This window comes from Bradyrhizobium sp. HKCCYLRH3061, from assembly GCF_051168015.1.
Lineage (GTDB): Bacteria > Pseudomonadota > Alphaproteobacteria > Rhizobiales > Xanthobacteraceae > Bradyrhizobium.
In genome coordinates this window covers 1-113,235 of sequence record NZ_JBNPUE010000009.1, presented here as the reverse complement: position 1 = coordinate 113,235, position 113,235 = coordinate 1, and the positions used below count along the sequence as shown (strand labels likewise).

Annotated in this window: 100 protein-coding genes and 2 tRNA genes (1 of these 102 only partly in view); 55 read left to right on the top strand and 47 right to left on the bottom strand. The window is 66.1% G+C overall.

Annotated features, from left to right (window positions below):
- The 3 genes from ACQR2C_RS16565 to ACQR2C_RS16555 form a co-directional block, all read left to right on the top strand.
- Positions 1–1,131, top strand: the 3' portion of a protein-coding gene (locus ACQR2C_RS16565) for an ammonium transporter (RefSeq protein ID WP_315800783.1). 372 nt of this gene lie to the left of the window's left edge; only the last 1,131 of its 1,503 coding nucleotides appear in the window; its start codon lies beyond the left edge, outside the window; it ends in the stop codon at positions 1,129–1,131.
- A gap of 839 nt (positions 1,132–1,970) precedes the next feature.
- Positions 1,971–3,125 carry an IS4 family transposase gene (locus ACQR2C_RS16560; RefSeq protein WP_315800429.1) on the top strand — a complete coding sequence of 385 codons (1,155 nt, stop codon included), beginning with the start codon at positions 1,971–1,973 and terminating at the stop codon, positions 3,123–3,125.
- Positions 3,126–3,310: 185 nt separating this feature from the next.
- On the top strand, positions 3,311–4,465 hold the full coding sequence (locus ACQR2C_RS16555; RefSeq protein ID WP_315800429.1) for an IS4 family transposase: 1,155 nt from the start codon (positions 3,311–3,313) through the stop codon (positions 4,463–4,465).
- A 145-nt stretch (positions 4,466–4,610) separates the two neighbouring features.
- Here ACQR2C_RS16555 and ACQR2C_RS16550 read toward each other — a convergent pair whose 3' ends face one another.
- The 4 genes from ACQR2C_RS16550 to tsaD form a co-directional block, all read right to left on the bottom strand.
- Positions 4,611–4,826, bottom strand: a complete 216-nt coding sequence (locus ACQR2C_RS16550; RefSeq protein WP_315800784.1) for a dodecin family protein — start codon at positions 4,824–4,826, stop codon at positions 4,611–4,613.
- Positions 4,827–5,151: 325 nt separating this feature from the next.
- The gene (locus ACQR2C_RS16545) at positions 5,152–5,565 is read right to left on the bottom strand and encodes an EVE domain-containing protein (RefSeq protein ID WP_315800785.1); all 414 of its coding nucleotides are present in this window, start codon (positions 5,563–5,565) and stop codon (positions 5,152–5,154) included.
- Between the two features lie 177 nt (positions 5,566–5,742).
- Positions 5,743–6,723: an NAD(P)H-dependent glycerol-3-phosphate dehydrogenase gene (locus ACQR2C_RS16540; protein ID WP_315800786.1), complete on the bottom strand. Its 981-nt coding sequence runs from the start codon at positions 6,721–6,723 to the stop codon at positions 5,743–5,745.
- 241 nt (positions 6,724–6,964) lie between these two features.
- Positions 6,965–8,032 carry a tRNA (adenosine(37)-N6)-threonylcarbamoyltransferase complex transferase subunit TsaD gene (gene tsaD / locus ACQR2C_RS16535; protein ID WP_434881635.1) on the bottom strand — a complete coding sequence of 356 codons (1,068 nt, stop codon included), beginning with the start codon at positions 8,030–8,032 and terminating at the stop codon, positions 6,965–6,967.
- Positions 8,033–8,172: 140 nt separating this feature from the next.
- Here tsaD and ACQR2C_RS16530 point away from each other — a divergent pair, with 140 nt between their 5' ends.
- The 5 genes from ACQR2C_RS16530 (at position 8,173) to ACQR2C_RS16510 (ending at position 13,852) form a co-directional block, all read left to right on the top strand.
- The gene (locus ACQR2C_RS16530) at positions 8,173–8,901 is read left to right on the top strand and encodes a uroporphyrinogen-III synthase (protein ID WP_315800788.1); all 729 of its coding nucleotides are present in this window, start codon (positions 8,173–8,175) and stop codon (positions 8,899–8,901) included.
- Positions 8,902–8,951: 50 nt separating this feature from the next.
- Positions 8,952–10,262: a COG4223 family protein gene (locus ACQR2C_RS16525; protein ID WP_434881634.1), complete on the top strand. Its 1,311-nt coding sequence runs from the start codon at positions 8,952–8,954 to the stop codon at positions 10,260–10,262.
- A 17-nt stretch (positions 10,263–10,279) separates the two neighbouring features.
- The gene (locus ACQR2C_RS16520; protein WP_434881633.1) at positions 10,280–12,178 is read left to right on the top strand and encodes a heme biosynthesis HemY N-terminal domain-containing protein; all 1,899 of its coding nucleotides are present in this window, start codon (positions 10,280–10,282) and stop codon (positions 12,176–12,178) included.
- Positions 12,179–12,321: 143 nt separating this feature from the next.
- A tRNA-Thr gene (locus tag ACQR2C_RS16515) sits at positions 12,322–12,397 on the top strand.
- Between the two features lie 1,260 nt (positions 12,398–13,657).
- Positions 13,658–13,852, top strand: a complete 195-nt coding sequence (locus ACQR2C_RS16510) for a hypothetical protein (RefSeq protein WP_316180214.1) — start codon at positions 13,658–13,660, stop codon at positions 13,850–13,852.
- 71 nt (positions 13,853–13,923) lie between these two features.
- On the opposite strand, the gene ACQR2C_RS16505 is transcribed toward ACQR2C_RS16510, so the two are convergent.
- Both ACQR2C_RS16505 and ACQR2C_RS16500 read right to left on the bottom strand, forming a co-directional pair.
- Entirely contained in the window at positions 13,924–15,927 is a 2,004-nt protein-coding gene (locus tag ACQR2C_RS16505) for an ATP-dependent nuclease (protein WP_316180212.1), read from the bottom strand.
- Positions 15,928–16,395: 468 nt separating this feature from the next.
- A complete protein-coding gene (locus tag ACQR2C_RS16500; protein ID WP_316180210.1) occupies positions 16,396–16,998 on the bottom strand; it encodes a hypothetical protein in 603 nt (200 codons plus the stop codon).
- A 587-nt stretch (positions 16,999–17,585) separates the two neighbouring features.
- Here ACQR2C_RS16500 and ACQR2C_RS16495 point away from each other — a divergent pair.
- Positions 17,586–18,998, top strand: a complete 1,413-nt coding sequence (locus tag ACQR2C_RS16495) for a GSCFA domain-containing protein (RefSeq protein WP_316180208.1) — start codon at positions 17,586–17,588, stop codon at positions 18,996–18,998.
- 34 nt (positions 18,999–19,032) lie between these two features.
- Here the strand turns inward: ACQR2C_RS16495 and ACQR2C_RS16490 are convergent, their stop codons facing one another.
- Positions 19,033–19,608, bottom strand: coding sequence for a hypothetical protein (locus ACQR2C_RS16490; RefSeq protein WP_434881632.1), 576 nt, complete (start codon positions 19,606–19,608; stop codon positions 19,033–19,035).
- Between the two features lie 428 nt (positions 19,609–20,036).
- On the opposite strand from ACQR2C_RS16490, the gene ACQR2C_RS16485 reads away from it, so the two are divergent.
- Positions 20,037–20,450 carry a hypothetical protein gene (locus tag ACQR2C_RS16485; protein WP_316215470.1) on the top strand — a complete coding sequence of 138 codons (414 nt, stop codon included), beginning with the start codon at positions 20,037–20,039 and terminating at the stop codon, positions 20,448–20,450.
- Positions 20,451–20,525: 75 nt separating this feature from the next.
- On the opposite strand, the gene ACQR2C_RS16480 is transcribed toward ACQR2C_RS16485, so the two are convergent.
- A complete protein-coding gene (locus ACQR2C_RS16480) occupies positions 20,526–21,569 on the bottom strand; it encodes a polysaccharide deacetylase family protein (protein WP_434881631.1) in 1,044 nt (347 codons plus the stop codon).
- Positions 21,570–21,894: 325 nt separating this feature from the next.
- Here ACQR2C_RS16480 and ACQR2C_RS16475 point away from each other — a divergent pair, with 325 nt between their 5' ends.
- Positions 21,895–22,182, top strand: a complete 288-nt coding sequence (locus ACQR2C_RS16475) for a hypothetical protein (RefSeq protein ID WP_434881630.1) — start codon at positions 21,895–21,897, stop codon at positions 22,180–22,182.
- A 115-nt stretch (positions 22,183–22,297) separates the two neighbouring features.
- Positions 22,298–22,513, top strand: coding sequence for a cysteine rich repeat-containing protein (locus ACQR2C_RS16470; RefSeq protein WP_315800812.1), 216 nt, complete (start codon positions 22,298–22,300; stop codon positions 22,511–22,513).
- Positions 22,514–22,521: 8 nt separating this feature from the next.
- Here the strand turns inward: ACQR2C_RS16470 and ACQR2C_RS16465 are convergent, their stop codons facing one another.
- Positions 22,522–24,204 (bottom strand): MFS transporter, encoded by a 1,683-nt coding sequence (locus ACQR2C_RS16465; protein WP_316180198.1) that lies wholly within the window; start codon positions 24,202–24,204, stop codon positions 22,522–22,524.
- Between the two features lie 177 nt (positions 24,205–24,381).
- Here ACQR2C_RS16465 and ACQR2C_RS16460 point away from each other — a divergent pair, with 177 nt between their 5' ends.
- The 6 genes from ACQR2C_RS16460 to ACQR2C_RS16435 all read left to right on the top strand — a co-directional run bounded on the left by ACQR2C_RS16460 (position 24,382) and on the right by ACQR2C_RS16435 (position 31,298).
- Positions 24,382–25,749, top strand: a complete 1,368-nt coding sequence (locus ACQR2C_RS16460) for a hydrolase (protein ID WP_434881629.1) — start codon at positions 24,382–24,384, stop codon at positions 25,747–25,749.
- A 205-nt stretch (positions 25,750–25,954) separates the two neighbouring features.
- Entirely contained in the window at positions 25,955–27,346 is a 1,392-nt protein-coding gene (locus ACQR2C_RS16455; protein ID WP_316180196.1) for a cytochrome P450, read from the top strand.
- Positions 27,347–27,410: 64 nt separating this feature from the next.
- Positions 27,411–28,820 carry an adenylate/guanylate cyclase domain-containing protein gene (locus tag ACQR2C_RS16450; RefSeq protein ID WP_434881628.1) on the top strand — a complete coding sequence of 470 codons (1,410 nt, stop codon included), beginning with the start codon at positions 27,411–27,413 and terminating at the stop codon, positions 28,818–28,820.
- Positions 28,821–28,946: 126 nt separating this feature from the next.
- Positions 28,947–29,414, top strand: a complete 468-nt coding sequence (locus tag ACQR2C_RS16445) for a TerB family tellurite resistance protein (RefSeq protein WP_315800817.1) — start codon at positions 28,947–28,949, stop codon at positions 29,412–29,414.
- Positions 29,415–29,631: 217 nt separating this feature from the next.
- Positions 29,632–30,411 (top strand): SDR family NAD(P)-dependent oxidoreductase, encoded by a 780-nt coding sequence (locus ACQR2C_RS16440; protein ID WP_315800818.1) that lies wholly within the window; start codon positions 29,632–29,634, stop codon positions 30,409–30,411.
- An 80-nt stretch (positions 30,412–30,491) separates the two neighbouring features.
- Positions 30,492–31,298, top strand: a complete 807-nt coding sequence (locus tag ACQR2C_RS16435) for a glutamine amidotransferase (RefSeq protein WP_434881627.1) — start codon at positions 30,492–30,494, stop codon at positions 31,296–31,298.
- 133 nt (positions 31,299–31,431) lie between these two features.
- Here the strand turns inward: ACQR2C_RS16435 and ACQR2C_RS16430 are convergent.
- Positions 31,432–31,507: transfer RNA gene (locus tag ACQR2C_RS16430), tRNA-Ala, on the bottom strand.
- A 187-nt stretch (positions 31,508–31,694) separates the two neighbouring features.
- Between ACQR2C_RS16430 and ACQR2C_RS16425 the strand changes: the two genes are divergently transcribed.
- From ACQR2C_RS16425 to folD, 3 genes are read left to right on the top strand one after another with little or no spacing between them, the layout of a single operon-like run.
- Complete coding sequence (locus ACQR2C_RS16425) at positions 31,695–31,985, top strand: YggT family protein (RefSeq protein WP_316180194.1); 291 nt, start codon at positions 31,695–31,697, stop codon at positions 31,983–31,985.
- A 9-nt stretch (positions 31,986–31,994) separates the two neighbouring features.
- The gene (locus ACQR2C_RS16420; RefSeq protein ID WP_434881626.1) at positions 31,995–32,333 is read left to right on the top strand and encodes a DUF167 domain-containing protein; all 339 of its coding nucleotides are present in this window, start codon (positions 31,995–31,997) and stop codon (positions 32,331–32,333) included.
- 51 nt (positions 32,334–32,384) lie between these two features.
- On the top strand, positions 32,385–33,269 hold the full coding sequence (gene folD, locus ACQR2C_RS16415; protein WP_315800821.1) for a bifunctional methylenetetrahydrofolate dehydrogenase/methenyltetrahydrofolate cyclohydrolase FolD: 885 nt from the start codon (positions 32,385–32,387) through the stop codon (positions 33,267–33,269).
- 120 nt (positions 33,270–33,389) lie between these two features.
- On the opposite strand, the gene ppa is transcribed toward folD, so the two are convergent.
- A complete protein-coding gene (gene ppa / locus ACQR2C_RS16410; protein WP_011923519.1) occupies positions 33,390–33,926 on the bottom strand; it encodes an inorganic diphosphatase in 537 nt (178 codons plus the stop codon).
- Positions 33,927–34,098: 172 nt separating this feature from the next.
- Complete coding sequence (locus ACQR2C_RS16405; protein ID WP_006611902.1) at positions 34,099–34,608, bottom strand: GNAT family N-acetyltransferase; 510 nt, start codon at positions 34,606–34,608, stop codon at positions 34,099–34,101.
- A gap of 240 nt (positions 34,609–34,848) precedes the next feature.
- Between ACQR2C_RS16405 and ACQR2C_RS16400 the strand changes: the two genes are divergently transcribed.
- The 6 genes from ACQR2C_RS16400 (at position 34,849) to ACQR2C_RS16375 (ending at position 40,088) form a co-directional block, all read left to right on the top strand.
- On the top strand, positions 34,849–35,754 hold the full coding sequence (locus ACQR2C_RS16400; protein ID WP_316180190.1) for a dienelactone hydrolase family protein: 906 nt from the start codon (positions 34,849–34,851) through the stop codon (positions 35,752–35,754).
- 9 nt (positions 35,755–35,763) lie between these two features.
- Positions 35,764–36,231 (top strand): DUF2269 family protein, encoded by a 468-nt coding sequence (locus ACQR2C_RS16395; protein ID WP_434881625.1) that lies wholly within the window; start codon positions 35,764–35,766, stop codon positions 36,229–36,231.
- A 10-nt stretch (positions 36,232–36,241) separates the two neighbouring features.
- Positions 36,242–37,570 (top strand): SDR family oxidoreductase, encoded by a 1,329-nt coding sequence (locus ACQR2C_RS16390; RefSeq protein ID WP_434881624.1) that lies wholly within the window; start codon positions 36,242–36,244, stop codon positions 37,568–37,570.
- Positions 37,570–37,980 carry a thiol-disulfide oxidoreductase DCC family protein gene (locus ACQR2C_RS16385; RefSeq protein WP_434881623.1) on the top strand — a complete coding sequence of 137 codons (411 nt, stop codon included), beginning with the start codon at positions 37,570–37,572 and terminating at the stop codon, positions 37,978–37,980. The genes ACQR2C_RS16390 and ACQR2C_RS16385 overlap by 1 nt, the downstream gene beginning before the upstream one ends.
- Positions 37,981–38,116: 136 nt before the next feature.
- Complete coding sequence (locus tag ACQR2C_RS16380) at positions 38,117–39,178, top strand: YeiH family protein (protein WP_434881622.1); 1,062 nt, start codon at positions 38,117–38,119, stop codon at positions 39,176–39,178.
- A 7-nt stretch (positions 39,179–39,185) separates the two neighbouring features.
- Entirely contained in the window at positions 39,186–40,088 is a 903-nt protein-coding gene (locus ACQR2C_RS16375; RefSeq protein ID WP_434881621.1) for a LysR family transcriptional regulator, read from the top strand.
- 133 nt (positions 40,089–40,221) lie between these two features.
- Here the strand turns inward: ACQR2C_RS16375 and ACQR2C_RS16370 are convergent, their stop codons facing one another.
- From ACQR2C_RS16370 to ACQR2C_RS16360, 3 genes are all read right to left on the bottom strand, one after another.
- Positions 40,222–41,469 carry a flavin monoamine oxidase family protein gene (locus tag ACQR2C_RS16370; protein WP_434881620.1) on the bottom strand — a complete coding sequence of 416 codons (1,248 nt, stop codon included), beginning with the start codon at positions 41,467–41,469 and terminating at the stop codon, positions 40,222–40,224.
- 102 nt (positions 41,470–41,571) lie between these two features.
- Complete coding sequence (gene typA, locus ACQR2C_RS16365) at positions 41,572–43,398, bottom strand: translational GTPase TypA (RefSeq protein ID WP_434881619.1); 1,827 nt, start codon at positions 43,396–43,398, stop codon at positions 41,572–41,574.
- Positions 43,399–43,783: 385 nt separating this feature from the next.
- A complete protein-coding gene (locus tag ACQR2C_RS16360) occupies positions 43,784–44,545 on the bottom strand; it encodes a Crp/Fnr family transcriptional regulator (RefSeq protein WP_434881618.1) in 762 nt (253 codons plus the stop codon).
- A 167-nt stretch (positions 44,546–44,712) separates the two neighbouring features.
- On the opposite strand from ACQR2C_RS16360, the gene ACQR2C_RS16355 reads away from it, so the two are divergent.
- Entirely contained in the window at positions 44,713–45,087 is a 375-nt protein-coding gene (locus ACQR2C_RS16355) for a response regulator (protein ID WP_434881617.1), read from the top strand.
- Positions 45,088–45,132: 45 nt separating this feature from the next.
- Here ACQR2C_RS16355 and ACQR2C_RS16350 read toward each other — a convergent pair whose 3' ends face one another.
- A complete protein-coding gene (locus ACQR2C_RS16350) occupies positions 45,133–46,704 on the bottom strand; it encodes an alkaline phosphatase D family protein (RefSeq protein WP_316180181.1) in 1,572 nt (523 codons plus the stop codon).
- 139 nt (positions 46,705–46,843) lie between these two features.
- The gene (locus ACQR2C_RS16345) at positions 46,844–48,190 is read right to left on the bottom strand and encodes a TAXI family TRAP transporter solute-binding subunit (RefSeq protein WP_316180179.1); all 1,347 of its coding nucleotides are present in this window, start codon (positions 48,188–48,190) and stop codon (positions 46,844–46,846) included.
- 349 nt (positions 48,191–48,539) lie between these two features.
- Here ACQR2C_RS16345 and ACQR2C_RS16340 point away from each other — a divergent pair, with 349 nt between their 5' ends.
- The gene (locus ACQR2C_RS16340) at positions 48,540–48,842 is read left to right on the top strand and encodes a 4a-hydroxytetrahydrobiopterin dehydratase (RefSeq protein ID WP_315800835.1); all 303 of its coding nucleotides are present in this window, start codon (positions 48,540–48,542) and stop codon (positions 48,840–48,842) included.
- A gap of 105 nt (positions 48,843–48,947) precedes the next feature.
- The gene (locus ACQR2C_RS16335; protein ID WP_434881616.1) at positions 48,948–49,361 is read left to right on the top strand and encodes a YkvA family protein; all 414 of its coding nucleotides are present in this window, start codon (positions 48,948–48,950) and stop codon (positions 49,359–49,361) included.
- A 120-nt stretch (positions 49,362–49,481) separates the two neighbouring features.
- On the opposite strand, the gene ACQR2C_RS16330 is transcribed toward ACQR2C_RS16335, so the two are convergent.
- From ACQR2C_RS16330 to ACQR2C_RS16320, 3 genes are all read right to left on the bottom strand, one after another.
- Positions 49,482–50,657 (bottom strand): TAXI family TRAP transporter solute-binding subunit, encoded by a 1,176-nt coding sequence (locus ACQR2C_RS16330; protein WP_315800837.1) that lies wholly within the window; start codon positions 50,655–50,657, stop codon positions 49,482–49,484.
- Positions 50,658–50,805: 148 nt separating this feature from the next.
- Positions 50,806–51,816: a hypothetical protein gene (locus ACQR2C_RS16325; RefSeq protein ID WP_434881615.1), complete on the bottom strand. Its 1,011-nt coding sequence runs from the start codon at positions 51,814–51,816 to the stop codon at positions 50,806–50,808.
- 529 nt (positions 51,817–52,345) lie between these two features.
- The gene (locus ACQR2C_RS16320) at positions 52,346–53,320 is read right to left on the bottom strand and encodes an NADPH:quinone oxidoreductase family protein (protein WP_315800839.1); all 975 of its coding nucleotides are present in this window, start codon (positions 53,318–53,320) and stop codon (positions 52,346–52,348) included.
- Positions 53,321–53,582: 262 nt separating this feature from the next.
- Between ACQR2C_RS16320 and ACQR2C_RS16315 the strand changes: the two genes are divergently transcribed.
- The 5 genes from ACQR2C_RS16315 to argG all read left to right on the top strand — a co-directional run bounded on the left by ACQR2C_RS16315 (position 53,583) and on the right by argG (position 58,439).
- Positions 53,583–54,194 carry an invasion associated locus B family protein gene (locus ACQR2C_RS16315; protein WP_434846084.1) on the top strand — a complete coding sequence of 204 codons (612 nt, stop codon included), beginning with the start codon at positions 53,583–53,585 and terminating at the stop codon, positions 54,192–54,194.
- A gap of 115 nt (positions 54,195–54,309) precedes the next feature.
- Complete coding sequence (rlmN, locus tag ACQR2C_RS16310; RefSeq protein WP_434881614.1) at positions 54,310–55,521, top strand: 23S rRNA (adenine(2503)-C(2))-methyltransferase RlmN; 1,212 nt, start codon at positions 54,310–54,312, stop codon at positions 55,519–55,521.
- 166 nt (positions 55,522–55,687) lie between these two features.
- Positions 55,688–56,173, top strand: coding sequence for a hypothetical protein (locus ACQR2C_RS16305; RefSeq protein ID WP_434881690.1), 486 nt, complete (start codon positions 55,688–55,690; stop codon positions 56,171–56,173).
- A 46-nt stretch (positions 56,174–56,219) separates the two neighbouring features.
- The gene (locus ACQR2C_RS16300; protein WP_316180173.1) at positions 56,220–56,999 is read left to right on the top strand and encodes a phosphatase PAP2 family protein; all 780 of its coding nucleotides are present in this window, start codon (positions 56,220–56,222) and stop codon (positions 56,997–56,999) included.
- Between the two features lie 102 nt (positions 57,000–57,101).
- Positions 57,102–58,439, top strand: a complete 1,338-nt coding sequence (gene argG, locus ACQR2C_RS16295) for an argininosuccinate synthase (RefSeq protein WP_316238588.1) — start codon at positions 57,102–57,104, stop codon at positions 58,437–58,439.
- Between the two features lie 240 nt (positions 58,440–58,679).
- On the opposite strand, the gene ACQR2C_RS16290 is transcribed toward argG, so the two are convergent.
- The 10 genes from ACQR2C_RS16290 to sdhC form a co-directional block, all read right to left on the bottom strand.
- The gene (locus tag ACQR2C_RS16290) at positions 58,680–60,746 is read right to left on the bottom strand and encodes an OmpA family protein (RefSeq protein ID WP_434881613.1); all 2,067 of its coding nucleotides are present in this window, start codon (positions 60,744–60,746) and stop codon (positions 58,680–58,682) included.
- 243 nt (positions 60,747–60,989) lie between these two features.
- Positions 60,990–61,208, bottom strand: coding sequence for a hypothetical protein (locus ACQR2C_RS16285; RefSeq protein ID WP_315800846.1), 219 nt, complete (start codon positions 61,206–61,208; stop codon positions 60,990–60,992).
- Positions 61,208–61,693: a pyridoxamine 5'-phosphate oxidase family protein gene (locus ACQR2C_RS16280; protein WP_315800847.1), complete on the bottom strand. Its 486-nt coding sequence runs from the start codon at positions 61,691–61,693 to the stop codon at positions 61,208–61,210. The genes ACQR2C_RS16285 and ACQR2C_RS16280 overlap by 1 nt, the downstream gene beginning before the upstream one ends.
- Positions 61,694–61,779: 86 nt before the next feature.
- The gene (locus ACQR2C_RS16275; RefSeq protein WP_434881612.1) at positions 61,780–62,607 is read right to left on the bottom strand and encodes an FkbM family methyltransferase; all 828 of its coding nucleotides are present in this window, start codon (positions 62,605–62,607) and stop codon (positions 61,780–61,782) included.
- A 119-nt stretch (positions 62,608–62,726) separates the two neighbouring features.
- Positions 62,727–64,682, bottom strand: coding sequence for an ABC transporter ATP-binding protein/permease (locus ACQR2C_RS16270; protein ID WP_434881611.1), 1,956 nt, complete (start codon positions 64,680–64,682; stop codon positions 62,727–62,729).
- Between the two features lie 63 nt (positions 64,683–64,745).
- Positions 64,746–66,896 (bottom strand): ATP-binding protein, encoded by a 2,151-nt coding sequence (locus ACQR2C_RS16265; RefSeq protein ID WP_434881610.1) that lies wholly within the window; start codon positions 66,894–66,896, stop codon positions 64,746–64,748.
- 116 nt (positions 66,897–67,012) lie between these two features.
- Positions 67,013–67,795, bottom strand: coding sequence for a succinate dehydrogenase iron-sulfur subunit (locus tag ACQR2C_RS16260; protein ID WP_315800851.1), 783 nt, complete (start codon positions 67,793–67,795; stop codon positions 67,013–67,015).
- A gap of 48 nt (positions 67,796–67,843) precedes the next feature.
- Positions 67,844–69,682: a succinate dehydrogenase flavoprotein subunit gene (gene sdhA, locus ACQR2C_RS16255; protein ID WP_315800852.1), complete on the bottom strand. Its 1,839-nt coding sequence runs from the start codon at positions 69,680–69,682 to the stop codon at positions 67,844–67,846.
- 3 nt (positions 69,683–69,685) lie between these two features.
- Positions 69,686–70,060: a succinate dehydrogenase, hydrophobic membrane anchor protein gene (gene sdhD / locus ACQR2C_RS16250; protein ID WP_315800930.1), complete on the bottom strand. Its 375-nt coding sequence runs from the start codon at positions 70,058–70,060 to the stop codon at positions 69,686–69,688.
- A gap of 20 nt (positions 70,061–70,080) precedes the next feature.
- Positions 70,081–70,479, bottom strand: a complete 399-nt coding sequence (gene sdhC / locus ACQR2C_RS16245; protein WP_315800853.1) for a succinate dehydrogenase, cytochrome b556 subunit — start codon at positions 70,477–70,479, stop codon at positions 70,081–70,083.
- A gap of 555 nt (positions 70,480–71,034) precedes the next feature.
- Between sdhC and ACQR2C_RS16240 the strand changes: the two genes are divergently transcribed.
- The gene (locus ACQR2C_RS16240; protein ID WP_315800854.1) at positions 71,035–71,292 is read left to right on the top strand and encodes a hypothetical protein; all 258 of its coding nucleotides are present in this window, start codon (positions 71,035–71,037) and stop codon (positions 71,290–71,292) included.
- Between the two features lie 7 nt (positions 71,293–71,299).
- Here the strand turns inward: ACQR2C_RS16240 and ACQR2C_RS16235 are convergent, their stop codons facing one another.
- Positions 71,300–72,826, bottom strand: coding sequence for a malonate--CoA ligase (locus ACQR2C_RS16235; RefSeq protein WP_434881609.1), 1,527 nt, complete (start codon positions 72,824–72,826; stop codon positions 71,300–71,302).
- A 179-nt stretch (positions 72,827–73,005) separates the two neighbouring features.
- Here ACQR2C_RS16235 and ACQR2C_RS16230 point away from each other — a divergent pair, with 179 nt between their 5' ends.
- Positions 73,006–73,764, top strand: a complete 759-nt coding sequence (locus ACQR2C_RS16230; RefSeq protein WP_315800856.1) for an SDR family oxidoreductase — start codon at positions 73,006–73,008, stop codon at positions 73,762–73,764.
- Between the two features lie 1,141 nt (positions 73,765–74,905).
- On the opposite strand, the gene bamA is transcribed toward ACQR2C_RS16230, so the two are convergent.
- Entirely contained in the window at positions 74,906–77,410 is a 2,505-nt protein-coding gene (bamA, locus tag ACQR2C_RS16225; RefSeq protein ID WP_316183048.1) for an outer membrane protein assembly factor BamA, read from the bottom strand.
- A gap of 885 nt (positions 77,411–78,295) precedes the next feature.
- On the opposite strand from bamA, the gene ACQR2C_RS16220 reads away from it, so the two are divergent.
- The 3 genes from ACQR2C_RS16220 (at position 78,296) to ACQR2C_RS16210 (ending at position 82,956) form a co-directional block, all read left to right on the top strand.
- Positions 78,296–79,510 carry an aminotransferase class I/II-fold pyridoxal phosphate-dependent enzyme gene (locus tag ACQR2C_RS16220; RefSeq protein ID WP_434881608.1) on the top strand — a complete coding sequence of 405 codons (1,215 nt, stop codon included), beginning with the start codon at positions 78,296–78,298 and terminating at the stop codon, positions 79,508–79,510.
- Positions 79,511–79,521: 11 nt separating this feature from the next.
- Positions 79,522–81,999 carry a DNA translocase FtsK gene (locus ACQR2C_RS16215; RefSeq protein ID WP_434881607.1) on the top strand — a complete coding sequence of 826 codons (2,478 nt, stop codon included), beginning with the start codon at positions 79,522–79,524 and terminating at the stop codon, positions 81,997–81,999.
- A 168-nt stretch (positions 82,000–82,167) separates the two neighbouring features.
- Entirely contained in the window at positions 82,168–82,956 is a 789-nt protein-coding gene (locus ACQR2C_RS16210) for an outer membrane lipoprotein carrier protein LolA (RefSeq protein ID WP_409997877.1), read from the top strand.
- A 19-nt stretch (positions 82,957–82,975) separates the two neighbouring features.
- On the opposite strand, the gene ACQR2C_RS16205 is transcribed toward ACQR2C_RS16210, so the two are convergent.
- Positions 82,976–84,046: a DUF2336 domain-containing protein gene (locus ACQR2C_RS16205; RefSeq protein ID WP_434881606.1), complete on the bottom strand. Its 1,071-nt coding sequence runs from the start codon at positions 84,044–84,046 to the stop codon at positions 82,976–82,978.
- 231 nt (positions 84,047–84,277) lie between these two features.
- On the opposite strand from ACQR2C_RS16205, the gene ACQR2C_RS16200 reads away from it, so the two are divergent.
- The 3 genes from ACQR2C_RS16200 (at position 84,278) to ACQR2C_RS16190 (ending at position 88,762) form a co-directional block, all read left to right on the top strand.
- Positions 84,278–85,816 (top strand): YifB family Mg chelatase-like AAA ATPase, encoded by a 1,539-nt coding sequence (locus ACQR2C_RS16200; protein WP_434874695.1) that lies wholly within the window; start codon positions 84,278–84,280, stop codon positions 85,814–85,816.
- A 99-nt stretch (positions 85,817–85,915) separates the two neighbouring features.
- Entirely contained in the window at positions 85,916–86,392 is a 477-nt protein-coding gene (locus ACQR2C_RS16195; RefSeq protein WP_434881605.1) for a hypothetical protein, read from the top strand.
- Between the two features lie 135 nt (positions 86,393–86,527).
- The gene (locus ACQR2C_RS16190) at positions 86,528–88,762 is read left to right on the top strand and encodes an ATP-binding protein (protein ID WP_434881604.1); all 2,235 of its coding nucleotides are present in this window, start codon (positions 86,528–86,530) and stop codon (positions 88,760–88,762) included.
- Between the two features lie 48 nt (positions 88,763–88,810).
- On the opposite strand, the gene coaA is transcribed toward ACQR2C_RS16190, so the two are convergent.
- From coaA to hisB, 7 genes are all read right to left on the bottom strand, one after another.
- Positions 88,811–89,767, bottom strand: a complete 957-nt coding sequence (gene coaA / locus ACQR2C_RS16185) for a type I pantothenate kinase (protein ID WP_315800864.1) — start codon at positions 89,765–89,767, stop codon at positions 88,811–88,813.
- A 32-nt stretch (positions 89,768–89,799) separates the two neighbouring features.
- A complete protein-coding gene (locus tag ACQR2C_RS16180) occupies positions 89,800–90,123 on the bottom strand; it encodes a phosphoribosyl-ATP diphosphatase (RefSeq protein WP_316183042.1) in 324 nt (107 codons plus the stop codon).
- Between the two features lie 77 nt (positions 90,124–90,200).
- Positions 90,201–90,977, bottom strand: coding sequence for an imidazole glycerol phosphate synthase subunit HisF (hisF, locus tag ACQR2C_RS16175; protein WP_316183041.1), 777 nt, complete (start codon positions 90,975–90,977; stop codon positions 90,201–90,203).
- Positions 90,978–90,988: 11 nt separating this feature from the next.
- Entirely contained in the window at positions 90,989–91,723 is a 735-nt protein-coding gene (gene hisA, locus ACQR2C_RS16170) for a 1-(5-phosphoribosyl)-5-[(5-phosphoribosylamino)methylideneamino]imidazole-4-carboxamide isomerase (RefSeq protein WP_316238602.1), read from the bottom strand.
- Positions 91,724–91,782: 59 nt separating this feature from the next.
- Positions 91,783–92,433 (bottom strand): imidazole glycerol phosphate synthase subunit HisH, encoded by a 651-nt coding sequence (hisH, locus tag ACQR2C_RS16165; RefSeq protein ID WP_434881603.1) that lies wholly within the window; start codon positions 92,431–92,433, stop codon positions 91,783–91,785.
- Positions 92,430–92,954 (bottom strand): DUF2628 domain-containing protein, encoded by a 525-nt coding sequence (locus tag ACQR2C_RS16160; protein WP_316183039.1) that lies wholly within the window; start codon positions 92,952–92,954, stop codon positions 92,430–92,432. The genes hisH and ACQR2C_RS16160 overlap by 4 nt, the downstream gene beginning before the upstream one ends.
- Positions 92,955–92,981: 27 nt before the next feature.
- On the bottom strand, positions 92,982–93,575 hold the full coding sequence (gene hisB / locus ACQR2C_RS16155) for an imidazoleglycerol-phosphate dehydratase HisB (protein WP_316183038.1): 594 nt from the start codon (positions 93,573–93,575) through the stop codon (positions 92,982–92,984).
- 195 nt (positions 93,576–93,770) lie between these two features.
- On the opposite strand from hisB, the gene hslV reads away from it, so the two are divergent.
- The 4 genes from hslV (at position 93,771) to ACQR2C_RS16135 (ending at position 97,645) form a co-directional block, all read left to right on the top strand.
- Entirely contained in the window at positions 93,771–94,331 is a 561-nt protein-coding gene (hslV, locus tag ACQR2C_RS16150; RefSeq protein WP_315750519.1) for an ATP-dependent protease subunit HslV, read from the top strand.
- A 3-nt stretch (positions 94,332–94,334) separates the two neighbouring features.
- Positions 94,335–94,934: a DUF2585 domain-containing protein gene (locus ACQR2C_RS16145; protein WP_434874698.1), complete on the top strand. Its 600-nt coding sequence runs from the start codon at positions 94,335–94,337 to the stop codon at positions 94,932–94,934.
- Between the two features lie 50 nt (positions 94,935–94,984).
- Positions 94,985–96,289 carry an ATP-dependent protease ATPase subunit HslU gene (gene hslU / locus ACQR2C_RS16140; protein ID WP_315800872.1) on the top strand — a complete coding sequence of 435 codons (1,305 nt, stop codon included), beginning with the start codon at positions 94,985–94,987 and terminating at the stop codon, positions 96,287–96,289.
- Positions 96,290–96,523: 234 nt separating this feature from the next.
- A complete protein-coding gene (locus tag ACQR2C_RS16135) occupies positions 96,524–97,645 on the top strand; it encodes a hypothetical protein (RefSeq protein ID WP_434881602.1) in 1,122 nt (373 codons plus the stop codon).
- A gap of 3 nt (positions 97,646–97,648) precedes the next feature.
- On the opposite strand, the gene ACQR2C_RS16130 is transcribed toward ACQR2C_RS16135, so the two are convergent.
- The 3 genes from ACQR2C_RS16130 to ACQR2C_RS16120 form a co-directional block, all read right to left on the bottom strand.
- The gene (locus ACQR2C_RS16130) at positions 97,649–98,224 is read right to left on the bottom strand and encodes a Smr/MutS family protein (protein WP_316183034.1); all 576 of its coding nucleotides are present in this window, start codon (positions 98,222–98,224) and stop codon (positions 97,649–97,651) included.
- Between the two features lie 12 nt (positions 98,225–98,236).
- Positions 98,237–99,859, bottom strand: a complete 1,623-nt coding sequence (gene mltA, locus ACQR2C_RS16125; RefSeq protein WP_434881601.1) for a murein transglycosylase A — start codon at positions 99,857–99,859, stop codon at positions 98,237–98,239.
- Positions 99,860–100,026: 167 nt separating this feature from the next.
- Complete coding sequence (locus ACQR2C_RS16120) at positions 100,027–100,728, bottom strand: Tim44/TimA family putative adaptor protein (protein ID WP_315716796.1); 702 nt, start codon at positions 100,726–100,728, stop codon at positions 100,027–100,029.
- Between the two features lie 384 nt (positions 100,729–101,112).
- Between ACQR2C_RS16120 and secB the strand changes: the two genes are divergently transcribed.
- A complete protein-coding gene (gene secB / locus ACQR2C_RS16115) occupies positions 101,113–101,601 on the top strand; it encodes a protein-export chaperone SecB (RefSeq protein WP_315800877.1) in 489 nt (162 codons plus the stop codon).
- A 60-nt stretch (positions 101,602–101,661) separates the two neighbouring features.
- Here the strand turns inward: secB and dnaQ are convergent, their stop codons facing one another.
- The 4 genes from dnaQ to ACQR2C_RS16095 are packed head-to-tail and all read right to left on the bottom strand — an operon-like array spanning position 101,662 to position 104,513.
- Positions 101,662–102,360 (bottom strand): DNA polymerase III subunit epsilon, encoded by a 699-nt coding sequence (dnaQ, locus tag ACQR2C_RS16110; RefSeq protein WP_315800878.1) that lies wholly within the window; start codon positions 102,358–102,360, stop codon positions 101,662–101,664.
- Between the two features lie 56 nt (positions 102,361–102,416).
- The gene (gene coaE, locus ACQR2C_RS16105) at positions 102,417–103,016 is read right to left on the bottom strand and encodes a dephospho-CoA kinase (protein ID WP_316183032.1); all 600 of its coding nucleotides are present in this window, start codon (positions 103,014–103,016) and stop codon (positions 102,417–102,419) included.
- Positions 103,017–103,053: 37 nt separating this feature from the next.
- Positions 103,054–103,662 carry a Maf family protein gene (locus ACQR2C_RS16100; protein ID WP_434881600.1) on the bottom strand — a complete coding sequence of 203 codons (609 nt, stop codon included), beginning with the start codon at positions 103,660–103,662 and terminating at the stop codon, positions 103,054–103,056.
- Positions 103,663–103,673: 11 nt separating this feature from the next.
- Positions 103,674–104,513, bottom strand: a complete 840-nt coding sequence (locus ACQR2C_RS16095; RefSeq protein ID WP_315740416.1) for a pyruvate, water dikinase regulatory protein — start codon at positions 104,511–104,513, stop codon at positions 103,674–103,676.
- A gap of 415 nt (positions 104,514–104,928) precedes the next feature.
- Here ACQR2C_RS16095 and hemJ point away from each other — a divergent pair, with 415 nt between their 5' ends.
- From hemJ to ACQR2C_RS16060, 7 genes are all read left to right on the top strand, one after another.
- Entirely contained in the window at positions 104,929–105,351 is a 423-nt protein-coding gene (hemJ, locus tag ACQR2C_RS16090) for a protoporphyrinogen oxidase HemJ (RefSeq protein ID WP_434881599.1), read from the top strand.
- Positions 105,352–105,593: 242 nt separating this feature from the next.
- Positions 105,594–106,859, top strand: a complete 1,266-nt coding sequence (gene rho / locus ACQR2C_RS16085) for a transcription termination factor Rho (RefSeq protein WP_315740414.1) — start codon at positions 105,594–105,596, stop codon at positions 106,857–106,859.
- A gap of 162 nt (positions 106,860–107,021) precedes the next feature.
- Positions 107,022–108,359: a tRNA uridine-5-carboxymethylaminomethyl(34) synthesis GTPase MnmE gene (gene mnmE / locus ACQR2C_RS16080; protein WP_434881689.1), complete on the top strand. Its 1,338-nt coding sequence runs from the start codon at positions 107,022–107,024 to the stop codon at positions 108,357–108,359.
- A 226-nt stretch (positions 108,360–108,585) separates the two neighbouring features.
- A complete protein-coding gene (gene mnmG / locus ACQR2C_RS16075) occupies positions 108,586–110,463 on the top strand; it encodes a tRNA uridine-5-carboxymethylaminomethyl(34) synthesis enzyme MnmG (protein WP_434881598.1) in 1,878 nt (625 codons plus the stop codon).
- Positions 110,464–110,475: 12 nt separating this feature from the next.
- Complete coding sequence (rsmG, locus tag ACQR2C_RS16070; RefSeq protein WP_316215423.1) at positions 110,476–111,135, top strand: 16S rRNA (guanine(527)-N(7))-methyltransferase RsmG; 660 nt, start codon at positions 110,476–110,478, stop codon at positions 111,133–111,135.
- 34 nt (positions 111,136–111,169) lie between these two features.
- Entirely contained in the window at positions 111,170–112,021 is an 852-nt protein-coding gene (locus ACQR2C_RS16065) for a ParA family protein (protein ID WP_315800885.1), read from the top strand.
- A gap of 151 nt (positions 112,022–112,172) precedes the next feature.
- Positions 112,173–113,069, top strand: coding sequence for a ParB/RepB/Spo0J family partition protein (locus ACQR2C_RS16060; protein WP_315800886.1), 897 nt, complete (start codon positions 112,173–112,175; stop codon positions 113,067–113,069).
- Positions 113,070–113,235: the final 166 nt, after the last annotated feature.

Below are 113,235 nucleotides of genomic sequence, written 5' to 3'. Positions count from 1 at the left end.
CTGCACGGCGTCGACGCCAACTCGACCGTTCCGACCTTCTCGAACGGCGTGGTGATCCCGGAGCTGGCCTACTTCGTGTTCCAGATGACCTTCGCGATGATCACCCCGGCCCTGATCGTCGGCGCCTTCGCCGAACGCATCAAGTTCTCGGCGGTGATGCTGTTCATCCTGCTCTGGGTGACCTTCATCTACTTCCCGATCGCGCACTGGGTCTGGTACATCGCGGCTCCCGATGACGTGGCCGCCGCTGCCAAGGCTCTCGCCGCCGCCGGCGACGCCGCTGCCAAGACCGCCGCCCAGGCCAAGCTCGACGAAGTCACCGGCGCGGTCGGCTGGCTCGCCGGCGCTGGCGCTCTCGACTTCGCGGGCGGCACCGTCGTTCACATCAATGCCGGCATCGCCGGTCTGGTGGGCGCGGTTCTGATCGGCAAGCGCACCGGCTACGGCAAGGAGCTGATGGCTCCGCACTCGCTGACCATGACCATGATCGGCGCCGCGCTGCTGTGGGTCGGCTGGTTCGGCTTCAATGCCGGCTCCAACCTGGAGTCGAACGGCGTCACCGCGCTGGCCTTCGTCAACACCATGGTTGCCACCGCTGGTGCGGCGCTGTCCTGGCTGCTGTGCGAATGGGCCGTCAAGGGCAAGCCCTCGCTGCTCGGCATCTGCTCGGGTGCGGTCGCCGGCCTCGTCGCCGTCACGCCGGCCTCCGGCTTCGCCGGCCCGATCGGCGCGCTGGTGCTCGGCCTGATCGTCTCCCCGATCTGCCTGTTCTTCGTCTCCACCGTGAAGAACGCGCTGGGTTATGACGACGCCCTCGACGTGTTCGGCGTGCACTGCATCGGCGGCATCGTCGGCGCTCTCGCCACCGGCATCCTGGTCAACCCGGCACTGGGCGGCGTCGGCATCACCGACTACACCAACATCACCGGCAACAACGCCGGCACCTACGACTTCGCCACGCAGATGCTGGCGCAGATCAAGGCTGTCGTCGCCACGCTGGTGTGGTCGGGTGTCGGCTCGGCGATCCTCTACAAGGTCGTCGACGTGATCATCGGCCTGCGCCCGACCGTCGAGCAGGAGCGCGAGGGTCTGGACATCACCGACCACGGCGAGCGCGCCTACAACTACTGAGTTCTCCCGGGACTTGGTCGTAAGCGACCAGGTCCGCAACTTCGGTTCGGGCAAATACCCGGCAATGCCCTGACCGTTGAGGGGCTCCAGCGCAAGCTGGGGCCCCTTTCTTTTTTGGCCTTTCGACTGGGCTTGTCTTTTGTCCGAGATGGGCAGCCGCAGCGCTGCGGACAGGTCGTAGAGGCCGATCGCGTGCCACACCGCCGGTGTCGTCCCCGCGAACGCGGACCCATACCGCGTGATCTTTGTAAGGGGCAGGCGGCAGGTACCACAGGTCTGGCCGAACACACCCGGCCCTCCCTGCGCAACGATTTTAACGGCTGCTTCGCGTTCTCCCTGGTGCGCCGGGCTGTCTGGCCACCATCACGAGCGCGACACGCCAGGGCATCGCCACCCGCTTGATATCAGCGTCGGGATATCAGGACCGCGCGACTTGACCGTGCGTGCATCGATCGTTCGTCCGCGCAACTAAGTCACGCTGCGTTGACACACGCCCATCGCATCCCACTGCCAACGATCCGTGACGGTCGCGAAACGACCCTCATGCGGCAGCAGGGACGCGCGGAAATGTTATTTGCCCGACGTTGCAAGGGGAAATGCTGCGGCAAACTAAAACGACGGGCAGTTTGCCCATGGCAGGCTTGCGGTCACGTCCATCCCGCTCGGCTTTACGGTGAGCCCGGCCATCCCCGTCCTTGTTTGCTCAAAAGGAAGACGTGGATGCCCGGGACAAGCCCACGGCTGTCCGGTTCAGACAGACTGGACATGGTGCATGGCGTGGATTCTTCTGCGGTCTTGAGCATCGCCAAATGTTCGAGACACACCAGGAAGGTCCCGCCATGCCGCATCAGAATACAGTATTCCGAGACATTCTGAAGTTGGTCCCCTGGCATCGCTTCGAGGCGCTTGTGGACGAGCATGGCACGGACGCGCGGATTCGACGGCTTTCCACCAAAGACCAATTTGTGGCGCTGCTGTACGGTCAGCTTTCGGGGGCTTCCAGTCTGCGTGAGATTGTCACCGGGCTGTCGAGCCACACCGCGCGGCTTTATCACCTGGGTGGGGGCCCTGTCCGCCGCTCGACTTTCGCGGACGCCAATATGAATCGGCCTGCGGAGATGTTTGCCGCCCTGTTGGCCATCATGATGAAGCAGGCCCATCGCCGGTTACGCCGCAAGCTTGCCGAGACGACGTATTTGATTGATTCGACCAGCGTACGGCTGACAGAAGCCAGCGCTGGCTGGGCACGGTTCTCTACCGGTGTCTGCGGTGCCAAGGTGCATGTGATCTATGATGCCGACGCCGACCGGCCGATTTATGCGGCAATCAGCGGAGCCAACGTCAACGACAATACTGCAGCGCATCAGATGCCCATCGAGCCGGGAGCAACCTACGTCTTCGATCTCGGCTATTATGAATATGCTTGGTGGGCTCAACTGGACGCCGCCGGTTGTCGAATCGTGACCCGGTTCAAATCCAATACGCCGCTGCGGGTCGTGGAGGAGTTGCCTGTCATCGCGGATGGCAACATCCTCTCCGACCGCATCGGCTTCCTTCCACAACGCCAAGCCTACAGCCGCCGCAATCCAATGCAGACTGCGGTGCGCGAAGTGCGCGTCACCTTGGAAACGGGAAAGATCCTGCGCATCCTGTCGAACGACCTCGATGCCAGCGCTCAAGAGATCGCCGACCTCTATCGTCGCCGCTGGGCCATCGAGTTGTTCTTTCGTTGGGTCAAGCAGACCCTCAAGATCACCAGGTTCCTCGGGACTTCTGAGAACGCCGTTCGTATCCAGATCGCCGTTGCCCTGATCGCCTTCCTCTTGCTTCGCCTCGCGCAAGACCTTCAGAAGGCAATCCAAAGCCCCTTGGTCTTTGCCAGATTGGTCCGCACCAACCTCATGCATCGCCGCCCCATCGATCAATTGCTCACGGGGCCACCCCAACTTGCCAAAAACCCACAACAGTTGAGCCTCGCAATATGCGGAAGCTGAACCGGACAGCCGTGGGCTTGTCCCGGCCATCCATCTCTCAGCAGGGCGGCTTTGCCGAGAGGATGGATGCCCGGGTCAAGCCCACGGCTGTCCGGTTCAGACAGACTGGACATGGTGCATGGCGTGGATTCTTCTGCAGTCTTGAGCATCGCCAAATGTTCGAGACACACCAGGAAGGTCCCGCCATGCCGCATCAGAATACAGTATTCCGAGACATTCTGAAGTTGGTCCCCTGGCATCGCTTCGAGGCGCTTGTGGACGAGCATGGCACGGACGCGCGGATTCGACGGCTTTCCACCAAAGACCAATTTGTGGCGCTGCTGTACGGTCAGCTTTCGGGGGCTTCCAGTCTGCGTGAGATTGTCACCGGGCTGTCGAGCCACACCGCGCGGCTTTATCACCTGGGTGGGGGCCCTGTCCGCCGCTCGACTTTCGCGGACGCCAATATGAATCGGCCTGCGGAGATGTTTGCCGCCCTGTTGGCCATCATGATGAAGCAGGCCCATCGCCGGTTACGCCGCAAGCTTGCCGAGACGACGTATTTGATTGATTCGACCAGCGTACGGCTGACAGAAGCCAGCGCTGGCTGGGCACGGTTCTCTACCGGTGTCTGCGGTGCCAAGGTGCATGTGATCTATGATGCCGACGCCGACCGGCCGATTTATGCGGCAATCAGCGGAGCCAACGTCAACGACAATACTGCAGCGCATCAGATGCCCATCGAGCCGGGAGCAACCTACGTCTTCGATCTCGGCTATTATGAATATGCTTGGTGGGCTCAACTGGACGCCGCCGGTTGTCGAATCGTGACCCGGTTCAAATCCAATACGCCGCTGCGGGTCGTGGAGGAGTTGCCTGTCATCGCGGATGGCAACATCCTCTCCGACCGCATCGGCTTCCTTCCACAACGCCAAGCCTACAGCCGCCGCAATCCAATGCAGACTGCGGTGCGCGAAGTGCGCGTCACCTTGGAAACGGGAAAGATCCTGCGCATCCTGTCGAACGACCTCGATGCCAGCGCTCAAGAGATCGCCGACCTCTATCGTCGCCGCTGGGCCATCGAGTTGTTCTTTCGTTGGGTCAAGCAGACCCTCAAGATCACCAGGTTCCTCGGGACTTCTGAGAACGCCGTTCGTATCCAGATCGCCGTTGCCCTGATCGCCTTCCTCTTGCTTCGCCTCGCGCAAGACCTTCAGAAGGCAATCCAAAGCCCCTTGGTCTTTGCCAGATTGGTCCGCACCAACCTCATGCATCGCCGCCCCATCGATCAATTGCTCACGGGGCCACCCCAACTTGCCAAAAACCCACAACAGTTGAGCCTCGCAATATGCGGAAGCTGAACCGGACAGCCGTGGGACAAGCCCGGGCATGACGGAGTAGTTAGTTCGCGATCACCGCGCCCTGATGACGGGCGTGACGCCGAATAGCACGTCCGCCGTTGCTCTGGCCGATGGGCGCTGCGAGCAATGCAAGCCGATGGACGGCTCATGCACCTTCGAACTTGAACGACACGTTGAGCTTGGCCCGATAGGCTTCCACTTTCCCCTTCGCGTCGAGCTGCATGTCCAGCTTGACGACTTCCGCGACGCGGAGGTCTCGGAGTGTTTTCGCCGCCTGTTCGACCGCATTCGCGGCCGCCTTTTCCCAGGATTCACCGCTGGTACCGATCAGCTCGATGACTTTGTAGACGCTGTCAGACATGTCGTTCTCCTGTTCGGTATGAAGCAGGAAGCAGGAGCTTCCTGCCACAACCGAGCGTAGCATCACGACATCAACACGGGAAGCGCTCGGCAGAGTATTGATCCCGATGTTCACCCAGCCTTTCAGGGCAGGATTTCCTATTCTCAGATGCGATCGCGGCCCTCTACGCCGGGAACTTCTCGACTGACGACCTCAGGGCCATGGGCAGGCGCTCGGCGAAGAGATCGCAACCAGATGGTCGACGAGCCGCGCAAGAAAGGTCTGGATCTCTGAGCTGCGCCAGAGCCGGGCGCTGCTGAGCCGGCATCTTACGCCGTTCGATCGGTTATACTCCGCCCAACTTGCAGATGTGCTTCCATTCCTCCGGCGTCACCGGCTGCACCGACAGGCGCGACTGCTTGACCAGGGCCATCTCACTGAGCGTCTTGTCGGTCTTGATCGCGGCGAGCGTCACCGGGGTCTTGAACGCCTTGTGCGCCTTGATGTCGACGCAGACGAATTTGCCGGTCTTGTCGGTCGGGTCGGGATAGGCTTCCTTGATGATCTCGGCGATGCCGACGATCTCCTTCCCCTCGTTGGAATGATAGTAGAAGGCGAGGTCGCCCTTCTTCATCGCCACCAGGTTCTGCCGCGCCGTGTAGTTGCGCACGCCGGTCCAGGCCTCCCCCTTCGCGCCCTTCTCCACCTGCTGGTCCCACGACCATACCGAGGGTTCGGATTTCACCAGCCAGTAGTTCATGATGCAGTTCTCTTTCCATTCATCGTGGCCGGGCAAAAGTGCGAAGCACGTCTGTCAAAGGCCCCGGCCATCCACGTCTCACCGCCAGCTCTATTATCTTAGACGTGGATGCCCGCGACAAGCGCGGGCATGACGGCGGAGGTGGCTGCGCGACCGGTAGCGCCGCGCCTACACCGCTCACTCCTCCGCCTTGAACGGGCGCAGCATCAGCGCCTCGATCGCAGCGTCGATCGTGACGCTGCCGGCGAGAATGGCGGCCACGGCCAGCGCGACCGGCATCTCGACGCCGCGCGAGGTGGCGAGCTCGACCAGCACGGGCGCGGTGTATTGTCCCTCGGCGAGCTTGCCCGCCGGCAGCGGCTCGCCGCGGCCGAGCGCGAGGCCGGCGGCGAAGTTGCGCGACTGCGGGCCGGCGCAGGTGAGGATGAGGTCGCCGAGGCCGGACAGGCCGGTCAAGGTCTCGCTGCGCGCGCCATAGGCGCGGCCGAGCCGGACCAGCTCGGCGAAACCGCGCGTGGTCAGCGCCGCCAGGGCCGAGGCGCCGAGCTGCCGTCCGGCGACGATGCCGGCGGCGATCGCCAGCACGTTCTTGGCGGCGCCGCCGATCTCGACGCCGCGCACGTCGGTCGCGTGATAGGGCCGGAAGGTCGGCGAGCCCAGTGCCTGCACCAGCGCCGCCGCAAGCGGCTCGTCGCGGGCGGCGAGCGTCACCGCCGTGGGCAGGCCGCGCGCGACATCGTCGGCGAAGCTCGGGCCGGACAGGATGGCGGGGATCGCATTCGGCGCCGCCTCGGCGATGACCTCGGTCATGAATTTGTGGGTGCCGTGCTCGATGCCCTTGGCGCAGGCGATGAGCGGTGTGCCAGGCCGAAGCAGCGGCGCGAGGTGCATGACCGCGCCGCGCAGGTGCTGCGCGGGAACGACGATGAGAACGGCGTCGGCGCGGGCGGCCCGGGCGAGATCGGCGGTGACGGAGATGCTGTCGGCGAGCGGAATGCCGGGCAGGCGCGGATTCTCGCGCGCGCTGGCGATGCGCGCGGCGTGGTCGGCATCGCGGGCGTACAGCGTGACGTCACGGCCGGCGCGTGCCGCGACGGCGGCGAGCGCGGTGCCCCACGCCCCGGCGCCGATGATGCTGATGGTTTGGAAACTGATCATGCGCGGCAACCGTCGCTGCGCTCCCTCTCCCCTTGTGGGGGAGGGCTGGGGAGGGGGGTGCCACGGGCGAGAGCGTTCGTGGGGCTACGCCCACCCCCGACCCCTCCCCGCCTAGCGAAGCTACGCTTCGCGCGGGGCGAGGAGGGCGCACCGAGTTCGCCGCGCCAGCGTGCGCGATGGCATACAAGACAACGCGCCGATGAACGGCGCGTACTCGGCGCAGCCAGCAACTCTGCCACGGTCAAAACCCCGCGCGCGTATTCGCGAACTTGCCCGGCACGCTGGCATTGGCATCCAGCCGCCAGCGGGCGCGCGGGGCGGCGTCCATGCCGTCGACCATGCCGAGCGCGAGCCGCTCCAGTCCGGCCCAGGCAATCATCGCACCGTTGTCGGTACACAGCGCCGGCGGCGGCATGATCAGGCGGGTGCCGCCGGCTTGCGCGACATCGTCGAGCGCGCCGCGGATCGCCTGGTTGGCGGCGACGCCGCCGGCGGCGACCAGCGCGGTTGGCGCACCGAAGCGCTGCTTGAACAGATCGAGGCCGACGCGCAGACGGTCGGCGGTCGACTCCAGCACCGCCGCCTGGAAGCTGGCGCAGAGGTCGGCGACATCCTGGTCGGTGATGCTCTCCAGTCGGCCGATCTCGTTGCGCACCGCGGTCTTCAATCCCGACAGCGAGAAATTCGCATCGCTGCGGCCTAGCATCGGACGCGGAAACGCAAAGCGCTGACCGTCGCCGTTGCGCGCAGCCTGCTCGACTTCAGGTCCGCCCGGATAGGGCAGGCCCAGCATCTTCGCGACCTTGTCAAACGCCTCACCCATGGCGTCGTCGACGGTGGTGCCGAGCCGGATGTAGTCGCCGACGCCGGCGACCGCGACGATCTGGGTATGGCCGCCGGAGGCCAGGAACAGGCAATAGGGGAAGTCGATTGCATCGGTGAGGCGCGGCGTCAGCGCATGCGCCTCGAGATGGTTGACCGCGATCAGCGGGGTATTGTGGACGAGAGCAATCGCCTTGGCAGTGGTGAGGCCGACGATGACGCCGCCGATCAGGCCTGGGCCGGCCGCCGCGGCGACGCCACCGAGCGCGGCATAGTCGATGCCGGCTTCGCGCATCGCTGCGTCGATGAGATGGTCGAGCATGTCGACATGGGCGCGCGCCGCGATCTCGGGAACCACGCCGCCATAGATGGCGTGCTCGTCGGTCTGCGAGCGCACGACGTTGGACAGGATCTGCCCCTTGCCGTCCGAATCACGCGCCACCACGGCGGCGGCGGTCTCGTCGCAGGTGGTTTCGATGCCCAGCACGAGCGTTTGCGATTCGTTACCCAATCTCAACCCTTTTGGTCATTATGAGTGCGCAGAACCGCCTAACACCACGAGGTCGCCAGGTGCAATCACCCGTCCGTTGCAGCCCGGCCGATCCGTATTCGACGGGAGCATAGCACATGGCCGTGCTGGTGACCCGTCCCGCCCCCGACAATGAACGCACCGCCGCGGCTTTGCGCGCGCGCGGCTTCGACGTGCTGCTGGCGCCGATGCTGCGCTTCGAGCCGGTCGCGCTGCCGCCTGACGCCGGCCGCGACGCCGCCGGACTGATCGTGACGTCATCGAACGCGCTGCGCGCGGCCGCGCCGCAGCTCGGAGCGTCCGCCTTGCTGCGCCTGCCGCTGTTCGCGGTCGGCGACCAGACCGCGGCGGCCGCACGCGACGCCGGCTTCACGCAGGTGATCTCGGCCGCGGGCGATGCGACGGCGTTGCGCGACCTGATCGCCAATGGCGGCGTCGTCGACGCCGGGGCCACCCTGCTCTATCTTGCGGGCGCCGATATCTCGCGCGATCTCGCCTCCGAGCTCGCCGCACGCGGCTACGACGTGGTCACGCAGACCGTCTATCGGATGGCACAGGTGACCAGCCTGCCACGCGAGGTCTGCGACGCGTTCGCGGCAAACGCGATTCGTGCGGTGCTGCATTATTCGCGGCGGAGCGCGGCGGCGTTCGTGGCGGCGATCCGGGCCGACGGCGTCGAAATCTCGGCGCTGGCGGTGCCGCATGCCTGCCTGTCGGCCAATGTCGCCGAGGTTCTTCGAGAGGCTGGCGCGACCCAGGTCACAATCGCGGCGCATCCGGATGAAAACGACATGCTGGAGGGCCTGACCCGTGCGCTACGGTCGTGAATGGCGTAAGAGGGCCTGCTCAATCTTGCCTCAGCCAGGGAACTTCCACCATGGTCGATGAACCCGACACCGCTGCACCGGCCTCCGACACCGGGCGGCCGAAACGGCCACCGCCGACCATCGACCTGGAGCCGACCTCGCGCGAGGAGCGCCCGTCGGCCAGCGAGAGCGCGGCCGAGCGGCCGAGCGCCTCGCCATGGTCCGCGCCGGCCGAAGCCTTGGCCGAGGGGTCGTCGGGCGCGGCGAGCCAGTCGCATCCGCATGGCGCCGGTGACACCGAACCGGAATCTGCTGCCAGCGAGACGCCCGAGGAGACCGTCGCCGCGGCCGAGCCGCCGCGCGCCGAGCTTCCTCCGCTCCCGCCGCCCCGCCCGGTCTCGCCCTGGATCATCGCGCCATTCTCCGGCGCGGCCGCGGCCGCGCTGGTGATCGGCGTCGGCTGGATGCTGGGCTGGCCGCAGGTCGTACCGCCGTCGGCCGTCTCACCGCAGGCGTCCGCCGTCGACGCGCTCGCCACCCGCGTCGCCGGGCTGGAGCAGCGCATCGGCAAGCCGGATGGCGCCGTGACCGGGCGGCTCGATGCCGCCGACAAGGCGATTGCAGCGCTGCGCAACGATATCGCCGGCCTGCGCGCGCAGGCTGACAAGACGGTGGCCGCGCTCAACGATGTCAGGGCGCAGCCGCGCGACGGCGCCGCGCCGGCGCCCGCACCCGAGCCGGTCGATCTCTCCGGCCTGACCGCCCGCATCGATGCGCTAGAGCAGGCGAGCAAGAGCCAGAGCGCGGCGCTGGCGCAGGAGAGCCGCAAGATCACCGAGGCCGCGGCTGCCAAGCCCACCGACGACGCGCCGCTGCGCCGTGTGGTCGCCGCGACCCTGCTCGACGTCGCCGTGCGTCACGGCGATCCCTACGGGCCGGCGCTGTCGACGGCGAAGTCGCTGGCGCCCGATCCGGCCGCGCTGAAGCCGCTGGAGGTCTTCGCCACCAGCGGCGTGCCGAGCCCCGCGGCGCTCAGCCGCGAGCTGCTCACCATCGTGCCGAAGCTCTCGCCGCCGGCACCGGAGAGCACCACGGGAACCTCGATCCTCAGCAAGCTCTCGGCCGGCGCCTCGAGCCTGGTCAAGGTCGAGCGCACCGACGGCGCCGGCACCGATCGCGGCGCGGTGGTGGCACGGATCACCGCGGCGGCGCTGCGCAACGACTTCGCCGAGGCGCGCCGCGAGCTGAAGGGTCTCTCGCCGGAGGATCGCGCTCCCGCCAATGACTGGCTCGCACGTGCCGACGCCCGCGACGCCGCGCTGTCGACCGCCCGCAAATTCGCCGACGACGCGATGACCGCGCTCGCCAAACCCGCGCAATAGGACGCCCAAGGACGCACATGTTCCGGATCGTCATTTTCCTCATCCTGGTCGGGCTCGCCGCGGCGGGCTCGGCCTGGGTCGCCGAGCAGACCGGCGACGTCGTCTTGAACTGGGGTCCGTGGCGGATCGCCATGACCTTGCCGGTGTTCGTGCTCGCGCTCGGCCTGACCATCGCCGCCTGCGTGCTGGTCTGGAACCTGATCAGCGCGCTGCTGCGGGCGCCCGGCCGCATCCGCAAGGCGCATCGCGCCCGCCGGCATCAGCGCGGCCGGCACGCCATCACCCACGGCCTGCTCGCGATCGGCCATGGCGATTCGACCGCGGCGCGCCAGCACGCCGACACCGCCAGGCGGCTGGCCGGCGACGATCCGCTGACGCTTCTCCTGCACGCCCAGGCGGCTCAGCTCGAAGGCGACCGCGACGGCGCCCGGCGCGCCTTCCGCGCCATGGCCGAGCGTCACGACACCAGGCTGCTCGGCCTGCGCGGCCTGTTCATCGAGGCGCAGCGCGCCGACGACGCCTACGCCGCGGTCATGATCGCCGACGAGGCGCTCAAGCTGGCGCCCAACGCCACCTGGGCCTCGCATGCCGTGCTCGGCTTCCGTTGCGCCGAGGCCGACTGGGACGGTGCGCTGGCGATCCTCGACAGCAACTACACCGCCGGGATGATCGACAAGCCGACCTACCGCCGCCAGCGCGGCGTGCTGCTGACGGCGCGCGCGCTGGCGCTGGAGACTGCGGATCGCGACCTGTCGCGCACGAGCGCGATGGAGGCGGTGAAGCTGGCGCCGAGCCTGGTGCCGGCCGCGGTGCTGGCGGCGAAGTTCGAGAGCGAGGCGCATCAGGTGCGGCGCGCGATGAAGATCATCGAGGCGGCCTGGGCCGCCGGCCCGCATCCGGAGCTCGCCGACGCCTACGCCCATGTGCGGCTCGGCGATTCCGCAACCCAGCGGCTGGCGCGGGTGGAGAACCTCGCCGCGCGCACGCCCGGCCATGTCGAGGGCGCGCTGGCGGTGGCGCGCGCGGCGATCGACGCCGCCGAGTTCGGCCGCGCCCGCGCGGCGCTGGCGCCGTTCACCGACGATCCGACCCAGCGCGTGGCGATGCTGATGGCCGAGCTGGAGCGCACCGAGCATGGCGATGCCGGCAAGGCGCGGGAATGGGCGCTGCGCGCGGTGCGCGCCCGCCACGACCCGGCCTGGACCGCGGACGGCTATGTCAGCGACCGCTGGCAGCCGATCTCGCCGGTCACCGGCCGGCTCGACGCCTTCCAGTGGCAGACGCCGGTGGCGAGCCTGCCCTCGGAGCGCAGCAGCGTGATCGAGAGCACGGCCTTCGCCGAGGCCGTGCTGGCCCCACCGGTCCGTCCGGCCGTCGCCGAGGCCGCAGTCGCGCCACCGCGCGAGGCCGCAAGCGAACCTGTGGTGATCACGCCGGCCGTGCAGGACAACGAGCCGCCGCGGCCGGTGGTCGCCACCGAGCCCGAGCAGGCCGAACAACCGGTCGAGGAGGCCGTGGACAAGCCTGTCGACAAGCCGGTGGATATCCCTGTGGACACGGCTGAGGACGGCAAGCTGATCGAAGCCACGGCCGTGGCCGCCGAGCCGGCGCCGCCGTTGCAGGCCGCGGAGCCCGCCGAGACCGAAGCCGAGCCGGACACGGAGGCCGAGCCGGACGCGGTGGCCGCCAAGCCGGCCGAGACCGCGGCGACCGCGCCGACGCCGCTGTTCCGCACCCGCAACGATCTCGCCCGGCCGGCGGAGACGCCGATCCAGGCGATCGTCCCGATCATGCGGCCGCCGGACGATCCGGGCGTCGACGACGACGACCAGCCCCGCGACGAGTTCGCCGAGCAGATCGCGCCCAAGGCGCAGGCCGGCGGCTGGCGCGGGTTCTGGTCACGGTTCGGCGGCTGAGGGCCGTCCCGCTGTTCCCGGCCACACCGGTTCGATTCCGGGCCGCGGCGGCGCGCGTTGTCCTTGCCAACGGGCCGTCCGCCCGATATCAGGAGCGCGTTCGCGTCGTCAGGCCTCGTGCCGGGCGCTCGCCGCTATGGTTCGCCGCAATAGCTCAGCTGGTAGAGCACGTCATTCGTAATGACGGGGTCGGGGGTTCGAGTCCCTCTTGCGGCACCACGCTTCGCCCTACGGGCTACGCGTGGCGCAGCCGCCGTAGCCCGGAGGGCGAAGCGTGCCCGGCGTAGCCCGTTGGCGAAGCCGGGCGTTTGAGCCCCCCGGTGCTGCCGCTAAGCCCGCTTTCTGATCCCAATCCACTCTGTCAAACAGCCTGCCGCTCGTCGCAGCCTTGCTCGCGCCCATGCCACCGCAGCCTCGCGGCCGGTTCGGCCCGAGTTCTGCTGCAATCTGGCGTCCTCTTGAATGAGAGGGCGCGGGGAAGGCCGGGTGCTGGTCGCACCCGCGGTCCGCGTGCAGCAAAAAAGCACGCGGCAGAACCACAGGTACGGCCGAACATCCGGCCTTCCCCGCGCGATGGCTTTACGGCTTATACGCGATCTCCCCGGGGACCGGCTGTCTTGCCCCCGTCGCCCGCAGCGCTCGTCATGAACGCCGCGACCTTGACGCCAGCATCGGGGCGCCAGGACCACGCGACTTCGCCGTCCGCACCTCGTCAGTCGTCGCGCAAAAGCGCCTGACAAAGCCGCGGCCACCGCATCCCCGCCTCACGTGCCGTGACGATCGCGATACGCCCCTCTCGGCGAAGCAGGATGGCGGGATAAGATCACTGATTTGGGGGTAGCGTCAAGAGTTTTTCGGGTATTCGGAATCGATCGCTTGCGCTCTCTCCATACGGGCGGGCGAGAGATCGTTTACAGTAGGTCGCCATGTAATTCATGGCCTAGGCGACTTTCTTCACGAGCACGCCGAGCGGTCTCTACTTGACCTTCGCCAGTTAGAAGTACGCGGAAGAAAAGTGCAGCGTCACCGTAACTCCGCGGTCGGGGCTAGCATGGATGTTCGAAGGGAGAGCGCCCAAACGGCGGCCTAGCTGCACAGAGTTTTGATTCGGATGGGTGTCAATGGCTAACTGCACTCAATCCAGGAGAAATCCACCTGCCGGTTTAACGTGGTTAGCAGGACCATTTTGCGCTTGCGGCCAACGGAACGGTGAGGGACAAACCTAAATCCCCCCGAGAATCAGCTCTCAAGATTTCAAATGGAGAGCTGTGCCTATGTCTTCACATCCGCTTGAAACGCGCTCCACGCTTAAGAGCGCGGGGGCCTTGATCCTGCATAGACCTGTCAGTCATCGAACGCTGTTAATCGAAGACGGCGGGCAAATCTGTCCGTGCTTTCCGCTTGCGCGCCAAGAAAATCATTTGGCACAAGGGAATCGCCCCCGAGAAGCCAGCTCGAAGAATTATGGAGAGCTGCGCCATGAGTGACCCCGAGCTGAATGTTAAGTTCTGGCCACCCAGCGTCACGGCCAAAGGGGCGAAGGCCATCGAAGCCATCCGCCGTCCCCTCGCATTTGCAGTCTACGCTCGGCCCGTGGTGGCGTTAATTCTCGGGCTGGCCGTCGTGTTCGGCGGGCACGAGATGGTCCCATGGCGTTTGCTGAAGTTCTGGTAGGGCGCGTGATAGAGCAGCGACCGGGATGGTGTCGAAGCGGGCGGCCTTGCTGAAGCGAGTATTGGAGCGCTTCACTTGAAGGGGGCTGAGCCTTTCATTTTGCTATATCGATCGGACAATGTTTTAAAGATTGCCTGAAAGCGTTTGATGCTGTCCGGTGTCAAAACCTTGGCTGGTTCTGATCCCACCAACGACATGAATTCTCGGGCAGGGCGCGTTTTGAAGAACTCTAACCCTATTGCAGCAAATGCCTCCTCGTATCGCTTGACTATGCGAGGAATTTTGGCGTTTAGCGCGAGCTTCTTTCCCTTTAATTCCGTCTTGTATGTGTCTGCTACCAGCTTTTCATAAACCGCCGGTTCTATAAGGTCCTCAATATCAGCCTCGGAAGGTTTTGGATCGAACCCCTCCGTTACAAAGAGCACGGCTGTCTCTCTGAGCAATTTGTTTTTGACGATATCCTTCTGGGTCTCACGGCCGGAGCGATCATCGTCCAGAAGAACAAGAACGTTTAATTCTTCTGACGCCAGAAGAGCGGCCATATAGGAGACTTTCCCAGCACCGCCGGCAGGGGTGATGGTCAGTTCCTCGGGCAGCGCAGGGACGCCCGCCGCGGAGCAGTGGGCATTTACGGAAGATAGTATCCAAAAGTCGGTCACGCCCTCTACGATGAGGTTTGAGTGACCTACGAAAAGGGTTTGAGATAACTGGTAGCCCAGAGCCGCCTGAAGGGGGAACAGCGTTCTGGCGTCGCCTGTCGGAACGTTGGTGACCTTAGTTCCGGTCTTTTCGTCGATGTTGACCGTCCTCACAATCTCGATGGCGTCCGGTGGGACCATGAAGGGAGAGTGGGTGGTGTAGATGATCTGGTTTTTGTAGTCCTCACGGAAGTGCTTGAGGAGGTTTTCCTGGGATTTAGCGTGCAGGTATAACCCCGGCTCGTCGAGGAGAAGGATTGCTCCTTCGGCATTACCGCCCTGAGTATCGGCTGAAAACGTGATGTAGAAGGCGAAGAACCACCTAAACCCGCGGCTTCGCTCATCTAGATTCACTTCAACGGGATATTGGGCGTTCGGGTCTGAAATCAAAACTGTAACGTGAGGCCCGTCGATATCGATGCGGACCATGAGTTGCCGGTCTTTCCAGAGTCGGCGAATCTCACCTGTCACAAGTGAACTAGCGCGGTTAAGGAGTTGTCCTCTTAATTCGTGGTCGGTGCGTTTTTCGTACAACTCATTCGGTTTGAACCCCGCGACCTTGGCGAGTTTCTCGAAGTTGTTTTCACTTTCCTTTGTGGACGGGTTGTTTCCGCGGGCTTCGACGAAAGCCTGTAAGTCTTGATGTCCAGACAATTCGGGAAAATCCGCGATGTAGATGAATTGGGGCAGCCAATCCAAAACAAGCTTTCGCGCCTCCAGCAACTTCCCATCATAGCCAGTGATTTCCGCAGCGTGATCCTCGACCTCGGTCAGTAGTTCGTCCTGGGCGTCATCGAGCATTATACCAGCCGCCCCAAGGGTTTTTCTCACAGCGGTCGCTGCTGGGGCAACTGCCGCTGCCCAAGCTTTTGCTTCCGCTGTCGTGTTGGCGGTTTCGAGCGCTGTCCATGCGTTGATACAATGGGTCTTCGGCTCACCCTCAACAGCGAGCCATTTCGGCTCAAGAACCGGTTTCAGCCGTTTCAGGGCGCTCGCGGCTTTCTTGGAGACGAGGGCTGGCGGCTGCGTTTGAAAATCGGTCCAGAGTTGAGCACCGTATGGGCGGCCCACGGCAACCCTCTTTAGCGGGCCCAGAAGCGGGGTGATCTGCTCAGTTTCTTCCGGCGTGAGCTCCCACCACGTCCACACAACGGGAGTATTGTTCTTGCAGTCTTCTAACCTACGACTCCGCGGAAAGTCCTTTACGGGGTTCAGAGGCTGCATTTCCCCGGGCGGATTAAGCGACGCGAGCGCCAGCAGCAGGTTGGATTTACCGCTCTCGTTCCGACCTACCAAAGCTGTAAGATCACCAACGTTGATCCAGCCGCTGTCTTCGATTGATCGAAAATTCTGGACCCAAAAACTGCTTAGCTTCATGAAGTCCCCCAACAATTCGGCGCGAGGTTAGACGTTCACAACCCCCGGAGGAAGTTGGAAAGCGAGAAAACTGGTGATCTCTGAGGAAAAAGCTCAGACGGGTTATGGGGTTTGTTCTTGATGCTAGACTGCGCCATGGACCGGGCAATGCAGCTACTGCACTTGGCTGAGGCCGAACGGCGCATTGCCCTAGGTATGCGGATTATTGCCGACCAGGAGGAGCGCATCGCGCTTCGTCGAAGCTGCCACGACGTAACCTTGGCTCAGCAACTTCTTGATAAGTTCGAGCTAACCCAAAACCATCACCTGGCTCACCCGGCGAATATCCTCGCAGAGTTGGAAGCCTGTGAAAGCGAAAGCCCAAGTTACGGGGCTTGTCTTGGCGCTCTGAGGGGTGGGGGACGAGGCGTTGAACCTCTCTACTGTGCCGTGGGCGCTTTCAGGCGACCAGCCTTAAGCCGCCATCGTCTATCGGATCGCCTCGTAGACCAAGACCGAAGCAAATAGGATCGGCAATACAGCAAGCCACCAAAGAACGATGGCGACGACAAACGTCCATAGCGTCGACGCTATGGCGGCAATGAATCCCAACCGCTCAGGTCCCAGCGCCCGTGTGGACCTCCAATTGCCGAGCGGCGCGAAAACTGGTGCGATGAGGAGCTTACCCCAGCCCCCGAAAATGCCGGCGAGCGCCCCCGGCATCTTAGGAACCCATGTGCCCGCGGTCTCAGCTGCCAGCGTTAACGCCGCGATTAGCATCATCGCGACCGGTACCCAGTAGTACGGGAGCTGCTCCAACTTGATGCCTCGACCCCATGCAAGCAGCACGACAACAAGATTGGCCACCACGGCTGGTATTCCGACAATCAGGTAGAGCCACGGTTGATTATTTCGGCGAGCTGTCGACACCTCCTCATGCGCGCTGCGAAATATCCGCCCACCGACGGCAACGATCAGAACAACGGCAAGCAGACACGCAAAAATCGCCGCGAGCCAGCTCAACCCCGCCAGCACCGCTCCAGCTCCGAAGAGCAGAACGCAGAGGATCAGAAACAGAAGAACATTCGTCATTGCGCCCCGCTTGCCCTTCCGCAATGCAACGCAGGAAACCATCGAGCCAAATATTTTGAAAGGGCACTGTCACCATAATTCCGACATGCGCAGACGAGGGCAGCAGGATGCTGCCTAGAGTGTGACACCCTTTTGGAGCGCCACGCTTCGCCCGTGCGGCTACGCCTGGCACAGCCGCGGGATGGCCCGAAGTGGCAAACGTGCCGAGCGTAGCTCCTTCGTGAGCCGGGCGTTTGAGCGATCCGCGTCCAGAGCCTCGTTTCTCAAACCTTTACGTCTGCGTTCCCCGGTTAACAATTGCTTAACCCAAATCGCGCCATCGTCGGCGCGAGCTGCGGGGAAAGTTCCCGCACTGGCGGCGTTTCGGACCCGTGTTTTTACGTTCGATATCCGCAATGCCGGCTGCGCTCGGCGTACGTCAACGGCCAGGCCGCAGACGATTAGTAGCAAAGGTCATGGTCGAAGCGGAATGCGCGCGGCGTGCGATGCCTGCGCGCGTGACGAACAGGCCTTTTAGGCGGCGATGCCCGGCTCCGGCGGCCGGCAGGCCGGATCGACGCAACGAGACACAAGGCGAGCCCTTCGACATGAGCACGACAGCCACTGCCCTCGACAGCCACACGCAGTTTCAATCGATCGTCGGCCAGATCCGGACGCTCGCCTACAAATATATCGAGGACAAGGATTTCGTCAGCGCGCAGCTCGCGTTCCAGAAGCTGCTCGAGCTCGACCCCAAGGACATCAACGCGCGCTTCATCTATGCGCAGCTGATCGACGACGGCTCGCACAAGAAGCGCGCCGAGGCGCGCGACATGATGCTGGCGATCCTCGACGAGAACCCTGAGATCTTCGAGCAGGCCACCGAAGGCAATCTGCACCTGATCCGCAGCGCGGCCGTGCGCTGCAGCCATGTCGGCCCCTTCACGCGCTCGATGGAGCTGTTCCGCAAGCTCGCGGCAGCCTCCAACGAGGCCGCCGACTATTTCTCGCTCAGCGAGATCCTGACCCAGAACAACGAGTTCGAGGAGGCTGTCGCCGCGCTCGAAAAGGCGATCAAGCTGAACCCGGCCTACGACAACCCGCTCAACCGCGAGACGCTGGAGCTTTCGCGCACCAACGCCAAGAAGGGCAAGGTCAAGGACGCCAAGGCAGGCCGCGCCAAGGTCGGCCGCTATCCGGAGACCAAGGACTTCCTCGGCGACCTGCAGACGCTGATCACCAGCCACATCGCCGTGAACCTCGCCGCCGCGCCAAAGTTTCTCGACAAGAGCACGCGCTTCTTCACCATGGGCTCGTGCTTCGCGCGCAACCTCTCCAAGAGCCTCAATGACAGCGGCTACAACAGCCACCACATGGAGATCTCGGAGTACATCAACACGACCTTCGCCAACCGCGTGTTCGTCGACTGGCTGCGCGGCGCCAAGATCGATCCGGAGATCCGCGAGCGCATCGTCGAGCTGCTGCCGCCGGGATCGAGCCCGGAGAATACGCTGGCGGTCATCAAGCAGGCCGACGTCTTCATCCTGACGCTCGGCGTCGCCGCGGCGTTCTTCGACCGCGAGACCGGCGCCTTCGTGCTACCGCGGCCGACCGCGCTGAACTCGCGGGCGCTGGCGGAGAAGTACAAGTTCCGCACCGCCAGCGTGCAGGAGAACGTCGACAACGTCCTCTACCTGATCGAGTTCATCCGCAGCATCCGGCCGGACATCAAGGTGATCGTCACCGTGTCGCCGGTGCCGCTGTTGACCTCGTTCGAATATGAATCGGTGGTGCAGGCCGACTGCCTGTCGAAGAGCACGATGCGGCTGGTCGCGCACGAGGTCGTCAACAATTCCAACCTCGCGGACATCTGGTACTGGCCGTCGTTCGAGGTATTCCGCTGGGCCGGCTCGAACGCGTCGAGCTTCTTCGCCGCCGACGACGGCGCTGCCTGGCACGTCTCGGAGGACAAGGTGTCCGCGACGGTGCGCGCCTTCGTGCAGACCTTCTCGCCGGCCTGAGCGCTGGTCGGGACGGCGATCGAAGGCGGCTGCCTCAGGGCAGCCGCTTCTTCCACAGGCGGATGATCAGGATGCCGGCCTGGGCGTAGCCTGGCGGCGAACTTTCCGTGCCGAACGGCGTCTTCGAATACAGCGAGCTCGAGACCAGGAAGCCGCCGACATACGGCTCAGGCAAGCCCGACAGCGCCAGGAAGCAGCGGTGGGTGAGCAGGCCGTCCTCCGGCAGATTGCCGCGCACCAGCCGGCAGTCGCCGATGCCGGTGAATGCGATGCCGTTGAGCTGGCCTTCGGTGTAGGTGCCGAGCAGGGTCGGATCCATCGCCTGACCGATACAGACCCGCATCTCGCCAATGCTCTTGTCGCCGGTCTCGGTCATGCGGCCGTCAGCCGGCCGGACCCCGACGGAGCGGATCGATAGCTGGTCCTCCAGCGCCGGCGCGAAGCCGGTCTTGGTCGGCGCGCAGAAATCCGACGGCACGACACGGCCCTGGCGCACGCTCCGCGCGATGTAGATCTCCTCGACATTGTCGCCGGACTGCGCCGGGCCCTGCCCGCTGGCGGTCAGCGGCGTCACGGCCGCCAAGAACAGTGCAACGATCACCCGGCGCATGCGCGCATCCTTCCCGCGAATCGATCACTCTCCCTATCGGATTCGGCGAATCTTCTGAACAGCACCAACGAACAGTACATGGGCATACGATCATACCTCAAGACGGAGATCTCACCGGCACCATGGACCACCTCCTCGTGACGGTAATTTGGTAGCAGACGCCGAATCTGCCCGACCGCCGCGGTGCTCACCGCCCAAGCGCTGCAGCCGGTGGACTTCCGGAGGGCTCGTCCCGAGCTCCCTCGTCCTGAACGGACATCGCCGCGGCGCTGGAAAAGGTTTCGAGAAAGATGGTGCGCCGATCCGCACTGCAGTGTGCCGGCATCCGGCTCCATTCGCGCGCGCAATGCCGAGTGTGACGGCGGTCACATCGGACCGCCACGCCGGCGCCTAAACGTTCCCGCAGTCAACAAAGGGGAGCTTACTCGATGCGCAAGATGATCCTGATCGGAGCCATGGTGCTCGCCTCCGCCACGGTCGCGCAGGCCGAGGGAACACGCAGCCTGTCGCTGTCGTCGAACGACGCCGCCGCGCGGGCGCCGCGTCCGACCTACGTCCAGCAAGCCGGCGAGGTCACCGTCACCCCGGCGCCAGTGCCGGCCGTTGCGGCCCAAATCCAGCCCATCGACCCGCCCGCTGCGCCACCGGTGGCGCCAGCGGCCCCGGCCGCCGCACCGTCGCCGCCGCAGCCCGCCGCCACCGCGGCGCCGGCACCGCAGCCGGGCTCGGTGCAGCGATCATCGCGGCGGTCGACATCGGGGCGCTCGGACCGGACGCGCCGCAAGGGCTGGACCGAAGCCCGCATCGTCCGCGAGCTGCATCGCCACGGCATCTATTGGTGAGCGGCCGGCAACAGAGGACAAACGAAAAAGGCCGGGCGAACGCCCGGCCTTTCGCGCGCAGAGGTCATGCAGCGATCACTGCGAGATGGTCTGGATCACGCTCGATATCGGCCGCGCATTGGTCATCGTGGTCGGCAGCTTCGGATCCTGGCCGATCATCGCGTCATATTCCGGTAGCGTGTCGAGCGTGCCCTTCGGCTTCATCGCGACCACCTTGTAGCCGCCAGCCTTGAGTCGCCGCAGCAAGGTCGGCAATGCGAGCGCGGTGTTCTTCTGGAAGTCGTGCATCAGGATGATGCCCTTGCCCTTCTTGTCGAGCCCGGCCATCACGGTGTTGACGACCTGGTCGGGATCCTTGGAGCGGAAGTCGAAGCTGTCGACGTCGCAGGAGAACATCGCGATGTTGCGGCTGCCGAGATAGGCCACCGCCGACGGCCGGTGCTGCAACTGCGGGAAGCGGAAGAACGGCGCGGGGTTGGTGCCCAGCGCAAATTTCACCGCGCTGAAGCCCTTCTCCAGCTCCTCCTTCGCCATCTCGTCGGTCATCTTCTTGCCGTTGAGATTGGCGTGCGACCAGGTGTGCACGCCGACCACGTGACCGGCGGCCAGCACCTGACGCAGGATCTCCGGATGATAGGTCGCGTGCTTGCCAATCGAGAAGAAGATGCCGGTGGTGCATTCGTCGGCCAGCGCCTTCAGCACGGCCGGCGTGTTGACCGGCCACGGGCCGTCATCGAAGGTCAGCACCACCTCGCGGTCGGCGAGGAAGTCGAACTGCTTGAAGTGGTCGAGGCCGAAGCCGGGGCCACCTGACGTGTCGACCATGACGGTGCGGGAGATGCCGAGCGCGTCCGGATTGGCGCAGGTCGATCTGGGCTGCACCGGCGCCGGCACGCTTGCGGCCGTGCGCGTGGGAATGGTGCCGGTGGTCTCGACATCATCCTTCGCGCTGGCCTTGGCGGCAACGCGCGCCGGAGGCGGCGCCGGCTCGGAGGGCTTCGCCGCTGCGCTCTGCGCGGCGGCCTTGGCGGCGCTGGGCTTCGATACGTAGTACCAGACACCGGTGATCGCCAACGCCGCGACGACGGTGGCCAGCAGCAAGCCTAACGCATGACGCATGGTTACTCTTCCCGAAAACGCGAGACACTCGATGGCGGACGCAACGCTGTCCGCCTCCTTCGATTAGCTTCCATTAGTGCCAACGAATCCTTAACGCGGTGCCAACACGGGCAGGATCAGCCAAGATTTCCAGGATGATGCCGGCGCGAGACCGGCAGTTGACCGGAGCGACATGTCGCCGCGGCCATCGGCCTGCCGAACCTGCCGGGCAGGGTTGAGCCGCCGGATCTGGCGTGACCGGCATCACGGTTGCTCGAGCGGGATCGGACCATGATGGGCGCATTGAAACGCGGCCCGCGACATGCGGCGCCAATGGGAGCCAGCCATGACGAATTCGACCAACCTGCTGCGCAAGGCCGTCCTGACGGTCGTCAACCTTGCCGCCGTCTCGACCTTGTCCTCGACCGCGAGCTTCGCCTTCAGCGCCGAGGCGCAGCAGATGTGCACCGGCGACGCCTTCCGGCTGTGCAGCAGCGAGATCCCCAACATCCCGGCGATCACCGCCTGCATGATCAAGAACCGCTCGTCGCTGAGCTCCGGCTGCCGCGTCGTGCTCGACCGCGAGCTGTCCAGGCGCAACGGCAAGGTCGCCGAGGCGGGCGACGCCAATTGAGAACGCTTCCGGCTCCCGCCTGCGCGCCCCGGCTGCGACCGGGGCGCTTGCGAGGCCCGGTTGTGAGCACTAAAAGCGCCGCCAAACCTTCAATGCCGGGAGCGAGGCGCCAGTCATGAACAAACTCACACTGATCATCCCCCTGGTGCTGATCGCGTCGACCGCCTCGGCCCAGCAGCAGCCCGGTCAGGACGCGTGCGCGCGCGACGTGTCACGGCATTGCCGCGCCGTGATGAACAACGGCGACCAGGCGGTGCTGGCCTGTCTCAAGGAACACCGCGCCAAGCTGTCCAAGGCCTGCGACAAGGTGCTGACCGAGCACGGGCAGTAAGCGCCCAACTAAGGCCCGCTGCGAGCCCCGGTCGCCACGGCCGGCGCCTGCTCGGCGGTGCGGTCGATGTCCTCCTTGGCGCGGACCGAGCCGAATGGCCGCTCCAGCATGCGGCGGATGCGCACCGGGTCGGCCCCGATGTGGAAATCGATCGCGCGCTTGTGCAGCTCGCGCTCGGCGCGCGTCGAGCGGTTGCGCTGACGCAGATAGTCGATCCAGGTCGGACAGTGATAGCGCTCGGTCCACAATTCGGGATCGGCGATGTCGCGCGCGATCGACCAGCCATAGGCGCCGTTGCGCTGGCGGCTGAGCTGCACGTCCTGCATCAGGTCGTGGAAGGCGCGGGCATTGTCCTCGGCGACGCGGTACTCGATCTCGACCACCAGCGGACCCGAGCGCGGCGTCAGCTCGAGCTGCACCTCGGGATCGGCCAGGGTCTCGCCGTCCTCATTGCGGGCGCCGATCGGCGGCATCCGCAGCCACAGGCCGAGCAGCGGCGACACCATCATCAGCGCTCCCGACGCCAGCAGCGCGACCTCGACGCCGGCGGCGTCGGTGAGACGTCCCCAGCCCCAACTGCCGATCGCGATGCCGCCGGAGATCGCCGCCTGGAATGCCGCCAGCGCGCGGCCCGCGACCCAGCGCGGCGCCGACAACTGCACGCCGATGTTGAACAGCGCCACCGCGAGCATCCACACCGCGCCGGCGATGACGAGCGCCGCCGCCGTCAGCACCGGCGCGGTGCTGAGCGCGACGGCCGCGGTGGCCGCGCCCAAGGTGAGCGCGCAGGTGCGGATCGCGGCCTCGCCCGACAGCCGCTTCCTGATCTCGCCGATGTTGAGCGCGCCGACCACCGCGCCCATGCCGAAGGCGCCGAGCATGATGCCGTAGGTCTGCGCGCCGCCATGCAGCAGGTCGCGCGCGACCAGCGGCATCAGCGCCGAGATCGAGCCGCCGATGATGCCGGTGACCAGCGTGCGGATCAGCACGATCCGGATCGACGGCGAGTGGACGATGTAGCGGACGCCGGAGACAATGGCACGGTTGAGCGGCTCGCGCGGCAGCCGGCTCGGCTCCACCACGCGCCGCCACAGGAACAGCGCCGCGAGCAGCGGCAGATACAGCAGCGCATTGGCCGCGAACGCCGCGACCGCGCCGGCGGCCGCGACCACGACGCCGCCGATCGCAGGTCCGAAGCTGCGCGCGATGTTGTAGCTGATGCCGTTCAGCGCGACCGCGGCCGGCAGCGTCTCCGGCGGCACCTGTTCGCTGACCGAGGATTGCCAGGCCGGCCCCATCAGCGCCATGCCGCTGCCGATGACGAAGCACAGCGCCAGCAGGCGCTCGGGCGTCACCAGCCCGTACCATGCCAGCACCGTCAGGGTGGTGGCGCCGCCGAGCGCCACCGCGAGCGCGACCAGCGCGACGATGCGCCGGTCGTACATGTCGGCGATCGCGCCGGCGGGCATCGAGATGAACATCACCGGCAGCATCAAGGCGGTCTGCACCAGCGCCACCTTGTCGGCCGACGACGTCATCTGCGTCATCGCCCAGGCGGCGCCGACCGCCTGGATCAGCAGGCCCAGGTTCGACAGCAGGCTCGCCAGCCAGATGCGGCGGAACACCGCGTGCCGGAGCGGCGCGGCGATGCTCTCGGCCGCGAACAGCTCACGTTTCTGCGGCGCATTCATGCGGGTCCGTCCACGTCGCCAGGTCGCCTCCGATAAGATCGCATCGAACTATCGCTTGATTCCGGCCGGACCTATGTGATGCCTGCGAATGTCTGCCGCTGTCCAGTGCCCAGAGCGCTCGCATCAGGGACCGCGGCCAACGAACACGACATGAACAAGACCAAAGGGAGACCGCCGATGAATCTGACGCGCCGCACCATTTTGAAGAGCATGGGAACCTTGCCCCTGCTCACGAGCGGCCTGACCTTCCCAGCGCGCGCGCAAACGGCGGCAGCCGCGGCCGGCGAGATGCCGCCTGTGCTGTTCGTCCACGGCAATGGCGATCACGCGGCGCTATGGATGACCACGCTGTGGCGGATGGAATCCGACGGCGTGCCGCGCACGCGCCTCGCTGCGCTGGACTTCACCGACCCGCTGGCGCGCAACGACGATTCCGTGGCGCAGCCGAGCCGCTCGTCGACCGAGGATCAGCGCCGCGAGCTGACCGAAGCGATCAAGGCCCTCAAGGAGCGCACGGGCGCGGCGCGCATCGCATTGGTCGGCAGCTCGCGCGGCGGCAACGCGATCCGCAACGTGGTGAAGAACGGCGGCGGCGCCGATGTCAGTCATGCCGTGCTGTGCGGCACGCCCAATCATGGCGTGTTCGACTGGGAGGATAGCCCCGGCAGCGAATTCAACGGCCGCGGCCCGTTCCTGCGCGGATTGAATGCCGGCGACAGCGAGGTGACGGAGGGCACCGCCTTCCTGACGCTGCGCAGCGATGGCCTCGACAAATATGCCCAGGCCGACGGCCGCCTCGTCGGCAAGCCCGGTGTCCCCACCGGCATCACGGCCGAGGGGCCGGCGCTGAAAGGCGCGACCAATCTGGTGATCGGCGCGCTCGACCATCGCGAGGTGGCGTTCCATCCGCGCGCGTTCCGGGAGATCTATAAGTTCATCGCCGGCCGAGAGCCGACACAGATCGCGATCCAGCCGGAGCCGCAGGTGCGGATCAGCGGCCTGGTGACGGCAACGCCGGGCGGCGCGCCGACCAATCGCCCGGTGGCGGGCGCAAGCGTGGAGGTCTATCGCGTCTCGAGCGAGACCGGCGCACGCAATGGCGAGCCGGTGTATCGCGGCCAGACCGGCGCCGACGGACGCTGGGGTCCCGCGGAGGTCGATCCGACGTCCTATCTCGAGATCGTGCTGACGTCGCCGGGCGCGCCGATCACGCATTTCTACCGCTCGCCATTCCCGCGTTCGTCCGACGTCGTGCATCTGCGCGCGGCGCGGCCGCTCGGCAAGGCCGATGCCGGCGCTGGAGCGATCCTCATCATGATCAGGCCGCGCGGCTATTTCGGCCTGCCCCGCGACATCGTGCTGCTCGACGGCAAGGAACCTGCCGACATACAGAAGGGAATACCGACCGATGCCGCAACGACATTGCGGCTGCCGGCGGGCGACGTCGGACGCAGCGTCACCGGACTGTTCAACGAGGAACGCATCGCCGCCCGTCTTTGGCCAGCATCGGAGAGCAGGATTGCAATGATCGAGCTGACTAATTAGTTGCCGGAGTATGATGGTACATCACAGCCTCGAAGAGCGCGGAATCGCGCTCTCCCTCTCGCATTGCGAGCGAGATGACAGCGTTACCTCTGGCAGAAGACCGTCCCTGCGCGGCGGCCCGGCGCGGCCTGCAGCCAGGGGCTCGGTTGGTCGCAATGCAGCCGATCGATGGTTCCAGGCTCGTGACAGCGTCGAGAGGCCGTGAATGAGTACCGCTGACGTCCATTATCTGCCGCAGGCACGATTGCCGCTGATACCGCCAACACCGCCGCGGGCGCCGGACAGCATGGGCGCGCTGCGCCGCGTGCTGATGATGGGCGACAACGCGATCGCGACCTGGAGCCAGCGCGCCTATGAGGACGACATCATTCGCGGCCGCTTCTTCGGCAGCTCCAGCTACATTCTCAATACGCCCGATACGATCAAGCACGTGCTGGTCGACAATTGGGAGAACTACGGCCGCACCGTCGGCGCCATCCGCGTGCTGCGTCCGGTGCTCGGCGAGGGGCTGCTGATCGCCGAAGGCAAGGCGTGGAAGCACCAGCGCCGGACGCTCGCGCCGGCTTTCACGCCGCGCGCCGTTTCCGGCCTCATCCCGCACATGGTCGCGGTGAGCGACGAGACCGTCGCCAGGCTGAGGCAGCAGTGCGGGCAGCCGCTCGACCTGCGCGAGATCATGCAGCGCATGACGCTCGACATCGCCGGCCGCACGATGTTCTCGTTCGAGATGGGCCGCCACGGCGCCACCCTGCGCGATTTCGTCTACGAATATGGCGCGCGGCTGGCCAGCCCGCATCTGCTCGACATCGTGCTGCCGCTGTCCTGGCCGACACCGCGCGATGTCGCGCGCCGGCGGTTCCGCAAGCGCTGGACCGCCTTCGTCGCCATGCTGATGGCGGAGCGCCGCGCCGCCGGCAAGCTGGAGGACGCACCGCCGCGCGACCTGTTCGACCTGATGGGCGCGGCACGCGATCCCGAGACCGGCGCGGCGTTCACCGACGCACAACTCGCCGACGAGGTCGCGACCATGATCCTCGCCGGCCATGAGACCACGGCAACCGCACTGTTCTGGGCGCTGTATCTGATCGCGCTGGATCCAGCCAATCAGGACAGGCTGGCGCAGGAGGCGCGCGCCGCGACCGATCTCAGCGACCCCGATCAACTGCCGTTCACGCGCGCCGTGCTGGACGAGACATTGCGGCTCTATCCGCCCGCGTTCCTGATCGCGCGCGCCGCCGGCGGCCCGGACCGGATCGCCGCGTTCCCCGTGAAGCGCGGCGACGTCGTGCTGATCTCGCCGTGGCTGCTGCACCGGCACGAGAAGCTGTGGGATGCCCCCAACGCCTTCAAGCCCGAGCGATTCGTGCCGGGCGCGCCGCCGCCGGAGCGCTTCGCCTATCTGCCGTTCGGGGCCGGCGCGCGGGTCTGCATCGGGGCGCATTTCGCGCTCGTCGAAGCCGTGCTGGCGCTGGCGCGGCTGGTCGGCGCCTTCAGGATCGAGCTCGTCGACCGCGCGCCGGTGCTGCCGGTGGGCGTGGTGACGACGCAGCCGGACCGGTCGCCGCTGTTCAAGATCACGCCCAGGATGGAGGTCTGACCGCCACGCGGCAGCCACGCTCGGCACTTGCTTGCGGGTTTGCCAAGTCCCATCTTAGCCGGGCATGAGCGACATCCAGGCCCAGCTTTCGGTTCTGAAGCAGACCGCCCATCCGGCCGTCGCCGACGCGATCATACGGCTGATCGTGTCGGGCGAAGATCACGAGCTCAACCGTATCAACGCCCTCGAGTTCTCCGCGCGCGCAGGTCTCGACGAGGAGCAGGTCATCTCCGGCTTCCTCCATGCGGCACGGATCGGCTTGTTCGATCTCACCTGGAACGTCCTGTGTCCCGGCTGCAGCGGCGTGCTCGATGCGCACGCCACGCTGAAATCCCTCCGCCATGACGATTACCATTGCGGATTATGCGCGTGCGGCTACGAGCCCTCCGTCGACGAGCAGGTCGAGGTTGCCTTCACCGTGACCTCCAAGGTCAGGCGCATCGCAGCCCACGATCCCAACACGCTGACGCTCTGGGAGTATTATAAGCTGATCTTCTGGAGCTCCGGCATCGACCTGGATCGGGAGTCCTTTGCTTCGCTGAGCGAGCAAGTGACCCTCGATGCCCTCGAGCTGCCGGCCGGCGAGAAGGCGGTGCTATCGCTGCAGCTCCCGTCGGATTTCATCATCATCTTCGAGCCGGTGACGCATTCTGCGCATTTCATCGACGTTCAGGGCGAGCCGACCAGGGAGCGCCAGCAACTCGGGCTGCTGTTCAATAAGACGCATCCTCCGACCGGTTCGATCACCTTGCGTCCAGGCCCGCTGCGGCTGGCGCTCGACAATCAGGCCGGCGTACGGACGCTGCCGACGGTGTTCATCGCCGGCGATGCGCTCCACCATCTCCTCGGCAAGCGCCGGCCGTTCCTGACCGCCAAGCGCATCCTGTCCAACCAGACCTTCCGCGACGTGTTCAAGGCCGACAATCTCAACATCGACCAGCGGCTGAAGATCACCTCGCTGACCTTCCTGTTCACCGACCTCAAGAGCTCGACCGCGCTGTATGAGCGCGTCGGCGACCTCGCGGCGTTCGACCTGGTGCGCGCCCATTTCCGCGCGCTGCTGGAGATCATCAACGCCGAGAAGGGCGCGGTGGTGAAGACGATCGGCGACGCCGTGATGGCGACCTTCATCAAGCCCGAGCATGCGCTCGCCGCGGGCCTGCGCATGCGCGCGGCGATGCAGCGGCTGAACGCCGAGCGGGGCACCGAGGACCTCGTGGTCAAGATCGGCATCCATGAGGGGCCGTGCCTCGCGGTGATGCTGAACGACCGCCAGGACTATTTCGGCCAGACCGTCAACATCGCCGCCCGCGTGCAGAGCCTGTCGACCGCGCAGGAGATCCACCTCACCGCGCCGGTGATCGAGAGCCCGGGCGTCGCCGACATCCTGCGCAGCGCAAAGATCGCGCCGATCCAGAAGCACGCGGCGCTGCGCGGCATCGCCGACCGGATGATGGTGTACGAAATCCCCTGAGGCCTTACCGAAATGTCATGCGCTGCGCCGGCCGCGGCGGATTGCCGGCGGCGCGTGGCATTTGCATATAATGAGCAGTCGCCGACCGGCTTGCGGCCGCCAAGGGATCCAACAGCGAAGGACGTCATGCTCGAAGGACTGCGCCAATTCATCGCCGACGTGGTTTCGCCGCACGAAACCCCGGCCTTCGACGACAACGGCTATCAGCTGGCGGCAACCGCGCTGCTGATCCACGTGATCTCGCTGGACGGCGAGCCGAGCGAGATCGAGCGGCGCAAGCTGCACGGCCTGATCGAGCTGCGCTTCGGGCTCGACCACGGCTCCGCCGACCGGCTGATCGCCCAGGCCATGCTGGCCGAGGGCGAAGCGGTCGATCTCTATCGCTTCACCAGCGTGATCATGCGCGAGGTCGATGAAGCCGGCCGCCTGCGCATCGTCGAGATGATGTGGGAGCTGGTGTTCGCCGACGGCAAGGTGACCGAGTTCGAGGACAATGTGGTCTGGCGCGCCTCGGAGCTGCTCGGCATCTCCACGCATGACCGCATCGACATCAAGCACCGGGTCGCGGCGCGCAAGTCCGGCGCTCCCGCGTGAACCGCTCTGTCTCGGCCGGAACCGGCGTGATCCGGAGATGAACAAACTTTAATTTTGTTCCGGACCTCGCCCCTGCATGTAAACCTATGTGAATCCGAAACTATTACTGCAATCTGGTGCAGGACTGCCGATCGCGGCGTCTTGCATGTTCCCGTCCGCCTATGCTCTCGTCCGCCGCTATTGGATGATGTGTGGATTGTGATCGAAGAGCAGGATTGTGGGTGAACGTGTCACGCTGGTAACGGGTGCGTCGGCCGGGATCGGCAGCGAATTGGCGCGCGTGTTTGCCGCGAACGGGCACCGGCTCGCATTGACGGCCCGGCGCGAAGACCGGCTCGCCGCGCTGGCGCAGGAGATCGCGGCCAAAGGCGGCCCGGCGCCGCTGGTGATCCCCTGTGATCTCACCTCCGCCGACGCCGGGGCGACCATCGAGGCCGCGCTGGCCGCCGCCGGCGTGGAGCTGGAATATCTGGTCAACAATGCCGGCTTCGGCCTGTTCGGCAAGGCGGTGCAGCTCGACCGCGCCGAGCAGCTGGACATGATCTCGGTGAATGTCCGCGCCCTGACCGAGCTGTCGCTGCGCTTTTCCGAGCAGTTGATCCGCAACAAGGGCGGCATTCTCAATCTGGGCTCGGTGGCCGGGTTCCTGCCGGGGCCCGGCATGGCCGTCTATTACGCCTCCAAGGCCTATGTGATCTCGTTCACCGAGGCGCTGCGCAAGGAGATGGCGCCGCATGGCGTCCGGGTCACCGTGCTGTGCCCCGGTCCGGTGCCGTCGGAATTCCAGGATCGCGCCGGGTTCAAACCGGGCGTGGATTCGGTGATCCTCAACGTCTCGCCCAAGGCGGTGGCAGAGGCCGGCTACCGCGGCCTGATGGCCGACAAGCGCGTGGTGCTGCCCGGGCTCGGCATCAAGATCGTACCGTTCCTGCTGCGCTGGTTCCCGCGGGGCTTCATCCTCGATGCGGTCGGGCGGCTGCAATTGAAGCGGAGCTGATCGCGCTGGCCCGGCCCTTGCTTTGCAATGTGCGCTCGCTCACGCGCCGTTAACCTTTGCTTAGCTATGATCGCCAGGTGATGCTCAGGCAAGACCCTTCGTTCCATCCGAACGGGCCCCAGTCGGACGTTCGGCAGCTCCATCCGAAGCCGGCCATGGCGGCTGCGCCGCATCGGCCGGTTCTCATCATCCTGCACCAGGAAACCTCGAGCCCCGGCCGGGTCGGCAATGCGCTGCGCGCCCGCGGCTATCCGCTCGACATCCGCCGGCCGCGGTTCGGCGATCCGCTGCCGGAGACGCTCGATGGGCATTCGGGTGCCGTTATTTTCGGCGGTCCGATGAGCGCGAACGATCCGGATGATTTCGTCCGCCGCGAGATCGACTGGATCGAGGTGCCGCTGCGGGAGCAGCGTCCGTTTCTCGGGATCTGCCTGGGCGCGCAGATGCTGGCGATCCAGCTCGGCGCCGAGGTGGCGCCGCATCCGCAGGGGCGCGCCGAGATCGGCTATTATCCGATTCGCCCGACCCGGGCCGGACGCAAGCTGTGCCCGCATTGGCCCGACCATGTCTATCATTGGCACCGCGAAGGCTTCGACCTGCCCGACGGCGCCGAGCTGCTCGCCGAGGGCGGCGATTTTCCGGTCCAGGCCTATCAATACCAGAACGCCACCGGGCTGCAGTTCCACCCCGACGTGACCTACGCGATGATGTGCCGCTGGACCACCCGCGGCCATGCCCGGCTGGACACGCCCGGCGCCCGCCTGCGCCACCATCATTTCGAGGGCCGCGCCGTGCACGATGCCGCCGAGCGGGCGTGGCTGGCGCATTTTCTGGATGGCTGGCTGGCCCGCGAGCCGGTGGCGGCGATGGCGGAGGCGGCGGAGTAGTGGCGACGGTTCGGGTGAGTCAGTTCTGGTGACTGGTGTCAGCCCGGCTTCGCCAAGTGGCTTCGCCGGGCACCACGCTTCGCCCTTCGGGCTCTTGCGTGGCTGCGCCACGCGTAGCCCGAAGGGCGAAGCGTGGTGGAGCCAGGCGGGATCGAACCGCCGACCTCGTCATTGCGAACGACGCGCTCTCCCAGCTGAGCTATGGCCCCGTAACACGACCGCTTCGATGTTGGGAAAAGGCGGCCGGCAGATCGGGCGCCATTTACAGTGGGTGCCGAGGTCAAGTCAAGAACGGTCACATCGCCCGTTAGCCTTGACGGGCAGCTTCCCTTGTTTGCGCCGGGGGGAACCGATATCTAGCGAATAGCCCTCCCCCCGGCCCAAGAAGTCCCCCGAATGAAGCCGATCATTTACGTTCTGATCCAGATCATCACACTTTACATGTACCTGTTGATTGCCTCGGCGATCCTGTCGTGGCTGATCGCCTTCAATGTGGTCAACACGCGCAATCAATTCGTCGCGGGTGTCGCCGAATTCCTGTACCGAATCACCGAGCCAGTGTTGGGCCCGATCAGACGCCGCCTGCCGAATTTCGGGGGGCTCGATATTTCGCCGATCATCGTGTTCTTCTTGCTTATGCTCCTCCAGATGTATCTGGCCGACTACGTCTATCCTTTCGTACCGTAGGCTCAAGGAATGGACTCGCCTCCCTGGCGCGCCGCCGCTGACGGTCTCACCGTCGCGCTGCGCGTCACGCCGCGCGGCGGCCGCGACGCGATTGACGGCGTCGAAACGCTGTCCGACGGCCGCAGCGTGCTCAAGGTCCGCGTCCGGGCCATCGCCGATGGCGGCGAGGCGAATCGCGCGGTGACCGAGCTGCTCGCCAAGGCGATCGGCGTCACCAAGGCCTCGGTGCGAATCACCTCGGGCACCACCTCGCGGCTGAAGCAGGTTGCCATCGATGGCGATCCCGCCAAGCTCGATCAGGCCTTGCGCGACCTCATTGCAGCCCATAAGCCGACCGGGAAATCCTAGAGCGGGCCGCGCTCGTGCGACCAGCGGCGAACGACGAGGCAGAGAGCAGACATGACGGCGCGCATCATCGATGGAAAAGTGATTGCGGCGGATCTGCGCGCGCAAGTCGCCCGTGAGGTCGAGCGGGTCAAGCGCGAACATGGCCTGACGCCAGGGCTGGCCGTGGTGCTGGTCGGCAACGACCCGGCGTCCGAGGTCTATGTCCGCAGCAAGCACACCCAGACCCAGGCGGCCGGCATGGCCTCGTTCGAGCACAGACTGCCGGCCGACGTGTCGCAGGACGCGCTGCTGGCCTTGATCGGCAAGCTCAACCGCGATCCCGCCGTGCACGGCATCCTGGTGCAGCTGCCGCTGCCGAAGGGGCTGGAGACCGAGGTCGTGATCAATGCGATCGATCCGGCGAAGGACGTCGACGGGCTGCATCCGCACAATGCCGGCCGCCTCGCCGGCGGGCAGCCGGCGCTGGCGCCATGCACGCCGCTCGGCTGCATCATCCTCAGCAAGACCATTCACGCCTCGCTGGAGGGCCTGAACGCGATCGTGATCGGCCGCTCCAACCTGGTCGGCCGTCCGCTGGTGCAGTTGCTGCTCAACGAGAACGCCACGGTGACCATCGCGCATTCCCGTTCGCGCGACCTGCCGGCGCTGACCGCGCGCGCCGATCTGGTCTACGCCGCCGTCGGCCGCCCGGAGATGGTGAAGCGCGACTGGATCAAGCCGGGCGCGACCGTGATCGACGTCGGCATCAACCGCATCCCGACGGCCGAGGGCAAGACGCGGCTGGTCGGCGATGTCGCCTATGCAGAGGTGTCGGAGGTCGCCGGCGCGATCACGCCGGTGCCGGGCGGCGTCGGCCAGATGACCGTGGCCTGCCTGCTGGTGAACACGCTGCGCGCCGCCTGCGCCATTGCCGGGCTGCCGAAGCCGGCGGTCTGAGCTCACCGTCATTCCGGGGCGATGCGCAGCATCGAGCTGAGGTGCGCAGTTGCGCACCTGAGAATCTCGAGATTCCGGGTTCAGCCGCTGCGCGGCTGCCCCGGGATGACGTCAATCGTTTTACTTCTTCGCCGCCTTGGCGCGCGCGATGCCCTCGGCGATCAGCTGGTGGGCGTCGTCGGCATTGCCCCAGCGCAGCACCTTCACCCATTTGCCGGGCTCGAGATCCTTGTAGTGCTCGTAGAAGTGCTGGATCTGCTGCAGCGTGATGTCCGGCAGGTCGCTGTAGGTGCGGACCTTGTCGTAACGCTGGGTCAGCTTCGAGGACGGCACCGCGATGATCTTCTCGTCGCCGCCGGCCTCGTCCTCCATCAGCAGCACGCCGACCGGACGCACGCTCATCACCGCGCCCGGCACGATCGCGCGGGTGTTGGCGACCAGCACGTCGCAGGGATCGCCGTCATTGGACAGCGTGTGCGGGATAAAGCCGTAATTGCCGGGATAGCGCATCGCCGTATAGAGGAAGCGGTCGACGAACAGCGTGCCGGCTTCCTTGTCGAGCTCGTACTTGATCGGCTCGCCGCCGACCGGCACTTCGATGACGACGTTGACCTCGCGCGGCGGATCTTTCCCGATCGGGATGGCGTCGATGCGCATGGATGCTCCGTAGAACTTGAACGTTTCAGGGTCGGACGCCCGAGGAATGAGCGCTGGCATTCGCAGTCGCAAAAAAAACGCGGCTGCGCAACAGCTACCTCAAGCCAACACTTTCAGTTCAATTCACCGGCGCGTTAACGCTTAACGCGCCCAGAGCACAGCCGGTCCAGGCTCAGTTGGTCCAGGCAAAGGCAACCTTGTCGAGCGACTTCGGCCCGAAGCGCTCCGACGACCGCGCGACCATCCGGCCGCCCAAGGCGCGGTAGAACTCGGTGGCGGGATCGTTGTCGGACAACGCCCACACCACCATGCTCTTCAGGCCGCTCTGCGCGAGGTCGCGCTTGGCGGACTGAAAGAGCCGGCGACCGAACCCCAGCCCCTGAAATTCCGGTCGCAGATAAAGCTCGTAGACTTCGCCGTCAAAATGCAGGCTGCGGGCGCGATTGCGGCCGTAATTCGCGTAGCCTGCGACCTTGTCGTTGAACACCAGCACGCTGACGCGGCTGCCTTTGCGGATCGCGCTGTCCCACCATTGGGGGCCGCGCCGGTTGATCAGCTTCTCCAGCTCTGCGCCAGGGATGATCCCCTGGTAGGCGGAACGCCAGGCTTCATCATGGGCTGACGCCACCGCAGCCGCATCTGCAGCCTTGGCCGGACGGACTTCGATCAGGGTTGTGCTCATGAGTAGATCAAAGCAAGTCGGCGGTCCGCCTTCAAGGTGCCACGTTAAAGATCGGTTAACCTGTGGACTTTCGGCATCACCGTGGCGGAAAGCTGTGCCGAAAAGGAACAATTTCGCAACATTATTGAGGGCCGGCGGTGCTCTGTTACCGCGCGTTCATACGGCGAACGAGAAATCGCATCCGACAGGCCGCGGCCTCGGCTAGTGTGGCGCGGGCTCAACATCTTCCCGTTCGGCTGAATGGTGCTGCTTCGCTGCGTCTCATGGTTGCTCGCGCTGGTCGTCCTGTCAGTAGCAGCCGGCGCAACGGCACAGCCGTTCGGTCCCGCGTCGCCCGAAACCGAGCCGGCGCGCCGGCAGCAATGGCTGATTCCGTCGATCGAGCCAGAAATTCCCGCGCATGCGATCCTCTATCGGCCTGCTGGCGATGGACCGTTTCCGCTGGCGGTGATCGCGCATGCCTCGACGCAGAATCCGCTGTGGCGGGCACAGCTGCCGCAGCCCACCTACACGGCGCTGGCGCGTCTCCTGGTCGGCCGGGGCTATGCCGTGCTGGTCCCGGAGCGGCTCGGGCACGGCCGCACTGGCGGTCCCTATGTCGAAGACCAGGGCGGCTGCGCCGACGCGGACTACGAGAAGGCAGGACGCGCGACGGCGGCGCAGATTTCGCGCGCGCTCGCCTACATGCGCGAACAGCCGTTCGCGGCGAAGGGCGGCGCCGTCGTCATCGGCCATTCGGCCGGCGGCTGGGGCGCACTGGCACTCGCCGATCAGCCGCCGCAGATCGTCTCGGCAATCATCGTGTTCGCACCCGGCCGTGGCGGCCATGCCGACGACGTGCCAGGGCGCGTCTGTGCAGAGGCGCGCCTGCTCGATACGGCCCGCGTGTTCGGACTCGGCGCGCGTGCTCCGGTCACGTGGCTGGTTGCGACCAATGACAGCTACTTTCCACCAGCGCTTTCGCGTCGGCTCGCGGAGGCCTTCAATTCGGCCGGAGGCCGGGCGGGCTTCAAGCTGTTGCCAGCTTCCGGCGCGGAGGGGCATTGGATGATCGAGCACGACGACGGCGTGGCACTGGCGGCGAATTTGTTGTTGAAGGCGCTGACAACGACTCGTCGGTCGACGCATCCGATGCCGCCGAACTAGCAGGACACGATGACGCTGTATTTCCTGGTCAAATATCTGCACGTGCTCGGCGCCATCGTCATTCTCGGCACCGGCACGGGGATCGCGTTCTTCATGCTGATGGCGCATCGCAGCGGCGAGGCCGCGTTCATCGCGCGCACCGCCGGCGTCGTGGTGATCGCCGACATGCTGTTCACGCTGTCGGCCGTGCTGCTGCAGCCGATCACCGGCGGCACGCTGATGTGGCTGTCGGCGACGGCGCTGAGCGAACGTTGGCTGCTGATCTCGCTCGCGCTCTATGCCATAGCCGGGCTGTTCTGGGTGCCGGTGATCTTCATGCAGGTCGAGCTGCGTGACCTCGCGCGCGCTGCCGACATCCGGTCCGAGAAGCTGCCGCCGCGCTATCACACCGTGTTCCGCCGCTGGTTTCTGTGCGGCATCCCCGGCTTCGGGTCGGTCATGGCCATTCTGTGGCTGATGATTGCGAAGCCGTACTGACGGAATTGGCATGATCGCGTCCAACAATCCGCGCTTCCTCGTGCTCGGCGCCTCCGGGCTGATCGGGCGTTTCGTGACCGATGATCTGCGTCGGCGGGGCTGTGTGACGATCGGCGTCGCGCGCGCCTTCTCCGCCTCCCAACGTGGGTCGCCGCTCGATATCGAGCTGCCGATCATGGCGATGGATGCCAGCGCCCTCGCGGGTCTGATGCGCGCGCACGAGATCGACGTCGTCGTCAATTGCCTCGGCGTGCTGCAGGATGGTCCGGGCAGCGATACCGCTGCCGTGCATCGTGACTTCGTCGCGCGCCTGCTCGCCGCGATCCCGGCCTGCGGCCGTCGCGTGCGCTTCATCCACATCTCGATCCCCGGCATGACGGCTGAGGATCACACCGCCTTCGCCACCACGAAGCGCGAGGCGGAGCGGCTGATCGCATCCTCAGGCGTTGCCCACGCCATCCTGCGCCCGGGCTTCGTGATCGCGCCGTCGGCCTATGGCGGCAGCGCGATGGTCCGCGCGCTGGCGGCGCTCCCCGTCGACCTGCCGGCGAAGGATGCGGCGACGCCGTTCCAGCCGGTGGCGGTGGCGGACATCGCCACGACCATCGCCTGGCTCGCGATGCGGCCGATCGATGACGAGGCGACGCGCGCGGTGAGCTGGGACCTGATGCAACCCGAGGCGGTGACGCTCGGCGACGTCATCGGCGCGTTTCGGCGCAGTCTGGGCACAATGGATTGGCCACGCGTTGCCGTGCCCACGACCCTGATCGATCTTGGCGCTTTCGCCGGTGACCTCTGCAGCAGGCTCGGCTGGATGCCGCCGATGCGCACCACCGCGATCGCCGAGCTTCGCCGCGGCGTGCAAGGCGATCCCGCGCCATGGATCGCGGCAACCCGCATCACACCCACGACGCTGGACCGCGCCGTCGCAGCACACGGCGCCACGATTCAGGACAAATGGTTCGCGCGGCTGTTTCTGATCAAGGCGCTGGTGATCGCGAGCCTCCTGCTGTTCTGGGTCGCTTCGGGCAGCATCGCGCTGTTCATCTCGTTTCCCGCGACCACCGCGATCCTGACCACGCGCGGCTGGCCGGAGGGCTTCGCGGTGCCGTTCGCGGCGATCACCAGCATGATGGATATCTCGGTCGGCGTGTTGATCGCGTTCCGCAAAACGGCGGCTTTCGGCCTCGCTGCCGGCATCTTCGTCTCGCTCGGCTACATGCTCGGCTGCGCGGTGCTGACGCCTGATCTCTGGCTCGAACCGCTCGGCGCATTGGTGAAGACGGGACCGGCGATCGTGCTGATGCTGGTCGCGCTGCTCATGATGGACAATCGCTGATGACCCACTGGCCCGACGACGACGTGATCCTCTACGACGGAGTGTGTGTGTTCTGCTCCCGCTGGGTGCAGTTCGTGATCGCGCGCGACACCGCCAAGCGCTTCCGGTTCACACCGATCCAGTCGCCTTACGGCACCCGGCTGGCGCAGGCCTTCGGCATCGATCCCAGGGACCCCGACACCAACGCGGTCGTGCATGGCGGCACGGCGCATCTGAAATCCGATGCCGCGCTGACGGTGTTGTCGAACCTGCCGGGCTGGGGCTGGACGCGCGCGCTGCTCGCCATTCCGAAGCCGCTGCGCGATGCAGTCTACAGCGCGGTCGCACGTAACCGCTACCACATCTTCGGCAGATACGAAGCCTGCTTCGTGCCGGACGCCGAGCTGCGCAATCGGGTGCTGGAGTCGTGATCGGGCCGGCGGCGAGATGCGGCAGCGAGCCGCCAATTAATTGATTGAAACGAATGATACGTGCAATATAATCTGTTGGATCGATTGATCACAGCATGAAATTCTCCTCCCCACACTTGGTTTGGGAGAGATTTCCATGGCTGCCCCCTCGCACGATCTGATCGCCGATGCGCCCATTGCCGTTCATCATCGACCTGCCCACGCGCCGGCGGCATCGGCCCTGCTGCCCGGGCTCGCGCTGTCCGCCGCGCTCGCGGCCGGTGCCTTCGGGCTGCGCCTGCTGCCGGGCCTCGGCCTGTTCAGCCCGATGATCCTGGCGATCGTGGCAGGGATGGCGCTGCACAATGTCGTCGGCACGCCGGCGCGGGCAAAGCCCGGCGTCGCCTTTTCGATGCGCCGCGTCCTGCGGCTGGCGATCATCCTGCTCGGCCTGCAACTGACCGCGGCCCAGATCGTCGAGGTCGGCGCGCGTGGTCTCGCCGTGATCGCGCTGAGCCTCACCGGCACCTTCCTGTTCACGGTGTGGATGGGGCGGCTGCTCGGCGTCGACCGCAAGCTGGCGGAGCTGATCGCCGCGGGGACCTCGATCTGTGGTGCCTCCGCCGTGATCGCGACCAACACGGTCACGCGCGCCCATGACGAGGACGTCGCCTATGCGGTGGCCTGCGTCACGGTATTCGGCTCGATCGCCATGTTCATCTATCCGCTGCTTCCCGCGCTGCTGCATCTCAACGCGCACGCCTTCGGCCTGTGGAGCGGTGCCTCCATTCACGAGATCGCCCAGGTGGTCGCGGCCGCCTTTCAGCAGGGCCAGCAGGCCGGCGAGTTCGGCACCATCGCCAAGCTGGCCCGCGTGATGCTGCTGGCGCCGGTCGTGCTCACGCTCGGCCTGCTGGCAACGCGGCGTGCGCGCCATGGCGGCGAGACCCGGGGCAATGCGCAGCCGCCGCTGCCCTGGTTCGTGTTCGGCTTCATCGCGCTGGTCGGCCTCAACAGCCTCATCAGCATTCCGGCCGAGATGAAGACGGTGATCGTGACGGCGACCACGTTCCTGCTGTCGATGGCGCTGGCCGCGATGGGACTGGAAACCGATTTCGCCAAGCTCAAGGCAAAGGGCCTGCGGCCGCTGGCGCTGGGCCTGCTCGCCTTCCTGTTCATCGCAGGCTTCAGCCTGGCCCTGGTGAAGCTGACCACGTAGGACGCATGTGACGCTCGAACAGCTCAGGATTTTCGTTGCGGTCGCGATCCGCGAGCACGTTACTCAGGCGGCCCGCGACCTCAATTTGACCCAGTCGGCGACATCGGCGGCCGTGGCCGCACTCGAAGCGCGCTACGAGACCAAGCTGTTCGATCGTGTCGGACGCCGCATCGTGCTCACGGCGACCGGGAAGGCATTTCTCGTCGAAGCGAAGGCGGTGCTGGCGCGGGCGGCCGCCGCCGAGACCGTGCTGAACGATCTCGCCGGCCTGAAGCGGGGGCAGCTGGCGCTGGCCGCGAGCCAGACCATCGCCGGCTATTGGCTGCCGGCCTTCATTCACCGTTTCAAGGCGGCGCATCCCGCCATCAAGCTGCAACTGTCGATCGGCAATACCGAGCAGGTGGCGGACCGGGTGCGCGAAGGCTCCGCCGATCTCGGCTTCGTCGAGGGCGACGTCGACGATCCCGCGCTCGCGGCCCAGCCGGTCGCCGAGGACGAGATGGTGCTGGTCGGGCCGATCGATCATCCGTTGTGCCGCGGCACGTCTGTCGCACCCAGAGACCTGACGACGGCACGCTGGGTGCTGCGCGAGCAGGGCTCCGGCACGCGCGCCGTTCTCGAATCAGCGCTCGGCGGGTTCGGGATTGATCCAGCCGGGCTCGACGTGGCGTTCGATCTGCCGTCCAACGAAGCCGTGCGTGGCGCCGTCGAAGCCGGCGCCGGCGTCACGGTGCTGTCGCGCCTCGTCGTGATGCGCGCGGTCAAGGCGGGCCTGCTGGCTGTTGCCAATATCGAGCTGCCCAAGCGCCGCTTCTACAGCCTGCGCCACAAGGAGCACCATCAGACCGGGGCTGCGCGGGAGTTCCTGCGAATCGTAGGGGAGACCGCGGCCGTCCAGACTCATCGGTGACGGCTGAAGCGCGACAATCACAGAGAGAAGCGAATCAACGAATTCCGTCATTGCGAGCGCTGCGAAGCGATCCGGAGCTGCGATCACCCGCGTGACCCTGGATTGCTTCGCGCTCGCAATGATGAAGGAACGACTAGTGCTTGCGTAACGATGCCAGCGCTTCCCGCGCCGCCCGCTCGCCCGAGTCTCGCGCGCCATGGGCGGTGGAGAAGAAGTCCGACGGAGTCGCTTCCCCGGCGAAGAACAGGCGGTCATCGACCGGCGCGGCGAGTACCGCGCGCTTGTCGGCATGGCCCGGCAGCGCATGCGAATAGGCGCCACGGGCGAACGGGTCGGCGCCCCAGCGGGACTCCGCGAGCGGCTTGAGATTTTTGCGGATGTCGCCGCCGAGCAGCGCGACGACGTCATCGATCGCCTGGGCCGCGAGCGCGCCCTCGCCGGCCGCTTCGATGTCGCGCGCGAAGCTGCCGCCGTAGAAGCCTTCGATGCAGGGCTGGCCGAACGGGCGGAGCTGAAAACTGCCGACGCGTGCGGTGCTGCTGCGGCCGCGCATCCCGGAATCTTTTGGCAGGTGCTCCCAGCCGTCGAGCGCCAGCGTCACCTTGTTGTCGAGGCCGAGCGGCAGGCCGGCGGCGGCTTCGACCTTGGCCGGCAACGCGGGCGTAAAGCGGATCGCCTGTTCCGCGATGAGATTGCTCGGCACGGTGACGATCACCTTGTCGGCGGTCAGGGTGCCCTGTGATGTCGCCAGACGGATCCGCTTGTCGCTGTGATCGATCCGCGTGACGTTGCAGTTCAGCGCGATTGGCAGGCCGGCACCATAGGCGGCAACCAGCGCGCCATAGCCGCGGCGGATCCGCCAGTTCAGCTCGGTGTCCTCATAGGCCTCGAAGTCGAGCAGTGACATCTGCTCGAGCTCGCAACCGTTGAGATAGGTGCAGATCGCATCGATCATGCCGTTCCAGCGATTGCCGGGCTCGAGGCAGATGCTCGCAGGCGCATCGCGGCCGCCCTCGGCTGCCTCAGCGGTACGCGTGAAGAACGCTTCCAGCGCGCGAACGAACTCCTCGCGCTCCGCGCGGGGGAAGGCCGCCTCATAGGCCTGGTCGCGCCACGGCGGGCGCGACTTGTCGATGGCGAAGGAAAGCTGCTCGGCGATGGCGACGAAGGAATTGCGGTCGGCCGAATGCAGCCAGCCGCAGCCGAGATCGAACGTCACCTCGGGCGACGCCGTGATGGTGTGAGCGCGGCCGCCGATGCGGTTGCGCGCCTCCAGCACGATGAAGGAGACGCCAGCGTTCTTCAGCGCGTGTGCGGCGCCGAGTCCGGCCGCGCCGGCCCCGATGATGGCGATGTCGGTGGAGGTTGGAAGACTGCTCATGAGCAGGGCGAATAGCGAATAGGGAGTGGCGAATAGGGACGCGGATGCTGCGGCAACATCGGAATACCCTACTCGCTATTCGCTACTCGCCATTCGCAAATCTTATGCCACCGCTTCCTTCTGCTTCTCGGCGCGCTTGCGCTCGTTCGGATCGAGGTGCTTCTTGCGCAAGCGGATCGACTTCGGCGTGATCTCCACCAGCTCGTCGTCCTCGATATAGGCCAGCGCCTTTTCCAGGGTCATCCGGATCGGCGGGGTCAGGCGGACGGCCTCGTCCTTCGAGGTGGTGCGGATGTTGGTGAGCTGCTTGCCCTTGAGGACGTTGATCTCGAGATCGTTGTCGCGGGTGTGCTCGCCGACGATCATGCCCTTGTAGACCTTCCAGCCGGGCTCGATCATCATCGGGCCGCGGTCCTCCAGCTTGAACATGGCGTAGGCCACGGCCTCGCCCTGATCGTTGGAGATCAGCACGCCGTTGCGGCGGCCCTGGATCGCGCCCTTGTAGGGCAGGTAGTTGTGGAACAGGCGGTTCATGATCGCCGTGCCCTTGGTGTCGGTCATCAGCTCGCCCTGGTAGCCGATCAGGCCGCGGGTCGGCGCGTAGAACACCAGCCGCAGGCGGTTGCCGCCGGACGGCCGCATCTCGATCAGCTCGGCCTTGCGCTCGCTCATCTTCTGCACGACGACGCCGGAATGCTCCTCGTCGACGTCGATCACGACTTCCTCGATCGGCTCCAGCGTTTGGCCGGTGGTCGGGTCCTTCTCGAACACGACGCGCGGACGCGACACGGAGAGCTCGAAGCCCTCGCGGCGCATGGTCTCGATCAGGATCGCGAGCTGCAATTCGCCGCGGCCGGACACTTCCATCGCGTCCTTGTCCTGGGACTCGACCACGCGCAGCGCAACGTTGCCCTCGGCCTCACGCAGCAGGCGGTCGCGGATCAGGCGGCTGGTGACCTTGTCGCCTTCGGTGCCGGCGAGCGGCGAATTGTTGACGATGAACGACATCGACACGGTCGGCGGATCGATCGGCTGCGCCTGCAGCGGGCTCTCGACGGCCGGATCGCAGAACGTATCGGCCACGGTGCCCTTGGTCAGGCCCGCGATGGCGACGATGTCGCCGGCCTCGGCGAAGTCAACCGGCTGGCGCTCCAGACCCCGGAACGCCAGGATCTTGGTGATGCGGCCGGTTTCGATCAGCTTGCCTTCACGCGACAGCACCTTGACCGCCTGGTTCGGCTTCACGGTGCCGGAGGCGATGCGCCCGGTGATGATGCGGCCGAGATAGGGGTTGGCCTCGAGAATGGTGCCGAGCAGCCGGAACGGGCCTTCCTCGACCACCGGCGGCGCCACATGCTTGATGACGAGATCGAACAGCGGCTGCATGCCGTCATCGTGGGAGGCGTCGGGCGAGGTGCCCATCCAGCCGTTCTTGCCCGACCCGTAGAGGATCGGAAAATCGAGCTGCTCGTCGGTCGCGTCGAGGGCGGCGAACAGGTCGAACACCTCGTTGACGACTTCGGTGATGCGCGCGTCGGGCCGATCGACCTTGTTGATGGCGACGATCGGCTTCAGGCCGAGCTTGAGCGCCTTGCCGACCACGAACTTGGTCTGCGGCATCGGGCCTTCGGCGGCATCGACCAGCACGATCACGCCGTCGACCATCGACAGGATGCGCTCGACCTCGCCGCCGAAATCGGCGTGGCCGGGCGTGTCGACGATGTTGATCTGGGTGTCTTTCCACTGCACCGAGGTGCATTTGGCCAGAATGGTGATGCCGCGCTCGCGCTCCAGGTCGTTGGAATCCATCGCGCGCTCAACCTGACGCTGGTTTTCGCGATAGGTACCGGACTGCTGCAGCAGCTTGTCGACCAGGGTCGTCTTGCCGTGGTCAACGTGGGCGATGATAGCGATGTTACGGAGGTTCATGGTCGGTGTCTTCTAAGCTTTCTCAAGAGCCCGTGCTCTGTCCCCGGCGGGGCGCGCGCTTTATGATAGTCGAATCAAGCTGTTAGCTTTGCGACGCGCGCTCGCGAAACTCGTTCGGCGGCAGGGGCAGGCAGCCCCAAATAGGAAGCCCGGCCAATCGACCGGGCAGACCTCGCGCGTTGCGGCGCAATATAGGCAGAAAATGCCAAAAAACAATGACTGCTTTCAGGAACGAGGAGCGGTTTCCGAGGGACTGGCTAACGCGGCCATGGCCGCGCTTCCGGGCGGCGGGAGTAGACGAGATCAACCACTCGCCACGACGGCCAGCGACGGCCGAGGCGGTCGGCCGGTGCCTGTGCGGGGACAGTCAATGGCACCTGCGGGCTCAGCCCGCTGCGGCCTGCTCGGTCGGATAGACGCCGCGCAGGACCTCCTCGAAATGGGTCTTCACCGCCTCATTGCACAGGCAGGAGCGGCTCTTGAGCGCGTCGAAGTCCCGCACCATGAAGGCGCCGCGCCGGGTTTCGAGAATGCCCTCGGCCCTGAAGGTCTGGACAACCCGACTGACGTAGCTGCGGCCGACGCCCAGCAGCGTCGCCAGTTGCTCGTGCGTCAGCGGCACGATCGGCTCGCCATCGGTGCGGTCCATCGCCGCCACGATCCACTTCGCCGTGCGCTGCTCGATCGAATGGATCGCATTGCAGGCGGTCGACTGGAACATCTGCGCCAGCATGCAATCGGCGTAGCGCGCGAACACGTTGCGCAGCGTCTTGGATTGCAGCTTGGCCGCCGCCAGGCGGGACAGCGGCAGCCGTGCAAACGGGCCGCCGAACTTGACGACGATGCGCGTATAGGCCGGCAGGAAGCCCTCGCTGACGATCCCGCCGACGGCGCCCTCGCGGCCGACCAGGATGGTCTCGACGTCGCGGCCATCCTCATTGGGAACGAGATACGACGCCAGCGCCGGCCCGCAGGGAAAATGCACGATCTGCACGTCGTCGCCCGGACTGTAGAGCAGCTCGTTCGGCGTTGCCGTGTCCTCGACCAGATGCGGCGAGATCAGCGCGTAGTCGGCCGGACTGAGCCGCCGCAGCAGGTTGTTGTAGGGCCGTTCCCGGCTCAGCGTGGTCACACCCTGGCTCAGCATCGTCATCCCCCTGCGCAACGCATGTGCGTGATCCGTGCTCCTTGTGTTCACAAGTGCACCGACACAGGAACTCTGATATGCTGCCTTGGTTCCAGGAACCCGCCAGCGCGCTCAAGAGGAGGCGCCGGCCGCGGGGTCCATCCCTCCTCCTGGAACCCGCAGATCCCATGACCAGCTCGCAATCAGGCGTGCCCGAGTTCTATCAGCATGTGCTGATCGTCGAAGACGATCCCATCATTGCGCTCGGACTGGAAGACACGATCACCGACCTCGGCGTTCCCGACATCAGGGTCGCGGCCGATGTCGCAACCGCGCTTGCGATGATCGCGGAGCGAGCCCCGCAATTCGCCCTGCTCGATGTCGGCCTGGTGCGCGAAAAGAGCTTTGCGATTGCCGAGCGCTTGGCGGCGCTCAGCATTCCCTTCGCGTTCTCGACGGGTTATGGCGCCGACCGCGTGCCGGCCGCATTCGCCGACCGGCCGCGTCTACCGAAGCCGTGTCCGACCGAGGCGCTCGAGGCGGTGCTGCGGCGACGCGACTAGTCGCCGTCGCAGCCCGCGATCGTGTTGCCGCCGACCGACGACACCTCAGCCAAGCTTCGGATCGAGCGTGGTCGACCAGAGCGCGACGTCGGCGCGATCCCGCAGGGTCACGGTCATCTGGCCCGTGGCGCCCTCGATCTTGACGTGGCCGAAGAACTGCATGCCGGCCGACGGCGGCAGGTTCTGCTTGTCGAGGCCGGGCGCCTTGATGAAACGCACCTCGGGGCCGAAGGTGTTGTCGAGCTCGTTCGGACCGAACGTGCCGGCATGTAGCGGACCGGAGACGAACTCCCAGAACGGCTCGAAGTCCTGAAACTGCGCCTTGTTCGGATCGTAATAATGCGCGGCCGCGTAGTGCACGTCCGCCGTCAGCCATACCGTGTTCTGGATCGGCGCCGTCTTGATGAAGCGCAGGATCTCGGCAATCTCGAGCTCGCGGCCGCGCGCCGGACCGTCGCCCTGGGCGATGGCTTCCGAGCCCTTCTTGTTGGCCGCGTCGTCATAGACGATGATGCTGAGCGGCATGTCGGAGGCGATCACCTTCCAGGTCGCGCGCGAATTGAGCAGCGCCTGCTTCAGCCAGCGCATCTGCTCCGGCCCGATGAAGTAGGACGCCGGACCATATTTGTCCTCGAGATTGGGACCGTTGGCGCCGCGGTAGCTGCGCTCGTCGAGCACGAATACGTCGAGATGCGGGCCATAGTTGATGGTGCGATAGACGCGGCCCGGCTCGATGATGCTCTCGCGCATCGGATACATCTCGTGGAAGGCGCGCGCGGCGCGGGCCGCGAGCAGCTGGATGTTGCGCTCCTTGTAGCTCGCCGGCAGCTCCTTGGAGGCCGACCAGTTGTTGGTGACCTCATGATCGTCCCACTGCACGAAGATCGGCACCTCGGCATTGAAGGCGCGAACGTTCTCGTCGAGGAAATTGTACTTGTGGGCGGCCCGGAATTCATCGAGCGTCTCGGCAACCTTGGCCTTCTCTTCCACGGTGAGGTTCTTCCACACCTTGTTGTCCGGCAGCTTTACCTCGGACTTGATCGGGCCGTCGGCATAGATGGTGTCGCCGGAATGCAGGAAGAAGTCCGGGCGGTGCTTCTTCATCGTCGCAAAGGTGAACATGCCGCCATCATCGGGATTGATGCCCCAGCCCTGCCCCGCCACATCCCCGCCCCAGACGAACGAGACGTCGCGCTTGTTGCCGGGCGCGGTGCGGAAGCGGCCGGCCACGGCCTCGCTTTCGACCGCGGTATGCGACAGGTCGCGGAACTTGACGCGGTAGAAGATGTCCTGGCCGCTCGGCAGGCCTTCGATCAGCATCTTGGCCGTGAAGTCGCTCTCCGGAAGCGCGGCGATCGGTGGCAGCGCCCGCGCGTCCTTGAACGATTCGGTGGTCGCCACCTCGACCAGCATCTGCGACGGCCGATCGGCACGCGCCCAGACCACGCCGCCATCCATGCCGACGTCGCCGGACTGCACGCCATGCGTGATCTGCGGCCGGTCGGCGGCGCGGCTTAGATAGGGCATCGCCAGCGTCGTGACGCCGGCTGCGGCGGCCGTCGACAGGAAGCGGCGGCGGGACAGGGCTGTGTGCGGTCGAGGAATGCGAAGCGTCATGCGGATCTCCTGGTCGGATCGCGCGCGGGAGCAGGCGCGAGCCACGGCCCGGCAGACCTAGGAAAGATTGATGACGCTGGAATTACAATCGCGCCCCGGCCGCCGCGTGACACGGCCGCAGCGCAAGCGTGGTCCGACCTCAGGTGCCGGCGGCACGCAACTGCGCGCCGGTTCGCTGCAGATTGGCGGGCATGCTCATCAGGATGAGCTTGCGATCGGCCACCGCGTTGTGGAACTGCTCGAGCGCGATGTTGAACGCGGTCAACGCAGCGTGCTCGATCGCACCGTCCTCGAAGAAGGTCAGCGTGTTGCGCAGGATCTCGTCGGCCTCGCTCTGCAATTGGTCGAGCTCCTCGGTCGAATCGCTCCTGCGCGCGATGGTGATCATCTCCAGCAGACGATCGCGCAGCGAGGTGTTGATGGTGCGTTCGTCGCGCTTGAGATAGCCGGCGAACCACGCACCGGCCGACCCCATCGCCGAAAGCGCCATCAGGCTCCACCAGATGTAGTCGCTGTAGCGGTCGAGGAAGGTCTTCTCCTCGCCGTCGACGAACGCCGCCGCGCCGGGATGAGCGGGGATCGCCGCGTCCTTGTCGGTGTCCGGCGTCTCGATCTTGGCGGCAAGCGGAAATTCCGACAGCAATTGCTGGCGCACCGAGAACAGCTGATGCGTGAACGTCGAGACCGTCGAGTCGGTGAGGCCCTTGCGTGCCACGATGTGGTGATTGAAGCTGATCGTCTTCACTTCATCTTCGGGGCGATCGGGCGCCCCGCCGAACGCGCCGGCCGGAATCTCGGTGGCCTCGTATTCGGGATGGTTCTGTGCGATGGCTGCGGCGGAATCGATGGCCAGGAACGTCGGAGGCCCGCTTTCCTTGGTGGCGGCGGCGATCGCATCCGCCGTGATCTTGCTGTTGATGGGACCGGCCGCCAGATAGACATCGGCCCTCTGGCTTCGGACCGCTTCGGCGGCCTCGGTGATCGGGAATTGGACGATCTCGACCTTGCTGGGGTCGACGCCATATTGGCGCAGGATGACCTTCAGCAGGTTCGCGTTCGCCGGCGTCCGGCCGATGATGCCGACTTTGTGGCCCGCGAGCTGCGAGATCTTCGTGATCTTGGCGCCACCTTTGCGGCTCTTGCCCTTGCCGGACGAGGGCACCCAGAGGATGACGACGTTCTTGCGCAGCGTCGCCACCGCCTGTGCGTTCTTTGGGACCTCGAGGTCACCCCGCACGATCGCAAGATCCACCTTGGCGGCGGCCAGCGCCTGCGCGCTCTCGGCGGCGCCCTCGGTCGGAACCGGCCGCAGCCTGACGGAGGCGTGCGACTGGGAAAAGGCCTGGGTCAGGGCCTGGACGACCTTCAGGTCGTCGCTGTTGGGCGGACCGACCGCGATCTTGAGCACCACGGGACGCATCGCAAAATAGTAGGCACCCGTCAAAGCGCCGACGACCGCAAGGATCCCGGCGATGACGATGAACACGGCAGGGCGCATCCGTGAGCGCTGCGCTGGCGTGGTCTGAGCATCTACCAGATTCTGTCCTCCGGTGGTCCTGGGCCCGGGCGATGCCACAGGCGGCTTCGTCTGGCCACGTCGTCCCTCGATAAAGCTGAACTGTAGCAAATTTCTTGTCCGCCCGGGGTGACATCTGCGTCATGGTTACCATCGCACCAGCCACCGGGGGATCGGGACAGGTCCGAGCCCCTCCGGCAACGGCCTGTGACAAGGCTCTGATCGGGCGGACCCCGGCGCGATCCGGCTGGAGGTAGACCCCGCAATCGCCCGGATGTTGCCACGTGTCCGGCCGATTGCACCACGAGAGGAGATCGAGATGCCGCAACGATTGTCGGCGGAGGCACGCGCCACTGCCTTGCGGGAGCTTCCCGGCTGGTCCGAGGCGGTGGGCCGTGAGGCCATCGCCCGCACGTTCACATTCACAGACTTCAACGAAGCCTTCGGCTTCATGACCCGCGTCGCCCTGGTCGCCGAAAAGGCTGACCATCATCCCGAGTGGCGCAACGTCTACCGCACCGTCGAGGTGGTCCTCACGACCCATGACGCCGGCGGCGTGACCCTGCGCGACATCGAGCTCGCCAAGGCGATGAACGCGATCGCCGCGACGATGCGCGGCTGAGGCCTTGGCGACGACGGCACGCGCCTTGCGGCCGGCGTCGCCATCACCACATCCGAGGGCGAGGACCGCGCCCCCGGCGCCGTCTGGAACCGGAGATCGGACATCATGTCGGATGCGACCGACTACAGCGTTGGCTTCGAGCCCGCGGAGCGGCTGGCCCGGGATCGCGAGACCCTTCGCCGTCGTTTCTGGATCAAGTTCAAGAAGGTTGTCGCGCGGTTGCCATTCGCCGAGGAGCTGCTTGCGGCGTATTACTGCGCCTTCGACAAGGAGACACCCCGGCACGTACAGGTCGCCCTGCTCGGCGCCATCGCCTACTTCGTCGTGCCGTTCGACTTCATGCCTGACGTGCTGCCCATCCTCGGCTTCACCGACGACGCGGCGGTGCTCGCCACCGCCATCCGCATGGTCGCCTCGAACATCACGCCCGACCATCATGCCGCCGCCCGCGCCGTACTCGCGCGGCTGGCGGCAGACAAGAACGCTGACGTCGCGAAGGACGACGAGACGATCGGCTGACGACGGCTCCGGCCGGGCAAGCCGGGCGCCCGCAGTCAGCGCCTCGGAAGGGCGCAAAAGCAAAAAGCCCCGCATCCGCGGGGCTTTTCTCTTGATGGGACGTCGTCGAACGCTCCGAGCTCAGCGCTGGCCGCGCGCCTGGGCGCGGGCGCTGCCGGTCTTCTCGGCCTCCCAGGCCTGGTACTGCTTGAACAGCGCCTCGCGGTCGGCCTGGCTGGGCATCGCCCTGCCGGCGCTGCTCTGCTTCAGGAAGTCGTCGAAGCGGTCGCGTTGCGCGCCTTCCATGGCATGGCTCTCCAGCCATTTGCTGGCGGACGGCAGCCGCTGCCAGCCGGCGAGCGGGGCCGACAGCGAAACCTCCTTCCACTTCGGATGGAACGGCGGATTCTGGAATGCCGGGAATTTGGTGAAGAAGGCGTCGACGAAGGTTGCGAGCTTGCGATAGCGGTCGGTGTTCGGCGCCCAATTGTAGGCGGCGAGCACGGCCGGCACCGCGATCGTGTCGACCTTCTCGCCCTCGGCGATCAGGTTCGGGTAGTCCTTCGCCGTCAGGGTCGCGGGCAGATAGTCGGTCTGCAGCGGTCGATCGTAATCGACGTTGACGAGATGGAAGCGGCCGTCGTTCACGAAGGTCGAGACCGACTTGTAGGGCTTGCCGCCGACTACGATGACGGCATCGAGCTCGCCGCGCTTCAGCTTCTCCATCGCGATGCGCTGCTCGATGTAGGCGAAGTTGGCGCGCAGGCCAAGCCGCTCGAACACCGTCAGCGCCGTGACGAAGGTGCCGCCATTCGGCAGGTCGACGCTGACGCGGCGGCCCTCGAGGTCACGCAGGTTGCGCACCGCGCGCGGCGCGATCACCTGCATCTCTTCATTGTAGAGCTTGGTGACGTAGGTGAACTGCCGCTTGATGTCCTTGGCGAAACCCTTGCGCTCGAGATAGTCGAGCGTATCGGCGCGGACGATGCCGAGATCGACGCCCTGCAGGAACAGAATGTCGGCCACGCTCTGCACCGAGCCGCGGCCGACGATCGGCAGGACGCGCAGATTGTTGCCGTCGTCGAGCAGCGAGGCCAGGTCGGCGCCGAACTGCACATAGGTGCCGCCGATCGTGCCGGTGATGAGCGTCACCGTGTTGGCGTTCAGCGCCTGCTTGGTCTGCACCGAGCCGAACTGGAAGATCGCCTTGAGGCTGTCGCTCACCTTGGCCGGGTCGAACTCGCCTTCCTCGGCGTGGGCAGCAAAACCGCACGCTATCATCATTGCGGCTAGGGCCGCTCCAACAAGACGTCGCATCTGTCCCCCTTGATGTAAGGCTGGCACATGGTTGCGAGCCGGACGCGGGCAGCGCCAAGTCTCGGCTGGCGTCGCCCCTGAACGGACCCGAAAATCATGCGTGAAACAAAAAAATGAAACGGGGCGGCATCGCTGCCGTCACGAGCGTTCAGTTCTGCAGCTGATCGAGCCTGCGCTGCGCCTCTGACGAGCCGAGTTGGGCGGCGCGGCGGTACCAGTTGCGAGCCGCAGCCGGATCGGCATTGATATTGCGGATGTCCTTCGTTCCCAGCACGTGGGGATCGTAGGTCTGCGCCAGCATCAGCGCCGCGGCCGGTTCTTGCGCCTCGGCGGCGCGCTCCAGCAGCAGTCGCGCCGGCGGGATGTCACCCGCGGCCAGCAGACTCTTGGCGCGTTTCATGATGCCAGCGAGTTCGTCGGGATCGAGCCGGCGGACCTGCGCGGGCGGCGGAGCGGCGGTCACGGCGCCGAGGCCGGGTGCGACGATTGCCGATCCCGCGCCGGGCGAATTGATCGAGGACGGCTCCATCGCGCTCGGGGCCGGCGCGGCCGGTGCCGTGGCGAAGCTCGGCGGCGCTGCAACCGGCGCAGGCTGCGTCACGCTGCGATTCTGCAGCGCTGTCTGGTAGGCGTTGGCGATGTCGTCCCGCGTCGGGGCGACGGCTGCCGTCTGCACCGGCGCCGCAGCGGCAGCCGGCGGCTCGGGCGGCAGTCGCGCCGGCTCGTTCAGCTGCATGTCGCGCGCGGTGAGCTGCGTGTTGGTGGCCTGCGGCGGGGCCGTCGGATCCGGCGTGGCGCCGATGATGGAAGCCTTGGCACTGGCGATCAAGTCGCGCGTCGCATCCGAGGTGACAAGCGCGAAGAGCACCGCGACGCCGGCCGCAGCCACCACGGCGAGAAGAATCCGGGACGAGACCGAGACGCGGCGGGTCCGCGCCGGCCACTGGTCCTCGAAATGCGTGCTGTCGATCTGATTGCCGCTCTCATATTCGGAGAGGAACATCGGCATCGATTCGTCGTTTGGATAATTGTCCTGGGTCGACCGGCCGAAACGATAGTTCGGTGGGCGCTCCTGAGGGAGTTCGTCGGGGAAAGGCCTGAAATCAGGCTCCGAAGGAGTTCTGTTGTTGAAACGTCCGCGCGTCGTCCGCTCAGCCATGGCCTTCATCCCCATCTCAACTTCACGCAACATACTTTTGGTCCCAAGCCCGTCAGAAGCTCGAGACACGTCACGATTGCCAGAGGCACCCCACTGCCGACAACTAATTGACTAATTGAATCCGACTAAAAGTGGACGAGAGCCGGCATGATTCTGGAAATATTTTGATCTGATTGTGGCGACGCACGTGCGACATCGCACGGCACCAAATCCAGAAACGTCGAGATAACAACGGCAAAGCCCTACAATTAACCATGCCATAATGTGGCGCGGTTGCGTTAACCAAGAAACGCTCGTTTTCGGATTTTCTGCTTCCGGTTGCGAATCCGTGACGCCGGCGCGGCAGCCCGCCGAACAAATTTGCGACCGCCGCGCATCGCGCGGATGTCACAGCAACCTCGGGCCGGCTCGGATCGAGCCTTGCGTCCGCAGAACAGACAGGGCTCTGCCCGGTTTGGTTGCGCGGATCAGGGCGAGGCCACCCCGGGGGGAATACAGCAACCCCGGGGGCCTTCATTGCGCGACGTCCTCAGGGGTGCAGGATCACCTTGCCCATCGCCTGGCGGCCGGCCAGCACCTTCAAGGCATCGGCGGTCTGCGCCAGCGGGAATGTGCGGTCGACATGCGACGACAGCTTGCCCTCCGCGGTCCACTGCACGAGCTTTTCGAGGTTCGCGCGGTTCTTGGCGGGGTTGAGTCGGGTCCAGGCGCCCCAGAACACGCCGCGGATATCACAGCCCTTCAGCAGCGCGAGGTTCAGCGGCATCTTCGGGATGTCGCCGGCGGCGAAGCCGATCACCAGGAACCGGCCCTCCCAAGCGATCGAGCGCAGCGCGGCCTCGGCGTAGGTGCCACCGACGGGATCGAAGATGATGTCGGCGCCCTTGCCGTCGGTGAGCCGCCGCAGCCCCTCCTTGAGATCCTCCTTGGCGTAGTTCAACGTCAGCGTCGCGCCGTGCTGCCTGGCGAATTCGAGCTTCTCGTCCGAAGAGGCACAGGCGATGACCTTCAGCCCCATCAGCTTGCCCAGCTCGCAAGCGGCAAGGCCGGTGCCGCCGGCGGCACCAAGCACGGCCAGCGTCTCGCCCGGCTTCGGACTGGCACGATCCTCCAGCGCATGCAGCGCGGTGCCGTAGATGATGATGATGCCGGCGGCGCGATCGAAATCGAGATTGTCCGGAATCTTGACGATCGACGCGGCCGGCAGCGCGATCTTTTCGCGCGCGCCGTTGTGGCCGCAGGAGGCGACGACACGGTCGCCGACCTTCAGGTCGGTGACGCCATCGCCAACGCTCTCGATGACACCTGCGACCTCTGCGCCCGGCGAGAACGGGAACGGCGGCTTGATCTGGTACTTACCCTGGATCATCAGGATGTCGAAGAAGTTCAGCGCCGCCGCCTTGATCGCAATCACGGCCTCGCCGGGACCGGCCACCGGATCTGGCACCTCGGTGAGGACGAGATCGTCGGGCTGACAGAATTGCGAGCAGAGAATGGCTTTCATGGGCGCTCCTTGGTCGTTGCCACCGGATCGAGGTCCGGCTTTGGGAACGTCATGCCGGATTTGCCGCCGCGCCACAATCATCATCGGGCCGCGGCATGGGCGCGGCGCCGGCCCGAGGACGCGAAGCGCCGGACAATCCGGCTCTGCGGCCTTTGCAAGCGGTGCATTTAGCCGCTATCCATCGCGACCACGGTCAGCGATTCCGGGCCATTTTCCAGTCACAATATTGGTGGAACGAAGTCGCGGGGGAACTCAACGTATCATGTTGTTCGGGCGATTGTTGACAACGCTGGTCGGCGGCGTGCTGCTGTTCGGAACTCCGAGCCTCGTCGTGGCACAGAGCGCCGCGCCAAAGGCCGCAGCTCCGCATCCGAAGGCCGCACCGAAATCGGAATCGAAGCCGGCCGTTCCCAGCATCGGCGGCGCGGAACCGACGCTGATCGGACAGTTCGGCGGCTGGGGCGCCTACACCGCGATGCCCGGCGGCAAGAAGGTCTGCTTCGCGCTGGCCAAGCCGACAACCTCCAAGACCAATCCGCCCAACCGTCCGCGCGATCCCGCCTATGCCTTCGTGTCGACCCGGCCCTCCGAGAAGGTCTTCAACGAGGTTTCGATCATGATCGGCTATGCGCTGAAGCCCGGATCCGACGCCGCGGTGGAGGTCGGCGGTGCCTCCTATGCCATGTATACCCAGGGTGACGGGCTCTGGATCAAGAACGCCGCCGAGGAAGAGCGGATGGTCGAGGCCATGCGCAAGGCGCCCGAGGCGGTGGTCAAGGGCGTTTCGGCCAAGGGCACGGAGACCACCGACGTGTTCTCGCTGAAGGGGCTCGCCCAGGCGCTCGACCGCATCGCGCAGGATTGCCGCCGGTAGACGGCGGCCGCCGGTACCGCTCGTCAGGCGGGTCGCATTTGCCGGCCGGATCGTTATATAAACCCGCTGAACGCCTTCGGCCGCCGCGGCCGGGCAGCACTTTGGGCTCCTCGACATGGCAACGACTGCCGGGCTGCGCGACTCATCTGCGCCCCTCGAAAAGACTCCGCTCGAAACCTACGTCCCGCCGGCGAAGCCCTCGCTGATCGGCCTGTCGCGCGCGGAGCTGGCCGCGAGACTGGGCGAGGTCGGAGTACCCGAGCGCCAGCAGAAGATGCGGGTGCAGCAGTTGTGGCACTGGATCTATTTCCGCGGCGCCAACTCGTTCGACGAGATGACGTCGGTGTCGAAGGACACACGCACGGCGCTGGCCGAGCATTTCACCGTCGACCGTCCCGAGGTCGTGGCCGAGCAGATCTCCAACGACGGCACCCGCAAATGGCTGCTGCGGCTGCCGAGCGGCGACAATCTGCAGAAGGCCCACGAGGTCGAGTGCGTCTACATCCCCGAGACCGATCGCGGCACCTTGTGCGTCTCGTCGCAGGTCGGCTGCACGCTGAACTGTTCGTTCTGCCACACCGGCACGCAGCGGCTGGTGCGCAACCTCACCGCGGGCGAGATCGTGGGCCAGGTCATGGTGGCGCGCGACCGGTTGAACGACTGGGCCGACCGCGAGACCCCGCTCGGCAACCGGCTCATCACCAACATCGTCATGATGGGGATGGGCGAGCCGCTGTACAATTTCGACGCGGTGCGCGACGCGCTGCTGATCGTCTCGGACAACGAGGGCATCGGCATCTCCCGCCGCCGCATCACGCTGTCGACCTCGGGCGTGGTGCCGAACATCAAGCGCGCCGGCGAGGAGATCGGCGTGATGCTGGCGATCTCGCTGCACGCCGTGCGCGACGAGCTGCGCAACGAGCTGGTGCCGCTCAATCGCAAATATCCGATTGCCGAGCTGCTGCAGGCCTGCCGCGACTATCCCGGCGCCTCCAACGCGCGCCGCATCACCTTCGAATATGTGATGCTCAAGGGCGTCAACGATTCGCTCGATGACGCCCGGCTGCTGGTGAAGCTGCTGAAAGGAATCCCGGCCAAGATCAACCTGATTCCGTTCAATCCCTGGCCCGGCTCGGCATATGAATGCTCGGATTGGGAGCAGATCGAGAAGTTCTCCGAATACGTCTTCAACGCCGGCTATTCGTCCCCGGTGCGCACGCCGCGCGGCCGCGACATCCTCGCCGCCTGCGGCCAGTTGAAGTCGGAGACGGAGAAGTTGTCCGCACGGGAGCGTCAGGCGCTGCGTGCGATGGCAATGACGGATTGATTGTCCAATCGCTGACGACTCTGAGCAACCTCGTCATGCCCGGGCTTGACCCGGGCATCCATCTGCTACGATGACCATCTCGACTAGGAGATGGATGGCCGGGTCAAGCCCGGCCATGACGAGTGGAGAAAGCAGGGCCTTGATTGTCCAACATGGGTTTCACGTCATGGCGCTGATCGGCCGTCTCGTCGTGATCGCGTTCGCCTTTTTCGCCGCCTGCTTCCTCGCGGGGCTGATCGTCGTGACCGCGATTCTGTTCCCGGAGTTCTCCGACCTCGGCAACGGCCCGATCGATCAGGGCGCGTTCGAGGTCATCATCGGCTTCGGCTTCATCTTCGTGTCGGGGTTCGCGCTGATCCCGGCGCTGCTGATCGCGCTGATCACCGAGGCGTTCTCGATCCGCAGCGTGCTCGCCTATGCGATCGGCGGCGGCGTTGTGGGTGCCGCCTGCTATCTCGGCCTGGTGCCGTTCGATCCCGAGACCTTCCACTTCGAAGGCATCGTGCGTCGCCATCTCGAGATCCTGACCGGCGCCGGCATCGTCGGCGGCTTGGTCTATTGGCTGATCGCCGGCCGCAACGCTGGCCGCTGGCGCGAGCCGTCGCCGCGCCTGCCGCCACCGCCGCCATTACCGTCGGGATCGCCACGGTGAGCCGCCGGCCTTTCCATCGCCATCCGCTTTCGCTAAACCGCGCGCCATGAACCGCACTGGACTCTTCATCGCATTGTCGCTCGCGCTTGTCATCGGCGTGCTGTTCGGCGTCTATCCCGAACTCGACCTCAAGCTGGCCGCGCTGTTCTACGATTCCCACACACGCAGCTTCCCCGTGAAGCTCGACGGCTATGCCGCGTTCGCGCGCGATGCCGCGATGTGGGTTGCCTGGGGCATCGCGCTGCCGTCCATCGTTGCGCTGGTGGTGAAGCTCATCCGTCCCGACCGGCCGCTGCTGGTGAAGGGCCGCACCATGGCGTTCCTGCTGCTGACCTTGTCGCTGTCGGCCGGCGTGCTCACCAACTTCACCTTCAAATCCTATTGGGGCCGGCCGCGCCCGGTCGTCGTGACCGAGTTCGGCGGCGACATGCAGTTCGTGCCGTGGTGGGATCCGCGCGGCGGCTGCGGCCGCAACTGCTCGTTCTTCTCCGGCGAGGGCGCGACCGCGTTCTGGACCCTGGCGCCGGCCGCGCTGACGCCGCCCGCCATCCGGCCCGTCGCCTACGGCGCCGCCGTCCTGTTCGGCATCGCCACCTCGGTGCTCCGGATGGCGTTCGGCGGACATTTCTTCACCGACATCGCCGCGGCCGGCCTCGTCACCTTCATCGTGATCTGGCTGCTGCACGGCTACATCTACCGCTGGCCGTCCACCCGGCTCACCGACGCCGGCATCGACGCCGCCCTGACCCGCTTCGCCTGGCCGGGCTTCCGGCTGATGCGCCGGCTGTTCGGCCGCCGCCAGCCCGGCACCAGCCCCGCGGCCTGAGCGCGGCCGGAAGCCGATTAATCGCGTGCCGATCGGGGCGAAATCTGCTATCCGCGCCCGAATTTCTGAACGATACGGCCATCAACACCGGTTGGACTCCCCATGACCACGATCCTGAAAAGCCTGCCCAAGGGCGAGAAAGTCGGCATCGCCTTTTCCGGCGGCCTCGACACCAGCGCCGCGCTGCTCTGGATGAAGCAGAAGGGCGCGCGCTGCTTCGCCTACACCGCCAATCTCGGCCAGCCCGACGAGTCCGACTATGACGAGATCCCGCGCAAGGCGCTGAGCTTCGGCGCCGAGAAGGCGCGCTTGGTCGATTGCCGCACCCAGCTGGTGCATGAGGGCATCGCCGCGATCCAGTCCGGCGCCTTCCACATCTCGACCGGCGGCATCACCTATTTCAACACCACCCCGCTCGGCCGCGCCGTCACCGGCACCATGCTGGTCGCCGCGATGAAGGAGGACGGCGTCAACATCTGGGGCGACGGGTCGACCTACAAGGGCAACGACATCGAGCGGTTCTATCGCTACGGCCTGCTGACCAATCCAAACCTCAAGATCTACAAGCCCTGGCTCGACCAGCAGTTCATCGACGAGCTCGGCGGCCGCGCCGAGATGTCGGCGTTCCTGACCGCCAACGGCTTCAACTACAAGATGAGCGCCGAGAAGGCGTACTCGACCGACAGCAACCTGCTCGGCGCCACCCACGAGGCCAAAGATCTCGAGAGCCTCGACAGCGGCATCCGCATCGTCAACCCGATCATGGGCGTGCCGTTCTGGCGCGAGGACTGTGTGGTCAAGCCGGAAACCGTCGTCGTCCGCTTTGAGGAGGGCCAGCCGGTCGCGCTGAACGGCCAGACTTTCGGCGACGCCGTGGCGCTGTTCCTGGAGGCGAACGCGATCGGCGGTCGCCATGGTCTCGGGATGAGCGACCAGATCGAGAACCGCATCATCGAGGCTAAGAGCCGCGGCATCTACGAGGCGCCGGGCATGGCGCTGCTGCACATCGCCTATGAGCGGCTCGTCACCGGCATCCACAACGAGGATACGATCGAACAGTACCGCATCAGCGGCATGCGCCTGGGACGCCTGCTCTACCAGGGCCGGTGGTTCGATTCGCAGGCTTTGATGCTGCGCGAGACGGCGCAGCGCTGGGTGGCGCGCGCCGTCACCGGCGAGGTGACGCTGGAGCTGCGCCGCGGCAACGACTACTCGATCCTCAACACCGAGAGCCCCAACCTGACCTACCAGCCGGAGCGGCTGAGCATGGAGAAGGTCGAGGACGCCGCCTTCACGCCGGCCGACCGCATCGGCCAGCTGACGATGCGCAATCTCGACATCACCGACACCCGCTCCAAGCTGAAGCTCTATTCGGACACCGGGCTGCTGTCGGGTTCGGACGGCGCGGAGATCTTCCAGCTCGGCCACGACAAGGGTTGAGCGACGTCTCAAACAAGATACGGCGCCGTCTCCACCGGCGTCGTCCCTGCGAACGCAGGAGCCATAACCACCGGCTGACGTGGTGAGAGCTGGCTGTAGCTCCAACCATCGCAAAACTGGATCCTGGGAGTATGGGTCCCCGCGTTCGCGGGAAGACATCGAGTTGGCCGCGACAGATTGCCTCCAACGAAAAATGGCCGGGATTGCTCCCGGCCATTTTCTTTACTGAGTCGCAGCGCCTCAGCGCGGCGGCGCGACGCCCGGAGGCGGCGGCGGCAGCGCGGCCTGGCCGCCATTCAGCAGCGGCGTGATGCGGCGGACCGTGACGCGCCGGTTGATGCGGCTCGGCCCCTGCGTCTGCTCCTTCAGGTACTGCTCGCCATAGCCCTGCGAGGTCAGGTTCTCGGCCGGCACGCCGAACTGCTGCGTCAGCAGCGTCGCCACCGACTCGGCGCGGCGATCCGACAGCGACAGATTGTCGGTCTCGTTGCCGACCGCGTCGGTGTGGCCCTCGATCAGGTAGACCTCGCGCGGATTGCGCTGGATCGCCTGGTTGAGGCCGTCGGCGATGACCTGCAGCTTCGCCGCCTGCTCCGGTCCGATCTCCCACGATCCGGTATCGAACGTGATCGTGTTGAGATCGATCGACGGCATCAGCTGGCGCACCGACGGCGAGTAGCGGACCTCGTCGAGCGAGTAGCGGCGCTGCACGCGCTCGACAGGCGGGGCCATCAGCGTGTCGTAGATGACATCCGGCGGCGCCTCCTCGGCGTCGACGATGTAGCGGTTGTAGGGGATGCGGATCTCCGGCGGCGGCAGGTCGACATAGAAGCCGCCGACCGCCTGAGGATCGCGGAAGGTGTTGTCGATGATGATGATCTCGCGGCCGCCGACGTCGCGACGGATGCGGCGCAGCAGCCGTCCATCGGGCGCCGTGATCGTGACGATCTGGCTGCCGTCGGGACGGATCACCACGGTGCGCGTCTCGCCCCGCTCCTGCTGCACGCGGATGTCACGGGCGCCGTAGCGGAAGCGCTCGAGCTCGTCGTGACGCACGAAGGCCTGTCCGCTCGGATCGCGGACGATGACGCGGCCCGGCTCGTAGATCACCGTGCGGCCCCCCTCCTGGACCTCGCGGCGCTGGCCGCGGAAGTCTTCCAGCCGCTGCGGCCCGGGCATCGGAGCGCCCGGTGCGATCGGCGTGAGCTGCTGGGGCGTCGGCGGGGGCGGCGCCGGAAGTGGCGCTGCGACCTGCGGCGGCGGCCGATTGGACATGGCCGGGGGACCGGCAGGCGGCACGGCGCCCGGCCCGGCCTGCGGCGCGCCGGCGGGTCCCGGTCCGGGTCCAGCAGCACCGGGACCTGCCGCCGGGGGCGCCGCCCCCGGGGCACCCGGGGCCGTTCCCGGACGTCCGCCGGGCGGGCTGCCAGCGACGGGCGGCGTGCCTTGCTGTGTTGGCGTCTGGGCGGCCGGAGGCGCGGGTGGCGCCGGCGGAGTTCCCGGAGCAGGCGCGACGGTGCCGGCGGGCGGGATCGGAGCCCCGCGCGGCGGGGGTCCGCCTTGCGGGGAACCGGGCGGCGGGCCGCCGGCGCCCGGACGGCCTCCTGGTCCACCGGACGGTGGAGTAGGCGCGGCCGAGGGTTGCGGCGACGGGCCCGCGGCGGGTGGCGGCGAATGGGGCGGTGTTGCGCCAGCCGGAGGCGGCGGGGTTCCTGGCCGCTGATTCGGCGCAGCACTCGGCGGCGGGGGCGGAGCAACCACGGGCGGCGCAGGCGGCGTTGGCCGCGATGGTGCCGCCGCGGGCGGCGGCGGAGCGGGCGGAGTTGCTGGACGCGGAGGCTCGCGCACCACGGGCGGCGGGGCCGGCGGATGCGCCGGAGGCGCTGCGACCGGGGGCGGGGGCGGCGGCGGTGTCGGACGCGGGGGAGCCGCCGGCGGCGGGGGCGCGGGGCGCGGTGGCTCCGCACGGGGTGGCGGCGGGGGAGGTGGCGGCGCGGGACGCGGTGCCGCAGCCGGGGGAGGCGGTGGGGGAGCAGGACGCGGCGGAGCCGCCGCGGGCGGCGGCGCAGGCGGTGCCTGGTGGGGCGGTGCAGCGGCCGGCGGCGGGCCAGCCGGCCGCTGAGGCGGGCCTGGCGGTTGACCATGCGGCGGCTGCTTGGGCCGACCGTCCGGGCCGACCTCGCCGCCGGGGCCGCCTGGACCTTGCGCCATGATCATCGGCGCGCTCTGCGCGTGGGAGCCGGAGCTCATCAGTTGCATCGCCGACAGCGCAGTCGTCGCCAGCAGCAGGACGCGAAGTTTGCTCATGTGTCTTGTTTTCCCGGAACGATCTTTTTCAAGCACGGAGAGATCAACGAGTATGGGTTAGGCCGGATTGTGGCGCAGTTCAAATCCGCAGGCGGATTTATTTCGACGCGAAGCCACCACCGCAGGGCCGCCATTCAGGTTTCATTCAGCCTTGATTTTCAAGGGCTTGGCGTAACCGCAGAGATGCGGACCGGCTCGCGGCCAAGCCCTCGGCAGGCGATCATCATGACCGTCCAATCGCGGTCAATCCGTGGCCGGATTCGGCGTGGTGGGACCGAGCGGCCCTCGGCCGGGGATTTCGTCCGGCGTCGGCCCTGGCAGCTCGCGCGGCGGCGCCGGCGCATCAGGCTCGTACACCGGCGGCGGAATGTCGGGCTGCGGATTGCCGACCGGGTCTTCCTGCGGCGGTTCAACCGGATGGCCCGGCGTCGCCGGCGGAATCTCTGGCGGTTCGATCGGCATCACATCGCGACCTTGCGGTTGTCGCCGAGGTCGGGACGCGTGCCGGTCACCGCGGCCGCCGCCATCTTTACGTAGCTCACGACCGTGCCGGGCGAATCCCAGAACTCGGCGTCATCAGGCGTGATCTTCAACAGGCGGATGTTCGGATCCTCGGCGCTGTCCCACCAGGCCTTGGCCGGCGTCGAGAAGAGCTCCCGGATCTTGCCGCGATCGTTGGAGACGGCTGCCGTGCCCGTCAGCGAGACGTATTTCTGGGCTCCGGCGTCCGCAAACGACAGATTGATCTGCGGCGACCGCGCGATCTCCTCGTCCTTGTGACGCCGCGCGTCGGTGAGGAAATAGATCATGTTCTCGTCGCGCGCGAGATAGGCGCTCATCGGCCGTGCTCGCAGCCTGTCACCGTCGCGGGTGACCAGCATCGCAAATCCGATCTTCTTCATCAGGTCCCAAACGCGATCCTGATCGCGCGCGTCGTCATTGCTCATGGCCGGCTCCCTTGATGTCAGGGCCGACAACGCAGCGTGGGGCGCCGCGTTCCGGACGTAGCAGGGAAAGCGGACGGATGCGCGGTTCAGCCGCGCAGCAGCAGCGTGTTGCTGCGGGTGCGGCCGCTCTCGCGGTAACCGCGGCCGAGCATGTCGGCGAGGCAGTCGTTCTGCCATTCGTCGCGCGACAGATGTTCGATGACCACCGCCCGCGGCCACAAGGCGGCAGGCGCGTCACGGAAGAAGCAGGTCAGCACGCGGTCCTCGAAACCTTCCACGTCGATCTTCAGCGCGTCGACCTTGGTCGCTCCGGCCTGTTCGAGGATGGTCTGCAGCCGCAACGATGGGACCTTGAATGCCTCCGCTCCGGCCTCGCCGATCACGATATGGCTGGCGCCGAGATTGTCACCGTCCGTCTCGATCATCACCTCGCCGTCGCTGTCGCCTGCGGCCGCTGCCACCAGCCTGACCTGGGACAGCTGGGACGCAGCACGGTTGAAGCTCAGCCGCGCATGCGTGACCGGATGCGGCTCCACCGCGATCACGAGGCCGTCGGGCCCGACGTGACGGGCCAGCGGCAAGGCGAACGTTCCGACATTGGCGCCGATATCCACCACCACGCCGCCCTGCGGAACGTGGCTGCGCAGGAAATCCAGCTCCTCGCGATTGTAGTCGGGATTGAACAGCGCGCCGCGCTCGGTCGCACTGAGCTGATGGTAGAAGCGGAAACTGGCGCCCTGATAGCCGACGTCAACGGGGCCCGCCCCGAGCACATTGACGACGCGCGTCAACATCGGCCGGAACGCGCCGCGCTTGAGCCCGGAGCCGTGCGCCAGCCGGATCACCAGCGCCTGGGCGGCGTTGGGAGCGAAGGCACCAAAGGGAGGCGGAGAAGGATCGTTGTCGGGCGTCAAGGTCGCGTCCTGGGCTGAAGGCGACGTGTGATAGCCGGTTTCGCTACGATCTCCAATGCAGGCGGCGTGTCCGCATTGTGTCGTCACCGGGACAGCGCTGCGGCAGGGGCGCGAGGCGCTCAGGCTGCCTTGCGCTGGCGCAGGAAACGTCCGATGAGGCGACGCTTCCCCTTGCGCGGAATGAGGTCGATGTCGCTGACGAGCTTGGCGCCGCCCTTGCGCCGCTCGAGCACGATCTTGCGGCTGTGGAAGGCCTCCAGTTCCACCCGGTGCGCCACGCTCACGATGGTCGCCTTCGGCAGCTCGCTCGTCACCATCTCCATCATCTTGTCCTGGCTCTTCTCGTCGAGCGCGGACGTCGCCTCATCGAGCACGACGATGTCGGGACTGTGCAGCAGCAGGCGCGCGAAGGCGAGGCGCTGCTTCTCGCCGCCCGAGAGCGTCTGGTCCCACGGCGCCTCCTCCTCGATCTTGTCCTTGAGATGATCGAGCCCGACCTTGTGCAGGGCTTCGCCGACCTGCGCCACGCTCCAGTCCTCGGCGGCGCCGGGATAGGCGACGGCCCGGCGCAGGCTGCCCGAGGGCACGTAGGGGCGCTGCGGCAGCATGAACAGCCGCCGGTCGGGATGGAAGTTGATGCTGCCGCCGCCCCACGGCCACAGCCCGGCAACGGCGCGCACCAGCGTGCTCTTGCCGGTGCCGGATTCGCCGGCGACCAGGAGGCGCTCGCCGGGATCGACGACGACCTCGGTTTCGCCGACCACGGCGGTGCCGTCGTCGAGCGTCACCTGCAGATCATTCAGACTGAGCATCGCTTCGCCGGCGGTCTCGCCGCGCTTGATGCGGCCAATGCCGTCGCCCCGCTCTGCACGCTCCAGCGCGTCGAGCGACATCATCAGCGAGGCGATGCGGCGGGCACAGGCGTTCCAATCCGCGAGACGCGGATAATTGTCGACCAGCCAGCCGAACGCAGTCTGCACGATCGTGAACGCGCTCGCGGCCTGCATCACCTGCCCGAGCGTCATGCTACCGTCGAGAAATTTCGGCGCGCACAACAGCAGCGGCACGACCGGAGCGATGAGGCTCGAGCCCTGCGACACCAGCGTGGTGCGCATGTGCTGGCCGGCGAGCCGCGCCCATTGCTGCAGCACGTTGCCGAACGTTCGGTCGATGCCGGCGCGCTCTTCGGTCTCGCCGCCGAGCAGGGCGATGCTCTCGCCGTTTTCGCGGACGCGGGTCAGAGTATAGCGGAAATCGGCCTCGGCCTGGTTCTTGTCCTCGGACACCTGCACGAAGCGGCGGCCGATCGTCATGATCGAGCCCGAGGCGATGGCGGCGTATACGATCGCGGCAATGACCAGAAAGCCCGGAATAGTGATCTCGGTCGCGCCGAGATGCAACGTCAGCGCGCCGCCGATGGTCCAGAGCACAACGATGAACGTCGCGGCCGACAGCAGCGCAGAGGTCACGCCGGCGATGAAGTCGACCGGCGAATCGGTTGCGACGCGCAGGTCCTCGGCGATCCGGTATTCCGGATTCTTGTGGTCGCCGCTGACGAGATTGAGCTGATAGTAACGCCCGCTGGTCAACCAGCGGGTGATGACGCTGTTGGTCAGCCACGCCCGCCAACGCCGCTGGATCGCCATCCTCGCATAGACCTGGGCGACGCCGAGGATGACGCTGCCGATCGCGAGCGGGAAGAAGATCGCGGTGAGGTGAAAGACGGTCGCCGAATCGCGTTTCTCGATCGCATCGAAGATCGACCGATTCCAGACGTTGATGCCGTACTGGAATCCGACAGTCGCAACGATCAGGACCAGCAGCCCGATCGTGAACGCCCACGCCAGGCGATCGCCGCTCTGGCCCCAATAGCCGCGGGCGCTGATCCAGAACCGGGTCAGCAGATAGCGTTTGCGCAGTTGCTCGGCCTCTTCGGGCGACAGCTCCGGATCAGGCTCCACGAGCTCTGGCGGCGGCGGCTCGACCTCAGCGCCATTCTCGGCGGCGATCTCGATGATCGGCGCCTTCTCGGGCGCCGGTGTCGCCGGCCGCGCGATGTCCTGAACCTGTCCCATGCCGCGATAACAGCAAGGCAAGTAGAAGGTTCCCGTCCGGGTTCCCGCGCAGGCCCAGTGGTTTCAGGGCACCTGCGTGTTGGGCGCCATGGGCGGAGCGCGGTACACCGGCACGGGGACGACCTGATGCAGCACGCGCGACAATTCCTCGATCGAATAGGGCTTGCGCAATAGCTCGAAGCCATGCGTGCCCTGCTGCGCCAGCACATGGCTGTAGCCGCTCGCGAGCACGACCGGCACGTTGAGCTCGAGCCGCCTGATTTCCTCGGCTAGCTCCAGCCCGGTCATGCCGGGCATCACGACATCGGTGAAGACGACGTCGAATCGGCTGGTGCCGCCGATCAGCTCCTCCAGCGCGTCCCGGGCGTTGTCGACCAGCGTGGTCCGATAGCCGAGCTCGGCCAGCGCTTCGGTCGCCGACCTGCCGACGTCGATGTTGTCCTCGACCACCAGCACCGACATGCCTCGACCGCCGATCGGCTCGGCATGGCTGCCGTCCTCGCCGCGCTGTACCTGGGCTGGAGCGACGCGCGGCAGATAGAGCGTGAACGTCGCGCCGCGGCCCTTCTCGCTCGTGACCCCGATTTCGCCGCCGGACTGCTTGGCGAAGCCGAACACCTGCGAGAGGCCGAGGCCGGTGCCCTGGCCGATGGTCTTGGTCGTGAAGAACGGCTCGAAGATGCGTCCGAAATGCTCCGACGGGATGCCGACGCCGGTGTCCTGGACGTTGATGGCGACATAGCCCAGCGGCGGACGGTCATGCGGCGCCGCCGGAGTCGGCAGCGCCGCTGCGGGGGCGACGGTGATGCTGAGACGTCCCTGGCCGGCCATTGCGTCGCGGGCATTGACGGCCAGGTTGATCAGCGCCGTCTCGAACTGGCCAGCGTCGGAATTGACGTAGCACGGCTCGTCGGGAACGGAGATCACGACCTCGACGCGTGACCCGACCAGGGTCTTGGTCATGTCGCGCAGGGCGACGACGCTGCGGCCGATGTCGAAGACCTCGGGCTTCAGCGTCTGGCGCCGGGCGAACGCGAGGAGCTGCGCCGTGAGCTTCGATGCGCGCGCCACCGTATCCGAGATCGCGTCGATATAGCGCTGCCGCCGTTCGTCAGCCAGATCCGGCCGGCGCAACAGGTCGGCCGAGGCCCGGATCACGGTCAGCAGATTGTTGAAGTCGTGCGCGACGCCGCCGGTCAGTTGTCCCAGCGCCTCCATGCGCTGGCCGTGCTTGAGCGCATCCTCGGCCTCGAGGCGGCGGGCGGCCTCGACATGCAGGCGCTCGGTCCGCCGCTGGGCAAGGGTCAGGAAGACGACGAGCAGCGCGGTGGCCGGGATGCCGAAGATGAGGTGCCGGCCGATCGTGCCGAGCCAGCGGTTGCGGATGGTCGACGTCGCCAGCCCCGCCGAGACGTAGACCGGATAGCCGCCGAGCCGCTGATACCCGACGAGACGCTCGACGCCATCGACCGGCGATATCTCGGTGACGAGCTGCTCCGCATCTGCGGCCCCGGCGGGAATGTCGCTGGGCCCTGCAGCCGCGCCTCTCCCGCCGCCCGGGAAGCGCGCCAGGATGAGACCATCGAAGCGGCGCAGCGCGAAGTAGCTGCCGGGTGCCCGGCCGATCCGGGCATAGAAGTGCTCGAAATAATCCGGAAGCACCGAGGCCTGGATGATGCCGGTGAAGCTGCCGTCGTCGCTCTGGCGGCGGCGGCTGATGGTGAAGAACGGCGCGCCCTGATAGGGCGGCCGCGGCGTCAACCGCGCGCCGATGAAGGTGCCGATGCTGTCCTTGACGTGGGCGCTGAAGTAGTCGCGGTCGAGGAACGTCATGTCCGGCGCCGGATAGATCATGCTGTTGACCAGCGGCCGGCCGTTGGCGTCGAACACCCAGGCGGACTTCATCTGCGGCAGCGCGTCCGACAATTGTCGCAACCGGGCGTGCAGCGCCTGCTCGCGCGCCTTGATGTCGGCATCCGACAGGTCGCGGACGACCTCGTCGATCTCCGAGAGGCTGCGCTCGATGGTCTCGAACACCTTCAGCGCGTGCTCGTGGACGATTTCGAGCGAGCGGCTGATCTCGCGATCGGCCTCCTCATATGTCGTGCCGTGGGAGACGTAGGCCGCGATCACGAACAGAGCGACAGGAAGCGCAAGTGACGCGACCATCATCCAGCGCAGCATCGTCAGCGATTTGCGTTGTGCGGTCTGCACGGTCGCTCCGGCCTCAAAGGGCCACGAGCTTAACGCAATCGACGGCGGCTACAAACTCGCTGCGCCCGGAACTTGTGCCGGTTCCGGGCGCATGATCGGTAAAGCTGTCCGCCCGGCTAGATCTGCCGCTCGACCAGCTTGAACTTGAGTTCCGCGATCGCCTCGGCGGGGTTCAGCCCCTTCGGGCAGGCCTTGGCGCAGTTCATGATGGTGTGGCAGCGGTACAGCCGGAACGGGTCCTCGAGATTGTCGAGCCGCTCGCCGGTGGCTTCGTCGCGGCTGTCCTTGACCCAGCGCGTCGCCTGCAGCAGCGCGGCGGGTCCGAGATAACGCTCGCTGTTCCACCAGTAGCTCGGGCACGAGGTCGAGCAGCAGGCGCACAGGATGCACTCGTAAAGGCCGTCGAGCTTCTCGCGATCCTCGTGGCTCTGCCGCCATTCCTTCTGCGGCGTCGGCGAGGTCGTCTTCAGCCAGGGCTCGATCGAGGCGTATTGCGCGTAGAAATTGGTGAGGTCGGGCACCAGGTCCTTCACGACGGGCTGATGCGGCAGCGGATTGATCTTGACCGCGCCGTCCTTCACGTCGTGCATCGAGCGGGTGCAGGCCAGGGTGTTCTGGCCGTCGATGTTCATCGCGCAGGAGCCGCACACGCCCTCGCGGCAGGAGCGGCGGAAGGTCAGCGACGGATCGATGTGGTTCTTGATCCAGATGAGGCCGTCGAGCACCATCGGGCCGCAATCGTTGACGTCGACGTAGTAGGTGTCGACGCTCGGATTCTTGCCGTCGTCCGGATTCCAGCGATAGACCTTGAACTCGCGAACCTCGGTGGCACCGGCCGGCTTGGGCCAGGTCTTGCCACCGGTGATCTGAGAATTCTTTGGAAGTGCGAACTCAGCCATTTCGGAAGGCCTTCTTGGGTTTGACGGTCGGGCTCAGGTCACACGCGATCAGTACACGCGCGCCTTCGGCGGAATGTACTGCACGTCGTTGGTCATGGTGTAGTTGTGCACCGGGCGGTAATCGATCGTCGTCTTGCCGTCCTTGCTGTCGATCCACGCCAGCGTGTGCTTCATCCAGTTCGTGTCGTCGCGATCCGGAAAATCCTCGCGCGCATGGGCGCCGCGGCTCTCGGTGCGATTGACGGCCGAGTCCATCGTCACGACCGCCTGCGCGATCAGATTGTCGAACTCGAGCGTCTCGATCAGGTCGGAATTCCACACCAGCGAGCGGTCGGACACCGCGATGTCACCGATGCCGCCATACACCTTGTGGATCAGGTTATGGCCTTCCTGCAGCACCTCGCCGGTGCGGAACACGGCGCAGTTGGTCTGCATCACGTTCTGCATGCTCTCGCGCAGCTTCGCGGTCGGCGTGCCGCCGGAGGCATGGCGATAATGGTCGAGCCGGCCGAGCGCCTTGTCGGCGGAGTCCTTCGGCAGGTCCGGCTGCTTGCCGTTCGGCGTCAGCTTCTCCGCCAGTCGCAGCGCCGCCGCGCGGCCGAACACCACGAGGTCGATCAGGGAGTTCGAGCCGAGCCGGTTGGCGCCGTGCACGGAGACGCAGGCGGCCTCGCCCACCGCCATCAGGCCGGGGACGATCGCGTTGTCGTCGCCGTCCTTCTTGGTCAGCACCTCGGCGTGATAGTTGGTCGGGATGCCGCCCATGTTGTAGTGCACCGTCGGCACGATCGGGATCGGCTCGCGGGTGACGTCGACATTGGCGAAGATCTTGGCCGATTCGGAGATGCCGGGCAGACGCTCGGCCAGCACTTTCGGATCGAGATGGTCGAGATGCAGGAAGATGTGGTCCTTCTTCCGGCCGACGCCGCGGCCTTCGCGGATCTCGATGGTCATCGCGCGGGAGACGACGTCGCGCGAGGCGAGGTCCTTGGCGGATGGCGCGTAGCGCTCCATGAAGCGTTCGCCCTCGGCGTTGACGAGATAGCCGCCTTCGCCGCGCGCGCCTTCGGTGACCAGACAGCCGGAGCCGTAGATGCCGGTCGGGTGGAACTGCACGAACTCCATGTCCTGCAGCGGCAGGCCGGCGCGCAGCGCCATGCCGCCACCGTCACCGGTGCAGGTGTGCGCCGAGGTGCAGGAGGCAAAGGCGCGTCCATAGCCGCCCGTCGCCAGGATCGTCGTCTGTGCGCGGAAGCGGTGCAGCGTGCCGTCGTCGAGCTTCAGCGCGATGACGCCACGGCAGACGCCCTGGTCGTCCATGATCAGGTCGATGGCGAAGAACTCGATGAAGAACTCCGCGGCGTGCCGCAGCGACTGGCCGTACATCGTGTGGAGCATCGCGTGGCCGGTGCGGTCGGCGGCGGCGCAGGTGCGCTGCGCCTGGCCCTTGCCGTAGTCCAGGGTCATGCCGCCGAACGGCCGCTGGTAGATCTTGCCGTCCTCGGTGCGCGAGAACGGCACGCCCCAATGCTCGAGCTCATAGACGGCCTCGGGCGCGTTGCGCACCATGTATTCGATCGCGTCCTGGTCGCCGAGCCAATCCGACCCCTTGACGGTGTCGTACATGTGCCAGCGCCAGTCGTCCTGGTGCATGTTGCCGAGCGAGGCCGAGATGCCGCCCTGCGCCGCCACGGTGTGCGAGCGGGTCGGAAACACCTTGGTGATGCAGGCGGTGCGCAGGCCCGCCTCGCTGCAGCCGACGACGGCGCGCAGGCCCGCGCCACCGGCACCGACCACGACGACGTCGTAGGTGTGGTCCTCGATCGGATAGGCTTTTCCGTTCGTCGCGGGCGCGCCGTTCGCGCTGCCATTTGCTCCGCCGGCCATGGGCTAGACTCCAGTGGACAGTTTGATGAGGGCGTAGATCGAGGCGAGCGCCACGGTCACCGCGAAGAAGTTGTTGGCCATGATCGCAACGAGCTTGAGCGGCTCGCTGTGGACGTAGTCCTCGATCACGACCTGCATGCCGATCTTCATGTGCCAGCAGCTCGCGATCACGAACAGCAGCATGATCACGGCGATCGGAATCGAGCCCAGGATCTGGACCGCGCCGGCCTGGTTGCGGCCGAGCAGCATGATCACGACCACGACGACCGGCACGATCAGCAGGGTCATGGCGACGGCGGTGATGCGCTGGCGCCAGAAGTCGCCGGTGCCGGAATGCGCTGCGCCGAGGTTGCGGACGCGGCCGAGCGGGGTCCGCATCGATTTCGCGCGTGCGTTGCTCATCGGCCGCCTCCCACCGCGTAAGCCACGATCCACACCAGGACGGTCAAGGTGATGCCGCCGATCAGGGCACCCCAGGTCAGCGCCTCGCGCTCATTGGGCTTGAAGCCGTAGCCGAGGTCCCAGACGAAGTGGCGGATGCCGGACAGCAGGTGGTGCAGCAGCGCCCAGGTGTAGCCGAACACGATCAGGCGGCCGAGGAAGCTGCCCATGAAGCCCTGGACGTAGGAGTAGGCGCTGGGACCAGACGCGGCGGCGATCAACCACCAGGCCAGCAGCAGCGTCCCGAAATATAGTGCAACCCCGGTGGCGCGATGGACGATCGAGAGGATCATCGTCAGCGTCCAGCGGTAGGTTTGCAGATGCGGCGAAAGCGGTCGTTCGATCCTGGCTGTCATTGGTTGCTTTGATGATTTCTTGTGGGCCGTGAACGCGGGGGGCTTGCGGCCGTGTGGATCGGCAAGGCGGCCTTTATTTACGGAGAAGGAACAGGCGTTGCAACGAACAAATCGCTCAAAATAGAACGCGGATTCAGTACTAGGCGGCCCGAAGGAAAAGGATCAATCGCCGCCGTGGTATACCAGAAACCGGTCGCGACTGGATGCAGCGAACCACTATTCATTGCTACCTCCTCTCCCCGGCCGTTGCCAACGTGGCGGAACAGCTGAATAGCGCCGATCGCCGAGCACTGATTCACCGCTTAACGATGGTCCTGAGCGAGCGGTTTCGCGACAACAGCCAGCGCCATCTGATGATTCTGCAAACCTGCCCGGAGCGATACGCGGAGCAACAACCTGTCTCGGCGCCGGCCCGCGCGGCAGCAAAAGCGCCTCGATCTCCCGCGTTCCTCGCCGCGCACATGGCCCTCCGCCGGTCGATTTTGCCGCATGTCGCCACCCGGCGAAGCAGCCTAGTCTCAACGAGGTGCAACAGACGCGGTGCAGGGAGCCTCGATGCCGCTGCCGACGGTGCGACCGACAGCCACTGAACGCCCGGCGGAACTGCCGGCGCGCAAGGTGTCGTCGCACGAGCCCGTCGAGGAGCCCCTGACCTGCGTGCTCGGCTTCGCCGCCGCCGGCCTGTTCGCCGCCTGTCTCGCGCTGGCCATCCAGCATGAGATTGCCTCGCTCGCCGTGCTCGAATTCGTGCTGATCTGCGCCGCGCCGCCGCTGGCCGCGCTCGCCGGCCTCGCGATCGGACGACGGCGCTAGGCCGCCGTCACTTCGTATAGATGTCCTTGTACTGATCACGCAGCACGTTCTTCTGCACCTTGCTCATCGCATTGCGCGGCAGCTCGTCGACCACGAACACGCGCTTGGGCATCTTGAATTTCGCCAGTCGACCGTCGAGGTTCTTCAATATGCCCGCCTCGGTGACGTCGGCGCCGGGATGGCGCACCACGACGGCAGTGACGCCTTCACCGAAATCGGGATGCGGCACGCCGATGACGGCGGATTCCACCACGCCCGGCATCGCGTCGATCTCGCTCTCGATCTCCTTCGGATAGACGTTGAAACCGCCGGAGATCACGAGGTCCTTGCCGCGGCCGACGATGTGGACGTAGCCCTGGGTGTCGATCTTGCCGAGGTCGCCGGTGATGAAGAAACCATCGTCGCGGAATTCCGACCTGGTCTTCTCCGGCATCCGCCAATAGCCCTTGAAGACGTTCGGGCCCTTGACCTCGATCATGCCGATGTCATCGCGGGCGAGCTCCTTGCCCGTCTCGGGATCGGTGACACGCACGGACACGCCGGGCAGCGGGAAGCCGACCGCGCCGGGCACGCGCTCGCCCTCATACGGGTTCGACGTGTTCATGTTGGTCTCGGTCATGCCGTAGCGCTCGAGCACGGCATGGCCGGTGCGCGCGAACCATTCGCGATGCGTATCGGCCAGCAGCGGCGCCGAGCCGGAGATGAAGAGTCGCATGTGGCTGGTCGTCTCCTTCGACAGCCGCGGGTTCTGCAACAGCCGCGTGTAGAAGGTCGGCACGCCCATCAGCACGGTGGCGCGCGCCATCAGATTGATGATCAGGTCGGGATCGAGCTTGGGCAGGAAGATCATCGAGGCCCGCGCGAACAGCGTCACGTTGCTGGCCACGAACAGGCCGTGGGTGTGATAGATCGGCAGCGCGTGGATCAGCACGTCGTCCTTGGTGAAGCGCCAGTAGTCGATCAGGGTCAGCGAGTTCGAGGCGAGATTGTCGTGAGACAGCATCGCGCCCTTCGAGCGGCCGGTCGTGCCCGACGTATAGAGGATCGCCGCCAGATCATCGGCACCGCGCGGCACGGTGGTGAACGCGGTCTCCGCCTTGTCGGCGGCCTCGGTCAGCGAGCCCCTGCCGGAGGCATCCAGTGTCTCCACCTTGGCGCCGACCTTGGCCGCGAGCGCACCGATGCCCTCGGCCTTGGCAGGATCGCAGACCACCACGGTCGGCTCGGCGTCGCCGATGAAATAGTCGAGCTCGTTGAGCGTGTAGGCGGTGTTGAGCGGCAGATAGACGCCGCCGGCGCGGACCGTGGCGAGATAGAGCACCAGGCCGGACACCGACTTCTCGGTCTGCGCCGCCACGCGATCTCCGGGCTTGACGCCACGGGCCACCAGCACGTTCGCCATCTGGCCCGCACGCGCGATCAGATCGCCGTAGGTGATGCGCCGGCCGTCATGGGTCTCGATCGCGAGACGGCTGGGATCGTCGAGACCGTCGAACAGGCGGGAGAACAGATTGGCGTTGGCGGCTTGGTTCATGCGACATTCCCCTGGAGCGGTGGCCCGCCGGCAGTGCCAGCCTGCGGAACATGATGCTCGACGAAGACGAAAAGGGCTGGGACGGCGGATGGCACCGGCGATGTCGCCAGGGTTGCCGTCTCTGATCGAGGCTGCCTTAGCAAAAACGCCCTTTCAAAGGCAACGGGAGACGCCAAGATATGACCAAAGGGAAACGGATCGCGTGGATCACGGGCGGCGGCACCGGAATCGGCGAGGCCGGCGCGCTGGCGCTGGCGTCCGATGGCTGGACGGTCGTGGTGTCGGGCCGTCGCAAGGCGGCGCTCGACTCCGTGGTGGCGCGAGTCGCGGCGAGCGGCGGCACAGCCGAGGCTGTCGTGCTCGACGTCGCCAAGGCGGCGGACGTGCAGGCCGCCGCCGATGCCATCCTGATGCGGCACGGCCGCATCGATCTCCTCGTGAACTCCGCCGGCGTGAACGTACCGAGGCGGCGCTGGGACGACATGACGCTCGACGGCTGGAACCAGCTCGTCGAGATCAATCTCAACGGCGTGCTGTATTGCATGAAGGCAGTGCTGCCGGCGATGCGCGCGCAAGCGGACGGCACCATCATCAACGTCTCGTCCTGGGCCGGGCGCCACGTCTCGAAGATGCCGGGGCCGGCCTACACCTCGACCAAGCACGCGGTGCTGGCGCTGACGCACTCCTTCAACATGGAAGAATGTGTGAATGGCTTGCGCGCGTGCTGCCTGATGCCGGGCGAAGTCGCGACGCCGATCCTGGAGCAGCGCCCTGTGGTGCCGAGCGCGGAGGAGCAGGCGCGGATGCTGCAGCCGGAGGATCTCGGCCGCACCATTGCTTTCGTCGCGAACATGCCGCCGCGCGTGTGCATCAACGAGATCCTCATCAGCCCGACTTGGAATCGGGGATTCATCCAGACGCCGGGGAACAGGGATTGAGAGGGGGTGCATCTCAAACACGCCGAACGCTCGCACAACGATAGAGGACCTCGGGCCTGGTCTCACGGGATAACCACTGTCGGGCGGGCCTATCACGCGCGACCCCACCGGTGTCGTCCCCGCGAACGCGGGGACCCATACCGCGTGATGTCTGAAACAGGCAGGCGGCCAGTATCGAGCACGACAATTTAGCCCTGTGGTTATGGGTCCCGGATCTGCGCGCTTCGCGCTTGTCCGGGACGACAGTGGAGGTTGGCGCATCGAGCGCCGCCTCCGAAAAGCAGATTGAAATCGTGCGGTCTCATCCTCGCGACTCGATCCGCCCGAGCTATGCTGAATTCGTCGCCCCCGATAACAGAGGGCGCAGGGAAGGCCGGGCGCTGGCCGCGCCCGTGGCCCGCCTGCGAAAGAAAATGCAGGCGGCAGGTACCACAGGTCTGGCCGAACACACCCGGCCCTCCCTGCGCAACGGTTTTAACGGCTGCTTCGCGTTCTCCCTGGTGCGCCGGCTTGCTGGCCACCATCACGAGCGCGACACGCCAGGGCATCGCCACCCGCTTGATATCAGCGTCGGGATATCAGGACCGCGCGACTTGACCGTGCGTGCATCGCCGTTCGTCCGCGCAGACGGATCCACGCTGCAGCCACACACGCCCATCGCATCCCACTGCCAACGTCTCGTGACGGTCGCGACACGCCCCTCATGCGGCAGCAGGGACGCGCGGAAATGTGCAGGTGATTTGCCCGACGGCGCAAGGCCGAATATCGCGACAAACTAACACGACGGGCAGTTTGCGCATGGGAGGGATGCGAGCGACGTCAGGCGATCTCGCATGAGCGATCATGTAGCCGAAGACTGTGCCGCCCGGACGGTCGGCTTCCCTCCCCCTTGCGGGGAGGGGTTGGGGGTGGGGGTCCGCGGGCGATGACGTCAGCGGCGTAAATGCGGTCCGAGTAGCGAAGCGACGGACCATCGCTGATGTCCGTTGTGAGCCTCGACTCTCATGAACAGCGGGATTTGTGGACCCCCACCCCCGAACCCTCCCCGCAAGGGGGAGGGGAGCGCACCGTCGTTGCGACAAGGGCGGCGTCACCGACGGAAAGCGACGTCATAACTGCCCAGAGTTCGTCACGCCCGCCCTCAGAACGACGTGCCGCCGCCGAACCGGAATTCCTGGGTGACGTCGTATTTGCCCTTGGACAGCGGCACCGCGTAGTCGAAGCGGAGCGGGCCGAACGGGGAGGCCCAGATCAGGCCGACGCCGACGGAGGAGCGCACGACCTTGCTGTCGTCATACAGCATGCCGCATTTGCAGGCGGCCGAGTTGACCTCGCCGGTGGCGGCCCAGGAGGTCGGGCCCTGATAGCCCCACAGCGAGCCGGCGTCGGCATAGACGGCGCCCTTGAGGCCGACTTCCTTGGGCAGGAACCAGAACGGCATCTGCAGCTCGGCGGAGGCGCCCCAATATTTGGTGCCGCCGAGCGAATCGCCGGTGGCGCCGAGGCTGCGATAGGTGATGTCGCGCGGCCCGATGCCGTTGGACGCGAAGCCGCGCACCAGCGTCGGGCCCATCTGGTAGTGGTCGAGCATGCGCAGGTCCTTGTCGCCGATCTTGTTCAGCATGCCGCCCTGCAGATGGATGACGCTGACGATATCGGCGACCAGCGGGGTGTAATATTTCGCGTCCACCGCCGACTTCAGATAGCTGACATTGCCGCCGACGCCGGCGAAATCCTGCCGCCAGTCGATCAGCAGGCCGTCGGTCGGGTTCTTGGTGTTGTCGAGCGTGTTGTAGGTAAGAGTGTAGCCGAGCGCCGAGGTCAGCGCGGCGCCGTCATTCAGCTCCTTGCGCACCGCCAGGCTGGATTCGCCGTCGCCGTAGCAGCCATAGCCATAGACGCCGGAGCTGGTCGCGTTGGTCGGATCGACGCCGCCGAGCACGCTCTGGATATAGGCCGGGGTCGGATTGAAGGCGAGCAGGCCGTTGGCGTTGTTGTTGTTGCAGTTCGCCAGATAGGACGGCAGCGTGATCTCCTGCCGGTACAGCGAGTAGCGCAGCTGCAGCGACAGGTCCTCGCGCAGCTGGAAGCCGAGCCGCGGGCTGAAGCCGATCGTGCGCGTGCCGTAGCTCGTATAGCTGTTGGCGAGCTGCTGACGATAGGAGACGTCCAGCCCGAGCGCCACGCGGTAGTCCAGCAGATAGGGCTCGACAAAGGACAGCGACACGCCGCGGGTATATTGTCCGTAGGTGACCGCCGCCTTGGCGTACAGGCCGCGGCCGAGGAAATTGCGCTCGGAGATCGAGACCTCGGCCAGGGCGCCGTCGGTGGTGGAATAGCCGCCCGAGATCGAGAAATCGCCGGTCGACTTTTCCTCCAGATTGACCACGAGGATGACGCGATCGCTCGACGAGCCCGGCTCTGCGGTGATCTTCACGTCCTTGAAGAAATCCAGGTTCTTCAGCCGGCGCTCGGCACGGTCGACCAGCGCGCGGTTGTAGGCGTCGCCCTCGGACAGATCGAACTCGCGCCGGATCACGTAGTCGCGGGTGCGGGTGTTGCCGCGGATGGTGATGCGCTCGATATAGGTGCGCGGGCCCTCGTCGACCTGGAACACGATCGCCACCGTATGGGCTTCCAGATTGCGGTCGCCGCGCGGACGCACGACGGCAAAGGCGAAGCCGCGGCGCGACGCCTCGATCTGCATCTCCTCGACCGACTTCTCGAGCTGCTCGACGTTGTAGAGCGCGCCGACATTGACGCGCGAATAGCCGCGCAGCGTGTTGGCGTCGAGCGCCGCGACGCTCGACTGGAACTGCACCGAGCTGACGCGGTATTGCTGGCCTTCCTCGATCTGGAACGTGACCAGGAAGCCCTTCTGCCCAGGGTCGTATTCGCTGAGCGCCGCGACGACCTGGACGTCGGCATAGCCGTTCTTCAGATAGAACCGGCGAATCAGGTCTCGATCGGCCTCGACGCGATCGGGGTCGTAGACGTCGTTGTTGCCGAGAAAGCTGAGCCAGTTCGATTCGTGGGTCTTGATCACGTCGCGCAGGCGCGCGGCGGAATAGGCGTTGTTGCCGACGAAGCTGATCGACTTCACGCCGGTCTTGACGCCCTCTTCGATGGTGAAGACGAGATCGACGCGGTTGTTGGGCTGCTCGATGATCTCGGGCGTGACGCGGACGTCGTAGCGGCCGGAGCGGCGATAGATCTCGGCGATGCGCTGCGCGTCGGACTGCACCATCGGACGGGACAGCGTGCCGCGCGGCTTCGACTGCACTTCCGCCGTGAGCTGCTCGTCCTTGACCTTCTTGTTGCCCTCGAAGGCGACGCGGCCGATCACGGGATTCTCGACAACGCGCACGATCAGCCGGCCGCCCTGCCGGTCGATCTTCACGTCGGCGAACAGGCCGGTCTCGACCAGCGCCTTGAGACCGTCGTCGACCTGGCCGGCATCCAGCGTCCCGGACGGGCCGGGCTTGAAGTAGGAGCGGATGGTGTCGGATTCGACGCGCCGGTTGCCCTCGACGGTAATCAAAGTAGCAACCGCGGCCGGCGCTGCCATGGCGATGCGGGGCGGCGCGGTCATTGGCAGGGCCAGCATGATCAGGGCAAACACGCCCGGCAGTCTCAGACGCATCATCGACGCTCTTTCGAAAGTCAGAGTCCTCGGCGCGCACGCATTCGCCGGCACGCCACGGGAATCGCTGATGCCCGCCAATCATGGTCGCGATGCGCCGATCTCGTTTCGCGAAATGTCTGATGATTCTGGATGTGGCTGATTATGTCCGGCCAGACAAGATTCTCGGCCCGGCGGGTCGACAAAGCGTGCGACACGCTAATAAGTGCGTCGGCCGCGCTGCGACCGGAAAGCCACGGCGGAGGCGGACATCTCCGTTAAGCAATTGGTCCATCCACGCCGCACTCGGTGGCTTCCGAAATCAAATTCTACAAATCTTCGGAAGTTGGCAATACAAGGGAAAAACCAGGGTGCTAATTGACCATCACCCGAACTAAGCCCCCAAGTAGTTCGGCCAAGGCCCGGTGCGCGCAGATTCCCATTGATATTCCGGCGCACCGGGCCGCCCGTTTTTGTCATCTGCGACGGTGCTTATGAATGCGCCCTCTCCCCTTGTGGGAGAGGGCATGTATGAGCGTGCGGCAGGCGCGGTTGAGTGAGGGGTATCTCTTCACAAGTTCAGCCCGCGGAGAGAACCCCTCACCCAACCGCGCTCGCGGATGGGCCAGCGATGCCCTCTCCCACAAGGGGCGAGGGCGCTGTATCGGGCAGCGCGCTGGCGGCGGCTTGGGCCTAGCCAAATGAGACGGTTCCCTCCGCCCCCCGAATCACCACAATGTCCGCCGCTGTTGCGAAATTGCCTCTGGATCGGGGCAAGAAAACCGATCAAAACGGGCGGCAGCGCCGATGGTTAATCGCGTCTTAACCTCGCCCCACCTATGGTGACCGCTAAAGGCACCGGTTCATGGGCGATCGGCGGCTTCCACTGGTTTGGCGCGCGTTTTACGTATGGCAATGACCGCTTCATCCCCCGCGCCCGCTGGCGCCAGCCATTCGGAGAGCGAACGCTCGCCGTTTGCGCGGCTGAACGAGCTGCTCGCCCCCTACAAGCCGGGCAAGCCGATGATCACGCTCGCCGTCGGCGAGCCGCAGCATCCGGTGCCGGGCTTCGTCGGGCCGGTGCTGGCCCAGCACATCGCCGAGTTCGGCCGCTACCCCGCGGCCAAGGGCATCGAGCCGTTCCGCAAGGCGGCCGCCGGCTGGCTGTCGCGCCGATTCGCGCTGCCGCGCGCTGTTGATCCCGAGCACGAGATTCTGGTCCTCAATGGCAGCCGCGAGGGCCTGTTCTTTGCCGCCCATGCGGCGCTCCGCCATGTCGGCCCGCGCAGCGGCAAGCCCGCGATCCTGATGCCGAACCCGTTCTATCCGGTGTATGGCGTCGGTGCGCGCACCGCCGGCTGCGACTCCATCTATCTGCCGACGACGCGCGAGAACGGCTTTCTGCCTGACCTCGATGCGATCGACGAGGCGACCTTGGCGCGCACGATCGCGTTCTACCTTGCGACGCCGGCCAACCCACAAGGTTCGGTGGCATCAGCGGACTACATGCGCAAGCTGGTCCAGCTCGCCAACGCTTACGGCTTCCTGATCTTCAGCGACGAATGCTATTCGGAGATCTACACGAAGGCGGCACCCGGCAGCATGCTCGAGCATGCCGGACCCGACTACACCAACGTGGTCGCGTTCCAGTCGCTGTCGAAGCGCTCCAACGTGCCGGGCATGCGGATCGGCTTTGCCGCCGGCGACCGCCGATTCCTCGCGGGCTTTCACGAGCTGCGCAACGTCGCGGCGCCGCAGGTGCCGGTGCCGCTGCAGCACGTGGCGGTGGCCGCCTATGCCGACGAGGCCCATGTCGAGGAGAACCGGCGGCTGTACCGCGCCAAGTTCGACCTCGCCGACCAGATCATCGGCAACCGCTATGGCTACAAGCGGCCCGATGGCGGCTTCTGCGTCTGGCTCGACGTCACTGAGCGCGGCGGCGACGAGGAGGTGACGTTGCGGCTGTATCGCGACGCCGGCGTGCGCGTGGTGCCAGGCAGCTACCTGGCGCGGCCGCAGGCCGACGGCTTCAATCCGGGCCTCGGCTACATCAGGCTGGCGCTGGTGGCCGATGCCGAATCCACCGGTGAGGCGTTGCACCGGCTGGTCGAGGTCCTGGGATAATCGCGGGGCTGATGCAGATGCCGGCGATCGAACGAGTCATTCCCCTGGTCAACCACCTGCCGACGTCGCTGCGCGACGCGCTGGTGCGGCGGCTGCGCGAGCTCGCGGGCCTCTGCCTGATCGCGCTGTGCGGCGTGGCCGCGGCGGCGCTGATGACGTGGTCGGTTCAGGATCCCAGCCTGAGCCACGCCACCTCGCGCGCGATCCGCAACATCGTCGGCTATCCCGGCGCGATCAGCGCCGATCTCCTGATGCAGATCCTTGGTCTCGGCTCGATCATGGCGATCCTGCCGCTTTCGATCCGCGGCTGGCGGATGATGACGCACCGGCCGTTCGACCGCGAGGCGCTCCGCTTCGGCGCCTGGGTGCTCGGCGCCGTCATCGCCGCCGGCTTTGCCAGCTGCTGGCCGCGCTCGCATGCCTGGCCGCTGCCGACCGGTCTCGGCGGTGTCGTCGGCGATGCCCTGGTGCGCGCACCGGCCGTGGTGTTCGGACCGCCCGGCGTGATCTATCGGCTGGTGCTCGGCGCCCTTCTTCTGGTGGCGATGATCGGCTGCCTGCTGGTGGCCGGCGGCATGGGCGCGAAGGAAGCCGATCCGAGCCTGCTCGCGGAGGAGGACGACGACACGCCGCTGGCCGACCCTGAGGACGATGACGACCGCAAGGCGATCCGGCTCGGCTGGGTGTTCCACGCCATCATGAGCGCCAAGGCCCAGGTCGTCTGGTTCCTCAGCACGGCCTACCGCGCGCTGGTGTCGTCAGGTCCGCAGCCGCGCGCCGCCGCCGCAGGCCGGCAGGAGCCGAGCCTCGGCCGCGGCCAGGGCAAGCCGACGCTCGCGCCCGAGATGGACGAGGACGGCGGCGACGAGGAAGAAGCCGAGGAGGGCGAGGACGAAGAAGAGGAGGAGGAGCCCGCTCCGAAGTCGCGCAAGAAGCCGGCGCCGAAGACTCCTGCGAAAAAGTCCAACGACAAATACGATCTGCCCTCGGTCTCGATGCTGGCGGCGCCGAAATCCTCCGACCGCCAGCCGCTGTCGAAGAGCGAGCTGGAGGCCAATTCGCGCGCGCTGGAAGGCGTGCTGCAGGATTTCGGGGTGCGCGGCGAGATCGTCAAGGCGCATCCCGGCCCGGTCGTCACGCTGTACGAGCTGGAGCCCGCGCCCGGCATCAAGTCGTCGCGCGTGATCGGCCTGGCCGACGACATCGCCCGCTCGATGAGCGCGCTGTCGGCGCGCGTCGCCGTCGTGCCCGGCCGCAACGCCATCGGCATCGAGCTGCCCAACGTGCATCGCGAGAAGGTGTACCTGCGCGAGCTGCTGGTGGCCAAGGAGGCGACCGAGAGCGTCGCAAAGCTGCCGCTGTGCCTCGGCAAGAACATCGGCGGCGAATCCATCATCATCGATCTCGCCCGCACCCCGCACATGCTGATCGCCGGCACCACCGGCTCGGGCAAGTCGGTCGCGATCAACACCATGATCCTGAGCCTGGTGTATCGGCTGCGCCCCGATCAGTGCCGCCTCATCATGGTCGACCCGAAGATGCTCGAGCTTTCCGTCTATGACGGCATCCCGCATCTCCTCACGCCCGTCGTGACCGACCCGAAGAAGGCCGTGGTCGCGCTGAAATGGGCCGTGCGCGAGATGGAGGAGCGCTACAAGAAGATGGCCAAGCTCGGCGTGCGCAACATCGACGGCTACAACGCCCGTCTCGGCGAAGCGCGCGCCAAGGGCGAGGAGCTGACCCGCACCGTCCATACCGGCTTCGACAAGGAGAGCGGCAAGGCGATCTACGAGGAAGAGAAGCTCGACCTCGATCCCCTGCCCTACATCGTCATCATCGTCGACGAGATGGCCGACCTGATGATGGTCGCCGGCAAGGACATCGAGGGCACGGTGCAGCGCCTCGCCCAGATGGCGCGCGCCGCCGGCCTGCACGTCATCCTGGCGACGCAGCGTCCGTCGGTCGACGTCATCACCGGCACCATCAAGGCGAACTTCCCGACCCGCATCTCCTTCCAGGTGACGTCGAAGATCGACAGCCGCACCATTCTCGGCGAGATGGGCGCCGAGCAGCTGCTCGGCCAGGGCGACATGCTCTACATGGCCGGCGGCGGCCGCATCAGCCGCGTGCACGGCCCGTTCTGCTCCGACGAGGAGGTCGAGAAGGTGGTCAAGCATCTCAAGGCCCAGGGCTCGCCGGAATATCTCGAGGCGGTCACCGCCGAGGAGCCGAGCGAGGAGGATGGCGCCGTGTTCGACGCCACCGGCATGGGCGGCGGTGGCGGCGGCGACGACCTGTTCTCGCAGGCGGTCGCCGTGGTCAAGCGCGACCGCAAGGCCTCCACCAGCTACATTCAACGGCGGCTGCAGATCGGCTATAACAAGGCCGCTTCGCTGATGGAGCGGATGGAACAGGAAGGCATCGTCGGCCAGGCCAACCACGCCGGCAAGCGCGAGATCCTGGTGCCCGAGGAGGAAGGCGGGTTCTGACGGCCCGATGGCCGCAGAAACGCCGCTTCGGTGCCCGATCTTCACGCGATTACGATCACGCTGCCCGGCCGAACCGGGATAGAACGCGTAAAACCTCAGGACGTCGTTTTGAAAAGCTCCTTGTTGAACAGCACGTTTTCGTATCACGCAGCTTGGCGCGGGCGCCGGATCGGCGCCTGGCTGGTCGCCTGCGCCGTGACGACATGCTCCATCGCCGGAGCGTCCGGTCACGCCGCCGCGCAAGGCACGCCGGCTCCGAAATCAGGCCCGAAGAGCGGCTCCCAGCTCAGCGCCTCCGACCAGCAGCGGGCCGGCCAGAGCCCCTCGACCACGCAGACGGCCCCGCCCAATCCGGTCATTCCCGATCCCCGGCGCAACGTGCCGGCCAGCATCTTCACCTCGTTCGACGCCAACCAGAAGGCGCAGGCGGCCAAGGTCAGCGCCTATCTGTCGTCGCTGCAGACGCTGGTCGGGAATTTCGTTCAGGTCGGCCCGGACGGCAGCAAGACCAAGGGTGATTTCTACATCCAGAAGCCCGGCAAGGTCCGCTTCGAATATGACCCGCCGACCCCGATCGACATCATCGCCGACGGCTCCTCGCTGGTGGTGCGCGACCGCAAGCTCGCCACCCAGGACGTCTATCCGCTGTCGCAGACGCCGCTGCGCTATCTCTTGTCCGACCGCATCGACCTGTTGAAGGACACCAACGTGATCGCGGTCGCCGCCGACGACCTCTACGTCACGATCACGATCGAGGAGAAGCAGGCCCTGATCGGCACCAGCCGGCTGATGCTGATGCTCGGCGCCAAGGACGGTCAGCTCAAGCAGTGGACCGTGACCGATCCGCAGGGCTACGACACCACGATTGCCGTCTACAATCTCGATACGACCAAGAAGCTCGACCCGGCGATGTTCAAGATCGACTTCACGGCCTACCCGTCGACCCCGCCGGGCTGACGCCGCTTCCCGCGCTCGCTCAGCGCGATTCGAGCCCGCGCACCTTCCACTGCGCTTCGGACAGCGCAAGCTTCTCGAAGCGCTTGCGCGCCTCCTCGAGGTCATCGGCTGGAAGCGCGTCGCAGCCGGGCCGGTCGCGCAGGATCATCGACGTCGTCGCCCAGCTCAGCCGTGCCGCCTTGCAGGCCAGCAGCAGATCCGTGAGGCGGTCCTCCTCCAGCAGCGTCTCGATCGTCTCGATGGTGACGACGCAGAGCAGCGCCAGCGCCGCGATCACGGCAGGGAAATCGCCGGTGGCACAGAAGCGGTTGACGGCGGAGTCGCCGAGCTTGCCGGTGCGGCTGAGGGCGGCGACCTCAGCCTTGACCTGCTGATAGTCCCAGATCGCGCGCATCGCCGCGCCGGGCGAGCGGGTCGGCGTCGCCTGAAGGGTCGCGCGGGTCGCCGGCGGTGCGGCCTTGATGAAGCGGGCGCGGGCGCCCTCGCTGGCCGCGGCGACGAAGGCCCGCGACAGCTTGGCCGGCAGGTCGGTGCGCAGCGCGAGCTTCTCGGCGAGATCCTCATCGCGCTCGGCGATCTTGAACAGGCTGCGATAGCCATCCTCGGACAGCTTTGCTGTGAGGTTCTGCGCCAGCGCCATGCGCACCGCCGGAAAGCCGCGCGCGATCAGCTGCGTCGTGAGGTTGTCGCCGATGCCCCTGCGGCTGGCGAGCGCGACGAGATGCGCCGGGCTGCCGGTGCGGATGAACTCGGCGAGGTCGCGCTCGGTCAACACCGCCGCCTTGGCCAGCATCGGCCCGGCGACGCGCAATTCGGGGTGGACAGCGAGCATCCGCGCCGTCGCGTAAGGCGCGCGCTCGACGCCGGCGAGCGCCATGCTCAGCTCGGCCAGCAGTTCGGTCGCGACCTGCGGCATCAGCCGGGCAAACATCTGATCGTAGAGATCGAGCTGCTCGGCGGACGCCGGCCGTGGACCGGCCAGGAACAGGCTGGTGGTCCGGCGCAGCATGTCGGTGGCGAGCTCGGACACCGTCCGCGCATCACCGACGGGCGTCTTGGCGGTTGGAGCTGCCGCGGGCGCTGGAGGCATCACACGTCCCTCGTTGGGCGCCTCTCGGCCGTGACGGAGGCGCGGGTCGATCATCGATTGCGGAAGAATGCGAAGGCCGGACTAAAGGGGCGTTAAGCCCAGCGGCCGGAGCTGCAACCTCACGCGGCTGTCGTTAATGGATTGCAGCCGAGCGCGGCAATGATAACGTTCCCGTATTGTTCTTGCGAACAATGCCTGCTTCCGCTAGCCTCACTGCCCGGGAGGGGCATCATGGTCCAGCGCGTTTCCACCGTTGCCTTCGAGGGGATCGAGGCCCGCGCGGTCGACGTGCAGGTCCAGGTCGCGCCCGGACTGCCGGCGTTCGCGATCGTCGGACTGCCGGACAAGGCGGTGTCGGAGGCGCGCGAGCGGGTGCGCTCGGCGCTGATCGCCTCCGGTCTGGCGCTGCCGGCGCGGCGGATCACCGTCAACCTGGCGCCGGCCGACGTGCCGAAGGAAGGCAGCCATTACGATCTGCCGATCGCGCTCGGCCTGATGGCCGCGATCGGCGCCATTCCACCGGATGCGCTCGGCGGATTCACCGTGCTCGGCGAGCTCGGCCTGGACGGCTCGATCGCGCCGGTCGCCGGCGTGCTGCCCGCCGCCATCGGCGCCAATGGCCGCGAGGAAGGCCTGATCTGCCCGGCCGCCTGCGGCGCCGAGGCGGCGTGGGCGAGCCCCGATCTGCAGATCATCGCGGCGACATCGCTGATCCAGATCGCCAACCACTTCAAGGGCACGCAGGTGCTGTCGCGGCCGCAGCCGAAAATCCAGGAGGCGCCCGCGAGCCTGCTCGACCTGCGCGACATCAAGGGCCAGGAGAGCGGCAAGCGCGCGCTCGAGATCGCCGCCGCCGGCGGGCATCATCTGCTGATGATCGGCTCGCCCGGCGCCGGCAAGTCGATGCTGGCGGCGCGGCTGCCGTCGATCCTGCCGCCGCTGTCGCCGGCCGAGCTCTTGGAAGTGTCGATGATCGCCTCGGTCGCCGGCGAGATCGAAGGCGGCGCGCTGACCAACCGGCGGCCGTTCCGCAGCCCGCATCATTCCGCCAGCATGGCGGCGCTGACCGGCGGCGGCCTGCGCGCCCGCCCCGGCGAGATCTCGCTGGCGCATCAGGGCGTGCTGTTTCTCGACGAGCTGCCGGAGTTCGATCCGCGCGTGCTGGATTCGCTGCGCCAACCCTTGGAGAATGGCGAGGTCTCGATCTCGCGCGCCAACCACCGCGTCACCTACCCTGCCCGCTTCATGCTGGTCGCGGCGATGAATCCCTGCCGCTGCGGCAACGCCTTCGAGCCCGGCTACACCTGCAAGCGCGGCCGCATCGACCGCTGCACGGCCGACTACCAGACGCGCATCTCCGGCCCGCTGATGGACCGCATCGATCTGCGCATCGAGGTCCCCGCCGTCACCGCCGCCGACCTCATCCTGCCGCCGTCGAAGGAAGGCTCGGCCGAGGTCGCCGCCCGCGTCGCCGCCGCGCGCGACCTGCAGCGCGCCCGCTATGCCAAGGCCGGCCTGCCGCATATCCGCACCAACGCCGAGGCGCCCGCCGCCGTGCTCGACGAGGTCGCCAGGCTCGACGCCCCCGGCCAGAAGCTCTTACGCGAGGCCGCCGAGACGATGCGGCTGTCGGCGCGGGGCTATCACCGCGTGCTGCGCGTCGCCCGGACGCTCGCCGATCTCGACCACGCCGAGGCGATCGGCCGGCTGCATCTGGCGGAGGCGCTGTCGTATCGCGCGCTGGCGGAGGACAGTCGTCACGCGGCGTGACTGCCCGCCCCTTCAACACTCTGGTAACGACTTCTCTTTACGCTCCGACAACCATAAGGCCCGCGTTTCGTCCTCAGGCCTGCCGCGTCGGTGCGTATCATGTTGCGTTTCAAGGTCATCGTTTCGGCCGTGCCGCTGATCGCGGCCGTGGTCATTGCCAAGGTCGAATTGGCACCCTCCCCGCAGCCCTGCATTGCCGTCGGCGCCGACAGCGCCTCGCTTGGATCGGCGCCGTTCCACGCCGATCTGCATGTCGACTTCACCGACGATCCCGCGCTCGCCACGGTGCGCGTGGCCCTGGCGGACAGTCCGGAGGCGGCCGATGTCGTCGTGGTCGACGATGCGCCCGTGGAAGAGGATCGGGGTTGCGGCATCACGGCCGCCACCCAGGTCGTCGCGATCGCGGCTGATCGCCTTGCGGGTTCGCAGCGGATCTATCTCGCCAGCGATGATGCCGATGGCCGCGCCGACTATCGCATCTACGTCCGCTCCAGCCACACGACGGCCAGGGACGCCGCCGCACTGATCGTCGCGGCCCGCAATCATTCCTTATCGCCGGCCAATCCGGTTCTGTGACTCGGGCTAACCCCCGGTTCACCATCTCTGCACCGCCGGCTGGCGTGGGCATGACCTTTCAAAGTCTCAGCAATACCGACGCCGCATGGTGCGGGTCGGCGAGGACATTGGGATCGGAAGCTGGGGATGATCGAGATGGGACCGATTTTTCACGTCAGGCTGCGCCTGCGCCGGTTCATGCGCCGTCACCGCACCATCTTCGCGATCCTGCGCTCGCTGATGATCTTCTCCGCCGGCTTCGGCGGCGCCTACGGCTTCATCAAGGCCAGCGTCTCCCCGAACTCCGGCTACAATCCGCACGCCTTCGCGATCGGCGCCAGCTTCCTGTTCGCGCTCGCCTGCGTCGGCCTGGCCACGCTCAGCATGCGGCTGCGCTTCGTCGCCAGGAAGCTGCACAAGATCGCACTTCACAACGAGGTGCTGGCCGACCGGAACTGGGAGCTCCAGGAAGCCGAGCAGCGCGCCCGCAATCTGTTCGAGCAGCAGGGCGATCTCATCGTCATGCGCGCCCGCGACGGCACCATCGTCTTCGTCAACGACGCCTATTGCCGGATGGCGGGTCTCGACCGCGACAATCTGCTCGGCAGCGCGTTCAGCTTCGAGTTGATCGAGCAGGGCGACAGCGCGCTGGAGCCGAACGGCACGCGCGTCCACGACCAGCGCATCGAGAGCGCGATCGGACCGCGCTGGATCGCGTGGCGCGAGGCGCTCGTGCGTTCCGACGCCGGCCAGCCCGCCCTGCTGCAATGTGTCGGCCGCGACGTCACCGACCGCACCGAAACCGAGCGCGCGCTGGCGGAGGCGCGCGACCAGGCCAACGCCGCGAACCGCGCCAAGTCACGCTTCCTGGCGATGGCGAGCCACGAGATCCGCACGCCGCTGAACGGCATCCTCGGCATGAGCGGCCTGTTGCTCGACACGCAGCTCACGCCGGAGCAGACGACCTACGCCAAGGCGGTCCGCACCTCGGGTGAGGCCTTGATGTCGCTGATCAACGAGCTGCTCGACTATTCCAAGATCGAGGCCGGCAAGCTGGCGCTCGAGGCGCAGCCGTTCTCGCTGGCGGTGCTGATCGAGGAGATCACCGAATTGCTGGCGCCGCGCGCGCAGGCCAAGCAGTTGGAGATCGCGGCCTATCTCGACGAGCGGCTGCCGACCTGGGTGACGGGCGACGCGGCGCGGCTGCGGCAGGTGCTGCTCAACCTCGCCGGCAACGCCATCAAGTTCACCGCGACGGGCGGCGTTGCCCTGATCGCCGAGCCCGGCATCTGGCCGAACGAGATCAGCTTCCAGGTGCGCGACACCGGCATCGGCATCGCAGCCGACGCGCAGGAGCGCATCTTCCGCGAATTCGAGCAGGCCGACGACAGCGTGGCGCGCAGCTTCGGCGGCACCGGGCTCGGGCTCGCGATCTCCGACCGGATCGTCAAGCGCATGGGCGGGCGCATTTCGCTGCAAAGCCAGCTCGGCGCCGGCTCGACCTTCGAGGTGGCGGTGCCGCTGCCGCCGGCGCTGGAGCGCGGCGAGCAGAACAGCTTCCGCGGCCCCGACCTCGCCGGACAGTCGATCATGCTGGTCGCGCCGGCCGGGCTGCAGGCCGAGCTGATCGAGCGGCGCCTGCAGAACTGGGGCGCGCAGACCTGCCTGGTCGCGGAGGCCGAGGTGGCGGAGGCCCTGCTGCCCGAACGCGCCTGGCATGCCGTGCTGGTCGACGACGCCATCGGCAGCGATGAATCGCTGCGTCTGGGCCGGGTCGCGCACCACCATACGACACGGCTGATCGTGCTGGTGACGCCGGCGAGCCGCCACGAGCTGGCACCGGCGGCGCCATTCCACGGCTATCTCGTCAAGCCGCTGCGCGCCGCTTCGCTCGCCGCGCGCGTGAGCTTCGACACCGACGGCACGGTCCTCGCCGACGATCCGGTCCCGACGATCGCGCCGCCGATCGCGGCTCAGGCCGGCGCGGGCCTGTCGATCCTCGTCGCCGAGGACAACGACATCAACGCGCTGCTGATGCGCTCGCTGCTGACCAAGCTCGGCCATCACGCCGACATCGCCGTGCATGGCGAAGCGGCGCTCGACTCCTGGCTCGCGGCGCGCTCGGCCGGCGCACCGTACGATCTGATCCTGATGGACGTGCAGATGCCGAAGCTCGACGGCATCGCCGCCGCCAGGCGCATCCGCGCCATCGAGGCCAGCGAGCCCGGCGGACGCACGCCGATCCTGGCGCTGACGGCCAATGCCCTGGTCGAGGACCGCTACGCCTGCTTCGAGGCGGGCATGGACGGGTTCCTGGTCAAGCCGATCGATCGCGACAAGCTCGACGAGGCGCTGGCGAATCTGGCGGCGGCGCGACAGGTGCCAGCGTAAGGAATTAGTTGGGGCGGATCAGCCCGGCGCCGCGCCCGCCGGCCCCGTTTACAGCCGCCTCAGCGCCACCGTCTCGATCTCGTGATCCGCGCCCTTCTTCAGGATCAGGGTCGCGCGCGGCCGTGTCGGGAGGATATTGTCCTCGAGATTGGCCAGGTTGGTGCGCTCCCAGATCGCGATCGCGGTGGCGATGGCCTCCTCGTCCGACAGCAGCGCGTAGCGGTTGAAGTAGGACCTGGGATCATGGAACGCCGTGTCGCGCAGCGACAGGAAGCGCTTGACGTACCATTTGCGCAGGATCGCCTCGTCGGCATCGATATAGACCGAGAAGTCGAAGAAGTCGGAGACGACCGGCACGGCCTTGCCGTCGCGCGGCAGCGGACCGGTCTGCAGCACGTTGACGCCTTCGACGATGAGGATGTCCGGCTGGTCGATCTCGGTCCACTGATTGGGGACGATGTCGTAGCTCAGATGGGAATACACCGGCGCGCGCACCGGATGGCGGCCGGCCTTGATGTCGGACAGAAAGCCGAGCAGCCGCGGCAGGTCATAGCTTTCCGGAAAGCCCTTCTTCTGCATCAGGCCCTGCCGCTCCAGCACCGCGTTCGGATACAGGAAGCCGTCGGTGGTGATGAGATCGACCTTGGGCCGCGGCGACCAGCGGGTCAGCAACGCCTGCAGCACGCGCGCAGTGGTCGACTTGCCGACCGCCACCGAGCCGGCGACGCCGATGATGTAGGGCATCTTGCGGTCGCGGATGCCGAGGAACTGACGCTGCGCGTAGTACAGCCGCTGCGCCGCGTCGACATACATCGACAGCAGTCGCGATAGCGGGAGGTAGATGTCCTCGACCTCCTGAAGGTCGAGACGATCGTGCATCGACCGCAGCTTGGAGAACTCGCCGGGCTCCAAGGTCATCGGCGTGTCGTTGCGCAACTCGGCCCATTGTTCGCGGGTGAAGACGCGGTACGGATTATATTGTTGTTCGGTGGTGCGCATATCCATGACGCTGCCCTTCGTTTCCCCGCCGTCGCGCCCTACTCCGTCTTGCGCGACGCCTTTTCTTCCAGTCCCGATTGACCGGTGCGCTTGCCGAGCGCCGCCTCGACCTCCTCGAGCCGGACGTCACGCGACTTCAACAACACCAACAGATGAAACAGCAGATCGGCGCTTTCGGAGATCAGATGCTCGCGGTCGGTGCCAACAGCGGCAATGACGGTCTCGACCGCCTCCTCGCCCATCTTCTTGGCGCATTGCGGCGGCCCCTTGTCGAGCAGCTTGCGCGTATAGGACGCCTCGCCGCCCGCCGCGGCGCGCGCGTCGATGATGGCAGCGAGATCGTGAAGCGTGAAGCGGGACATCAGCCGGTACTCGGAACGCCTGCCCGACCACGGCGGCCGGACCAGCGTTCATCTAACATTTTTGCGACGCAATGTCGTCAGGGATCGAGCCGCATCGGCAGGCCCTGGCGCACCATGTGCTCCTTGGCCTGCCGGATGGTAAATTCCCCGAAATGGAAGATCGACGCGGCCAGCACCGCGGTCGCGCGGCCCTCGCGGATGCCGTCCACCAGATGATCGAGGTTGCCGACACCGCCGGAGGCGATCACCGGCACCGGGACGCTGTCGGCGACCGCCCGGGTCAGCGGCAGGTCGAAGCCCTGGCGGGTGCCGTCGCGGTCCATCGAGGTCAGCAGGATCTCCCCTGCCCCCAGCGATACCACCTCCTGGGCATATTCCAGCGCATCGATGCCGGTCGATTTGCGGCCGCCATGGGTGAAGATCTCCCAGCGGCTTCCGCCGCCAGGCCGCGACACGGACTTGGCGTCGATCGCGACCACGATGCACTGCTCGCCGAACTTCTCGGCCGCCTCCTTGACGAATTCGCGCCTGCTCACCGCGGCCGAATTGATCGAGACCTTGTCGGCGCCGGAACGCAGCAGGGTCTTGATGTCGTCGATGGTGCGCACGCCGCCGCCGACCGTGACCGGCATGAAGCAGGCCTCCGCCGTGCGCCGGACGACGTCCAGCATGATGCCGCGGTTCTCATGGGTGGCGGTGATGTCGAGGAAGCAGAGCTCGTCGGCGCCGGCGGCGTCATAGGCGATCGCCGCCTCCACCGGATCGCCGGCGTCGCGCAGATTGACGAAGTTGACGCCCTTGACGACCCGTCCGTCCTTGACGTCGAGACAGGGAATGACACGGACCTTGAACATCCTGTTTCCTCCTACGCACGCGCCGCGCGGATCAGCGCCAGGGCTTCCGCGGGATCGAGGCGGCCGTCATAGAGCGCGCGGCCAGCGATGGCGCCTTCGAGCTTTTTCGCCCGTGGTGTCAGCATCGCCTTGACGTCCTCGATCGAGGCCAGGCCGCCGGAGGCAATCACGGGGATCGAGATGGCGTCACCGAGCGCGATCGTGGCCTCGAGATTGAGGCCCTTGAGCAGGCCGTCGCGCGCGATGTCGGTGAAGATGATCGCGGCGACGCCGGCGTCCTCGAAACGCCTGGCGATGTCGAGCGCCGTGACCTCGGAGGTCTCGGCCCAGCCTTCGACGGCGACCTTGCCGTCGCGGGCATCGAGTCCGACGGCGACGCGGCCGGGGAAGGCCTTGGCTGCGGTCTTCACCAGCTCGGGATCGCGCACCGCCGCGGTGCCGATGATGACACGGGTGATGCCTTTGCTGAGCCAGGCCTCCACCGTCTTGAGATCGCGGATGCCGCCGCCGAGCTGCACCGGCATGTTGACGACTTTCAACATCGCTTCCACGGCGTGCGCATTCATCGGCTTGCCGGCGAAGGCGCCGTCGAGATCGACGACGTGGAGATAGTCGAAACCCTGGTCGGCGAAGCTCTTGGCTTGCGCAGCGGGATCGAGATTGAACACGGTGGCGCGCGCCATGTCACCCTGCTCCAGGCGCACGCATTGGCCGTTCTTCAGATCGATGGCAGGAAACAAAATCATCTGAGCTGTCTTTCAGGCAAGCGCCCTGCCCGCCTCCTGGACGGACAGGCGCGCTGCGCTCACGGCTTCCACTTCAGGAAGTTGGAAATGAGGGCGAGACCGAAACGCTGGCTCTTCTCGGGATGGAATTGCGTGCCGATCGCGGTGTCCTTGCCGACGATCGCGGTGACCGGACCGCCGTAGTCCGCGCGCGCCAGCACGTCGTTCTCGTTGACGGCATTCAAGTGATAGGAGTGCACGAAGTAGGCGTGCAGGCCCTTCGGCCCGAGCGGCAGCCGCTCCAGCACCGGATGCTCTTGCAGCACATCGAGCGTGTTCCATCCCATATGCGGGATCTTCAGGCTCTCGTCGCGAGGCGTGATCTTCTCGACGTCGCCGGAGATCCAGTCGAAGCCGTCGGTGGTGACGTGCTCCTTGCCGCGCGTCGCCATCAGCTGCATGCCGACGCAGATGCCGAAGAACGGCCGCGCCTTGTGGCGCACGGCCTCGGTCATCGCCTCCAGCATGCCATCGACGGAGTCGAGTCCGCGGCGGCAGTCGGCGAAGGCGCCGACGCCGGGCAGCACGATGCGGTCGGCGCGATACACCGTGTCCGGATCGCGCGTCACCACGACCTTCTGCGGATCCTCCATGCCGCGCGCGGCGCGCTCGAACGCCTTGGCGGCGGAATGCAGATTGCCGGAGCCGTAATCGATGATCGCGACACTCATCGTCCACCTCCGGGTTCTGGGAACAAGCCAATGATGCTGGCATGCGGCAGCGGCGGCGGGTGCTGCCCATTGCCATTGTCACGCGAGGGCGGCGGTGCGCCGCGATCGACGGTGTAGTTGCTGTAGCCGAGATCGCTGCGCCGGGCGGCCCAGCGCTCGAAGAAGCGGCGCTCGGCGGCATCGAGATCGTCGGCCACGACGAGGTCGAGCTGGCGCCAATTGCCGCGCGAATAGCTCCAGCGCTTCAGGCTCGAGGCTTCGAGCCCGAGCAGGATCGCAAGCAACAGATCGATTCCGGCAATCGCGGCGCCGCTGACGCCGACGCGTACCAGGACGACGTCGAGCGCGATCATCAGCAGGGCCCAGACCAGCATCGCAAGCCAGAGGCGATGCCAGGCCAGCCAGACGGCGCCGAGCACGGCGGCCCAGAAATGGAAGCCGTCGCGGATGAAGACGAAGCGATCGGTCGAGCGCAGATCGGCTCCGGCGGCGAGGGGAGCGTGAACCGTATAAACGGGCATGTCGAAATTCCCTTGGGAGGAGGGAGGTCAGCCGCCGAGCTGACCCTTGGTGGATGGCACTTCGCCCTTGTTGCGCGGGTCGATCGCGAGCGCGGTTCGCAGCGCCCGGGCCAGACCCTTAAAGCAGGATTCGGCGATATGATGGGCGTTCTCGCCGTACAGCGTCTCGACATGCAAGGTGATGCCGGCGTTCATGGCAAAGGCGTTGAACCACTCGCGCACCAGCTCGGTGTCGAACTCGCCGATCTTGTCGCGCGCGAAGGTCGTGCGGAACACCAGCATCGGCCGGCCGGACACGTCGATCACGACGCGCGTCAGCGTCTCGTCCATCGGCATGTGGATCGAGGCGTAGCGGGTGATGCCGGCCATGTCGCCGAGCGCCTGACGCACGGCCTGGCCGAGGGCAATGCCGACATCCTCGGTGGTGTGGTGGAAATCGATATGCAGGTCGCCGACCGCCTTGACGGTCATGTCGATGCGGGAATGCCGGGCAAGCAGATCCAGCATGTGATCGAAGAAGCCGATCCCGGTCGCGATATCAACCACGCCGGTGCCGTCGAGGTTCACGGACACCTCGATCTCGGTCTCTTTGGTCTTGCGCTTGATGGTCGCGCTACGCATGGGGTCAGCTTTCCCTTGAAAACGCGGCCCTTTTATCAGGCGGATGACACCTTAGCTACTGCGGGATGACGCCCCGGACGCCTGATCTCGGGCCATGGTGAGCGGATTTCAAGGCCTGACAGGGCAGGGCAGGGGCCCGGTAATTGTATCCCGACGCCTCAGCCCCTAAATCAGGGCATCAACCAGGGATCCCCAATGCACGCATCTTCGAACGAGCCCACCGTCTGGCACGGCACCACGATCCTGACCGTCCGCAAGGGGGGCAGGGTGGTGATCGGCGGCGACGGCCAGGTCTCGATCGGCCAGACCGTGATCAAGTCCAACGCCCGCAAGGTGCGCAAGCTCGGCAAGGGCGACGTCATCGGCGGCTTCGCCGGCGCCACGGCCGACGCGTTCACCCTGTTCGAGCGGCTGGAGAGCAAGCTGGAGCAATATCCGGGGCAGCTGACCCGGGCCGCGGTCGAGCTCGCCAAGGACTGGCGCACCGACCGCTACCTGCGGCGGCTGGAGGCGATGATGATCGTGGCCGACAAGGAGGTCTCGCTGGTGCTGACCGGGACGGGCGACGTCCTGGAACCGGAGGCCGGCGTGATGGCGATCGGCTCCGGCGGCAACTATGCGCTGGCGGCCGCGCGGGCGCTGATCGACACCGACAAGGACGCCGAGAGCATCGTGCGCCGCTCGCTCGACATCGCCGCCGACATCTGCGTCTACACCAACCGCAACATCACCATCGAAGCGCTGTCGGCCGAGTAGACGATGACCGCGGACGAGATCGGCGCCCCGTCCCGGCCTTGGTCCGGACCCTGGCTCATCCTGGCGCTCGGTCTGCTGGCGCTGCAGGCCGCACTGTTGTTCGCGATGGGCCGGCTGCCGATCTGCGCCTGCGGCACCGTCAAGCTGTGGCACGGCGTGGTGCAGAGCTCGGAGAACTCCCAGCATCTCACCGACTGGTACACGTTCTCCCATGTCATTCACGGCTTCCTGTTCTATGCGCTGACCGCGCTGGTTCTGCCGTTTCTGCCGTGGCAGGGGCGGCTGATCATCGCGATGCTGATCGAGGGCGCCTGGGAGCTGGTCGAGAACTCCAGCTTCATCATCGAGCGCTATCGCGCCGCCACGATCTCGCTGGACTATTTCGGCGACAGCATCGTGAACTCCGTCGGCGACACCTTGGCGATGATGACCGGCTTCCTGCTGGCGCGGGTGCTGCCGGTCTGGCTGACCGTCGTGATCGCAATCGCGTTCGAGATCGGGGTCGGCCTGCACATCCGTGACAACCTGACCCTGAACATCCTGATGCTGATCTATCCAACCGAGGCGATCCGGCAGTGGCAGGCCGGGCCGCCGCTCCTGTGACGACGGAAATCCGGCTTGCCCTCATCCCCGTCCGACCCTAGCTAGAGCCCATGACCGACTTTTCCCCCCGCGAAATCGTCTCCGAACTCGACCGCTACATCGTCGGCCAGGCCGACGCCAAGCGCGCCGTCTCCATCGCCCTGCGCAACCGCTGGCGCCGGCTGCAGCTCGATGCCGGCCTGCGCGAGGAGGTGCTGCCGAAGAACATCCTGATGATCGGCCCGACCGGCGTCGGCAAGACCGAGATCGCGCGGCGGCTGGCCAAGCTCGCGGGCGCGCCGTTCCTCAAGGTCGAGGCGACCAAGTTCACCGAGGTCGGCTATGTCGGCCGCGACGTCGAGCAGATCATCCGCGACCTCGTCGAGGTCGCGATCGTCCAGGTGCGCGAGCGCAAGCGCAAGGATGTCGCCGCCCGCGCCCAGCTCGCCGCCGAGGAGCGCGTGCTGGATGCGCTGGTTGGCGCCAATGCGAGTGCTGCGACGCGTGACTCGTTCCGCCGCAAGCTGCGCGCCGGCGAGCTGAACGACAAGGAAATCGAAATCGAGACGCAGTCCTCGGGCGGCGGCATGCCGATGTTCGAAATCCCCGGCATGCCGGGCGCGCAGATGGGTGCGATCTCGATCGGCGACATCTTCGGCAAGCTCGGCGGCCGAACCAAGACGCGGCGCGTGACGGTCGAGGCCTCGCACGACATCCTGATCGCGGAGGAATCCGACAAGCTGCTCGACAGCGACCAGCTGGTGCAGGAGGCGATCGGCGTGGTCGAGAACAACGGCATCGTGTTCCTCGACGAGATCGACAAGATCTGCGTGCGCGAGAACCGCGCCGGCGGCGACGTCTCGCGCGAGGGCGTGCAGCGTGACCTGCTGCCGCTGATCGAGGGCACGACGGTCTCGACCAAGCATGGCGCGGTCAAGACCGATCACGTCCTGTTCATTGCCTCGGGCGCGTTCCACATCGCCAAGCCCTCGGACCTCTTGCCGGAGCTGCAGGGACGATTGCCGATCCGGGTCGAGCTGCAGGCGCTGACGCGCGACGACATGCGCCGCATCCTGACCGAGCCGGAGGCATCGCTGATCAAGCAATATGTCGCGCTGATGCAGACCGAGGGCGTGACGCTCGACATCACCGACGATGCGATCGACGCGCTCGCCGACATCGCGGTTGCGGTGAATTCGACGGTCGAGAACATCGGCGCGCGCCGGCTGCAGACGGTGATGGAACGCGTGCTGGACGAGATCTCCTTCAACGCCTCCGACCGCGGCGGCGAGACGATGCGTGTCGACGCCGCCTATGTGCAGCAACACATCGGCGACCTCGCCAAGAACACGGATCTCAGCCGGTTCATTTTGTAAGAGGCGTCGCCCTTCAGCCTCTGCGCTCTTTCGCACAGGCGTAGCGTCACCCTCCGCTGTCGTCCCCGCGAAGGCGGGGACCCATAACCACCGAAGCTGATTGTCACTCAAGATGGCGGCTCCAGCCCTGCCTCATCACGTACAGCGGTGGTTACGGGTCCCGGCTCAAGGCCGGGACGACAGCGGTGGGTGTGGCGGCGAGCTTGCCTCCATCTCTCACCGCTCGGACATCGCATGACGGCCGCCTACAGCCGGCACTGGCGCACGATGCTCGCCGTCAACGCCGCGGTCATGCTCGGCGTGTTCCTGCACAAGCTCACGCTGCCGCCCTACATTCCCTACATCCACCTGCTTGTCGACTATCACCACGGCTTCATCAAGCGCGCGCTGATCGGGGCCATCGTCGGGTTGTTCACGACGAAGGTGCCGGTGTGGCTGGTGTTCGCGTTGGCAGGCCTCGTCTGGCTGATCACGTTCGGATTGTTCGTCCAGCTATTCCGCCGAACATTCGGATTGAACAGCGCACAGCTCCCGCTGTTCGTCTTCACCGCTGGCTCGCCGTTCGTGTTCAAGAACTTCCTGTTCACGCTCGGGCACTTCGACGTCTATGGCTGTCTTAGTGCCATCATCCTGATGCTGGTGCCGGCGGGCTCGCTCGGCTACGTCCTGCTCGCTGCGCTGACCTCGGCGGTGCTGGTGCTGATCCATCACATCCATCTGCTGATGTACGTGCCCACCATCGCCGCCATCGTCGTGCTGCGCTACTACCTGCCGCGAATCGTCTCAGCGCTCGACATCGCCGTCGGCGTAGCCGCGCTGATCGGCCTCGGCGCGCTGTTCCTGACGGCGCAGTTCCTCGGCACGATGCCGCTGCCGGAAGCGGACTTCACAGCATATCTGCAGACCCGCATGGCCGATCCGACACGCACCGAGCTCTTGCAGTTCGCTTACGTGTGGTACCAGCCACTGACGAAGGAGGTGCAGGACACCTGGGCAAGACTGCCGTCGAACCTGCTCGGCTTGCCCGTCTATGCGCTGCTGCTCTGGCTTCACGCGCCGCTCTGGCGCACTTTCAGGGACCTGATTGGCGCGCTGGAAGAGCAGCGCCATCGCCAGATCGTCATCGCCGCGCTGGTTGTCATCACTCTCGCTTACCTCGTGATGTTCGCGATGGTGTTCGACTATTCGCGCTGGATCTCGAGCTGGGTGGTCTGCATGGTGCTGATGCTGCACGCGGTGAAGACGCTGCCCACCACAAAGCCTGTGGCCCTCATCGACGCCGGCGACCGCACGACCACGATCCTGGGCTGGATCGTCACCGCCATCCCGCGCGTCGGCATCATCCGGCCGTTCTGAGGCTCAGCCCCGGGCGCGCCTTATCCGGACATAGAGCGCGCCGGCACCGCCATGTCCCACGTGAGCCTCCTCGAAGCCGACAATCAGCGAGCGGAATTCCGGCAGGCTCAGCCAATGCGGCACCTGGCGCCGGAGCACGCCGCGTTCGGGATCCGCACCGATCGTACCCTTGCCGGTGATGACGAGCACGAAGGTGAGACCGTCATGCTGGGCGCGATGCAGGAAATGGTGCAGCGCCTGGTGCGCCCGGCTCTGGGTCATGCCGTGCAGATCGAGCCGCGCATCGATCTCGCTGCGGCCGCGCGACAGTTTCGAGCGCTCCTTGCGGCCGAGCGAGACCAGCGGCGGGATGGCCGGCCGGGCCGGCTTCGGCACGACCACCGGCGCGACCGGCCGCGGCGTCATCATCGGCTTGTCCGGCTGCGGCTCGGCCGTCACCATCGGCGGATGCGGCCGCACCGGACGCGGTGTCTTGCGCAGCGGCTTGACCTGGCGCGCCACCGTCTCCCACAGCGTACGCTCGTCCTCGGAGAGGCCACGCTTGCGACGGCCGCGGGGCGGCTCGGGATCTTCAGACATGGAGACGGCTTGTCATCGGCGGTTGCGGTGGCGCCTGCCATAACGCAATCGGCGGATATTGCGATCACTTTCGATACGGGGGCGAGCCTCGGGCAGGGGCACGGGCTGTGGTGCCACGACGTTCTGCGCCACCGTGGTCGCCGGGCTTGCGCTCGCGGCGGGAGCAGAGGCTTTCGCATCGTTGACCGGAGAGGCGGCGGCTTTGTTGGCCTGGTTGGCCTGCCCCTGATCCTTGACCTGATCCTTGGCTGCCTCCTTCGGCAGCACCTGCGGAAACAGTTTTGCGATCTTCTCCGACGGCCGTGCATCCGGCAGCGGCATCTTGCGGCCACGCGCAACCGGATCGAGGCTCTTCGGCACCAGCATCACGAACTGGATGCTGTGCTTGAGACGGCCGGAAACCTTGCCGGCGTCCTGGCCGGCGCCGAAATAGAGATCGGCGCGCGCAGGTCCGACGATCGCCGAGCCCGTATCCTGCGCGATCATCAGCCGGTGGAACGCCGTCTTCGACTTCTCGGATTCGATCGGCAGCTCGCCGGTGATGAAGAACGGCGTGCCATAGACGTGCAGCGACTTGTCGACCGCGATCGAGCGGCCCGGGGTCAGCGGAATGCCCTGCGCGCCGACCGCCTCGTCCTTCTCCGACAGCTGCACCTCGCGGAAGAAGATGTAGGAGCGGTTCATCCGCCGCAGCTCGTTGGCACCTTCCGGATTCTGCTCCATCCAGTCGCGGATGCGCTGCATCGACATCTGCTCGCGTGGAATGATGCCGCGCTCGATCAGGATGCGGCCGACCGGTGTGTAGGGAAGGCCATTATAGGCATCGTAGTTGATGCGAATGGTCGAGCCGTCGTCGAGACTGATGCGCGCCGATCCCTGGATCTGGGCAAACAGCAGGTCGGTCTGGTTCCTGAGCCATGCGATCTCCAGGCCGCGCCCCTCGATGGCACCGTCCTCGATCTCGGCGCGGTCGTAGTAGGGGACCAGCTTGCGCCGTCCGATCTTGCGATAGACGGGGCCCTTGTTGGGCAGACTCGTCGCATCCTGCTTGAAACCACGGACAAACAAATTGGAGGGCCGGCGATAGACTGGAACGTTGTAGACCTCATTCTGGGTCCGCGAGCCCTCGATGACGGGCTCGTAGTAGCCGGTGACGAAACCATCGGCATCACCGAGCTTGGAGATCCTCAGCGGCTCGAAGTGCCGTTCGAAAAAAGCCCTTGCCGCAGCATTGTCGGCGAGATCGGTGGCCCGAGCGTCGCGACAGGGGTCGCGCAGGGAATCACCCAGCGCCTTGCCATCCACCCTGCCATCCGGCGCTGCATCCGTCTTCGCGGCGATCGGCTTGCAGCTGGCGCGGAACGTCCGATAGGCCGCGAGCTGGTCGTCGTCGTTCCAGCCGGGCACGTCGGTCCAACCCATCGGCAGGTACTGGCTGTTGCTGATCTCGAGCGGCCAGTCGAGCTGCGGGTAGGGCAGGTGGCGCACCGGCGGCGTCGCCGCCCGATGGCGCGCGCGAACCGCCTCGGCTGCATAGGGGGCGAGCGCCACGGCAGCGACGCTCAGGGCGAGCGCCGGCGTCCAGTAGGTCAGGCGGCGGGCGGTAAAACCCCGCTTCCAAATTTCGCGAACCATGCTTGCACCATCAAAGTACCACTCAACGCGAAATTCAGAGAAAACGGGATGCTGAAAAGATCCGTGTCAAAAATCGAGGATGCGCCTCTTCACGCGCCTCACGCAGCCGGTCGACAACGGGAGCAGGCGATCTCCCAATGTAACGCCAGCGGCGGCAGCCTATTCCATCAATGGCTGCCGGTTCCGACCAGCTTCCAGTTCGGATCGCGCGAGCCGGTGTCGCGGGCGAAAGTCCAGATGTCGGTGATGTCGGCGACCTTGTCCGGATTGCCGTCGACGATGTTGCCGCCCTTGTCGCGTGTCACCGAGATCATCTGCGAGACGAAGCGCACCGTGACCTGCGCGGTGCGGTCGCGCAGCTCGGCGCCGACCAGTTCGGCGGTATCGATGGAGACGAAGCGGGTTTCGGTCTTCTGCTCCTGCTTCTCACGCTCCTTGATGACGGCGTCGAAACTCTCATAGACCTCGGACGACAACAGATCGCGCAACGCGCGGCGATCGCCATTGGCAAACGCCAGCACGATCATCTCGTAGGCGCTGCGCGCGCCGGTCAGGAAATGGCGCGGATCGAACGAGGAGTCGTCGGCGACGATCGCATCGAGGCCACGGGCGAGCGGCGTGCCCGGCTCGGCCAGACCACGCCAGCGATCACCCGGCGCCGGCATCTCGCCGCCGGGGACCGCAGCCGAGGGGTCGATGGGCTTGTTGGGAACCGGCATGACGTGGTTGTCCGGCGCGCCTTGGACCGCGTTTCGGGCGGCATGATCGAACGGCGTCCGCTCGCTCCCGGTGCGCTGCCCGAGCACGGCGCGCAGGCGGATGAAGATGAAGACCGCCAGCGCCAGGAAGATGATGGTATAAATGTCCACGTCGTGTTCGCTTTCTGACTTGTCGAGCCGAACGCGGAGCCCGGCCACCGGGCACCCGTTCTACAGGATCCAGGTTAAGACCCGGGAATCCCTGGTCGACCCGGATGTAGTCATCGAATTGGGCCCGGCCAATGGCGCATTGTGGCGCGCCGATCCTAACCCTTTTCCCCCTCAAGGGGAAATCCGATCGGCCCCGGATTGGAACAGGGGAGGCCCGTCTCCGGTTCCCTCCGACGGCCGATGCGACAAATAGAGGCATACTGGCCGGATCGAGCGGTTGCTTCGGCCCTTGACGGCGTCGGTGGCTCGTCCTTGTGGAACAAGCCGGCCCTATGGTAGCCACGCGCCGCAACGACCCGCCCTTTTTGCCTGGAGAACACTGCGATGACCAACGGTAACGGCGCCACTCCCGACGCGGCTCCTCCTCCTCAACTGAACGTGCTGGCGCAATACATCAAGGATCTCTCGTTCGAGAATCCGAACGCTCCGCAGTCCCTGGCGCCGCAGGGCCAGCCGCCGCAGATCAACATCCAGATCAATGTCGGCGCCAATGCGCTGAATGACACCGAGTACGAGGTGACGCTGACAATCGAGGGCAAGGCCGAGAGCGGCAGCCAGGTGATGTTCAGCTTCGAGCTGGTCTATGGCGGCGTGTTCCGGCTGGTCAACATCCCGCGCGAGAACCTGTCGCCGATGCTGCTGATCGAATGCCCGCGCCTGCTGTTCCCGTTCGCCCGCGAGATCGTCGCCAACTCGGTGCGCGACGGCGGCTTCCCGCCCCTGATGCTGGACCCGGTCGATTTCGTCGGCCTGTACCGCCAGAACATGGAGCGCCAGGCCGCGGCCCAGGGCGGCCAAGTGCTGTCGAGCTGATCGTTTCGCTCTTTAAAAATTTGATGTTTGCAGGGCGTGATCCGCCGCCGATCGGGCGGATCACGTGCCGGCGAGAAACTCCATCCAGATCGGCTTGTCGCCGAGGGTAGCGATGAAGGCGCGATGTGCCTCTCGCTCCGCCTCCGTGACCCGCGGCGACAGCGGCTGCTCTCGCTGACGGCGCGGCGTCTCGCCGGCGGACCCGATGCGGATCTCCTGGCTGTCCTGGGTCAGGATCAGCTGCGACTGCCGCGCCCCGACCAGATCGACATAAACCTCCGCCAGCAGCTCGGCGTCGAGCAACGCGCCGTGCTTGGTCCGGCGTGAGTTGTCGATCGCATAGCGCGAGCAGAGGTCGTCGAGGCGGTTCGACACGCCAGGATGCTTGCGACGTGCGAGCAGCAGCGTATCGACCAGACGATCCCTGGGAATGGCCGCGCGCTTGACCCGGTCGAGCTCGGCATTGATGAAGCCGATATCGAACGAGGCGTTGTGGATCACCAGCGGGGCATCGCCGATGAACTCCAGGAACTCCTCGACGACCTCGTGAAACAGCGGCTTGTCGGCCAGGAACTCGCTCGACAGGCCGTGAACCGCGAACGCTTCCGCCGGCATGTCGCGTTCGGGATTGATGTAGCGATGGTAGACTTGGCCGGTGGGCATGCGGTTGATGATTTCGACACAGCCGATCTCGACGAGGCGGTCGCCGCGCAGGGCGTCGAGGCCGGTGGTTTCGGTGTCGAGAACGATCTCACGCATCTGATTTGATCCGTCTGACTTGATCCGTCGAAATTCCGCGCGGCCGGATTTGCGAATCAGCCCCGGCGCTGCGGCATTCTAACGACCTCCGCCAGGATGTCGCGGATGCGTGCCCGCACCGGATCGAGCCCGTGCGAGGTATCCACGACGAAATCGGCGCGCTTGCGCTTCTCGGCATCCGGCATCTGCCGTGCGAGCAGCGCATCGAGCGCTTCGTCCGTCATCGTGCCGCGCGCCAGGATGCGCTGACGCTGGATCTCGGGCGAGGTCGACACCACCACCACGGCATCGACGCGCTTGTCGCCGCCGGTCTCGAACAGCAAGGGGACATCAACAACGGCAACGGGCACGCCGGACTGCTCGGCGTCATCGAGAAACTTCTGATGATAGGAGCGCAGCATCGGGTGCACGATCGCTTCGAGCCGGCGGATTGCGGCGGGATCGCCGACGACCTTGGCCGAGAGCCTGGCCCGATCCACCTTGCCGTCCACCGTTGTCCCGGGAAATTCGGCTTCGATCGCCGGCGCGGCTTCGGCTTCATAGACCTTATGAACGGTCGCGTCGGCGTCGTAGACCGGGACGCCGGCTTCGGCGAACAGCTTTGCGGTCGTCGACTTGCCCATGCCCATCGAGCCGGTCAGACCCAGCACTCTCATCCGCGGTCACTCCCCTTGCACGCGGCTGCGGTCGGCATCAGATCCCGAGCAGCTTCGCTTCGCGAAAATAGGCGAGCAGCGGCAACAACGGCAGGCCGAGGATGGTGAAGTGATCGCCGTCGATCCGGTCGAACAGGTGCACCCCGAGCCCCTCCAATTGATAGGCGCCGACGCTGGATGTGACGGCGTCGCCGGCGGCATCGAGATAGGCGGCGATCTCGGCCTCAGAGAGGGCTCGCATCGTCATCCAGGCGACGGCGACGTGCGAGAACAGCACCTCGCCGTTGCGGACCACCGCGATGGCCGAGTGCAGCGCATGGGTGCGGCCGCCCAGCGCCGACAATTGCTGCATGGCATGCTGGCGGCCGGCCGGCTTGTTGAACATACGCTCACCCAATGCGAGCGTTTGATCCGCGCCGACCACATAGGAATTGGGCCTGCTTGCCGAGACCGCAGCGGCCTTCGCATTGGCAAGGTGTAACGCAATCTCGTAGGGCGCGACCAGGCCGGCTTCGGCCTGGACCGCGCGCTCGTCGATATCGGCCGGAAGCGCCTCGCACGCGAGTCCTGCGTTCGCGAGCAGCATCCGCCGCGCGCGGCTCTGCGATGCCAGAATGAGAGGCTCGTCACTGCACCAGATAGACATTGATCCGCTCACTAGTCCGGAAGCCGCTGCCGCTGCCGGTCGGTATAAAGTTTCAGGATCGCGGCGGCCGTCTCCTCGATCGAGCGCCGCGTCACGTCGAGCATGACCCAGTTGAACTTCGCACTGAGCTTGCGCGCATAGGCGACCTCGTCCGTCACCGACTGCTTGTCGACATAGTTCTCATTGCCGGATTCCGCACCCATGCTGAGCAGGCGATTCTGCCGCACCTGGATCAGCCGCTCCGGGGTCGCATGCAGGCTGACGACCAGCGGCTTCTTCAATGTCTCGAGCTGGTGCGGGATCGGAATGCCCGGGACCAGCGGCACGTTGGCTGTGCGCACGCCGCGGTTGGCGAGATAGATCGAGGTCGGAGTCTTCGAGGTCCGGCTGACGCCCACCAGCACCACCTCGGCGTCTTCGAGGCCGTCGACCATCTGCCCGTCATCGTGGAGCATCGTGTAGTTCAGCGCATCGATGCGGGCGAAATATTCGGCATTGAGCACGTGCTGCGCACCGACGCGGCCGGCGGTCGACGCGCCGAGATAGGCCTCGAACAGCTGCATCACCGGACCGATGATCGACAGGCTCGGAATGTTGATCTGCTGGCACTTACCTTCGAGCCGGCTGACCAGGTCCTTCTCGAGGAGGGTGAACAGCACGATGCCCGGCGCTTCCTCGATCTCGTCGAGCACGCGGTCGAGCTGCTTCTGGCTCCGCACCAGCGGGTACACGTGCTCGACCGGGGTCACATTGGTGTATTGCGCGGCGACTGCTCGCGCGACCGTGATCAGGGTTTCGCCCGTCGAGTCGGAAACAAGATGCAGGTGAAAGTAGTTGCCGGTGGTGGGCATCAAATCCTTAACGATCTGTGAATCCCTGTGAAGGATGGGACCAAAAAGCAGCCGCCGACGGCGCCCTTTGGATAACCCCGATTCTTCTGCACATGGTCGCCGTCCCGGGACAACGCCAAGCCGCAGGCCGATGATATCGGGACGACGCTCGTTTGTCTCTGGATAAGCTGTCGAAGGATTTCGGCAAGCGTTTGAATCGCATTGAACTCTGGGGCGATCCGGTGGGCGCAGCGCGCATGTTGAGGGATGTGAACAAGCTGCGGGCAGACTGCGGATGACATTGCATGAGTCCAATCCACCGCTACCTAGACTCAAACCTTAAGATTCTAAAATTATTTGGTTTGGAGGGGACTGAGCGAGCGGATATGTCTCGGCACGCAAGCTGATCGCTGGCTGAGAGGATCGCGCGTTTCCGATGTATGAGTGGATCAAGGCCCTGCACGTCATCGCCGTCATCGCCTGGATGGCCGGCATGCTCTATCTGCCACGGTTGTTCGTCTATCATTGCGACGCCGAGATCGGATCGAAGCAGTCCGAGACGTTCAAGGTCATGGAACGGCGCCTGCTCAAGGCGATCATCAATCCCGCCATCACCGTGACTTGGCTGGCCGGGCTTTATCTGGTCTGGGCCGGACACTGGTATACCAGCGGTTGGTTCCACGCCAAATTCCTGCTGGTGCTGATCATGTCCGGCGTCCACGGCCTGTTTACCCGCTGGGTCAGGGAATTCGGCGCCGACAAGAACACGCGCAGCCAGAAATTCTACCGCTATATCAACGAGGTACCGACGGTGTTGATGATGGGCATCGTGATTCTCGTGATCGTCAAGCCGTTCTGACCGTCTCCCAGGGAATACCGCTCCGCCGCAGACGCCTTGCGGACAACGGCGCGATTTTCTATATTGTCGATATCCCACCCCACGCAGGCGGATGTGGTTGCGTTCCGGCTTGACCGGCCGCCGCATCAGGTCTGGTGCCTCATTGGCGCCAACCTTGCTCAGACCTGCGGACCTCATTTTCGTCCGCCTTCCCACAGCCACCTCGCATCCCCCTCCCAAGTCGCTTCCACAGGACCACCCCAATGCGGGAAATCAAACTACAGGACCTTAAGTCAAAGACGCCGGCCGAGCTCGTCTCCTTCGCGGAGGAAAACGGGGTCGAGAACGCCAGCACGATGCGCAAGCAGGAGCTGATGTTCGCCATCCTCAAGCAGCTCGCCATCCAGGAGATCGACATCATCGGCGAGGGCGTCGTCGAGGTTCTGTCCGACGGCTTCGGCTTCCTCCGCTCGCCCGACGCCAACTACCTGCCCGGCCCCGATGACATCTATGTCTCGCCGTCGCAGATCCGCCGCTTCGGCTTGCGCACCGGTGATACGATCGAGGGCCACATCCGCAGCCCGAAGGAGGGCGAGCGCTATTTCGCGCTCCTCAAGGTCAACACGCTGAACTTCGAAGATCCCGAGAAGTCCAAGCACAAGGTCAATTTCGACAACCTCACGCCGCTGTTTCCGGACGAGCGCTTCCGGCTCGAGCTCGAGGATCCGACCCGCAAGGATCTGTCGCCGCGTGTCATCGATATCGTCGCGCCGATCGGCAAGGGCCAGCGCGCGCTGATCGTCGCGCCGCCGCGCACCGGCAAGACCGTGCTGATGCAGAACATCGCGCACTCGATCACGGCCAATCATCCCGAGTGCTACTTGATCGTGCTGCTGATCGACGAGCGCCCCGAGGAAGTCACGGACATGCAGCGCTCGGTGAAGGGCGAGGTCGTCTCCTCGACCTTCGACGAGCCGGCGGCCCGTCACGTCCAGGTCGCGGAGATGGTGATCGAGAAGGCCAAGCGCCTGGTCGAACACGGCCGCGACGTCGTCATCCTCCTGGACTCGATCACCCGCCTCGGCCGCGCCTACAACACTGTCGTGCCGTCATCCGGCAAGGTGCTGACCGGCGGTGTCGATGCCAACGCGCTGCAGCGGCCGAAACGCTTCTTCGGCGCCGCGCGCAACATCGAGGAAGGCGGCTCGCTGACGATCATCGCGACCGCGCTGGTCGATACCGGCAGCCGCATGGACGAGGTCATCTTCGAAGAGTTCAAGGGCACGGGCAACTCCGAGCTCATCCTCGACCGCAAGGTCGCGGACAAGCGGACCTTCCCGGCGATCGACATCGCCCGGTCCGGCACCCGCAAGGAAGAGCTCATCACCGAGCCGCAGAACCTCAAGAAGATGTACGTCCTCCGCCGCATTCTCAATCCGATGGGTACCATGGACGCAATCGACTTCCTGCTCGACAAGCTCCGCAGCACCAAGAGCAATGCCGAGTTCTTCGAATCCATGAACACCTGATTGGACCACGGTCTCGATCTGGAAAGGGCGCTCTTCGGAGCGCCCTTTTTGTTTGCGGGACTGGATCAGGCGCGGGCGCCACCGCTCGTCGGCGGCATCCGGCGTAAAGCATGCCGCTGCAAACCGATTGTGTTTCGCTGCCGGCAAGCCCAACTGAGGACGATGCATCCTCACGATCAGACCATCTTTGCATTGTCCTCGGGACGGCTGCCGAGCGCGATTGCGATTGTCAGACTCTCTGGCTCACATGCGGGATCTGCCCTTCGGCTGCTGGCGGGAAGATTACCGGAGCCGAGGACTGCAACACGCGCCTTGTTGCGCGATAGCAGCGGCGAAGCGATCGACGATGCGGTGGTGCTGTGGTTTCCCGGACCCGCAAGCGCCACCGGAGAGGATGTCGCCGAGTTGCACGTCCATGGCAGCCGGGCCGTCATCGCGGCGGTGTTCTCGCTCCTCTCGACGATGCCGCAGATGCGCCCTGCGGAGCCGGGCGAGTTCACGCGGCGCGCGTTCGAGAATGGCAAGATCGATCTGACCGAAGCCGAGGGGCTCGACGATCTCATTCACGCCGACACCGATCGCCAGCGGCGCCAGGCGTTGCGGCAGTTGAAGGGCCTGCTCGGCGATAAGGCGCGGAGCTGGCGTGAGCAGATCATCGAAGCTGCGGCGCTGATCGAAGCCGGGATCGACTTTGCCGATGAAGGTGACGTTCCGGCTGAGCTGATGGCGCCGGCGCTGTCCCGGATCGAACAGCTTCTGGCGGAGATCGAGGCCGTTCTGACGGCGCAGGGCCGGGCGGAGCGGCTGCGTGATGGCCTGACGGTCGTGATCGCCGGACCTCCGAACGCCGGCAAGTCGACATTGATGAACCAACTGGCCCGGCGTGAAGTGGCGATCGTCTCGCCCCATGCCGGCACGACGCGCGACGTCATCGAGGTTCAGCTCGATCTCCAGGGCTATCCCGTCACGGTGATCGATACTGCGGGGATCCGGGAGACGGACGATCCCGTGGAGCAGGAGGGCGTGCGGCGGGCCCGCGATCGGGCGGCGCAGGCCGATCTCGTGCTGTGGCTGTCCGAGGATGATCAGGCGGAGGCAGAGCGTCGAACCGGGGTGCCTGTCTGGCTGGTCCGCAACAAGATCGACCTGCCGACCCCCCAGGAGAGAGCTGCGGCGTCGGTGCAAAGCGCGGATCGGGTTTTTGCGATCTCGGCGAGAACCGGAGCAGGCTTGTCCGAACTGCTGGAGGCCCTGATCGGCTTCGCTGGTGACTTCTTTGGATCGACCGAGAGTGGCCTGATCACGCGAGAACGGCAACGAACCCTGCTCGAGGAGACCGCGGCCGCACTTCGCCAGAGCATTGCGGCCGTAGATCTCGGGGAGGAGCTCGCCGCGGAGGAGCTGCGGATCGCTGCCCTCGCGCTCGGGCGCCTCTTGGGGCGGGTTGACATCGAGGATGTGCTGGACGTGATCTTTCGCGAGTTCTGTATCGGCAAGTAGCGACGGCAACGGTCGGCGCGACAGATATACTTAATGGAGCGTTGCTTGGTTAATGGACCCTCAACTGTTTCACGTGAAACAGGGACGGAACTCTTGCGACGTTTCACGTGAAACAAGTTCCGATCTCAGGGGGCTGTTTCACGTGAAACGTCCTCGCCTTTGTCGTGGCGAATGTTTCACGTGAAACGTCTTCCGAGCGTTGTCTGCAAGCGTTAGATAAGCCCCCATGTTCCAGCATCTGACATCCTACGACGTCATCGTCATCGGTGGCGGCCACGCCGGCTGCGAAGCTGCGGCGGGCGCGGCGCGCATGGGCGTTCGGACCGCACTGATCACCCATCAGTTCGCGACGATCGGGGCCATGTCCTGCAATCCGGCCATCGGAGGATTGGGGAAAGGTCATCTGGTTCGCGAAGTCGATGCTCTCGACGGCTTGATGGGCCGCGTCGCCGATGCCGGCGGCATCCAGTTTCGGGTTCTGAACCGCCGGAAGGGACCCGCCGTTCGCGGTCCGCGCGCCCAGGCCGATCGCAAGCTTTATGCCGCAGCAATGCAGTCGGCGATCCGGGAGACCGCGAACCTCTCTGTGATCGAAGGCGAGGCGGACGAACTGATCGTCACGGACGGCCGGGTCACGGGCGTGCGGTTGGCCGACGGCCGGACCTTTGTCTGTGGTGCTGTGGTCATCACGACCGGCACGTTTCTCCGTGGTCTGATTCACCTCGGTGAGCGGACCTGGCCGGCGGGCCGGGTCGGCGAAGCCCCGGCGCTGGGACTCTCCCAGTCCCTCGAAGCCATCGGATTTCGTCTCGGCCGGCTCAAGACCGGGACCCCGCCGCGTCTGGATGGATCGACGATCGACTGGACAGCAGTCGAGATGCAGCCCGGCGACGATCCGCCGGAGCCGTTCTCCGTCCTGACCGGTAAGATCACCACCCCGCAGATCCAATGCGGCATCACCCGGACGACGACCGCGACCCATGAGGTGATCCGCGCCAATGTCCATCGCTCGCCGATGTACTCCGGGCAGATCAAGTCGACCGGGCCGCGCTATTGTCCCTCGGTCGAGGACAAGATCGTTCGCTTCGGTGATCGCGACGGCCACCAGATCTTCCTGGAGCCGGAAGGACTCGACGACACGACGGTCTACCCGAACGGCATCTCGACCTCGCTGCCGGAGGAGGTTCAGCTCGCGCTACTGCCGACCATCCCGGGTCTCGAGCGGGTCCGGATGATCCGGCCCGGCTATGCGATCGAGTATGACCACGTCGATCCGCGTGAGCTCGAGCCGACCCTGCAGACCAGGCGGATGAAGGGTCTATTCCTGGCCGGCCAGATCAACGGCACGACCGGCTATGAGGAGGCCGCGGCTCAAGGTCTGGTCGCCGGCCTCAATGCGGCGCTGGCCGCAGGCGGCGGCGCGCCGGTCGTGTTTGATCGCGCTGACGGTTATCTCGGGGTGATGATCGATGACCTGGTCACGCGAGGGATCACCGAGCCGTATCGGATGTTCACCTCGCGCGCCGAGTATCGGCTGACGTTGCGGGCGGACAATGCGGACCAGCGGCTGACCGACAAGGGCATCGCACTCGGCTGTGTCGGCAATGAGCGTGCGTGTTTCCATCGAAGCAAGATGGATGCGTTGGAGGCTGCCCGTTCGCTGGCGAGGTCGCTGACGATCACGCCCAACGAGGCGGCTAAGCATGGCCTCACGCTCAACAAGGATGGCCAGCGCCGCTCGGCCTTCGAGCTGATGGCCTATCCGGAGATCGGCTTCTCCGAGGTGAGGGTGATCTGGCCGGAGCTCGGCGCGATCGATGCCGCCATCGCCGCGCATCTCGAGATCGATGCCAAATATGATGTCTATGTCCGCCGCCAGAGCGACGACGTCGATGCCTTCCGGCGCGACGAGGGATTGGTGCTCGGCGACATCGACTATGCGCTCGTTCCGGGTCTTTCCAATGAGGCGCGGGCGAAGCTGGCGGCTGCCAGGCCCTGGACGATCGGGCAGGCGGGCCGGATCGACGGCATGACGCCGGCGGCGCTCGGAATTCTCGCGGCCTATCTTCGCCGCGAAGCGCGTCGCAGCAAGGCCGCGAGCTGAAGGGCGTTTCACGTGAAACAGGCAGTGGCGTCCAAGGTGATCGAATCCGACAAGGCGGCTGCGCTCGCCTTGACGCCCGTTTCACGTGAAACGGAGCAGCGCCTCGATCGCTATGTCTCCCTGCTGCTGGAGTGGCAGGCCAAGACGAATCTCGTCGCGCCCTCGACCTTGCCGCATCTCTGGACCCGGCACATTTCGGATTCGCTGCAGCTTCTCGATCTCGCGCCCGACGCCCGGATCTGGGTCGATCTCGGCAGCGGCGGCGGGTTCCCGGGCGTCGTCCTCGCCTGCGCGCTGGCCGAGCGGCCCGGCGCCCAGGTCCATCTGGTTGAGCGCATCGCCAAGAAGGCGGCGTTCCTGCGCGAAGCAATTCGCGTCACCGGCGCTCCGGGGATCGTGCATTTGTCAGAGATCGGGGATATCGTGGAGAAGTGGAGTGGGCGAGTCGATTGCGTGACCGCACGCGCGCTGGCTCCGCTACACCAACTCATCGGCTTTGCGGAGCCCCTGGTGAAAAAAGGCGCGAAAGCGCTGTTTCTCAAGGGTCAAGATGTAGAAGCGGAATTGACCGAATCTACTAAGTATTGGAAAATTGAGCCGAAACTTCATTCCAGCCGGACGGGCGGGCAGGGCTGGATCGTCGCAATCGATTGCATCGAGCGACAGAGCTGAATTCCGTCAAGACGACAACCAATGGCGATCGCGCATGGCCGTAATTGATCAGATTTATCAAGAAGATAGGGCTCCTCACCCGGAGGGGCATCCGCGCATCCTGGCGCTCGCCAACCAGAAGGGCGGGGTTGGCAAGACCACGACCGCGATCAATCTCGGCACGGCGCTGGCCGCGATCGGCGAGCGCGTGCTGATCGTCGACCTCGATCCGCAGGGCAATGCCTCGACCGGGCTCGGCATCGACCGTGGCAGCCGCAACTGCTCGACCTATGACGTGCTGATCGGCGAGGCCTCGCTGCGCGACGCCGTCGTTGCGACGGCCGTGCCACGGCTGCACATCGCCTCCTCGACGATGGACCTGTCGGGTCTGGAGCTCGAGCTCGGCTCCAGCGCCAACCGCGCCTTCCGTCTGCGCGACGCGATCGCCGGTCTCAACAACAACGTCTCGCCGGAGAACGACTACACCTACGTGCTGGTCGATTGCCCGCCGTCGCTGAACCTGCTGACGGTCAATGCGATGGCGGCGTCGGATGCGATCCTGGTGCCGCTGCAGTGCGAGTTCTTCGCGCTCGAAGGTCTGTCGCAATTGCTGCAGACCGTGGAGCAGGTGCGCTCGACCCTGAACCCGAACCTGTCGATCCACGGCATCGTGCTGACGATGTTCGATTCGCGCAACAACCTGTCGAACCAGGTGGTGGCCGACGTCCGTCAGTTCATGGGATCGAAGGTCTACAACACGATGATCCCGCGCAACGTGCGCATCTCGGAAGCACCGTCCTACGGCAAGCCGGTGCTGGTCTACGATTTGAAGTGCGTCGGCAGCGAGGCCTATCTGAAGCTCGCCACCGAAGTCATTCAGCGCGAGCGTGACCTGCGCACGAACTGACCTTGCCTCTGCTCCGGGCACCTCATCGCCCGGATCTCATTTGAGGACGGCAGCGGATCCGGTCCGGATCCGCTTCCTCGTTCATTGTGCCGGCGGGACTGATCGGCAGCAGACGCAAGCGGAGCGTGACGTGAATCCAAAGGAGAAGGCGATGGCCGACGAGTCGCGATCGCGATTGGGCCGGGGTCTTGCAAGTCTGATCGGTGACGTCGGCCGCGAGGCCGGCGCGCCGCCGGAGCGGCCGCGCAATCAGCGCAAGGTGCCGATCGAGTTTCTCAAGCCCAATCCGCGCAACCCGCGCAAGACGTTTTCCGATGGCGAGCTCGCCGAGCTCTCGGCCTCGATCAAGCAGCACGGCGTGATCCAGCCGATCGTGGTGCGTCCGGTGAAGGGCCAGCACGACCGCTACGAGATCATCGCCGGCGAGCGACGCTGGCGCGCCTCGCAGGCCGCCGGCCTTCACGAGGTGCCGATCGTTCCGGTCGATGTCAGCGACAGCGATGCGCTGGAGCTCGCGATCATCGAGAACGTGCAGCGTGAGGATCTCAACCCGATGGAGGAGGCGCAGGGCTATCACGCGCTCGCCAACGAGTTCAAACGCAACCAGGAAGACATCGCCAAGATCGTCGGCAAGAGCCGCAGCCACGTCGCCAACATGATGCGGCTGACCAAGCTGCCGGCCGAGGTGCAGGGCTTCATCGCGACCGGGCAGATCTCGGCCGGCCATGCGCGCGCGCTGATCAACCTGCCGGATCCGATGTCGGCGGCGAAGAAGATCATCGCGGAAGGATTGAACGTCCGGCAGACCGAGGCGCTCGCGCATGAAGAGGGCGTGCCGGAGCGCAAGCCGCAGAAGCCGCGCAGCGCTGGAGGCAGCGCGACGGCGGAGAAGAAGGACGCCGACACCATCGCGCTGGAGAAGCGGGTCGGGGACGCGCTCGGTCTTTCGGTGTCGATCAGCCACCGCGACCCCGGCGGCACGGTGCAAATCACCTACCGCAGCCTCGAGCAGCTCGACGAGGTGATGCGCCGGCTGGAGCAGGGTTAGGTGTGAGTTGGCGGCGCCGCTCGCGTCGCCGTAGCCGCGCCTGGGCCTGTGTCGCCTCCTGTTAGTTTGTTGCTCCGCTCTCACCTCTCGTCATGGCCGGGCTTGACCCACGGCTGTCCGGTTCAGACAGACTGGACATGGTGCATGGCGTGGATTCTTCTGCGGT

What these genes read in the sequence shown, in the direction of transcription:
- ACQR2C_RS16490 (WP_434881632.1), bottom strand. Translation starts at nt 19,608, where the DNA reads ATGCGCCGGGTGATCGTTGCACTGTTCTTGGCGGCCGTGACGCCGCTG.
- ACQR2C_RS16160 (WP_316183039.1), bottom strand. Translation starts at nt 92,954, where the DNA reads ATGCCCGTTTATACGGTTCACGCTCCCCTCGCCGCCGGAGCCGATCTG.
- ACQR2C_RS16190 (WP_434881604.1), top strand. Translation starts at nt 86,528, where the DNA reads ATGGGACCGATTTTTCACGTCAGGCTGCGCCTGCGCCGGTTCATGCGC.
- ACQR2C_RS16260 (WP_315800851.1), bottom strand. Translation starts at nt 67,795, where the DNA reads ATGGCTGAGTTCGCACTTCCAAAGAATTCTCAGATCACCGGTGGCAAG.
- ACQR2C_RS16205 (WP_434881606.1), bottom strand. Translation starts at nt 84,046, where the DNA reads ATGCCTCCAGCGCCCGCGGCAGCTCCAACCGCCAAGACGCCCGTCGGT.
- ACQR2C_RS16300 (WP_316180173.1), top strand. Translation starts at nt 56,220, where the DNA reads ATGAACCGCACTGGACTCTTCATCGCATTGTCGCTCGCGCTTGTCATC.
- ACQR2C_RS16505 (WP_316180212.1), bottom strand. Translation starts at nt 15,927, where the DNA reads ATGAAGCTAAGCAGTTTTTGGGTCCAGAATTTTCGATCAATCGAAGAC.
- coaA (WP_315800864.1), bottom strand. Translation starts at nt 89,767, where the DNA reads ATGGATATGCGCACCACCGAACAACAATATAATCCGTACCGCGTCTTC.
- ACQR2C_RS16315 (WP_434846084.1), top strand. Translation starts at nt 53,583, where the DNA reads ATGTTGTTCGGGCGATTGTTGACAACGCTGGTCGGCGGCGTGCTGCTG.
- ACQR2C_RS16460 (WP_434881629.1), top strand. Translation starts at nt 24,382, where the DNA reads ATGAATCTGACGCGCCGCACCATTTTGAAGAGCATGGGAACCTTGCCC.
- ACQR2C_RS16095 (WP_315740416.1), bottom strand. Translation starts at nt 104,513, where the DNA reads ATGCCCACCACCGGCAACTACTTTCACCTGCATCTTGTTTCCGACTCG.
- ACQR2C_RS16370 (WP_434881620.1), bottom strand. Translation starts at nt 41,469, where the DNA reads ATGAGCAGTCTTCCAACCTCCACCGACATCGCCATCATCGGGGCCGGC.
- hemJ (WP_434881599.1), top strand. Translation starts at nt 104,929, where the DNA reads ATGTATGAGTGGATCAAGGCCCTGCACGTCATCGCCGTCATCGCCTGG.
- rlmN (WP_434881614.1), top strand. Translation starts at nt 54,310, where the DNA reads ATGGCAACGACTGCCGGGCTGCGCGACTCATCTGCGCCCCTCGAAAAG.
- coaE (WP_316183032.1), bottom strand. Translation starts at nt 103,016, where the DNA reads ATGAGAGTGCTGGGTCTGACCGGCTCGATGGGCATGGGCAAGTCGACG.
- ACQR2C_RS16230 (WP_315800856.1), top strand. Translation starts at nt 73,006, where the DNA reads ATGACCAAAGGGAAACGGATCGCGTGGATCACGGGCGGCGGCACCGGA.
- ACQR2C_RS16400 (WP_316180190.1), top strand. Translation starts at nt 34,849, where the DNA reads ATGGTGCTGCTTCGCTGCGTCTCATGGTTGCTCGCGCTGGTCGTCCTG.
- ACQR2C_RS16325 (WP_434881615.1), bottom strand. Translation starts at nt 51,816, where the DNA reads ATGGCTGAGCGGACGACGCGCGGACGTTTCAACAACAGAACTCCTTCG.
- ppa (WP_011923519.1), bottom strand. Translation starts at nt 33,926, where the DNA reads ATGCGCATCGACGCCATCCCGATCGGGAAAGATCCGCCGCGCGAGGTC.
- ACQR2C_RS16550 (WP_315800784.1), bottom strand. Translation starts at nt 4,826, where the DNA reads ATGTCTGACAGCGTCTACAAAGTCATCGAGCTGATCGGTACCAGCGGT.
- ACQR2C_RS16200 (WP_434874695.1), top strand. Translation starts at nt 84,278, where the DNA reads ATGGTCCAGCGCGTTTCCACCGTTGCCTTCGAGGGGATCGAGGCCCGC.
- ACQR2C_RS16475 (WP_434881630.1), top strand. Translation starts at nt 21,895, where the DNA reads ATGACGAATTCGACCAACCTGCTGCGCAAGGCCGTCCTGACGGTCGTC.
- rho (WP_315740414.1), top strand. Translation starts at nt 105,594, where the DNA reads ATGCGGGAAATCAAACTACAGGACCTTAAGTCAAAGACGCCGGCCGAG.
- ACQR2C_RS16340 (WP_315800835.1), top strand. Translation starts at nt 48,540, where the DNA reads ATGCCGCAACGATTGTCGGCGGAGGCACGCGCCACTGCCTTGCGGGAG.
- ACQR2C_RS16540 (WP_315800786.1), bottom strand. Translation starts at nt 6,723, where the DNA reads ATGATCAGTTTCCAAACCATCAGCATCATCGGCGCCGGGGCGTGGGGC.
- mnmE (WP_434881689.1), top strand. Translation starts at nt 107,022, where the DNA reads ATGCATCCTCACGATCAGACCATCTTTGCATTGTCCTCGGGACGGCTG.
- mltA (WP_434881601.1), bottom strand. Translation starts at nt 99,859, where the DNA reads ATGGTTCGCGAAATTTGGAAGCGGGGTTTTACCGCCCGCCGCCTGACC.
- ACQR2C_RS16270 (WP_434881611.1), bottom strand. Translation starts at nt 64,682, where the DNA reads ATGGGACAGGTTCAGGACATCGCGCGGCCGGCGACACCGGCGCCCGAG.
- ACQR2C_RS16380 (WP_434881622.1), top strand. Translation starts at nt 38,117, where the DNA reads ATGGCTGCCCCCTCGCACGATCTGATCGCCGATGCGCCCATTGCCGTT.
- ACQR2C_RS16510 (WP_316180214.1), top strand. Translation starts at nt 13,658, where the DNA reads ATGAGTGACCCCGAGCTGAATGTTAAGTTCTGGCCACCCAGCGTCACG.
- bamA (WP_316183048.1), bottom strand. Translation starts at nt 77,410, where the DNA reads ATGATGCGTCTGAGACTGCCGGGCGTGTTTGCCCTGATCATGCTGGCC.
- typA (WP_434881619.1), bottom strand. Translation starts at nt 43,398, where the DNA reads ATGAACCTCCGTAACATCGCTATCATCGCCCACGTTGACCACGGCAAG.
- dnaQ (WP_315800878.1), bottom strand. Translation starts at nt 102,360, where the DNA reads ATGCGTGAGATCGTTCTCGACACCGAAACCACCGGCCTCGACGCCCTG.
- ACQR2C_RS16145 (WP_434874698.1), top strand. Translation starts at nt 94,335, where the DNA reads ATGACCGCGGACGAGATCGGCGCCCCGTCCCGGCCTTGGTCCGGACCC.
- argG (WP_316238588.1), top strand. Translation starts at nt 57,102, where the DNA reads ATGACCACGATCCTGAAAAGCCTGCCCAAGGGCGAGAAAGTCGGCATC.
- ACQR2C_RS16215 (WP_434881607.1), top strand. Translation starts at nt 79,522, where the DNA reads ATGCAGATGCCGGCGATCGAACGAGTCATTCCCCTGGTCAACCACCTG.
- ACQR2C_RS16480 (WP_434881631.1), bottom strand. Translation starts at nt 21,569, where the DNA reads ATGCGTCATGCGTTAGGCTTGCTGCTGGCCACCGTCGTCGCGGCGTTG.
- ACQR2C_RS16545 (WP_315800785.1), bottom strand. Translation starts at nt 5,565, where the DNA reads ATGAACTACTGGCTGGTGAAATCCGAACCCTCGGTATGGTCGTGGGAC.
- hisF (WP_316183041.1), bottom strand. Translation starts at nt 90,977, where the DNA reads ATGTTCAAGGTCCGTGTCATTCCCTGTCTCGACGTCAAGGACGGACGG.
- ACQR2C_RS16195 (WP_434881605.1), top strand. Translation starts at nt 85,916, where the DNA reads ATGTTGCGTTTCAAGGTCATCGTTTCGGCCGTGCCGCTGATCGCGGCC.
- ACQR2C_RS16470 (WP_315800812.1), top strand. Translation starts at nt 22,298, where the DNA reads ATGAACAAACTCACACTGATCATCCCCCTGGTGCTGATCGCGTCGACC.
- hslV (WP_315750519.1), top strand. Translation starts at nt 93,771, where the DNA reads ATGCACGCATCTTCGAACGAGCCCACCGTCTGGCACGGCACCACGATC.
- ACQR2C_RS16390 (WP_434881624.1), top strand. Translation starts at nt 36,242, where the DNA reads ATGATCGCGTCCAACAATCCGCGCTTCCTCGTGCTCGGCGCCTCCGGG.
- ACQR2C_RS16285 (WP_315800846.1), bottom strand. Translation starts at nt 61,208, where the DNA reads ATGCCGATCGAACCGCCAGAGATTCCGCCGGCGACGCCGGGCCATCCG.
- ACQR2C_RS16135 (WP_434881602.1), top strand. Translation starts at nt 96,524, where the DNA reads ATGACGGCCGCCTACAGCCGGCACTGGCGCACGATGCTCGCCGTCAAC.
- ACQR2C_RS16500 (WP_316180210.1), bottom strand. Translation starts at nt 16,998, where the DNA reads ATGACGAATGTTCTTCTGTTTCTGATCCTCTGCGTTCTGCTCTTCGGA.
- secB (WP_315800877.1), top strand. Translation starts at nt 101,113, where the DNA reads ATGACCAACGGTAACGGCGCCACTCCCGACGCGGCTCCTCCTCCTCAA.
- sdhA (WP_315800852.1), bottom strand. Translation starts at nt 69,682, where the DNA reads ATGGCCGGCGGAGCAAATGGCAGCGCGAACGGCGCGCCCGCGACGAAC.
- ACQR2C_RS16560 (WP_315800429.1), top strand. Translation starts at nt 1,971, where the DNA reads ATGCCGCATCAGAATACAGTATTCCGAGACATTCTGAAGTTGGTCCCC.
- ACQR2C_RS16065 (WP_315800885.1), top strand. Translation starts at nt 111,170, where the DNA reads ATGGCCGTAATTGATCAGATTTATCAAGAAGATAGGGCTCCTCACCCG.
- hisH (WP_434881603.1), bottom strand. Translation starts at nt 92,433, where the DNA reads ATGAGTGTCGCGATCATCGATTACGGCTCCGGCAATCTGCATTCCGCC.
- ACQR2C_RS16395 (WP_434881625.1), top strand. Translation starts at nt 35,764, where the DNA reads ATGACGCTGTATTTCCTGGTCAAATATCTGCACGTGCTCGGCGCCATC.
- folD (WP_315800821.1), top strand. Translation starts at nt 32,385, where the DNA reads ATGACGGCGCGCATCATCGATGGAAAAGTGATTGCGGCGGATCTGCGC.
- ACQR2C_RS16350 (WP_316180181.1), bottom strand. Translation starts at nt 46,704, where the DNA reads ATGACGCTTCGCATTCCTCGACCGCACACAGCCCTGTCCCGCCGCCGC.
- ACQR2C_RS16320 (WP_315800839.1), bottom strand. Translation starts at nt 53,320, where the DNA reads ATGAAAGCCATTCTCTGCTCGCAATTCTGTCAGCCCGACGATCTCGTC.
- ACQR2C_RS16130 (WP_316183034.1), bottom strand. Translation starts at nt 98,224, where the DNA reads ATGTCTGAAGATCCCGAGCCGCCCCGCGGCCGTCGCAAGCGTGGCCTC.
- ACQR2C_RS16485 (WP_316215470.1), top strand. Translation starts at nt 20,037, where the DNA reads ATGCGCAAGATGATCCTGATCGGAGCCATGGTGCTCGCCTCCGCCACG.
- ACQR2C_RS16290 (WP_434881613.1), bottom strand. Translation starts at nt 60,746, where the DNA reads ATGAGCAAACTTCGCGTCCTGCTGCTGGCGACGACTGCGCTGTCGGCG.
- ACQR2C_RS16530 (WP_315800788.1), top strand. Translation starts at nt 8,173, where the DNA reads ATGGCCGTGCTGGTGACCCGTCCCGCCCCCGACAATGAACGCACCGCC.
- ACQR2C_RS16335 (WP_434881616.1), top strand. Translation starts at nt 48,948, where the DNA reads ATGTCGGATGCGACCGACTACAGCGTTGGCTTCGAGCCCGCGGAGCGG.
- sdhD (WP_315800930.1), bottom strand. Translation starts at nt 70,060, where the DNA reads ATGCGGACCCCGCTCGGCCGCGTCCGCAACCTCGGCGCAGCGCATTCC.
- ACQR2C_RS16425 (WP_316180194.1), top strand. Translation starts at nt 31,695, where the DNA reads ATGAAGCCGATCATTTACGTTCTGATCCAGATCATCACACTTTACATG.
- ACQR2C_RS16465 (WP_316180198.1), bottom strand. Translation starts at nt 24,204, where the DNA reads ATGAATGCGCCGCAGAAACGTGAGCTGTTCGCGGCCGAGAGCATCGCC.
- hisA (WP_316238602.1), bottom strand. Translation starts at nt 91,723, where the DNA reads ATGATTTTGTTTCCTGCCATCGATCTGAAGAACGGCCAATGCGTGCGC.
- ACQR2C_RS16180 (WP_316183042.1), bottom strand. Translation starts at nt 90,123, where the DNA reads ATGTCCCGCTTCACGCTTCACGATCTCGCTGCCATCATCGACGCGCGC.
- ACQR2C_RS16405 (WP_006611902.1), bottom strand. Translation starts at nt 34,608, where the DNA reads ATGAGCACAACCCTGATCGAAGTCCGTCCGGCCAAGGCTGCAGATGCG.
- ACQR2C_RS16385 (WP_434881623.1), top strand. Translation starts at nt 37,570, where the DNA reads ATGACCCACTGGCCCGACGACGACGTGATCCTCTACGACGGAGTGTGT.
- ACQR2C_RS16235 (WP_434881609.1), bottom strand. Translation starts at nt 72,826, where the DNA reads ATGAACCAAGCCGCCAACGCCAATCTGTTCTCCCGCCTGTTCGACGGT.
- mnmG (WP_434881598.1), top strand. Translation starts at nt 108,586, where the DNA reads ATGTTCCAGCATCTGACATCCTACGACGTCATCGTCATCGGTGGCGGC.
- ACQR2C_RS16420 (WP_434881626.1), top strand. Translation starts at nt 31,995, where the DNA reads ATGGACTCGCCTCCCTGGCGCGCCGCCGCTGACGGTCTCACCGTCGCG.
- ACQR2C_RS16100 (WP_434881600.1), bottom strand. Translation starts at nt 103,662, where the DNA reads ATGTCTATCTGGTGCAGTGACGAGCCTCTCATTCTGGCATCGCAGAGC.
- ACQR2C_RS16450 (WP_434881628.1), top strand. Translation starts at nt 27,411, where the DNA reads ATGAGCGACATCCAGGCCCAGCTTTCGGTTCTGAAGCAGACCGCCCAT.
- ACQR2C_RS16495 (WP_316180208.1), top strand. Translation starts at nt 17,586, where the DNA reads ATGAGCACGACAGCCACTGCCCTCGACAGCCACACGCAGTTTCAATCG.
- hslU (WP_315800872.1), top strand. Translation starts at nt 94,985, where the DNA reads ATGACCGACTTTTCCCCCCGCGAAATCGTCTCCGAACTCGACCGCTAC.
- ACQR2C_RS16455 (WP_316180196.1), top strand. Translation starts at nt 25,955, where the DNA reads ATGAGTACCGCTGACGTCCATTATCTGCCGCAGGCACGATTGCCGCTG.
- ACQR2C_RS16360 (WP_434881618.1), bottom strand. Translation starts at nt 44,545, where the DNA reads ATGCTGAGCCAGGGTGTGACCACGCTGAGCCGGGAACGGCCCTACAAC.
- ACQR2C_RS16330 (WP_315800837.1), bottom strand. Translation starts at nt 50,657, where the DNA reads ATGCGACGTCTTGTTGGAGCGGCCCTAGCCGCAATGATGATAGCGTGC.
- ACQR2C_RS16520 (WP_434881633.1), top strand. Translation starts at nt 10,280, where the DNA reads ATGTTCCGGATCGTCATTTTCCTCATCCTGGTCGGGCTCGCCGCGGCG.
- ACQR2C_RS16435 (WP_434881627.1), top strand. Translation starts at nt 30,492, where the DNA reads ATGCTCAGGCAAGACCCTTCGTTCCATCCGAACGGGCCCCAGTCGGAC.
- ACQR2C_RS16355 (WP_434881617.1), top strand. Translation starts at nt 44,713, where the DNA reads ATGACCAGCTCGCAATCAGGCGTGCCCGAGTTCTATCAGCATGTGCTG.
- ACQR2C_RS16445 (WP_315800817.1), top strand. Translation starts at nt 28,947, where the DNA reads ATGCTCGAAGGACTGCGCCAATTCATCGCCGACGTGGTTTCGCCGCAC.
- ACQR2C_RS16060 (WP_315800886.1), top strand. Translation starts at nt 112,173, where the DNA reads ATGGCCGACGAGTCGCGATCGCGATTGGGCCGGGGTCTTGCAAGTCTG.
- hisB (WP_316183038.1), bottom strand. Translation starts at nt 93,575, where the DNA reads ATGCGTAGCGCGACCATCAAGCGCAAGACCAAAGAGACCGAGATCGAG.
- ACQR2C_RS16555 (WP_315800429.1), top strand. Translation starts at nt 3,311, where the DNA reads ATGCCGCATCAGAATACAGTATTCCGAGACATTCTGAAGTTGGTCCCC.
- ACQR2C_RS16240 (WP_315800854.1), top strand. Translation starts at nt 71,035, where the DNA reads ATGCCGCTGCCGACGGTGCGACCGACAGCCACTGAACGCCCGGCGGAA.
- ACQR2C_RS16280 (WP_315800847.1), bottom strand. Translation starts at nt 61,693, where the DNA reads ATGAGCAATGACGACGCGCGCGATCAGGATCGCGTTTGGGACCTGATG.
- ACQR2C_RS16525 (WP_434881634.1), top strand. Translation starts at nt 8,952, where the DNA reads ATGGTCGATGAACCCGACACCGCTGCACCGGCCTCCGACACCGGGCGG.
- ACQR2C_RS16220 (WP_434881608.1), top strand. Translation starts at nt 78,296, where the DNA reads ATGGCAATGACCGCTTCATCCCCCGCGCCCGCTGGCGCCAGCCATTCG.
- ACQR2C_RS16305 (WP_434881690.1), top strand. Translation starts at nt 55,688, where the DNA reads ATGGCGCTGATCGGCCGTCTCGTCGTGATCGCGTTCGCCTTTTTCGCC.
- sdhC (WP_315800853.1), bottom strand. Translation starts at nt 70,479, where the DNA reads ATGACAGCCAGGATCGAACGACCGCTTTCGCCGCATCTGCAAACCTAC.